This is a genomic window from Pseudomonas sp. O39, assembly GCF_045447295.1.
In the GTDB taxonomy this organism is placed as follows: domain Bacteria; phylum Pseudomonadota; class Gammaproteobacteria; order Pseudomonadales; family Pseudomonadaceae; genus Aquipseudomonas; species Aquipseudomonas antarctica_A.
Genome location: NZ_JBJGXV010000007.1, coordinates 57,672 through 173,014 on the forward strand (window position 1 = coordinate 57,672; position 115,343 = coordinate 173,014).

A 115,343-nucleotide genomic window follows, 5' to 3' on the forward strand; every position below is an offset into this window, starting at 1 on the left:
CCGGCACCAGTTCGAGTGTGCTGCCCACATCCAACGCGTTGGCCACATCGAACACATAGCGCAGTGCCGAATAATCTTCGATGGCAAAACCCACCGAGTCGAACAGCGTGACCTGGCGTGCGTTTTCGCGACCCGGCTTCTGGCCGTTGAGGACCTGCCACAACTCGGTGACCGGCGAATCTTCCGGCATGTGCTGGATTTCACCTTCGATGCGGCTTTGCGGTTCGTACTCGACGATCACGCGGGCGCGTTCGACGATACGTCGGTCCAGCTCGGTCTTGCCGGGGCAGTCGCCGCCCACGGCATTCAGGTGCATGCCGGGTTCGATCATGTCGTCGGTGAGGATGGTCGCGTAGGCCTTGTCGGCGGTGACGGTGGTGACGATGTCCGCGCCTTTCACCGCTTCGGCAACGCTGCCGGCCAGGATCACTCTGATTGCCGGGAAGGCCTCGAGGTTGGCAGCCAGCTTGGCGGTGGCCTTGGCGTCGATGTCGAACAGGCGAATTTCGTTGATGCCGAGCATGGCGTGGAAGGCCAGGGCCTGGAACTCGCTTTGCGAGCCGTTGCCGATCAGCGCCATGCTGCGGCTGTTGTCGCGCGCCAGGTAGCGGGCGACCAACGCCGAGGTGGCAGCGGTGCGGATGGCGGTGGTCAGGGTCATTTCCGCCAGCAGTACTGGTTTGCCGGTGTCCACGTCGCCCAGCGCGCCGAAGGCCATCACCGTGAGCATGCCGGCCAGGGTGTTCTTGGGGTGGCCGTTGACATATTTGAAGGCGTACAGCGCGGCGTCGGACACCGGCATCAGCTCGATCACGCCATCCGGCGAGTGGTTGGCCAGGCGCGCGCATTTTTCGAAGTCCTGCCAGCGCAAATAGTCGGCGCGGATGTATTCGGCCATTTCGGTGATGCAGGTTTGCAGGCCTTTTTGCGAGACCAGGTAGCTGAGATCGTTGACGTCGATGTAACGGGTCATGGCAAGACTCCTTATTGAAATGAGGGGCGGGCGGGCAGGTGCACTTCCGCCAACATGCAGCGGGCACTGCCGCCGCCGATGCGTTCGATGTTGTCGATGTTCACCACCACCGGCCGCGTGTGGCGTTCCACCTGTTGGCGCTGATTTGGTTGCAGGGCGCCCCAGGCGCTGGCGGACATCACCAGCAACGGCTGGCCCTCGCGGTCGTGGACTTCGAGCATGTTGCCGGCGAAGGCTTCGAGCTGGTTGAAGTCAAGGGCGAGGATGTCTTTGCCGGTGTCGCGCAGTGAGCGTTCCAGGCCCAGGCGTTCGCTGGCGTCGGGCAGGGCTTGCAGGCACACCACCGAGAGGTCGCGGCCGACGCTCATCATCACATTGCTGTGGTAGATCGGCGCGTGATGGCGGTCGACGGCGTGGAACACACAGAGTTGATAGTCGAGGCGTTCGGCGAACTGGCGCAGGGCGTCCTGGTGCGTGCGCCCGGAGTGGCAGGCGTAGCTGATGCGGTGCTGGCGGTCGAGCACCATGCTGCCGGTGCCTTCGAGGAAGATGTTCTGTTGTTCGAGGTGGCTGAGGTCGATGGTGTGGTGGATCGCAAAGCGCTGCTCCAGCACTTGCAGCACGCCTTTGTCGCGCTCCAAGCGTCGGTTCTGGCCTTCCATCGGGTACAGCACCAGGCTGCCGTCGGCGTGGCTGCTCCACCAGTTGTTGGGGAAGATCGAGTCGGGCGTGTGAGGCGCGGGAGTGTCCTGCACCACCAGCACTTCGACGCCGTGTTGGCGCAGGGTGTCGACGTAGCCGTCAAATTCTTCCAGCGCTTTCTGCTGCGCGCTGAGTGGGTCGAGGGGCGGGCGTTGGAAGCGGTTGTTGATCGCGGTGTCCGGGTTGAAGGCAAAGCGCGCCGGGCGAATCATCAGGACAGTGTTTGTTGTTTGCATGGGTGCACGGGTCCATGGGGGCTGAGCTGTGGGAGTATTTTGTGCGTTGTGGTGGGGGAATCCCGGCTGAAACAGAGGGGCGGCTCAGCCGGGAAAGCTGAAAAGTAGGGTGGGGCAGCCGAATCGGCTAGAGAGGCTGGAATGAGGTCAAACTGTGGGAGCGGGCTTGCTCGCGAAGGCGGTGGGTCAGGTTCAGATGCATTGACAGGAAGACTGCATTCGCGAGCAAGCCCGCTCCCACATTGGTATTGTTGCGTCTGTTGTAACGCCGTCAGCCAGGAGGAATCATGTCTACCGCCGTTCGTCTCGCCCAGGCAGCCGATGCCGAGGGGATCAGCCAGGTCATCCTGGCAGCCTTGCACAGCAGCAATGCGCGGGATTACCCGGCGGATGTGATTGCTCGGGTCGCGAGTAATTTTACGCCTGACGCTGTGCTGGCTTTGCTCCAGCGGCGGGTGGTGCTGGTGGCGATTCAGGATCAGGTGATCGTCGCCACTGCTGCCCTTGACGGCAATGTGGTGCGCTCGGTGTTCGTCAACCCGGCGCTGCAAGGGCAGGGCATCGGGCGGCTACTGATGATCGAAATCGAACTGCGTGCCCGCGAAGCCGGGGTGACGGTCTTGAACGTGCCGTCTTCGCTGACGGCCGAGCCGTTCTATACCAAGCTGGGGTTCCACACGGTGCGCGATGTCTATCACGGCAACGAGCGCACGCTGGTGATGGAGAAGGCGTTGTTATCCCGCCATCCCATTGGGCCGTATCGCGACCGTCAGCACCGTGCGCAGGTGGTGGCCTTGTGGCAGGAGGCGTTTGGGTATGACACCGCGCACAACCTGCCGACGTTGGCGATTGATAAGAAACTGGCGGTCAACGATGGGTTGTTCTTTGTGGCGACGGATAAAAAAGCCGTGATCGGCAGCATTCTCGCCGGCTACGACGGGCATCGTGGCTGGCTGTATTCGGTGGCGGTGCACAGCGATTATCGGCGGCAGGGTTTGGGCGCGTCGTTGGTGCGGCATGCCGAGCAGGCGTTGACGGCGCTGGGGTGTATGAAGATCAATTTGCAGATTACTGGCGGGAATGACGCGGTGGTGGGGTTTTACGAGGCGTTGGGGTATGGGGTGGAGCCGAGAATCAGCATGGGCAAGAAGATTGCGGCGAATATCCCGCCTCAATCCTGAGCACGCCGCAAGCAAATGTGGGAGCTGGCTTGCCTGCGATGGCGGTGTAACAGTCGACTTATTCAGTCACTGATAGAGCGCTATCGCAGGCAAGCCAGCTCCCACAAGGGGTTTTGCGTTGTGACTGTTAGACCTTGACGATCCAGCCTTCCGGCGCTTCAACGTCGCCGGTCTGCACACCGGTCAGCTCTTTGTAGAGCTTCTGGGTGATCGGGCCCACTTCGGTTTCGCTGTGGAATACGTGCAGTTTGCCGTTGTACTGGATACCGCCGATCGGCGAGATCACCGCAGCAGTGCCGCAGGCACCGGCTTCCTTGAACTGGTCCAGTTTGTCGATGAAGACTTCACCCTCGACCACTGTCAGGCCCAGGCGCGACTGGGCCAGTTCGATCAGCGACAGGCGGGTGATGCCTGGCAGCACCGAAGGCGACTTCGGCGTGATGAACTGGTTGTCGTGGGTGATCCCGAAGAAGTTGGCCGAACCGACTTCTTCGATTTTCGAATGGGTCATCGGGTCCAGGTAGATTGCATCGGCGAAACCGGATTTCTTCGCTTCGGCACCCGGCATCAGGCTGGCAGCGTAGTTGCCACCCACCTTGGCGGCACCGGTGCCCTGTGGCGCGGCGCGGTCGAAGGTGGAAATCTGGAAGTTGTGTGGCACCAGGCCGCCCTTGAAGTAGGCGCCGACCGGGATTGCGAAGACCGAGAAGATGAACTCCGGCGCGGTACGCACGCCGATATTGTCACCGGTGCCGATGACGAACGGGCGCAGGTACAGCGCGCCGCCGCTGCCGTACGGCGGGATGAACCGCTCGTTGGCCTTGACCACTTGCTTGCAAGCGTCGATGAACGCGTCGGTCGGCACGTGCGGCATCAGCAGGCGAGCACAGCTGCGCTGCATGCGCGCGGCGTTCTGGTCAGGACGGAACAGGTTGATCGAACCGTCCTTGCAGCGGTAGGCCTTGAGGCCTTCAAAGCACTGCTGGCCATAGTGCAGGGCAGTGGAGCCCTCGCTGATGTGCAGCACGTTGTCGTCGGTCAGGGTGCCGGCTTGCCATTCGCCGTTTTTCCAGACCTGGAGAAACCGCTTGTCGGTCTTGATGTAGTCAAAACCCAGCTTGTCCCAATTGATGCTTTCGTTACCCATGACACCCTCTATCTCTGGTCAACCGCCTGGTCGAAGACAGGCTTGTCGGTTTTTTTCTGGATGGGCGCAACAATACTTCATTCTTGGCCGGTGTGGGAGCGGGTGGGCGGGCCATTCAGCAGGTGTGTTGGCTGATCCACCGCTATCGCAGGCAAGCCAGCTCCCACCTTTGGAATGTATTCCTCTGTGGGAGTCGGGCTTGCCCGCGATGGCCTCACCGCGGTTTTAAAGGTGCAGCGCGTGACCCAAGGCCCTTAAAGCAGCTTCCTGCACAGCTTCGCCGAGGGTCGGGTGGGCGTGGATGGTGCCCGCTACGTCTTCCAGGCGCGCGCCCATTTCCAGGCTCAGGCCGAAGGCCGTGGACAGTTCCGACACACCCACGCCTACGGCCTGCCAGCCGACAATCAGGTGGTTGTCACGCCGCGCGACTACACGCACGAAGCCGGTTTTAGACTCCAGCGTCATTGCCCGGCCATTGGCCGCAAACGGGAAGCTCGACACGATACAGTCAAGGCCCGCCGCCTTGGCTTCGTCCGGGGTCTTGCCGACCACCACCAGTTCCGGGTCGGTAAAGCACACCGCCGGGATGGCCGCCGGGTTGAATTCGCGGGATTTACCGCTGATCAGTTCGGCAACCATTTCACCCTGGGCCATAGCCCGGTGCGCCAACATCGGCTCGCCGCTTACGTCGCCGATGGCATACACGTTGCGCATGCTGGTCTGGCAACGGCTGTCGATCTTGATCGCCGAACCGTTCATCTCCAGGTTCAGCGCTTCGAGGTTCCAGCCCTGGGTGTTGGGTTTGCGACCCACGGCCACCAGCACCTGATCCGTCTCCAGCGACAGGGTGTCGCCATTCGGGTCACGCACTTGCAGGCTGTTGTTCTCAAAACCGGTCACGCTGTGCTTGAGGTACAGCTTGACGCCCAACTGCTTGAGGGATTCTGCCACGGGCAGTGTCAGCTCGCCGTCGTAAGCGGGCAGGATACGTTCCTGCGCCTCGACCACACTGACCTCGGCACCGAGCTTGCGGTAGGCAATGCCCAGCTCCAGGCCAATATAGCCGCCACCCACCACAACCAGTCGCTTGGGGACGCGGGTGGGCGCCAGCGCTTCGGTTGAGGAGATGATCGGCCCGCCAATTGGCAGCATCGGCAAGTTGACGCTTTTCGAACCGGTGGCCAGCAGCAGGTGTTCGCATTGGATGCGCTGGTCGCCGACGTCGACGGTTTTGCCGTCCACTACTTTGGCCCAGCCGTGGATCACCTGCACTTTGTGCTTCTTCAGCAGCGCGGCAACGCCGGTGGTCAATCGGTCGACGATGCTATCTTTCCATTCCACGCTTTTGCGGATGTCCAGGGTCGGCACATCCACTTCGATGCCCAACTGTGAGCCCTGGCTATGGTGCACGGTTTGCTGGAACTGCTCGGCCACATGGATCAACGCCTTGGACGGAATGCAGCCGATATTCAGGCACGTGCCGCCCAGCGCCTGGCCTTCTACCAAAATGGTCGGGATACCCAGTTGACCCGCCCGAATCGCGGCCACATAACCACCAGGGCCGCCGCCGATAATCAGCAGCGTCGTGTTCAATGTCTGAGACATGCCTTACTCCAAAAACAGGCTGGCGGGTTGTTCGAGCAGGCCGCGAATGGCCTGGATGAATTGCGCCGCGTCCATGCCGTCGACCACGCGGTGATCGAAGGAACTGGAGAGGTTCATCATCTTGCGCACCACGATCTGGCCTTTGATGACCATTGGCCGCTCGACAATGCGGTTGACGCCGACAATCGCCACTTCCGGCAGGTTCAGCACGGGTGTGCTGACGATGCCGCCCAGCGCGCCGAGGCTGGTCAAGGTAATGGTGGAGCCGGACAGCTCATCACGGCTGGCCTTGCCATTGCGTGCAGCGGTGGCCAAACGTGCGATTTCCTCGGCATTGCCCCACAGGCTGCGTGCTTCGGCGTGGCGCACCACCGGCACCATCAAGCCCACGTCGCTCTGGGTGGCGACGCCTACATGCACCGCGCCAAGGCGGGTGATGACCTGGTTTTCGTCGTCGTAACGCGCGTTGATCTGTGGGAAATCGCGCAGCGCCACGACCATGGCGCGCACGATGAATGGCAGCAGGGTCAGCTTGCCGCGTGTAGCGCCATGTTTCTCATTGAGGTGCACGCGCAGCTCGTCGAGGGCGGTGACGTCGATTTCTTCCACGTAGCTGAAATGCGCGGCGCGGCGGGTGGCGTCCTGCATACGCTGGGCGATCTTGCGGCGCATGCCAATCACCGGGATCTGTTCTTCGCTGTTGCGTTCGGCGTAAGGGTTGCCCGCCGCAGACGATTTTGCCGGACCCTGAAGCAAGTAAGCCTCCAGGTCTTCGTGCAGAATCCGGCCCGCCGGGCCAGTACCCTGGACCAGACGCAGCTGAATCCCGGCATCCAGTGCATGCTTGCGCACGGCAGGGGAGGCCAGTGGGCGTTCGTCGGCTTCACGGGCCACAGGTGCTTGAGTCGCCACGACCGGCGCGGGTTTGCTGGCGGCTGGCGCAGGCTTGGCTTCCACCACCGGCGCCGGCACCGCTTTTACCGGTTCAGCCACTGCCGGCGCCTCTTTTGCATTGCCCGCGCCTTCCACTTCGATGCTGATCAAAATACTGCCCACGGCCATGACTTCACCCGGCGCGCCGCCGAGGGAAATCACTTTGCCGTGCACCGGCGAGGGAATATCCACCATCGCCTTGTCGGTCATCACATCCGCGAGCACCTGGTCTTCAACCACCAGGTCGCCAACCTTCACGTGCCATACCGACAGTTCAACTTCTGCGATGCCTTCGCCAATGTCCGGCATCTTGATAACGTGCGTGCCCATTCAGACCTCCATAACCCGTTTCAACGCCGCGCCCACTCGGGACGGCCCTGGGAAATACGCCCACTCTTGCGCGTGCGGGTAGGGCGTGTCCCAACCAGTGACGCGTTCGATCGGCGCTTCCAGGTGGTGGAAGCAATGCTCTTGCACCAGCGCTACCAGCTCGGCACCAAAGCCGCAGGTGCGGGTGGCTTCATGCACCACCACGCAACGACCGGTCTTCTTCACCGACTTGACGATGGTTTCCAGGTCGAGCGGCCACAGGCTGCGCAGGTCGATGACTTCGGCGTCGATGCCGGTTTCTTCGGCGGCCACTTGCGACACATACACCGTGGTGCCGTAGGTCAGCACGGTGACGGCCGAGCCGGGGCGCACGATAGCGGCGACGTCTAGCGGCACGGTGTAGTAACCGTCCGGCACTTGTGCTTGCGGGTGTTTCGACCACGACGTGACCGGGCGATCGTGGTGGCCATCGAACGGGCCGTTGTACAGGCGCTTGGGCTCGAGGAAGATCACCGGGTCATCGTTTTCGATGGAGGCGATCAGCAGGCCTTTGGCGTCATACGGGTTGGACGGCATTACCGTGCGCAGGCCGCAGACTTGAGTGAATACTGCTTCGATACTCTGGCTGTGGGTCTGGCCGCCGTAAATGCCGCCGCCGCAGGGCATGCGCATGGTCAGCGGCGCAGTGAACTGGCCGGCCGAGCGATAACGCAGGCGCGCCGCTTCCGAGATGATCTGGTCAGTGGCAGGGTACACATAGTCGGCGAACTGGATTTCCGCGACCGGGCGCAGGCCGTAGGCACCCATGCCCACGGCCACGCCGACGATGCCGCTTTCCGAGATCGGCGCGTCGAAAACCCGCGAGCTGCCGTACTTGTTCTGCAACCCTTCGGTGCAACGGAACACTCCGCCGAAGTATCCAACGTCCTGGCCGAACACCACCACATTGTCGTCACGCTCAAGCATCACATCCATGGCCGAGCGCAGGGCCTGGATCATGGTCATGGTGGTGGTGGTCATGGCGGTTTCCAGTTCAATGCTGTTGTTGTGATCGTTCATGTCAGATCCCCAACTCTTGACGCTGGCGCTTCAAGTGCTCCGGCATCTCTTTATAGACGTCTTCGAACATGGTCGCGGCGCTTGGAATCTGGCCACCGGCCAGGGTGCCGTACTGTTCGGCTTCTTTTTGTGCCGCGATGACTTCGGCTTCAAGTTCGGCACTGACCGCCGCGTGTTCCTCTTCGGACCACTGGCCAATCTTGATCAGGTGCTGCTTGAGACGGACAATCGGGTCGCCCAGCGGGAAGTGGCTCCAATCATCGGCGGGGCGATATTTGGAAGGGTCATCGGAGGTGGAGTGTGGACCGGCGCGGTAGGTGACCCACTCGATCAGGGTTGGCCCGAGGTTGCGGCGCGCGCGCTCGGCAGCCCAGGCTGAGGCGGCGTACACCGCGATAAAGTCGTTGCCGTCCACACGCAGGGAGGCGATACCGCAGCCGACGCCGCGTCCGGCGAACGTGGTGGCTTCACCGCCGGCGATGGCCTGGAACGTGGAGATGGCCCACTGGTTGTTGACCACGTTGAGAATCACCGGCGCACGGTAGACGTGGGCGAAGGTGAGTGCGGTGTGAAAGTCGGATTCGGCGGTGGCGCCGTCGCCAATCCAGGCCGAGGCGATCTTGGTATCACCCTTGATCGCCGAGGCCATGCCCCAGCCCACGCCTTGTACGAATTGGGTGGCAAGGTTGCCGGAAATCGTGAAGAAACCGGCGTCTTTGACCGAATACATGATCGGCAACTGACGGCCCTTGAGCGGGTCGCGCTCGTTGGACAACAGTTGGCAGATCAGGTCTACCAGCGGCACTTCCCGGGCCATCAGGATGCTTTGCTGACGATAGGTGGGGAAGCACATGTCGTCGATGTTCAAGGCCAGGGCCTGGGCGCTGCCGATGGCTTCTTCGCCAAGGCTTTGCATGTAGAACGACATTTTTTTCTGACGCTGGGCGACCACCATGCGGTTGTCGAAAATCCGCGTCTTGAGCATGGCGCGCATGCCCTTGCGCAGGATCTCGACCGGTACGCCTTCGCCCCACGGGCCAAGGGCCTGGCCCTGGTCGTCGAGCACGCGAATCAGGCCTTTTGCCAGGTCGGCGGTGTCGGCGGGTTCTACATCGATGGCGGGTTTGCGCACCAGGCCGGCGTCGGTCAGACGCAGGTAGGTAAAGTCGGTCTTGCAGCCTGGGCGGCCCGAGGGTTCGGGAACGTGCAGGCGCAATGGTGCATATGGCTGATTCATGGCTTTCTACGCTCGATCTTGTGAATTCTTGTAGTGGGCGCGCTAGCTGACAGTCAGTCTCCGGGTAGGAGAAATCTTGTCCTACAAACATCATAGGCGTGGCGTAGAAGAATATTTATCTGTGTTTCGTTGCGCTCGCGATCATTTGCGGATAAAAAAACTGCATAACCATAAAAAACAGGTGATTTTGTCTCATGCGCAAACTGGACCGTACCGATATCGGCATTCTCAACGCCTTGCAGGAGAACGCCCGCATCACCAACGCCGACCTGGCTCGCTCGGTCAACCTGTCACCCACACCGTGTTTCAACCGGGTCAAGGCGATGGAGGAATTGGGCCTGATACGCGACCAGGTCACGCTGCTCGACGCGGATTTGCTCGGGCTGCACGTCAACGTGTTCATCCACGTCAGCCTGGAAAAGCAGAATGAACTGGCCTTGCAGCAGTTTGAAGGCGCAATCTCGGACCGCCCGGAAGTGATGGAGTGCTACCTGATGGCCGGCGACCCCGATTACCTGATCCGCGTGCTGGTGCCGACAATCCAGTCGTTGGAACGCTTCATGATGGACTTTCTGACCAAGGTACCGGGCGTCGCCAATATCCGTTCCAGTTTTGCCCTCAAACAGGTGCGTTACAAGACGGCGCTACCCCTGCCGCCCGGTGGCTTGATGGTCTGAGGCGTGTGAGACGGCGGCGCAGTGCGTCGCTGCCTCCGCGTTATAAAGTGATCCCTGTCAATATAACCTGGGCTTTTACCTTACTAGGCTCAGGTACCTGCTAAGCTCTATTTTTAAATGGCGGGACAGGTCATGGATAAGCAGCAATTAATATGCCGCGCGCTCTACGACTTTAATCTAACTCAGCTGTCTATTGCCGCCGCGCTCGAGGACATGGCCGCGCTCATCGAAAATATAAGTAATCTGTCGCCACAAATAAGTGGCTCTTTGAAACGCCACTTGGAAACGGTCGGGCGAAACTGTGACCGGTCCTGTAATGCGATGTATTCGCTGCTTAACGAAAAAGCCGAAGCCGACTGACCCAGCAGAAAGTCTTGGGGTTGAGTGACGTTGTTTGTTAGCTAAGTAACATTAAGGTGCGCACTCTCTTAACCCTGATACTAAACATTCCTGTAAGTGGTTACATAGTATTCACAGACGGCTATGCGCGATGATAGCCATAGACTATCTAACTAAGTGGTCTAAGTAAGAGGTGAATAGATATGTCCATGAGATCCTTGAAGTTGAACGTTCGTACGGCGCTCTGTTTTGGAGTGGTGTGCCTGCTGCTGTTAATCCAAGGGGGCATGACGCTGGTCAAAGTCGATACCATCTATGCCTCGACCGTTGAAATTGAAACCAACTGGCTGCCGAGTATTCTTCTGTCCGGGAAAGTCGACTCGGCCCTGTATAAGCTGCGCCTGGAGTTGCGCAGTTTTGCGATGGACGCTGCCCGGCAAACTCAAGGCTCACAGGATAAAATCCAAAGCCTGCGGGCGGACCTGACCAAGGTCGCCGAGAGTTATGCGCCCATGGTGTCGAGTCCCGAGGAGCAGGCTAAATATGATGAGGTCCTCAGTGGTGTTGGAAGTTACAACCAGCAGGTTGACGGTTTTCTCGTACTCGCTTCCACGGCGGCCACTGAACAGCTCGCGATCTACATGCGTGACGTCCTGAGTCCCATCGCCATGAAGGTGCAGGGTTCGATCAACGAACTGATCCAGTTGAACGAGCGCGGTTCGCAGCAGGCGGTGCAGGTTGCCGCCAGCGAGCACAGCGCGACGCGTCTGTTTACTTGGGGGTTGATGATCGTTTCAGTGCTGTTGACCGTGGTAGTCGCCGGTCTGTTTACCCGCAGTATCATTAAACCGGTACGTGAACTGCTTGTGTCGACCACCAAGATCGCTGAAGGCGATCTACGCGTGGCCATTACCGTTGATGGCAAGGATGAGCTGACGGCGCTTCAGCAATCCACGGCAGCCATGCAGATGAACCTCAAAACCACCTTGCAGAACATCTCCGAAGCCTCCGGGCAATTGGCTTCGGCTGCCGAAGAGATGAGTTCGATTACCCGTGAGTCCAGCGCGGGCATTGAGCGCCAGAGCCAGGAAACCGACCAGGCGGCCACGGCGGTCAATCAGATGACGGCTGCGGTGGAGGAAGTGGCCCGCAACGCGGTCTCGGCCTCCCAATCGACCCAGGACTCCCAGCGCTCGGCGAAAATCGGCCAGGAGCGCGTCACCCAGACCATTGCCGCGATTGAAAAACTCAGCGCCACGGTGCAGCAGACCGGCGTGGAAGTCGAAGGCCTGGCCAAGCAGTCCCAGGACATTGCCCGGGTGGTGGAAGTGATCCGCTCGATTGCCGAACAGACCAACCTGCTGGCACTGAACGCCGCCATTGAAGCAGCGCGGGCCGGTGAGCAGGGGCGCGGCTTTGCGGTAGTGGCCGACGAAGTGCGGGCATTGGCCCACCGCACTCAGACCTCGACGCAGGAAATCGAGCAGATGATCGCGAAGATCCAGACCTGTTCCAGCGATGCCGTAGCCTCCATGAGCATGAACCGCAGCGAAGCGGTGGACTCATTGAAAATTGCTCATGAAGCCGGCCAGGCCATCCTTCAGATTACCGAGGCCATTGCCGATATCAATGACAGAAACCTGCTGATCGCGACTGCTTCCGAGGAGCAGGCCCATGTGGCCCGTTCGGTGGATCAGAACCTGATCAGTATCCGCGACCTGTCGATCCAGAGTTCGTCGGCCGCCGGGCAAACGTCGATTGCCAGCCACGAGCTGTCGAAGCTGGCGATGGACCTCAAGCAAATTGTGGCTAAGTTCTCAATAACCTGAGCCTGCACGCAGTGAGATATAGCCTATGTTGAAATGCATTCCTGCATCGCAGGTGATCGTGGGCATGTACATCCATAAAATCGATGGTGCCTGGATGGAGCATGGCTTTTGGAAAAGCCATTTTCTCCTGAGGCACACCGACGATTTACAGCGCCTGCAGGACTCGTCGGTTCAAGGCGTATGGATCGACACACTAAAAGGCTGCGACGTAGCCCCAGCCGCCCCGGCCGTGTTGAAGCTGGCGCCGGTTGTGGCCAAGCCCCGAGAGGTGTTGACCCGCCATGAGATGAAGGTGGAGGTGGCCCGGGCGGTAAAGTTGTGTGCGGTGGCCAAGCGCGCGGTGATCACGATGTTTGGGGAGTTACGCATGGGCAGGGCGGTTGAACCCACGCAGGTGACCCAACTGGTGGACGACATCTCCCAGTCGCTGCTGCGACACCCTCATGCCTTGATCAGCCTGGCTCGCCTGAAGACGGCCAATGAATACACCTACATGCACTCGGTGGCCGTGTGCGGGTTGATGATTGCGCTGGCTCGCCAGCTGGGTTTGTCACCCGACTTTATCCAGGAAGCCGGTTTGGCAGGGTTGTTCCACGATGTTGGCAAGATGGCTGTTACCGAGTCGATCCTGAGTAAACCCGGTGCGCTGACCGCGCTTGAGTTTGCCTCGGTACGCTTGCACCCGGTGCAGGGCTTGGACATGCTGCGCCACTGCCCGCACATCAGCGCACTGGTGCTGGATGTGTGCTGGCATCATCATGAAAAATGCGATGGCAGTGGCTACCCACACGGGCTGGTCCAAAACCAGATCAGCCTGTTCGCGCAAATGGGCGCGGTGTGTGATGTTTACGACGCCATTACGTCTGAACGCCCTTACAAGCAGGGCTGGGGGCCGGCCGAAGCCATTCAGAAAATGGCCGAATGGAAAGGTCACTTTGACGAGAGAGTTTTTCAGGCGTTTGTCCGGTGCATGGGCATCTACCCCGTCGGTACCCTGGTACGCCTGGAAAGCGGTCGTATCGGTGTAGTCATCGAACAGACATCGATGTCATTGCTTATGCCGACAGTAAAGGTGTTCTTTTCCGCACGTTCCCGTTTGCCGATTAGCCAAGTGGTGGTCAATCTGGCCAAGCAACCCGACAAGATTGTGGCGCGCGAGAATGCCGAGGAGTGGGGCTTCAAGCACGTAGACGAATTGTGGTCGGGACTCCCGCACCCTAAAGGGTCCTATTTCGATTAGCCGCTCACAGCTGATTCAGCGGAATCTTCAGATAGACCACGCCATTCGCCTCCGCTGGCGGCATATTCCCCGCCCGCACATTCACCTGGATCGCCGGCAGTAGCAGCGTCGGCATTCCCAACCCGGCATCGCGTGTCGTGCGCATCGCCACAAACGCCGCTTCCTCCACCCCGTCATGCACATGGATATTCCCCGCGCGTTGTTCTGCCACGGTGGTCAAGCACTTGGCTGCACGGCCCTCAGGTGGATAGTCGTGGCACACGTACAGCTCGGTCTCCAGTGGGAAGGCCAGCAACTTGCGCATCGACGCATACAATTGGCGCGCATCGCCGCCGGGGAAATCGCAGCGGGCGGTGCCGACGTCGGGCATGAACAGGGTGTCGCCCACCAGGATCAAGCGGCCGTCGATCAAATACGCCATGTCGGCCGGGGTATGCCCGGGCACATGCAGTGCCTGGGCCTTTAAATTGCCGATATGAAAGATCTCATCCGGCGCAAACAGGTGGTCGAACTGCGAGCCATCGACGCGAAACTCCGGCTCCAGGTTGAATAAATTCTTGAATACGCCCTGCACCTTGCTGATCGATTGGCCGATGGCGATCTTGCCACCCAGCGTACGCCGCAGGTAGGGCGCGGCGGACAGGTGGTCGGCATGGGCGTGGGTTTCCAGCAGCCATTGCACCTGCAAGCGATGCTCGCGCACAAAGGCGATGACTTTGTCGGCTTGGGCCGTATCCGTGCGCCCGGAAGCCGGGTCGTAGTTGAGCACCGAGTCGACGATGGCGCACGGGCCGCCGTCGTTTTCATAGAGGACATAGGTGAAGGTCGACGATGCCTCGTCCAGAAAGGCTTGAATCAACGCTGGCATGGCGGCTGTCCCTGTTGAGGAAAAAAATGAAGAAGAAAAATGTGGTTACAATCAGTTTACGATTACACATAATGTTTTGAGCTTAAGTGACGTAAAGGACCCGAGGCAAATGGAATCTACTCTGAGTGAGGGCGAAGTCGCCCAGTTGCGCGCGTCGGCGTCCAAGGCTTGCTCCTTGCTCAAGGCGCTGGCCAATGAGGACCGCTTGTTGATCTTGTGCCAGTTGACCCAGGGCGAGCGCAACGTCGGCGAGCTGGAAACCATGACCGGCGTGCGCCAGCCCACGCTGTCTCAACAGTTGGGCATCTTGCGTGACGAAGGGTTGGTCGCCACCCGTCGGGAAGGCAAATACATTTTCTACGGGCTGGCCAGCCACGAAGTGATTCAAGTGATGAAAACCTTGTCCGGGCTGTACTGCGGCGCGGTCATGAAAAGCTGGGCGTGACGCCATCCGGCAGCGACCCTTGTGTGCATTGACTATAAAAGGCAAAAGACCATGACCGAGCAACACTGTGGACCAACCATCAGTGGCGACATCGTAGTCATCGGCGGCGGCTCGGCAGGTATCGGCCTGCTGGCCAGCTTGCTCAAGCGCGACCCGCACCTGAACATCACCCTGATCGAACCGAGCGAATTCCACTGCTACCAGCCGGCCTGGACCCTTGTCGGCGGCGGTGCCTACGACCTGAAAAAGACCCGGCGCCCACTGGCCGACGTGCTACCCAACGGCGTCACCTGGGTGCAGGCCACCGTCACCGAGTTGCTGCCCGACGAACACACCCTGCTGCTCGACAGTGGCCAGCGCGTCACCTGGAACAACCTCATCGTCTGTCCCGGCCTGCGCCTGGCCTGGGAGAAAGTCGAAGGCCTGCAAGACACCCTCGGCCAGAACGGCGTCACCTCCAACTACAGTTACCAGCACGCTGCCTACACCTGGCAATTGGTGCAGCAACTCAAGGGCGGCAAGGCGATCTTTACCCAGCCGGCCATGCCGATCAAATGCGCGGGCGCGCCGCAAAAGGCCATGTACCTGTCCTGCGATCACTGGCTCAAGCAAGGCCACCTGAAGAACATTAACGTGGAATTCAACCTGGCGGGAGCGGCCCTGTTCGGGGTGGCGACCTTTGTGCCGCCGCTGATGAAATACATCGAGAAATACAACGCGCACCTGGCGTTCAACTCAAACCTGATCAGGGTTGATGGCCCGGCACGCAAGGCCTGGTTCGAAGTAAAGAACGCCGAGGGCACTGTCACGGTTGAAGAGAAAACCTTTGACCTGCTGCACGTGGTTCCGCCGCAAGTCTCCCCGGACTTCATCCGCGAAAGCCTCCTGGCCGATGCCGCCGGCTGGTGCGAAGTGCACCCCCACAGCTTGCAGCACTTGCGCTACCCGCACATCTTCGGCCTCGGCGATGTATGCGGCACCACCAACGCCAAGACTGCCGCCGCCGTGCGCAAACAGATCGTGGTCGTCGCGGAAAACCTGCTGGCCCTGCGCAAGCAGGCGCCGCTGCCGCTCAAGTACGACGGCTATGGTTCGTGCCCGCTGACGGTGGAGAAGGGCAAGGTGGTACTGGCCGAGTTTGGCTACGGCGGCAAACTGCTGCCGACCTTTCCATTGGACCCGACCCGGGCGCGCCGCTCGATGTGGTTTCTCAAGGCCACGCTGCTGCCGTGGTTCTATTGGAACGGCATGCTCAAGGGCCGCGAATGGCTGACCCGCCTGAGCAAGGTGGATTAAATGCTGCTGGCGAGTGTGTTGGGGTTATTGATGGGCCTGGTCATGGGCCTGACCGGCGCGGGCGGCGGTATCCTCGCGGTGCCGGCGTTGGTACTGGGGCTGGGCTTGACCATGACCCAGGCGGCACCGGTGTCGTTGCTCGCCGTAGGTGCGGCGGCGGCGGTCGGGGCGGTTCATGGGTTGCGTCACGGCCTGGTGCGCTACCGTGCCGCGTTGTTGATTGCCTTGCTCGGGGCGCTGTTTTCACCGCTGGGTGTGTTTGTCGCACACCAGTTGTCGGAGCACCTGCTGATGGGCTTGTTCAGCGCGTTGATGGTGCTGGTGGCCTGGCGCATGTTGCAACGTGAAAAGGTCGAGGCCGGGCCCAGCGACCATGGTGCCGCGTCCTGGGGCCAAAAAAACTGCATGCTCAACCAGCAAACCGGGCGCCTGGCCTGGACCGCCAAATGCACGGCCACCCTGGCAGCGCTGGGCGCAGTGACCGGCGCGGTGTCGGGCTTGCTCGGCGTGGGCGGCGGGTTTCTGATCGTGCCGGCGTTCAAGCAACTGACCGATGTGCAGATGCGCGGCATTGTGGCTACGTCGTTGATGGTGATCAGCCTGATTTCGCTGATCGGCGTGGCGGGTGCGATGCACGCCGGTGTGACTATCGGGCCCGTGGGCTGGATGTTCATCAGCGCCAGCATTGTCGGCATGCTGGCGGGGCGGCGTTTGTGTTCGTTGATCAGCGCACGAACCTTGCAGGTAGGCTTCGCGAGCCTGTGTGTGCTGGTGGCTGTCGGAATGCTCATCAAGGCAACACTCTCACCCTGACCTGGAATACAGTCCAACTGTGGGAACTGGCTTGCCTGCGATAGCGGTGTGGCTGACCCACCGCGATCGCAGGCAAGCCATCTCTCACAGTGTTGACCGTGTACATATTTGACATGGCAAGATGAACGCCTCTCAGGTTTACTAGGCCCTGAGTCACGGATTCACCGGCCTTGCACGTCGGATCATCAAGGTCATGCAATGGACAAATACACCCCCCACACCTGGCAGCCCCACGAGCGACCGAGCCTGCCCGGCTCGCCGTCGACGCCGCTGCACCCCACGCACAAGCGCTGGCTGTTTGCGCTGGTCGGCGTATTGGTGGCGATTACCGGCGGGCTGGGCAACGCCCTGGTGATCGCCAACCTGCAATACCTGCAGGGTGCTCTCGGCGCGACCACCGCCGAAATGGCCTGGCTGCCCGCTGCTTATGTCATGACCAACGTGTGCATGAACCTGTTGCTGGTGAAGTTTCGCCAGCAGTTCGGCTTGCGTGCGTTTACCGAGGTGTTCCTGGTGCTGTATGCACTGGTGACCTTCGGCCATTTGTTCGTCAACGACCTCAGTTCGGCGATTGCGGTGCGGGCGGCCCACGGTATGGTGGGTGCGGCACTGAGTTCGTTGGGCTTGTACTACATGATCCAGGCGTTCCCGGCGAAGTGGCGCATGAAAGCCCTGGTGCTGGGGCTGGGCACCGCGCAGTTGGCGTTGCCGCTGGCGCGATTGTTCTCCGAAGATTTGCTGCAAATCGCCGAATGGCGCGGGTTGTACCTGTTTGAACTGGGCCTGGCACTGATCTGCCTTGGCTGCGTATTTCTGCTCAAGTTGCCGCCCGGCGATCGCTTCAAGACTTTTGAAAAACTCGACTTCCTCACCTTCGGCATCCTCGCCACCGGCGTGGCACTGCTCTGCGCGGTGCTGTCCCTGGGGCGTATCGACTGGTGGCTGGAAGCGCCGTGGATCGGCGTCGCCTCGGCCTGTTCCCTGGTGCTGATCATGGCTGGCCTGGCCATCGAGCATAACCGCAAAAACCCGTTGCTGATGACCCGTTGGTTGGGCAGTGGCGTGATGATCCGCCTGGCGCTGGCGGTGGTGCTGATTCGCATGGTGCTGTCGGAGCAGTCCACCGGCGCCGTGGGGTTCATGCAGATGTTGAACATGAGCTACCAGCAGATGCACACGTTGTACGTGGTGATGCTGGCCGGGGCGATTGCCGGGCTGGTGGTCAGTGCGCTGACGATCAACCCGGCCCACTTGCTGATGCCGTTGATCATCTCCCTGGCGCTGATGGCCACGGGCTCGGTGATGGACAGCTTCTCCAGCAACCTGACCCGCCCGCAGAACCTGTACATCAGCCAGTTCCTGCTAGGCTTTGGCGGCACCTTCTTTCTCGGGCCGACGATGGTGCTGGGCACGAAAAACGTGTTGACCAACCCGCGCAACCTGGTGAGTTTCTCGGTGATGTTCGGCATTTGCCAGAACCTTGGGGGCCTGATTGGCGCGGCCTTGCTGGGCACCTTCCAGATCGTGCGCGAGAAGTACCACTCCAGCATGATCGTCGAGCACCTGACCCTGCTTGACCCGCTTGTGGCCGCGCGGGTGCAGAGCGGCGGTTCGGCCTATGGCGGCGTCATCGCCGACCCGCAATTGCGTAACCTGATGGGCATCCGCAGCCTGGCCACTGCGGCCACGCGTGAGGCGAACGTGATGGCCTACAACGATGTGTTCATGTTGATTGCGATCATCGCGATCCTCACCATGCTCTGGATATTTATCCGCAGTCTGTGGCTGATGAGTACCACCAAGACAGCAGCCCCTCTCGTTCAACCCAGCGGCGTTACTTCATGACCGAACCGACCACCAGCACCACGACCACCACTAATGCCATCGCGTCCACCCCGGAAGGCACCACGCCGCCGGGTGCATCGGTCACCGAGCCGCGCTCGCTGCGGGTGCGCATCATCTCGTCCCTGGGCTTTGCCGCGATCGCCATCGTCGGTGTGCTGATCGTGCTGTATGCCTGGCAATTGCCACCGTTCAGCAGCGCGGTGGAAACCACCGAGAACGCCCTGGTGCGCGGGCAAGTGACGATTATCGGCCCGCAACTGAGCGGCTATGTGTATGAAGTGCCGGTGCAGGACTTCCAGTTCGTCAAGGCCGGCGACCTGTTGGTGCGCCTGGATGACCGCATCTACAAGCAACGCCTCGACCAGGCACTGGCGCAACTGGCCGTGCAGAAAGCCTCGTTGGCCAACGTGGTGCAGCAACGCAACAGCGCCGAAGCGACGATCAAGCTGCGCCAGGCCGCACTGGTGGACAGCCAGGCCCAGGCGCGCAAAAGCACTGCCGACCTGCGCCGAAACGAAGAGTTGATCAGCGACGGTTCGGTGTCCAAGCGTGAGTTGGATGTGGCCCGCGCCGCGAATGCGCAGACCATCGCCGCTGTGGCCCAGGCCCAGGCCAGCCTGGAAATTGCCCGGCAGGACCTGCAAACGGTGATCGTCAATCGCGGTTCGTTGGAAGCCGCTGTGGCGAGTGCCGATGCGGCCGTGGAACTGGCGCGTATCGACCTGTCCAACACCCGCATCATCGCGCCGCGTGACGGCCAACTGGGGCAGATTGGCGTACGCCTCGGTGCCTACGTCAACTCCGGCGCGCAGTTGATGGCTCTGGTACCGCCCCAGTTGTGGGTGATTGCCAATATGAAAGAAACCCAGATGGACAATGTGCAGGTTGGTCAGCCGGTGACCTTCACCGTGGATGCGCTGAACCACCGCAAGTTTCACGGCACGGTGCAGCATATTTCCCCGGCGACCGGGTCGGAGTTCAGCCTGTTGCAGGCGGACAATGCCACCGGCAACTTTGTGAAGATTGCCCAACGGGTGCCGGTGAGGATTACGGTTGACCCCGACCAGGCCGAGATCGAGCGCCTGCGGCCGGGGTTGTCGGTGGTGGTGAGTATCGACACGGCAGGGCGCCTCAAAAACACACCGCCCTGACACAGACATGTGGGAGTAGGCATTGCGAATGCGGTGTGTCAGTCGGTGGGTGTGTTACTGATCCAACGCATTCGCGAGCAAGCCCGCTCCCACAGTTGGATGGTAGCTGAGGTTGAAATCGAGTTGGATTGATTGGCCTTGTTCTAACAGTTTGAGGCCAGGCCGCCCTGGCAGATGATGGGCATTCACCGGATGGCTCACCGGCTCAATGCAAAAGAACCCCAACCCCGGCGGGCAGTACAACAGGAAGTAATCGGCGCCGGTCGCCCGGCACTCCAGCACATACCCCAGCTCTGGCTGCTCAATCCGGCAATGCCCGTCCCATTGGCAAAACCCATTGTCCACCAGGCCTGCGGGCAGGGCTTTTGAGACCGTGAAGTCCCAATCTTCCGGCATTGGTGCCAGCCCGGTAGGCAGCTTCGACGCATCACTCAACCACACCTGCGTAGCCCTGGCCTGCAACCGTGTGCCTGGCTGACGCGGCAAGTAGGGATGCAAGCCCAAACCGTGCCACGCCGCGTGCTCAGCCAGATGCGTCACGCGCAACGCGATGCTCAGCTCACCGTTATTCAAGCGAAACCGCTGTTCGGCGCGGTAGGCAAACGGTGTGTCGCACACCACCTCGAGCACCACTTCATCCGCCGTCTGGCTGACCACCCGCCACGCCTGTTGCCAGGCTGAGCCATGGATCGGCAACGGATCGGTGAGGCTGTTGGGCGTCAGGTCCAGCCAGCCATCGGGGTTGTCAAAACCGCCCAGGGCGATCCGGTTGGACCAGGGCGCCAAGGGATAACAGCCCAGCTTGCCCGGCAAACCGCTGTTCAGCGCGTGCTCATCCGTGTGTCGCAACAGCGCTTGCCCGGTGGCGCGCACGCGCCAGTTGACGATGCTCCCGCCCACGGCCGGAGCCAGGGTAAGGTGGGTCAGGTTATCTTCGAGTTCAATCAGCATCGCAGTCCAACCCACTAGAGGGCAAAGGTCGGTTCGGGCAGGCCCTGGACGCCAGGGTTCAGGGCAAATACGCCGCCGGCCAGTGACTGTTCACTCTGGTCGTCACGGATCGAGGTGACGAACAACGTGTCCAGGCGGCTGCCGCCAAAGGCGCACATGCTGGGTTTTTTCACCGGCACGCTCAGGGTGCGGTCGAGGCGACCCTCGGGGGTGAAACGGTGAATCAGCCCGGCGTCATTGGCGCAGATCCAATAGCAGCCGTCGGCATCTACCGCTGCGCCGTCGGGGCGCCCGGGGTACTGATGCATATCGACAAACACACGGCGATTGGACGGCGTGCCGGTTTCGATGTCGTAATCGAAGGCCCAGACCTGCTGCACCAGCGGATGGGAGTCCGACGCGTACATTGTGCGGCCGTCAGGGCTGAAGGCCAGGCCATTCAGGGTGATAAAACCGCTTAACTGAGCCTGCGGCGCCACACCTGAGGCGTAGCGGTAAAGGGTGCCCTCGGCCGCGTTCAACCCCATGTTCAGCACCATGCTGCCGGCCCAGAAACGGCCCTGGCGATCACAGCGGCCATCGTTGAGGCGCATGTCCGGGCGCGGGTGCTCGACACTCGCCAGAAGCGTAGTGTCGAGGCTGCCATCGTTGTGCGGGGTCAGTTGGAAAAAACCGGTTTCCATGCCGGCGACCCAATTGCCTGTTGTGGTGCGGGCAATGCACGCAAGCATTTGCGCCGCTTTCCAGGCGGCGACATGGCCGGTGGTGGCGCTCCAGCGTTGCAGGCCGCCGTTGGGGATATCCACCCAGTACAGCGCGTTTTCCTGCGGCACCCACACCGGGCACTCGCCCACGGCATTGCGGGCGTCGACAATCAATTCAGCACTCATGGTTACTCATTCCCTTGGGTTGCTGTGCACTCAGTCACCGAACGGTCCCGCCGCGCAGAATGCGCCGCCTTGATAGCGCTTCGCCGGGTCATCGGCAGCGACGGGTGGCAGCGTTTCGACCTGCGCCCTGAATACTTCGGAAGTGTCCTTGGGCGCAAAACCCAAGTGCGCGGCGTAGCGGTTGTCCCACCAGGTGTCGAGGTTATCCGACATGCCATAGACCACGGTGTGGCCGACGTTCGGCGTGTACAGCGCACGTTCGAGCAATTGAGTCAGGTCATCGAAACTCAGCCAGGTGTGCATCATCCGGCGGTTTTGCGGCTCGGGGAACGAGGAGCCGATGCGGATGCTCACGGTCTCGATGCCATAGCGATCAAAGTAGAAACTCGCCATGTCTTCACCGTAGGACTTGGACAACCCGTAGTAGCTGTCCGGGCGGCGCGGCGAATGTGCGTCGATGGTTTCGCCTTGCTTGTAGAAACCGATCACATGGTTGGAGCTGGCGAAGATCACGCGCTTTACACCCTGGCGGCGGGCGGCTTCATAGATGTGGAAAATGCCGCAGATATTCGCGCCGAGCACTTCTTCGAACGAACGCTCTACCGAAACGCCGCCGAAATGCAGGATGGCGTCGACGCCTTCTACCAAATGGTGCACGGCTTGTTTATCGGCGAGGTCGCACGGCTGCACTTCTTCGCCGACATCGACGGCCGGGGCCATGTTGGCGATGTCCGACAGGCGCAGCACCTTGGCGTAAGGGCGCAGGCGTTCGCGCAAGACTTTACCCAGCCCGCCGGCGGCACCGGTGAGCAGCAGGCGGTTGAATGGAACAGGTGCGGTTGTGGTGGTGGTCATGAGGGTTCCATTGTTGTTGTAGGTTGTCGTATGACTTGATGAAAGTATCGTTTTGCATTCCCTACGTTGTCAACGTTCTTCCTGATGACAAGTGACTCATTGTGGGAACTGGCTGGCGATGGTGGTCGGTCAGTTGATATTGCGGTTACTGATACACCGCTATCGCAGGCAAGCCAGCTCCCACATTGACCGAGTTACAACAAGGAAATCGGGTAACTGATAAAGATCCGATTTTCATCGAATTCATTGTTGCTGAAATCCCGACGCAGGGTCGAATTCCTCCAGCGCACGTTCAAATCCTTCAGCGCGCCACTCTGCACGGTGTAGGCCAGTTCCGATTCGCGGCCCCATTCCTTGCCATCCGTGATCGCACCGGTGTGTACGTTACTGCCGCTGATATAGCGGTTCATCATGGTCAGCCCGGGAATGCCGAGCACCACGAAGTTGAAGTCATGGCGCACTTGCCAGGACTTTTCCCTGGCGTTGTCATAACTGGAGTTGTAGCTGTCGTTGGCCAGGGTGCCGCCGCTGGTGCCATTAACCCTCATCCACAAGCTATCGCCGGTCAGTTTCTGCAAGCCCACATAGAAGGTGTTGCCGTTGTATCGGGCCGAGAGCAGTGCGGAGAGGGTCTTGTTGTTCAAGTCTCCGGCCAGGGCACTACCGTCTTCCTTGCCGTTGAAGTAACCGAGGTTGGCGCCCAGGGTCCAATCGCCCACGGGCTGGCTGTGCGTCAGGTTGAAAAACTGTTGCTGGTAGATATCGCTCAGCTCGGCGTACCACACGCCGACTTGAGTGTGCTTGTCGTTGAAGCTGTATTCGCCGCCGCCGAAATTGAAACGGTTAGAGGTGAACGCGGCTTTGCCGTTCATGAACATGTCTTCCATGCTCCCATCGTTACGCGGGCTGTTACCGCGAAACTGCCCGCCATAAAGGGTCAGCCCGGCGATTTCATTGGAGGTGACCTGGCCACCGCGAAAGGTCTGGGGCAGGGAGTGACCATCGTCCGAGCGCAGGATCGGCAGCACCGGCATCCATTCGCCGACTTTCAATTCGGTCTTCGACAGTTTGGTTTTCAGCGCCACGCCCAGGCGCCCGAAATTGTCAGCGGGGCGGCCGTCACTGCCGATCGGTAGCAGTTGGGTGCCCCCGGTGCCTTTACCGCCATCGAGCTTCTGCGAATACAGCCCCAACACATCAAGCCCGAAACCCACGGTGCCCTGGGTGAAGCCCGATTTGGCATCGAGGATGAAGTTCTGCGTCCACTCTTCGGCCTTGGCCTGGGGATAGGTCGGGTTGGTGAAGTTACGGTTGAAGTAGGCGTTGCGCAGGTTGAGCGTGGCCGTGGCGTCATCGATAAAACCATCGGCCTGGGCGTTGAGGGGAAGAGTGAACGCTAGGCTGCTTAGACCGATCAGGCCGATACGCGAGGAGGAATTGCGGGCGAATTGACTCACAGTGAGGCTCCGTTTCGGTTGTTGTTTTTATTATTTGTCGTACGTCGTCGTACAACATTGGGCGAGATATTTGCGGGGTTTTCGTGGGGTGTCAAGCAGAAGTTATACGATGACTTCGTGTTGATCGGTCTGAAGTGGGCGCGTCAGTGTGGGTAATCGAGGTAGGCTTGAGCGTGCCGTGAATTCAGCCGGCCATCACCATCGGAGGAAGGGTGCCAAGCAGGGAAACAGCGGCGACTGCACAAACGCCTAACAGCCCTTCCAGCATCACGCTGGCCTTCAAGCTCCCCAGCCGTTGCTCGCAATGCTCGATGCGTAGCCGGTTCAGCAGCGCCAGCGCCAACATGCCCAGCACCAGCAGCACTTTGATCAACAGAATCAGGGCAAACCCGTTGAACAGCGGCGTGGGCCACAGCTGCCCGGTCAGCACGCGCACGTTGATCAAACCCGTCACCAGCAGGCCGGCGACCAGGGCGTAACCCACTCCGCTGAAGCGTTGGAGGATAGGTTGCAGCGCGCGCGATTGTGACTGCCTGAGGATCAACACCAGCAACAACAGCCCGCCGAGCCAGGCACCGACGCAGACTAAATGCACCACCTGGTTCAGAATCAGCAATTGCCCGCTCAGCCCATTGAGCATGGCGCCGTGGCCAACGGGGGCCAGCGTCGCCAGCAGCAGTGCGCTCACCGGCAGGCGCACTACCGGCCAGGGTTTGATCAACACGATTACCAGCAGCAGGTTCAGCAATAAATGCCAGACCCACACCTGGCCGAAAAAGGTTTTGCCCAGCACCAATTGCACGGTTGCCGGTTGCAGGGCCGCATCCCAACTGCCGGCCATGCTCGCCGTGATTAACAGCAACCAGGCCACGCCGGAGCCCAGCCCCAGCCACGCCAAGGCACGGGTGATGCGCAGCAGCTGCCGGTCCAGTGTCGGCTGCGGTTCAGCGCCCAAGAGCCAGGGCCTGAACACACAGGCCCCGAACATCAACAGCACGACGATGAAATGCAGGAAACGGCACAGCACCAGCAGGGTCGCCATGGGTTATTGGCCGACCTTGAAGCTGTATTCACCGTTGCTCTTGTGGGTGTCGACCGACACCGCGTTCCACACCACTTTGTAGGTGCCGGCGGCCAGTGGGGCGGCAGGCGTCACCACCAGGGTTTTCTTGTCGGCGTCGGGCGTTTCCAGGCCTTTGATCGCGACTTCGGTGCCGTCCTTGCTCAGGGACACCTTGGTGAAGGTTGCTTCGACGCCTTCGCTGAAGGTCAGGCGCAAGTCCGCGGGCGCTGCGACAGTGCTGTCGGCGGCGGGCGTTTCGCTTTTCAGGTGGGCATGGGCAAATGCCGCCGAGGCGCCCAGCAGAGAAGCGAGCAGAGTGACGGTGGTCAGGGCTTTCTTGATCAACATTGTTCAGTACCTTCAGTGGAGGGAGTCGGTAATGCCATGTGCAGCACAGGAAAGGGTTTGCCCTCGCCATCCAGCGGCGAGCGCGCGACCTGGATAAAACCATAGTGCAGGTAGAACCCCACGGCCTGCGGGTTTTGTTCGTTTACGTCCACGATCAGCGTGCCGAGGCGTGCGCGGGCATGGTCGAGCAATTGCCGGCCGATGCCCTGGCCACGGCGGTCGGGGTCGATAAACAGCATTTCCACAGTGTGCCCGCCGGTGCCGATAAAACCGGCGATGCCTGCGTTATCCTCGAACACCCACACGTCGATGGCAGGCATCGGCAGGTAGGTGTCGCGTACCAGGGGCAGTAAACGTTGAATGTCGTCCTCAGTGAGGAAGTCATGGGTGGCCCGTACCGAGCGCTCCCACAGTGCTCCCAGCACGGTGTCGTCGGCGGCCACGCGAGGTCGAGTAGTCATTGCAATGATCCTTCATGGGGATCGCGATCCTAACCAATCCGTTTTTGGGGGGAAAGGTTCGCGTAAGAAGTTTCATTATGCCCGGTCGCCTTGATCCTGAGCCGACGTCAGTCTTGAGGCCATGGAGCTGTCGGAGGATCGCCCCGCGCGAAGTTCGTCACTTCACGGCAAAGCGCTGCCTTTTTATCCGGTACATATCGCTGTCTGCGTGGCTGAGCAGCGTATCGGCGTCCTCACCGTTCGCCGGATAAAACGCCACACCCACACTGCAAGACGGCATTTTTACCCCGTCAAACTCGGCGCCCAGCGGTTCGGCCATGACCGCGAGTATCTGCGCCACTTTCGCGCAAACAGCTTCTTGCGATTGGATATCCGTCAGCAGCACCGTGAATTCATCCCCGCCCATCCGGGCCACCAGGTCGCTCTCGCGTACGCAGCGTTCCAGCCGTCGTGCGATCACACAGAGCACCCGATCGCCCACGGCATGGCCATGCACGTCGTTGATGCCCTTAAAGTCATTGACGTCCAGAAACAGCAACGCAAACGTGGTGGTGTGGCGCTGTGCTGCTTGCAGGGCCGACGCCAGCCCATCATTGAACAGTGAGCGGTTGGTGAGGGCCGTCAGCGGATCATGATGGGCAAGGAACCGTAACTCTTCCTCAGCCTGTGTGAGGGCCGTTACGTCCCTCGCAACACCGATCCGCGCACCGACTTCTTCGGACCAGAATGCCGCCCACAGGATATGTACGACACTGCCGTTCTTGCGGATATAGCGGTTGCGGAAGTCGACGTGAGGCTGGCCGTTCATGACCCGCACGATCGAGGCCCGGGTGCGCGGCAGTTCTTCTGGGTGCATGTAGTCGGTAATGAGTGTGCCGGTCAGTTCGTCGGCACGGTAACCGAGCAGCGCTTCACAGGCATCACTCACAAAGACGATCAGGTTATCGCTGTCGACCACGAACACCGTGTCCAGCATCAGGTGTATCAACTTTGGATAGAGGGCTTGCAGGTCAACGGCCATAGGTCAGGGGCGTCCGGTTCAGATTCGCCGATCATAGCCCGATCGCGAAGGACGTTGCCGAGGAATCCTGCAGACTTTCAGGCGCCAAGCCCGATCTGTCGATCAACGGCGTTCAAAGGCCAGCGCCACCGTTGCGCAGTCGAGCGATCTGCTCGGCACCTCATGATGGCGTGTAGCCTAATGAGGCGGTTCGTGATGTGATGGAGGGCATTCATCACGCGATGCCTTTACAGCACGCTTATAACGCTCGCGGCGCACACGTTCGTGGGAACGCGCAGAGCAAGAGCGGTAGGGGTTTGATGTGTCGAAGGTAAATTGCATATAACAGTGAGTGGGCTTCCAGCATCTATGGGCAATCACAAGATCAGCATTCGTCGGGTCAACGTCGAAAAAATCCTGCTGGCGGCGGAGAAAATCTTCGCTGAGAAAGGCTATGGCAGCACCGCCATGGCTGACATCGCCGAAGAAGTGCAACTGCCGCGCTCCAACCTGCATTACTACTTCACCACCAAAAGCGAGCTGTACAGCGCGGTGCTGTTCGACCTGCTGGAGCTGTGGAAGCAGGATGCCCTGAGCTTTGAAACCTTCGATGACCCACGGGTGGTGCTCAGCAGCTACATCCGCGCCAAGATGCAGCGCTCGCGTACGCGGCCGTATGGCTCGAAAGTCTGGGCCAATGAAATCATCCACGGCGCGCCGACACTGGGTGAGGCGCTGGACGAAAGCCTGTATGACTGGGCCAAGATGAAGGAAGCGAAAATTCGCCAGTGGGTCGAGGACAAACGCATCCTGCCAGTGGAACCGTCGAGCTTGCTGTATATGATTTGGGCGTCGACCCAACACTATGCGGACTTTGATCACCAGGTGAAAATTCTGAATGATCACCAGCCGTTGTCGGATATGCAGTTTGAGAAAGCGATCCAGACGGTGACGGGGGTGATTCTGCGGGGGATTGGGTTGGAGCCTTAAGAGGTGTGGTGAGGCTTAGGGCCCCTTCGCGAGCAAGCCCGCTCCCACAGTTGACCGCGTTTTGTCTGAAGCAGTGCAGTCGAATGTGGGAGCGGGCTTGCTCGCGAAGGCGGTCCAAGAAGCTACACCGCCTCCCGGTAAGGATTACGCGGGTCCTGCGTCCAATTCAAAAACGGTTTACCCGTCTCTATCGGCACCATCTCAATGCAATCGGCCACCGGGCAGGTGATCTGGCACAAATTGCAGCCCACGCACTCATCGTCAATCACTTCGTATTTGTGCGTGCCATCCGCCTGTTTCAAGCTGGCGATGGCCTGGTGCGACGTGTCCTCACAGGCAATATGGCAACGTCCACAGCCAACACACGCGGCCTGATCAATCTTGGCGATCACCTGATAGTTGATGTCCAGGTACTTCCAGTCCGTGGTATTGCCCACCGCCCGCCCGGAAAATTCCTGCAAGCTTTTGTAGCCTTGGCTGTCCATCCACCGCGACAGCCCATCCTTCATCTCCTCGACAATTCGAAACCCATGCAGCATCGCCGCCGTGCACACCTGCACTGCGCCGCAACCCAGGGCGACGAATTCCGCCGCGTCGCGCCAGTTGCCGATGCCGCCAATCCCGCAGATGGGCAGGCCCTGGGTCTGTGGGTCGCGAGCGATTTCCGCGACCATGTTCAAGGCGATCGGCTTCACCGCCGAGCCGCAATAACCGCCATGGGTACTTTGGGTGCCGACTATCGGCAGGGCGACCATGCGTTCAAGGTCCACGCTGGTGATGGAGTTTATGGTGTTGATCAACGACACTGCATCCGCACCCCCGCGATATGCAGCGCGCGCGGCCACGCGAATGTCGGTGATATTCGGCGTGAGCTTGACGATCACCGGCAGCGAGCAATACGTCTTGCACCAGCGCGTCACCTGTTCCACATACTCCGGCACTTGGCCCACCGCCGCGCCCATGCCACGTTCGGGCATACCGTGGGGGCAGCCGAAGTTGAGCTCGATGCCGTCGCAGCCGGTGGCCTCCACCAACGGCAGGATGTTTTTCCAGGATTCTTCAACGCAGGGCACCATCAACGACACGATCAGCGCGCGGTCGGGCCAGTCCTTTTTGACCTGGGTGATTTCCCGCAGGTTGATCTCCAGGGAACGGTCGGTGATCAGCTCGATATTGTTGATGCCCAGCACTTCACGGTTGGCGCCGTAATGCGCCGAGTAGCGTGACGACACGTTGACCGCCGCCGGGTCTTCACCGAGGGTTTTCCACACCACGCCGCCCCAGCCCGCTTCGAAAGCGCGGACCACGTTGTAGGCCTTGTCGGTGGGCGGCGCGGAGGCCAGCCAGAACGGGTTGGGGGCTTTGATACCGGCGAACACAATCGAGAGATCGGCCATTACGCAGCCTCCACATTCAGCATGAGTTGGGCGTGCATGGCTTCGGCGGCCAGTTTGCCGTGTTGCACCGCTTGTACCGTGAGGTCCTGGCCGAGGCTGACGCAATCGCCGCCGGCGTATACCCCGGGAATACTGGTGCGCAGGTGTTCGTCGACGAAAATTCTTTCGCCCACGCGGTGCAGTTGCTGGGCCAGTGGGTCGTGCAGCGCCTCGTTATCGAAACCTTGCCCGATGGCTTTGAAGATCGCGTCGGTGGCCAGCTCGAAGGTCTCGCCAGTGCGCTGCAGTCGACCGTTTTCCATGCGTGTACGGGCAAAGCGCATGCCGCGTACGTGGCCCTGATCATCGAGCAAGACCTCATCGGGCTGGGCCCAGGTCAGCAGCCGCACCTGATTGGCTTTGGCAATGTCCTGTTCATGCTGGGTGGCGCCCATGTCGGCAAGGCCACGCCGGTACACCAGGTTCACGTCGCGGGCCCCGAGACGGGCCATTTGCACGGCCATGTCGATGGCGGTATTGCCCGCACCAAGCACGATACAGCGGTCGGCCAGAGGCAGTTGCGAGAGGTCATCGGCCTGGCGCAGTTCGCGAATATAGTCGGTGGCGGCGAGCAGGCCGGGGGCGTCCTCGTGGGGTAAGCCGAGCTGTTTGCTGGCGGCGAGGCCCAGGCCGAGGAACACCGAATCGAATTGCTGGTGCAGTTCGCTCAAGGTCAGGTTGTCGCCCAGGCGTTGGCCGTGGCGGATCTCGATGCCGCCGATCTGCAGGAGGAAATCCAGTTCCTTCTGGGCGAAGTCATCGACCAGTTTGTATTTGGCGATCCCGTATTCATTCAGGCCACCGGCTTTTTCCCTGGCTTCGAAAATCACCACGTCGTGGCCGTGCAAGGCGGCGCGATGGGCACACGCCAAACCCGCCGGCCCGGCGCCGACCACGGCGATGCGTTTGCCGGTCGGTGCAGCGCGTTGGAACGGGTGTTCGCTAAAGTGCGCGTTGTCGATGGCGTAGCGTTGCAGCAGGCCGATCAGCACCGGCGCGCATTCTTCGGCGTTGTTACGCACGCAGGCTTGCTGGCACAGGATCTCGGTGGGGCACACCCGCGCGCAACTGCCGCCGAGGATATTCGCCGAGAGGATTTTCTGCGCCGCGCCCTGTACGTTTTCGGTGTGGATATTGCGGATGAACGACGGGATATCGATCTCGCTGGGGCACGCATTCACGCAGGGCGCGTCGTAGCAATACAGGCAGCGCGAGGCTTCCAATTGTGCCTGGCGGGCGTTGAGCGGCGGCGCCAGGTCGGTGAAATGGCTGGCGAGAGTCGCCCCATCTTCGTGGGGATGGGGGAGGTGGGTCAGGGTCTGGATCACGGTTTTGGCCTCACGGTTTTTTTTTGGATTGCCTCTAGCGGGCATCTTTGTTGCCTGTGCTGGCGCCATCGCAGGCAAGCCAGCTCCCACATTTGGAATGTGTGAACCCGATCAAATGTGGGAGCGGGCTTGCCCGCGATTGGCGGTCTCAGCGTTTTACGGCAGTGGGCCTGGAATGCTCCGCCCGCTTGCTCAACTGCTCAAACACCGACGGGTACGCGGGTCGTTCCACATAGCGGCCGGCACCGCGTTCGGCGCGCAAATCGCCATCGGCCCAGACCAGCTTGCCCTGGCTGATGGTGTGGCTCGGCACGCCGCGCACGGTCTTGCCTTCGAAGATGTTGAAGTCGACGTTCTGGTGGTGGGTCTTGGCGGAAATCGTGCGCGTGCCCTGGGGGTCCCACAGCACCAGATCCGCATCGGCTCCCACGCGGATCGCACCTTTACGCGGGTAGAGGTTGAAGATTTTTGCGGTATTGGTCGACGTCAGCGCGACAAACTCCTGCATCGACAAGCGCCCGGTGTTCACGCCTTCATCCCACAGCAGCGCCATGCGGTCTTCGATACCGGCAGTGCCGTTGGGGATCTTGCTGAAATCGTCGCGACCGGCGGCTTTTTGCTCGGCGCAGAAGCAGCAGTGATCGGTGGCGGTGGTGTGCAGGTTGCCCGATTGCAGGCCGTGCCACAGCGCTTCCTGGTGCCCGCGCGGGCGGAATGGCGGGCTCATCACGTAGCCCGCAGCGGTTTGCCAGTCGGGGTGCTGGTAGACGCTATCGTCCAGCAGCAAGTGGCCGGCGAGCACTTCGCCGTACACCGGCTGGCCCTTGCTACGGGCGTAGGTGATTTCGTCCAGTGCTTCCTTGGTTGATACATGCACCAAGTACAGCGGCGTACCGATCGTCTCGGCGATGCGGATCGCGCGGCTGGCCGCTTCACCTTCCACCTGGGACGGGCGCGACAGCGGGTGCGCTTCCGGCCCGGTGATGCCCTGGGCCATCAATTTGCGTTGCAGGTGGTACACCAACTCGCCGTTTTCCGCATGCACGGTGGGCACTGCGCCCAATTCCAGGCAACGTTCAAAGCTCGCGACCAGGGTGTCGTCAGCCGCCATGATCGCGTTCTTGTAGGCCATGAAATGCTTGAAGCTGTTGATGCCATGGTGGCTGACCAGCTCGGCCATTTCCTCGCGCACTTGCTCGCTCCACCACGTGATCGCCACGTGGAAGCCGTAGTCGGAAGCGGATTTTTCCGCCCAGCCGCGCCACTGGTGAAAGGCTTCCATCAAGGACTGCTGCGGGTTGGGGATCACGAAATCGATGATCGACGTGGTGCCCCCTGCAAGGCCTGCCGCCGTGCCGCTGAAAAAGTCCTCACTGGCCACGGTGCCCATGAAGGGCAATTGCATATGGGTGTGGGGGTCGATGCCGCCGGGCATCAGGTATTGGCCGCTGCCGTCGAGTACCTCAGTGCCGGCGGGAACATCCAGCCCCGTGCCAATAGCGCGAATGAGACCGCCTGCGCATAAAACATCGGCGCAGTAACTTTCATCATGGGTAATAACGGTGGCGCCACGGATCAACAGCGACATGTCGAGTTCCTCACAGGCTTGACCGGCTTGTGCCAGTTCTAAGTGTTGTAGTGCTGCTTGCCGATGGTCGGTCAAAACCTGTCATCGGTGACAGGAATAGAAACTAGCCCGAGTTTTTATAATGAGCAAGAACATTTTTTATAAGCTTATATCGAATATAAGATATTGATTAATAAGAATAATAAATATAATTCACCAAAATGTAGCGGCCTCTCACCATTTTGACGCACTTGACAGGTTATCAATTTGAGCAACATTTCTTATTGCAAATCAGACGCTTGAGACATGCCCCTTGACGAGGGCGGGAAATAAAAATAATTGTGTTGCACCAGATTGAGCCCTGAGGCGTCGGACAACGTCTGCGTTATTTAGCCTGAGTCGCGCGGACAGTACCGAGGGGGCAATCGGGTAAGGGCATAAAGCTGATAAACATCAGCAGGTTATATAAGCGGTGCGGGTTCAGGGGCGGTTGTCGGCACGGTTATTGAGTGCAGTGGCGGCTGGCCGGACCCGTGATGTCATGTTGTTTACGAGGTACTCCGGCCACCCCGCACTTAGCGTGGGGTGAGCAAAAATAATTCGAAAAAACCGTGGAGCGGCCATGCAACAGAACAGATCGCAAGTCATTGAGCGCAACGGCCTGTACGAACTCGACGCCGGCCCCGACGTCCTCGACAGCCCTCGCTACAACCACGACATGGCACCGACCAAGGTGCACGAACGCACCTGGAACAGATGGCACATCACCGCGCTGTGGGTCGGGATGTCGATTTGCGTGCCCACCTATACGTTGGGTGGGGTGCTCACCGCCTACTTCGGGTTGTCGGTGGGCGAGGCACTGATGGCGATCCTGCTGGCCAATATCGTGGTGCTGATTCCGCTGACCCTTAACGCGTTTCCCGGCACCAAGTACGGCATTCCGTTTCCGGTATTGCTGCGTTCCTCCTTTGGCATTCTCGGTTCCAACGTGCCGTGTCTGATTCGGGCGCTGGTGGCGTGTGGCTGGTTTGGTATTCAGACGATGTTTGGCGGGTTGGCGATTCACCTGTTTCTGGGCTCGATTTTCGAGGGTTGGAAAGCCCTCGGCGGCACCGGTGAAGTGATCGGCTTCATGATTTTCTGGACCCTGAATTTGTGGGTGGTGCTGCGCGGCGCCGAGTCGATCAAGCGCCTGGAAACGCTGTCGGCGCCGTTGTTGGTGGCGGTGGGGATTGGCCTGCTGGTTTGGGCGATGCCGAATGTATCGCTCAGCGAGTTGATGGCGATTCCACCCAAGCGCCCCGAAGGCGCGAGTCTCACCGGCTACTTCATGGCGGGACTGACTGCGATGGTGGGCTTCTGGGCCACCTTGTCGCTGAATATTCCGGACTTCAGCCGCTACGCCAAAAGCCAGAAAGACCAGATCCTCGGGCAGATTTTCGGCCTGCCGCTGACCATGTTCCTGTTCGCCGCCCTCGGCGTGATCATGACCGCCGCGTCGGTGAAACTGGTGGGTGTCAGCGTCTCTGATCCGGTGACGCTGATCGGGCATATCCAGAGCCCGGTGTGGGTGGCCATTGCCATGCTGCTGATCATCATCGCCACGTTGTCCACCAACACTGCAGCCAACATCGTCTCGCCCACCAACGACTTCCAGAACATCGCGCCCAAGCTGATCAATCGCACCACGGCGGTGATCCTTACCGGTCTGGTCGGTCTGGCGCTGATGGGGCATGAGTTGCTGAAAAAACTCGGGCTGATCGTTTCGAATGTCAGCCTGGAGACCGTCTATTCCAACTGGTTGCTGGGTTACTCAAGCCTCTTGGGGCCGATTGCCGGGATCATGGTGGTGGACTACTTCATCACCCGCAAACAGCAGTTGGACCTGGCCGGCCTGTACCGCGATGACGTGTACCCGGCGTGGAACTGGAGTGGCTTTGTCGCCTTCGGCGTGCCGGTGGTGCTGACCCTGTTGTCGTTGGGCAGCGATGCCTTCAGCTGGTTCTACAGCTACGGCTGGTTCACCGGTTCGGCGTTGGGCGGTTTGTTGTACTACGGGCTGAATGCCAAGCGCAGAGCCAGCCCGGTGGCGCTGAAAACACCGCTATAAAAGGTTGAAATGCAAGCCAAATGTGGGAGTGGGCTTGCTCGCGAAAGCGATGAGTCAGTCAGCACATCAGTCGCTGACCGACTGCATTCGCGAGCAAGCCCGCTCCCACATGGATGACCTCATTCCAGTGCTGGAATCGAGTCAATTTATAAGAAATGTAGCCTGAGGAGATCCCCATGAACGCTGCCCTGGACGTTCTGCAATCCACCCATCAGCACATCAACCGCGACCGCTTGTGGCAATCCCTGATGGACCTGGCCAAGCTCGGCGCAACGCCCAAGGGCGGCGTATGCCGCCTGGCCCTCACCGACCTTGATCGCAAGGCTCGCGATCTGTTCGTGCAGTGGTGTGAGGAGGCCGGTTGCACCGTGACCGTCGACGGCATCGGCAACATCTTCGCGCGCCGCCCGGGACGCAATCCCAACCTGCCACCGGTGATGACCGGCAGCCATATCGATACTCAGCCCACGGGCGGTAAATTCGATGGGTGCTTCGGCGTGTTGGCAGGTGTCGAGGTGCTGCGCACCCTCAACGACCTCAACGTCGAAACCGAGGCGCCGCTGGAAGTGGTGGTGTGGACCAACGAGGAAGGCTCTCGCTTCCCGCCGTGCATGATGGGCTCGGGCGTATTCGCCGAGAAATTCACCCTGGCCGATACCCTGGCCAAAGTCGACGTGGACGGAGTCAGCGTGGGCGATGCATTGAATGCGATTGGCTATGCGGGCACGCGGCCGGAGAGCGGGCACAAGGTCGGCGCCTATTTCGAGGCCCATATCGAACAAGGCCCGATTCTTGAGGATGAGAAGAAAACCATCGGCGTGGTGTTGGGGGCCTTGGGGCAGAAGTGGTTCGACCTCAAACTGCGCGGCGTTGAAGCCCATGCGGGGCCGACGCCGATGCACCTGCGCAAGGATGCTCTGGTGGGCGCGGCAGCAGTGGTGGCTGCCGTGAATGCGGCGGCGTTGGGGCATCAGCCGCATGCGTGCGGCACCGTGGGTTGTTTGCAGGCCTATCCTGGCTCGCGCAATGTGATCCCGGGTGAAGTGCGCATGACCCTGGACTTTCGTCATCTGGAACCGACGCGGCTGGATTCGATGATTGCCGAGGTGCGCAAGGTGATTGACGACACCTGCGCCAAGCACGGCTTGAGTTTTGAAATGGAACCCACCGCCGACTTCCCGCCGCTGTATTTCGACAAAGGCTGCGTGGACGCTGTGCGTGACGCGGCGAATGGGTTGGGGCTGTCGAACATGGACATCGTCAGCGGGGCAGGGCACGACGCGATCTTCGTCGCCGAACTCGGCCCGGCCGGGATGATCTTTGTGCCCTGTGAAGGCGGCATCAGCCACAACGAAATCGAGAACGCCGCACCGGATGACCTGGCGGCAGGGTGTGCGGTGTTGTTAAGGGCAATGGTGGCTGCTTCGGCGGCAATCGCCAGCGGCAAACTGGCTGCCTGAAATGCCGTAAGTAAATGTGGGAGGGGGCTTGCTCCCGATAGCGGAGTATCAGCTACAGATAAGCTGACTGACCCATCGCCATCGGGAGCAAGCCCCCTCCCACAATTGATCGCTTTGTCCTGTCGAATATTGATCAAAATGTGGGAGCAGGCTTGCCCAATGATCGCCAGCGGCAAACGGGCTGCCTGAAATGCCGTAGGAAAATGTGGGAGGGGGCTTGCTCCCGATAGCGGAGTATCAGCTACGGCTGAGCTAACTGACCCACCGCCATCGGGAGCAAGCCCCCTCCCACAATTGATCGCCTTGTCCTGTCGAATATTGATCAAGATGTGGGAGCAGGCTTGCCCAATGATCGCCAGCGGCAAACGGTCTGCCTGAAATGCCGTAGGAAAATGTGGGAGGGGGCTTGCTCCCGATAGGGGCGACTCGGTCTCGACCTATACCCAAATCGCATCCCACAACGGATAGTCGCCAATCTTCTTCACTAATCCCGCCCGCAATGGATTGGCTACCACATACCTGGCCATTTTCACCAAGTCGTCTTCCTTGCGTAGCGCCCGGTCATGGAAGCTTTCCTGCCAAATCCGTCCTTTGCGCCCAGTGACGCCGTTAACGTTTCGCGTGCTTTTAGACTTCACCTGACACATCAGGTCCGCCAGCGAGCCTTTTTGCAGTTCCAGCAGCCAATGGAAATGGTCCGGCATGATTACCCATGCCAGGGAGTTTGCCAGCCCTTGGTGCTGGGCGACCCGCAATTGCCAGACAACCAAGCGACCGAGGTGGAAGTCGCTGAATATCGGTGTGCGTTCGTGAGTGTTGGTGGTGATCAGGTAGGTACGGTTTGGTTCGCTGAATCGACCGATGCGCAAACGGTGTGAAGCGGGTAGTTCAGGCATTCCTTGGCCTCTCTCAGGGGGTGTGTTGAGAGGCTAGATCTGGTGTTGCGAGGATGGTCGACAGGTTTTTGGCAGGATGTGTCTCAGAGGTCGCTAACGGGAGCAAGCCCCCTCCCACAGGGGGCAGCGGTGTTCATACATTGTGTGTCTAACGCAGTATTGATGTGGGAGGGAGCAAGCCCCCTCCCACATTTATCAGGCGCCGGGTTGCCAGCCGCCGCCAAGTGCCGTCACTAACCCTACACTCGCCTGCAGTTGCCGGGTCTGCACCGCCTGCAACGTCCTCTGTGCCTGCAACGCCGCCGTCTGCGCCGTCACCACATCCAGGTAACTCACCGCTCCCGCCTGATAGCTGTTCATCGCCAGTGACTGCGTGTGCTGCGCCGCATCCGCCGCCGCTTGTTCATCTTGCGCTTCCTGCTGCAAGTCGCGCAGTTGCGCCAGGTTATCTTCCACCTCGCGCACGGCTTTCAGTACATGGCTGCGGTACTGCGCCGAAGCCTCTTCAAACTCGGCCTTGGCCTGACGCTCATTGGCACTCAAGCGTCCACCGTCAAAGATCGGCAAATTAACCAGCGGCCCCAGCGCCCAATAACGATTACCGGCGGACAGCAGATTGCCAACCCCTTGTGTCTGGCCGCCAATCAATCCGGTCAAACTGAAATCCGGATACCACGCGGCTTTCGCCACGCCGATATTCGCGTTGGCTGCGAACACCCGGCGTTCCGCCGCGGCAATGTCCGGACGACGTTGCAGCAGGTGGCTCGGCAGTTGAGAGGGAATCCCCGGCAACGCGATCAATTGCTGACTCGCCGGCAACCTGAAGTCGCCGGCTGCGACACCCACCAGCTCACCAATCGCATGCTCGGTCAGGTTGCGCTGGCCGCGCACCTCGTCCAGTTGCGCCTTGGCTTCGGCCAGTTGATTTTGCGCGCGGGTCAGGTCCAGCTCCGAGGCAATCTGGCCCTCATAACGACTACGCGTCAGTTGCAACGCCTGGCTGAAATCATCCAGCGAGCTGTTCAGAATCCGGCTCTGTGCATCCAGCCCATTGAGCTGCACATACAGCGTTGCCAATTGATGCTGCAGGCTCAGGCGCGCCACCGCCAGGTCATCCCCGGAGGCTTGCGCCTGGGCATCACCGGCCGCGACCTGGTTGCGGATTTTGCCCCACAGGTCCAGGTCATAGCTCAACGAAAAGCCCGCCGTATTGCTGTTGTAGACCGACGGCTGCGTATCACCTCGCAGCGGCCGCGAATCCGATTGACGCTGGCGCAACGGCTGCGCGCTGGCGGTAATCTGTGGGAATAACCCGGCATGTAACTGGCTGGCATAGGCCTGGGACGCATCGAAGTGCGCCAGCGCTGCCGCCAGGTCCGGGTTGGCCTTGAGCAGTTGTTGTTGCAGGTCGTTGAGGCGCGAATCGTTGTAGAGCTTCCACCATTCGGGCGCCAGTTGGTCGGACGGTTGCGCACTGTGCCACGGGCCATCGCTGGTCTGTTCGCGGTAGCCGGCCGGGAGGTCGACCGATGGCACTGTGTAAGTGGGCGCCAGCGAGCAACCCTGCAAGGCCAGCAGCACTAACGCCGCGAGGGGTTTAAGCCTTGGGCGCATGCGCACCTCCGGCGTCGGCCAGCTGCACGGGGTCGCCTTCGCGCAGGGCGTCGGGCGGGTTATCGACGACGCGGTCGGCGGGTTTCAGGCCTTGGTCGATTACCAGGCGCTCGCCGAGGTCCAGGCCGATGTGGATGTCTTGCAAGTGCACATGGTTCTGCGCATCCAGCACCGCGACCTGGGTGCCCTGGGCGCGGAAGATCAGGGCGCTGGCCGGGATGCTCACGCCATGGGTGTCCGCTGGAATCGGCAAGGTGGCTTCGGCGTAATCGCCGGGCAGCAATTCGCCGTTGGGGTTGTCGGCCACGAACTGGGCGAGCAAGGTGCCGGAGCGGCGGTCGATGGCGGTGGAGTCGCCGATCAGGTGCGCCTTGAAGTGCTCGCCGGGGTGCTCGGGCACGGTCAGTTCGGCTTCGAGGCCGGGGTGGATGACCGCCGCGTAGTTCTGCGGCACCGGCACGTAGAGGCGCAACTGATGAGTGTCGGCGATGTTGAACAGCTCGGGATCGCTGTCGGTGTCGGCCTTGATTAACTGGCCAATATCGGTGTTGCGCGCGGTGATGGTACCGGCGAACGGTGCGCGAATGGTCTTGTAGCTTTCCAGGGCGGACAGCCGCGCATAGTCGGCAGCCGCCGCCTCGGCGTTGGCCTTGGCTGCGGCGGCGTTGGAGGTTTTTTCATCGGCCTCCTGACGCGACACCGAGTGGCTGGCCAACAGGTTTTGCCAGCGCGTGGCGGTGGTTTCGGCCAGGCGTGCATTGGCCTGTTCCTGCACCAGGCGGGCGTGGGTTTGCGCCAGTTGCTGGTCGAGGTCCGGGCTGTCGATTTCGGCGAGGACTTGCCCGGCTTTGACTTGGGTACCGATGTCGGCTTTCCAGTCTTTCAAGTAGCCGCTGACCCGCGCGTGAATCGGCGCCTTGCTCCAGGCCTCGAGGTGTGCGGGCAGGCGCAAGGTGTCACCGGCCACGTTTTGTTTCGGTTGGAACACCATCACTTGCGGGATGGCGGCGGTTTCGGTCCAGGCGGTGACCGACTGTTCGTGCATCGTGCGGGCGTGCAGGCCGTTGGCGACCAACAGTGCGGCCAGTGTCAGGCCGCCGACACCCATGAGCATCAGACGCTTGCGCGAGGGTTTGTGATCAGACGACATGTGGGGTTTCTCCAGCAGCTGCGCGAGTAGGGTGACGACCGTGGACCAGGCTGAAGACCACGGGAACAAACAACAAAGTGGCGACGGTGGCGAAGATCAAGCCACCGATAACGGCACGGCCAAGCGGGGCGTTCTGCTCCTCGGAAATCGCCAGCGGCAGCATGCCGATGATCATCGCCAGGGCGGTCATGCACACCGGCCGGAAGCGCGTGTAACCGGCCTCCATGGCGGCCTTCAGTGCATCGCCATGTTCGGCCAGGCGTTCACGGCAGAAGCTCACCACCAGGATCGAGTTGGCGGTGGCCACGCCCATGCACAGGATGGCGCCGGTGAGGGCGGGCACCGACAGCGAGGTACCGCTGAGAAACAGCATCCACACGATCCCCGCCAACGCTGCGGGCAGCGCGGTGATGATCACAAACGGGTCGGCCCACGACTGGAAGTTGACCACGATCAGCAGGTAGATCAGCACCACGGCGCCGAGCAGGCCGAAGCTCAAACCACTGAAGGCTTCATGCAGCGCATCGATCTGCCCATGCAGGCTGATCACCGCGCCTTTGGGGCGCATGGAAGCGGTGTCATCCAGCACTTTTTGCACGTCGCGGGCCACGCCGCCGAGGTCGCGGCCTTGCACGTTGGCGTACAGGTCCAGGGTCGGTTCGATGTTGTAGTGGGTCACCACCGCCGGGCTTTGCACGCGGGAGATGGTAGCCACGCCGCCGAGGATTTGTGATTGGCCATCGGCGCCGGTCACCGGCAAGGCTTCCAGTGACGGCAGGCTGTCGAGACGGTATTGCGGGGTGGCGGCCACGATCGAATACGACACGCCGTTGGCCGGGTTGAGCCAAAAGGTCGGCGCGGTTTGCGAGCTGCCGGCGAGGGAGGCGACCATGCTGTTGGTCACGTCACGCTCGGTGATGCCCAGGCCATTGGCGCGCATGCGGTCGACGTTAACTTGTAGCGACGGGTAGCCGGTGGACTGCTGGATGCGCAGGTCGGCAATGCCCGGCACGTGTTGCAGGCGACGTTCAAGTTCCACGGCGTAGGCGCGGTTTTCTTCATCGCTGCGCCCGGAGATTTTCACGTCGAGTGGGGCAGGTGCACCGAAGTTGAGGATCTGGCTGCTGATATCCGCAGGCAGGAATGCGAAGTGGCTGCCGGGGAAACTTTCCGGCAAGGCTTCACGCAGTTTTTTGACGTAATCGGCAGTCGGTGCGTGGTCCTTTTTCAGGGTGACCTGAATGTCGCCATCCTGCGGGCCGATGGTGCCGCTGCTGCTGTAGGCCATGTCGATGCCGCTGAGCGGAATGCCGATGTTGTCGACGATGGTGTCGAGTTCTTCGGCCGGGATCACTTCGCGAATCCGCGCTTCAATCCGGTCGAAGGCCGCGGCGCTTTCCTCAATACGTGTGCCCAGCGGCAAGCGTACGTGAAGGGCGAGGGCGCCGGCGTCGGTGGCTGGGAAGAAGTCCTGGCCCAGGCTCGGCAGCAGCAGGAACGACGCCAGCACGCAGGCCAGGAAACCGACGATGAAGCGCTTGCGGGCGCCCAGGGCCAGCGTCAACAGACCGAGGTAGGTATCGCGGATATTCGAGAAGTGCCGCTCGAACCCTTGCTGGAAATTCAGCACCGATTGCAGCGCGCGATTGCGGGGTTTCTTGTGTTGCTCACCCTCGTGGTGGTTGATGAATTGATCTTCCGGGTGATGCCCAGCGCCTTGCTCAGGCGTATGCGGCTTGAGCAGAAACATCGCCAGGGTCGGCACCAGGGTGCGCGAAAGGATGAACGAGCTGGCCATGGCAAAGATCACCGCGAGTGCCATCGGCCGGAACAGGTAACCGGCGATGCCTTGCAGCAGGAACATCGGCACAAACACGATGCAGATGCACAGCAGCGAGACGAACGCCGGGCCGACAATTTGCGCGGCGCCGTCGAGGATCGCGGTCTTCACCGCCTTGCCTTGCTCCAGGTGCCAGTTGATGTTTTCGATGGTCACTGTGGCGTCGTCCACCAGAATCCCCACCGCCAACGCCAGCCCGCCTAGGGTCATCACGTTGAGGGTTTGCCCGGTGACGGCCAGCAGCGCGATGGCCGACAGCACCGCGAGGGGAATCGACGCGGCGATGATCAGCGTCGAGCGCCAGCTGCCGAGAAAGAGCAGGATCATCGCACTGGTCAGCAGCGCGGCGATGATGCCTTCCTGAGCCACGCTGCCTACCGACTGCTTAACGAACACCGAGGCGTCACCCAACAGCGAAGTTTTCAGCGACGGCGGCAGGGTTTCGTTGATACGCGGCAGCATCTGGCGGATGCCGTCGATGATCGACAGGGTCGAGATGCTGCCGTTTTTCAAGGCCGGCATGAGTACTGCGCGGTGACCGTCGACGCGCACGATGTTGGTCTGTGGCGGCGAGCCGTCACGCACGTGGGCCACTTGGCCAATGGTGATGATGGCGCCGTCGACGGTCTTGATCGGCAGGTCGTTCAGCTCGTCAATCGCTTTGGGGCTGTTGTTGAGCAGGATCGTGTATTCGTTGGGGCCGAGTTTGGCGGTGCCCACCGGGATGATTTGGTTCTGCAATGCCAGGGCGTTACCCACGTCCTGCGCCGACAAGCCTTTTGCGGCCAGAGCCTGGGGGTCGAGGTCGAGGGTGATCTGGCGTTGCTTGCCGCCCATTGGCGTGGGCATGGCCAGGCCGGGCAGGGCACTCAAGGGCAGGCGGATATTGTTCTGCACCAGGTCGCGGGTCTTGGCTTCCGAGAGGCTGGGGCTGGAGAACGCCATCTGCAGGATGGGCACCGTGGAGGCGCTGTAGTTGAGAATCAGCGGCGGCGTGATGCCCGGCGGCATCTGCTTGAGCACGGTTTGTGAAACCGCCGTCACTTGGGCGTTGGCGGTGCGGATATCCACGCCGGGCTGGAAGAAGATCTTCACGATGCCCATGCCGGGCAGCGATTGCGATTCGATGTGTTCGATGTCGTTAACGGTGGTGCTCAGGGAGCGTTCATAGGTGTAGATCACCCGACCGGCCATGGCGTCCGGTGACAGGCCGTTGTACTGCCAGACCACGGCGACCACAGGGATGCCGATGTCGGGGAAAACATCCGTAGGGGTTCTGAGGGCCGCCATCGGCCCGACGATGCAGATGAATATGGCCAACACGATAAACGTGTACGGCTTTTGCAGTGCGGTCTTTACCAGCCCGAGCATGCGTGAACCTCCGGAGAACAGGATTGCAAACCCCGGCAGTCTTGCCCGACCCACCTAACACGCACCTTTCAGCCAAGTGAAGGAACATTTAGTTAACGGCTGAAGATCGTTTCATATGTATTCATTTGTTCTACAAAGGGTGGGTCTCCAAGCTTGTCATCCATCGGACTCGACACTTTTCAGATCCGGACAACGTTGTTTTTTGGAGCCCTGCCATGTCATTTAAAACACTTAAACCCCTGCTGTTGATTCCCGCCCTCGGTGCTGTTTTGTTGTTGTCGGCCTGTGCCGGCCCGCTGCCCAAGGCTGACCCGAGCGAAGCGTGGATTGGTTTGAAAGAAGAAGCACCGAACGACCTGATGGCTGAGCGCGTCGATGGCAAACGTGTGGATGACGGCCGCTACTTTGAAGTGACCCCGGGCGACCACCGTCTGGACGTGACGTTATTTGAAGAGGAGGCGGGCGACGACAACCAGCAAGACTGCCAGGGCCGGGTCGAGTACAAGAACTTCAAGGCAGGTGAGCACTACACCTTGGTGGAGTCGAGCCTGGGCACCACCGTACGTGCCGTCCTCAAGGACGGTCACGGCAAGGAAGTCGCGGCGACTCAAGACTTCAGTTGCATGCCTGGCTAAGCGTGGTGCACCGCCGCCTTGTGGGGCTTGGCCGGTGCAGCAGGGTTGACGTGGGGGTGATGATGCCGGCGAGTCACGCGCATCACGCCCCACAACATGGCGCTGGACACCGCCAGCCAACCGCAGACCAACAGGAAAATCGTTGTTGCAAGGCTCATTCGGGCCTCCTTTCGCCCCACTGGGGGCACACACAGTCTTCTCAATGGACAGTCTAGCTAGCTGGCGGTTGCGTGCTATTGACCAATGGTCGAGTCCATCCAACTTGTTTGCTATATCCGCACCCCCTCTCTGTTACCTAAACGCGATTGGGCTATGATCAGGGCCCTCACCGGCCGTTGATCAAGAGAGTAAAAAATTGCGGTTACGTTCGAACGTTAAAACCTCTTTGCTCCTGGCATGCGCCTTCGGGCTTGCCGCCTGCTCTGGGCACCCGTCGAAACTGGCGGGCTTGCCGGAGCGTGTCGAACTCACCGGGGTGCCGGCCTTTCGCAGTGAGGCTTACCTGAGCGGTCCATCGGCTTTAGCCAGCATGCTGTCGCAACAAGGCATTGTCATGACACCCGGCTTGCTGGATAAACCGCTGCACTTGCCTGGCGGTGAAGCTGATCTTGAGCGCAACATGCAGGTACTCGCGCGCGAATACGGGCTGATGGTGTACCCGCTGGATACCAGGCTCACGGCGGTACTGGAACAGGTGGCCGCGGGTTACCCGGTGATGGCGCGGATCGACTCAAGCTTTTGGTCCGGCGCGCGGTACGTCGTGGTGGTGGGATTCAATCAGCAGAAGAGCACCGTGCTGCTGCGCTCGGGCAAGGATCGACGTTTGTTGATGAGCTTCAGCGATTTTGAGTCGGCGTGGAAGAGTGCCGGTCACTGGGGCATCCTGACCCAGCGTCCGAGCCAGTTGCCGGCAAATGTAGATGCGCAGCGCTGGCGAGAGGCTGCCAATGCTACGGCACAGGCCGGTCAGGAGCAGTCGGCGGCGCAGGCACTCAAGGTGCTGGCAGAAAGGAAGTAACGTACCCAAGGTTCAAAAATGTGCGAGCGCGCTTGCCCGCGATGCAGGCAACTCGGTTATCTGTTGCACCGCGTTGCCGCCATCGCAGGCAAGCCAGCTCCCACACAAGCCAGCTCCCCTCTTCGAACTGCGTGGTTCAGCGACGGACTTCGGCAGCGTTCGGGCGATTCTTCAGGTTCTTGTCAGCCTTATAGCGCAAGGCGACGTCCGGCACCGAACCGCTGCTGCCGGTCTCAACCCAATTGCGGATACGCGTGGCATCGGCGAAGTGGGTGAACTTGCCGAAAGCATCAAGGATTACCAACGACACCGGGCGGTTACCCATGCTGGTTACCAGTACCAGGCAGTGGCCGGCCTGGTTGGTGAAGCCGGTCTTGGTCAGTTTGATATCCCATTTGGCACGGTTGATCAGGTGGTCGGTGTTGGAGAAACCCAGGGTGTAGTTGGGTTTGCGGAATGACACGGTCTTTTCTTTGGTGGTGCTCAGTTGGCTGAGCAGCGGGTACTTGCGCGCGGCGGCCAACAGCTTGCTCAGGTCACGGGCGGTGGACACGTTGTGAATCGACAGGCCGGTAGGCTCGACGTAGTGAGTGCTGGTCATGCCCAGCGCCTTGGCTTTGGCGTTCATTGCGGCGATAAAGGCCGGATAGCCGCCCGGGTAGTGGTGCGCCAGGCTCGCAGCAGCACGGTTTTCCGAGGACATCAGGGCGATCAGCAGCATTTCCTTGCGGGGCATTTCGCTGCCGATTTTCACCCGGGAGAACACGCCTTTCATTTCCGGCGTGTCTTTGATGTTGATATCGATGTACTCATCCATGTTTTGCTTGGCTTCCAGCACGATCAGGCCGGTCATCAGCTTGCTCACGGAAGCAATGGGCACCACGACATCGGGGTTGCTGGAATAGATGACTTTGTTGGTCTGCAAGTCGACCAGCATGGCGCTGCCGGAAGCGATTTGCAGTTTGGAGGTATCACGCGGGGCCAAGGTGGTTTCGGCTGCGTGCGCGAAGGTGCCTGTAAATGCGAAAAATAGGCTGACAATAGAGAGACGAATTTTCACGCGGATGAACTCGCTAAAAAGTAAGGAAATACCGTTTGGGAACGGGTTTTATGACAAATGCCGTTACATTTTAGGAGTATGGATCAGAAACTGTCGAATGTTCTTCGAGAACCAGACGAAAGTGCTTAAAAACTAACAAAAAACGGGTTTTATGCGGGCATTAAAAAGCCCTGCTATAAGGCAGGGCTTTTTCAGTACGGCGGGTTATTAGCCGTGCAGCGTTTCTGCCGCATACAGCGTATTTTCCAGCAGGCACGCACGGGTCATCGGGCCGACACCCCCGGGTACTGGGGTGATCCAGCCCGCGCGGGGCAGGGCGGTTTCGTACACCACATCGCCTACCAGCTTGCCGTCTTCCTGGCGGTTGATGCCCACGTCGATAACGATGGCGCCTTCCTTGATCCACTCACCCTTGACCAGGCCCGGCTTGCCGGCGGCAACCACTACCAGATCGGCACGGCCGACGTGGCCGGCGAGGTCCTTGGTGAAGCGGTGGGTGACGGTCACGGTGCAGCCAGCCAGTAGCAGTTCCATGGCCATCGGGCGACCGACGATGTTGGACGCGCCGACCACCACGGCATCGAGGCCGTACAGATCGACACCGGTGCTTTCCAGCAGCGTCATGATGCCTTTCGGCGTGCAGGGGCGCAGCAGCGGTATACGCTGGGCCAGACGGCCGACGTTATAAGGGTGGAAGCCGTCGACGTCCTTGTCCGGGCGAATGCGCTCCAGCAGTTGGGAGGCGTCCAGATGCTCGGGCAGCGGGAGTTGGAGCAGGATGCCGTCGATGCTCGGGTTTTCGTTGAGGCTGTCGATCAGGTCGGTAAGGGCCTGCTGGGTGGTGTCTTCCGGCAAGTCGTAGGCTTTGGAGATAAAGCCGACTTCTTCACAGTCTTTACGCTTGTGCGAGACATAAACCTGAGAGGCAGGATCGCTGCCGACCAGGATCACCGCGAGGCCAGGCGTGCGCAGGCCTTGCTGGCTACGCTCGGTGACGCGTTTGGCGATCTGCTGGCGCAGGCTGGCGGCGATTGATTTGCCGTCGATAAGTTGTGCAGTCATTACGCGTGATTAACCATCGAGAGGGGGAAGAAAAGTGCGCGTATTCTCGCACGCCAGGACGTGAGGGCAAAGGCGCTTGGTCTGCAAATTGGCCTAACCCCTTAAATAAAATGAATTTTTTTCAAAAAAGATTTGACGGGTTTCAAGGCCCTCTATACTATTCGTCGCACTTGTCGGGCACAGCCTAGCACTGCTTAAGAAGGTCGAGCAGAATTGCTGTTCTGTAAGGCTGGAAGCACTTAGTTTGTAATCCTCCAAGAGTACAGATTAATAAGGCGCCCGTAGCTCAGCTGGATAGAGCATCCGCCTTCTAAGCGGATGGTCGCAGGTTCGAGTCCTGCCGGGTGCGCCATTAGGCAGCTTTGGCACAAGTAGCGCTATATGGTGGGCGTAGCTCAGTTGGTAGAGCACGGGATTGTGACTCCCGTTGTCGAGGGTTCGATCCCCTTCGTCCACCCCATATTTAGAAAGGCGCCAGATTAATCATCTGGCGCCTTTGCTTTAAGAGCTTCAAGCGCGGATGTGGTGGAATTGGTAGACACACTGGATTTAGGTTCCAGCGCCGCGAGGCGTAAGAGTTCGAGTCTCTTCATCCGCACCAATTCAAGCGTTGCCGGGCCGTCAGGCGCGGTAGGGCTCAACAAAGAAGATGTGTGAGTTCTTTGTTAATGCAATATGGTGGGCGTAGCTCAGTTGGTAGAGCACGGGATTGTGACTCCCGTTGTCGAGGGTTCGATCCCCTTCGTCCACCCCATATTCAGAAAAAGCGCCAGATCAATGATCTGGCGCTTTTTTTTGCGTCAGCAATTTCCCATTGGTTGTGCGAGTCAACTTGACGCCAAGAAAAAACAAGCATTCTCAATGCCTTGGCGTTAGAATCGTTGCCGGTTTTGAGCGTGTAGAACTGATCCGAGGCTATACCAGGGTCAGTACAGCTATTTAATAGCGATAACGGCGCAGTACCTGAAAAAGGGCTGTGCCGTTTTTGTTTAAGTGTTTTGAGTTTCAGGGCGGGGCGTTTCGTCGTATTTGTGTTTCTCGATGCTGCCGCCGTGCCCTCCGGTCTTGTTTGCAAGGTCGGTCGCCAGGGGAGTGCGTTCCGACGCTTCTATATATAGAAGGGTTGATGCAGAGCCCTGGCGTGTTGAGCTGTATTTGCTAACGGGATGAGGTGCATGCGTGCACTTGAACCTATAAATGGCCTGCTGTTTTTCTACCCGTTTTCAGTAGGGTGACTTCTTGAGTTTGACCCACTAGAATGCATGCCCTTGATTCTGGGGTCGGAAACGGCCGGCTAACGTCTGTGCAACGAGGAATATCCATGCAAGTTTCTGTTGAAAATACTACTGCTATCGAGCGCCGCCTGAGCATCACCGTGCCGGCAGAGCGTATTGAGACTGCGGTCAACAAGCGTCTGCAGCAGACTGCCCAAAAGGCCAAGATCGCTGGTTTCCGTCCAGGCAAAGTGCCAATGAGCGAAATCAAGCGTCGTTTTGGTGCCGATGCGCGTCAGGAAGCTGTGGGTGACGTGATCCAGGCTTCTTTCTACGAAGCTGTTGTTGAGCACAAGCTGAACCCGGCTGGCTCGCCTTCGATCGAGCCTAAGTCCCTGGAAGCCGGTAAAGACCTGGAATACGTTGCCGTATTCGAAGTGTTCCCGGAGTTCACCGTTGCCGGTTTCGAAGAAATCGCTGTTGAGCGCCTGAGCGCTGACGTGGCTGATGCCGACCTGGACAACATGCTGGAAATTCTGCGCAAGCAGAACACTCGTTTCGAAGTGGCCGATCGCGCCGCCCAGAACGAAGACCAACTGAACATCGATTTCGTTGGCAAGGTTGACGGCGAAGCATTCGCTGGCGGCTCCGCCAAGGGCACTCAGCTGGTGCTGGGTTCCAACCGCATGATCCCTGGTTTCGAAGACGGCCTGGTTGGCGCAAAAGCCGGCGAAGAGCGCGTTCTGAACCTGACGTTCCCTGCTGACTACCAGAACCTGGACCTGGCCGGCAAAGCCGCCGAGTTCACCGTGACTGTCAACAGCGTGTCCGAGCCTAAGCTGCCAGAGCTGAACGAAGAGTTCTTCGCTCAGTTCGGTATCAAGGAAACCGGTATCGAAGGCTTCCGCACCGAAGTTCGCAAGAACATGGAGCGCGAGCTGCGCCAGGCTATCAAGTCCAAGGTCAAGAACCAGGTAATGGACGGCCTGCTGGCTGCCAACCCGATCGAAGTGCCTAAGGCCCTGCTGTCCAACGAAGTGGATCGCCTGCGCGTCCAAGCGGTTCAGCAGTTCGGTGGCAACATCAAGCCTGACCAACTGCCGGCCGAGCTGTTCGAAGAACAAGCCAAGCGCCGCGTTGTGCTGGGTCTGGTCGTGGCCGAAGTGGTCAAGCAGTTCGACCTCAAGCCTGACGAAGATCGCGTTCGCGAAATGATCCAGGAAATGGCTTCGGCCTACCAGGAGCCTGAGCAGGTTGTAGCTTGGTACTACAAGAACGACCAGCAGCTGAACGAAGTACGTTCGGTTGTGCTGGAAGAACAAGTTGTGGATACTGTTCTGCAGAAGGCTAAGGTGACCGACAAAGCGGTCTCTTACGAAGAAGCAGTCAAACCGGCGGAAGCAGCACAAGCCGACTGATTGTCCAACTCGTTCGAAATACAACCATAAGCCAGCCTCGCGCTGGCTTATGCGTTTTCAAGACATGACTATTTGGGAGTAACTGCAGAGCATGTTCCGTAATTCCTATATTCAGCAGAACTCTGATATCCAGGCCGCTGGCGGCCTGGTCCCGATGGTTGTCGAGCAATCTGCTCGTGGCGAACGCGCCTATGACATCTACTCGCGCCTGCTCAAGGAACGAGTGATCTTTCTGGTCGGCCCTGTAGAGGACTACATGGCCAACCTGATCTGCGCGCAGCTGCTGTTCCTTGAAGCGGAAAACCCGGACAAGGACATCCATCTTTACATTAACTCCCCGGGCGGCTCGGTGACGGCGGGTATGTCGATCTACGACACCATGCAGTTCATCAAGCCAAACGTGTCGACCACGTGCATCGGCCAGGCCTGCAGCATGGGCGCGTTCCTGCTGACCGCAGGTGCCGAGGGCAAGCGCTTCTGCCTGCCGAACTCGCGCGTGATGATTCACCAGCCATTGGGTGGTTTCCAGGGCCAGGCGTCGGACATCGAAATTCACGCCAAGGAAATCCTGTTTATTCGTGAGCGCCTCAATACATTGATGGCCAAGCACAGCGGGCACACCCTGGAAGAAATCGAGCGTGACACCAATCGCGACAACTTTATGAGCGCGGAAGCTGCGCGCGCTTATGGGTTGATCGATGCGGTGATCGAAAAGCGCCCCGCTTAATATAAGCAGCTCAAAATAGGGCTGGTCGGCGTGTCCGACCACCGGCGGGCTTGAAAAAGCCCGCATAAGCCTTCATCTTGTGTTGCAAGCCTATCGGATTTGGATCGAACGAATGACTGACACCCGCAACGGCGAGGACAACGGCAAGCTGCTCTATTGCTCCTTCTGCGGCAAAAGCCAGCATGAAGTGCGCAAATTGATTGCCGGCCCCTCGGTGTTTATCTGCGACGAGTGCGTCGACCTGTGCAATGACATCATCCGCGAGGAGGTGCAGGAAGCCCAGGCCGAGAGCAGCGCGCATAAATTGCCTTCGCCTAAAGAAATCAGCGGCATCCTTGACCAATATGTGATTGGTCAAGAGCGTGCAAAGAAGGTTCTGGCCGTAGCGGTGTACAACCACTACAAGCGCTTGAATCAGCGTGACAAGAAAGGCGACGAGGTCGAACTCGGCAAGAGCAACATCTTGCTGATCGGTCCTACTGGCTCGGGTAAAACCTTGCTTGCGGAAACCCTCGCTCGCCTGCTGAACGTTCCGTTCACCATCGCCGACGCCACCACCCTCACCGAGGCTGGCTACGTGGGTGAAGACGTCGAGAACATCATTCAGAAATTGCTGCAGAAGTGCGACTACGACGTAGAGAAGGCCCAGATGGGTATTGTCTATATCGACGAAATCGACAAGATTTCGCGCAAGTCGGACAACCCGTCGATCACCCGGGACGTTTCCGGTGAAGGCGTGCAGCAGGCCCTGTTGAAACTGATCGAAGGCACGGTAGCTTCCGTACCGCCACAAGGCGGCCGCAAGCACCCGCAGCAGGAATTCCTTCAGGTTGATACGCGCAACATCCTGTTCATCTGTGGCGGTGCGTTCTCCGGTCTGGAGAAGGTTATTCAGCAGCGTTCCACGCGTGGCGGCATCGGTTTTGGTGCGGAAGTACGCAGCAAGGAAGAAGGCAAGAAGGTGGGCGAGTCCCTGCGTGAAGTCGAGCCTGACGATCTGGTCAAGTTCGGTCTGATCCCGGAATTCGTTGGCCGCCTGCCCGTCCTGGCCACGTTGGACGAGTTGGATGAGGCTGCTCTGATTCAGATCCTCACCGAGCCGAAAAACGCCCTGACCAAGCAATATGCCAAGTTGTTCGAAATGGAAGGTGTAGACCTCGAGTTCCGTACCGACGCACTCAAATCAGTGGCCAAGCGGGCACTGGAGCGCAAGACCGGTGCACGTGGTTTGCGCTCGATCCTCGAAGGCGTCTTGCTCGACACCATGTACGAAATCCCCTCGCAGTCTGAGGTGAGTAAAGTGGTGATCGACGAAAGCGTTATTGAAGGCAAGTCCAAGCCACTGTATATCTACGAAAACAGTGAGCCGGCTGCCAAGGCTGCACCAGACGCGTAAGCGTTTAGCCGTCGCAGTACAAGCAAGGGGCCTTTCGGGGCCCCTTATTTATTTTGGGGCGATTTTGACGCGTTGTTTTTTTAATTCCCGTTTATTCATGCGTTTAACTGCTGGCATTGAGCTTGTTTTTTTTGCATGCAGCCCCCATCTTGGTTTCAAGCTAATTTTTCAACTGTCATAGAGGCGAAATCATGAAGACAACCATTGAATTGCCTCTCCTGCCGTTGCGTGATGTCGTCGTCTATCCGCACATGGTTATCCCGCTGTTCGTGGGGCGCGAGAAGTCTATCGAAGCCCTCGAGGCCGCGATGACGGGCGACAAGCAAATTTTGCTGTTGGCCCAGAAGAATCCTGCTGATGATGATCCAGGCGAAGACGCCCTGTATCGCGTCGGTACCATTGCGACCGTATTGCAATTGCTCAAGTTGCCTGATGGCACCGTCAAGGTGCTGGTGGAAGGTGAGCAGCGCGGTGCGGTCGAGCGCTTCATGGAGGTGGATGGCCACCTGCGCGCCGAAGTGGCGCTGATCGACGAAGTCGAGGCCCCTGAGCGCGAATCCGAAGTATTTGTGCGCAGCCTGCTCTCGCAGTTCGAGCAGTATGTGCAGTTGGGCAAAAAAGTCCCGGCTGAAGTCCTGTCTTCCCTCAACAGCATTGATGAGCCAAGCCGCCTGGTCGACACCATGGCTGCGCACATGGCGCTGAAAATCGAGCAGAAGCAGGACATCCTCGAAATCATCGACCTGTCGGCCCGTGTTGAGCACGTGCTGGCGCTGCTGGATGGCGAAATCGATCTGCTGCAGGTCGAAAAACGCATCCGTGGTCGTGTGAAGAAACAGATGGAGCGCAGTCAGCGCGAGTACTACCTGAATGAGCAGATGAAGGCCATCCAGAAAGAACTCGGCGACAGCGAGGAGGGCCACAACGAAATCGAAGAGCTGAAAAAGCGCATCGATGCCGCCGGCCTGCCGAAAGACGCCCTGACCAAAGCAAACGCTGAGCTGAACAAGCTCAAGCAAATGTCGCCAATGTCGGCCGAAGCCACTGTGGTTCGTTCCTACATCGACTGGCTGGTGCAGGTGCCGTGGAAGGCTCAGACCAAAGTGCGCCTGGACCTGGCCCGCGCCGAGGATATCCTCGACGCCGACCACTACGGCCTCGAAGAAGTCAAAGAGCGCATCCTCGAATACCTCGCCGTGCAAAAGCGCGTGAAGAAAATTCGTGGCCCGGTGTTGTGCCTGGTTGGTCCTCCAGGTGTGGGTAAAACCTCCTTGGCGGAGTCGATTGCCAACGCCACCAACCGCAAATTCGTGCGCATGGCCCTCGGTGGTGTGCGTGATGAGGCGGAAATTCGTGGTCATCGCCGTACTTACATCGGTTCGATGCCAGGAAGATTGATTCAAAAGATGACAAAGGTTGGGGTGCGCAACCCGCTGTTCCTGCTCGATGAAATCGACAAAATGGGCAGCGATATGCGTGGCGATCCGGCGTCGGCTTTGCTCGAAGTGCTCGACCCGGAGCAGAACCACAATTTCAACGACCATTACCTGGAAGTAGACTACGACCTGTCCGACGTAATGTTCCTGTGCACCTCCAACTCCATGAACATCCCGCCGGCTTTGCTGGACCGGATGGAGGTGATTCGTCTGCCGGGTTACACCGAAGACGAGAAGATCAACATCGCCGTCAAATACCTCGCGCCCAAGCAGATTTCGGCCAATGGCCTGAAAAAAGGCGAGATCGAATTCGACGTCGAGTCGATCCGCGACATCGTTCGCTACTACACCCGCGAGGCCGGTGTGCGGGGCCTTGAGCGTCAAATTGCGAAGATCTGCCGCAAGGCAGTCAAAGAGCACGCGCTGGAAAAACGCTTCTCTGTGAAGGTGGTTGCCGACTCCCTGGAACACTTCCTGGGCGTGAAAAAATTCCGTTACGGCCTGGCTGAGCAGCAGGATCAGGTAGGGCAGGTGACTGGCCTGGCGTGGACACAGGTGGGCGGCGAATTGCTGACCATCGAAGCCGCGGTGATCCCGGGTAAAGGTCAGCTTATCAAAACGGGTTCGTTGGGTGATGTGATGGTCGAATCCATCACTGCCGCGCAGACCGTGGTGCGCAGCCGCGCGAAGAGCCTGGGGATTCCCCTGGACTTCCACGAGAAGCACGACACTCACATCCACATGCCGGAAGGGGCTACCCCAAAGGACGGCCCTAGCGCCGGTGTAGGCATGTGCACGGCACTGGTGTCGGCATTGACGGGCATACCGGTACGAGCCGATGTCGCCATGACAGGGGAAATTACCCTGCGTGGTCAGGTATTGGCCATCGGTGGTCTGAAAGAGAAATTGCTTGCTGCACACCGAGGCGGTATCAAGACGGTGATCATTCCTGAAGAGAATGTTCGCGACTTGAAGGAAATTCCTGACAACATCAAGCAGGATCTTCAGATTAAACCGGTTAAATGGATTGACGAAGTCCTGCAAATTGCGCTGCAATACGCGCCGGAGCCCTTGCCAGATGTGGCTCCGGAGATTGTCGCGAAGGATGAAAAACGCGAGTCTGATTCCAAGGAAAGAATTAGTACACATTAATGCCGTTAAGCCTGGGGGCTTCCTTGACAGCTTTTTAGAGCCCTTGTTATAAAGCGGCTCTTAAGTGTCTGTAGGCCATTCAGCACTGGTTTTTGCTTTCACCAAAAAACTTAGAACCATACTCAATAGATATATAAGGGGACTTAGAGTGAACAAGTCGGAACTGATTGATGCTATCGCCGCATCCGCTGATATCCCGAAAGCTGCTGCTGGCCGTGCGCTGGACGCAGTAATCGAATCCGTCACTGGCGCTCTGAAGGCCGGCGACTCCGTGGTACTGGTAGGCTTCGGTACTTTCTCTGTGACTGATCGCCCAGCTCGCACTGGCCGTAACCCACAGACTGGCAAAGCACTGCAAATCGCTGCCGCCAAGAAACCAGGTTTCAAAGCCGGTAAAGCCCTGAAAGAAGCTGTTAACTAAGTTTCGCTCAAGCCTTACCTACCCGGGTCGGACGCAGGTCTGACCTGGCAGCGGAGCGGCAGCTGACCCAAGTATCCATCGGGTCGCCACGCCGGGGGTGTGGGTTCAAACCCCCGTCCGCTCCGCCAGTTACGAGAAGGCGCATCCTCGGATGCGCCTTTCTTCTATCCGGACTCTACCCACGCTCCACGGTTGCCTAATTTTTGAAGATCAACCGTTTCTGGGGGACGCATGCTGCAGAATATCAGGGACAATTCACAAGGCTGGATTGCCAAAACCATTATCGGGATCATCGTCGCATTGATGGCGTTCACCGGTATCGAGGCCATTTTCCAGGCTTCGACCAATAACAAGCAGGACGTGGCCAAGGTCAACGGTGAAGAGATCACCCAAACCGAACTGAGCCAGGCCGTCGACATGCAACGTCGCCAGCTGATGCAACAGCTGGGCAAGGATTTTGATGCTTCTCTGCTGGACGAAAAACTGCTGCGCGAAGCGGCCCTCAAAGGGCTGATTGATCGCAAGCTGTTGCTGCAAGGCGCAGCTGATTCCAAGTTCGGCTTCTCTGAAGCTGCCCTGGATCAAGTGATCCTGCAGACGCCGGAATTCCAGGTGGACGGCAAGTTCAGCCCTGAACGCTTTGACCAGGTGATCCGTCAGCTGGGCTACAGCCGTATGCAATTCCGTCAGATGTTGAGCCAGGAAATGCTGATCGGCCAGGTTCGCGCAGGTATTGCCGGCAGCGGTTTCGTTACCGATGCCGAAGTGCTGGCATTTGCCCGTCTGGAAAAGCAGACCCGCGATTTCGCTACCGTCAACATCAAGGCTGACCCTGCGGCGGTGAAACTCACCGACGACGAGGTCAAGGCTCACTACGACCAGCACGCCAAAGAGTTCATGACCCCGGACCAGGTGGTCATCGACTATCTGGAACTGAAGAAGTCTTCCTTCTTCGACCAGGTCACCGTGAAGGATGATGAGCTGCAGGCTGCCTATCAGAAAGAAACCGCCAACCTCGCTGAACAGCGTCGTGCCGCGCATATTCTGATTGAAGTGAACGACAAGACTACCGACGCTCAAGCCAAGGCGAAGATCGAAGAAATCCAGGCACGCCTGGCCAAGGGTGAGAAGTTCGAAGCCCTGGCCAAGGAGTTCTCCCAGGATCCAGGTTCGGCCAACAATGGCGGCGACCTCGGTTTTGCCGGCCCTGGCGTCTACGATCCTGACTTCGAAACGGCCCTGTATGCCTTGAACAAGGACCAGGTGTCGGCACCGGTGCGCACCACATTCGGTTGGCACCTGATCAAGCTGCTGGGCGTAGAAGCACCGCAAGTGCCATCGTTTGCCAGCCTGAAAGACAAGCTGACCCGCGAGCTCAAGACCCAACAGGTTGAACAGCGCTTTGTCGACGCCTCCAAGCAATTGGAAGATGCGGCATTCGAAGCGTCCGACCTGGCCCAGCCGGCGTCCGACCTGAAGCTGACCGTGCACACCTCCGCGCCGTTTGGCCGTGAAGGTGGCGAAGGTGTCGCGGCCAACCGCGCCGTGGTGACTGCTGCGTTCAGCCCGGAAGTGTTGGATGAGGGTGCCAACAGCACCGCCATCGAGCTGGACCCGGAAACCATCATCGTGCTGCGGGCCAAAGAGCACTTGAAACCTACGCAACTGCCTCTGGAAAGCGTCTCTGCGGCGATCCGCACACAGATGACCAAAGAGCGTGCCAGTGCAGCAGCCAAAGCCCATGCCGATGAGTTGATCGCCAGCCTGCGTGATGGCAAGACCCCACTGAACCAGGCGATTGATGGTCAGGCATGGAAAGTCACTGCAGCGGCTACCCGTAGCCAGGAAGCGATTGACCCTGCGGTGTTGCAAGCCCTGTTCCGCATGCCCAAGCCTGCGAGCAAGGACAAGCCGACCTTCACCACGGTTACCCTGGCTGACGGTAGCCTGATGATCGTGCGCTTGAATGCTGTCAACGAAGCGGCTGCGCCTACGGACGAAGAAAAGGCGCAATACCGCCGCTTCCTCGCTTCCCGTATCGGCCAGCAAGACTTTGCTGCGTACAGCAAGCAGTTGGAAACCAAGGCTGACATCAAGAAGTTCTGATGTTGGTCTGAATAAAGAGCCCCCGGTCTGCAAGGATCGGGGGCTTTTTTATGCAGCAGGCCCCGTCCTGTAAGGCTGTGACGTTTTACCGACAGGAATGCGCGCGCCAGGACCCCGTTCTGTTGCACAATACCGCCCTGACTGCTTTCCTCAGGATTTTCGATGTCGACATCATTTCACTTGCGTAGCCTCGGGCTGGCGCTGGTGCTGGCGGGCGCCGCGGGCTGCTCGTCACCCAAGACCGCCATTTATGAACATGAGAATTTCGACGATTCCGGTACGTTCTCCCGGGATTACCCGGTCAGTGACGTGGCAGCCTGCGAGGCCGCACGGCGCGCGCTGTTGAGCCAGGGCTACATCATCACCAGCAGCGATCCTAAGTTGGTCGTGGGTAACAAGAGTTTCCAGCAGACTGGCGAGACCCACCTGCAGATCAGTTTCAATGTGGTGTGCGCCGATGATGGCAAAGGTAATAACCACTCGACGATGTTTGCCAACGCCTTGCAGGACCGCTACGCGTTGAAGAAGGTCAACAACTCCGCAAGCCTCGGCGTGGGTGTGTTGGGCTCGGTGTCGATGCCGATTGGCTCCACCGATGACTCGATGGTGAAGGTGGCGAGCGAGACGGTTTCGGCGCCGAAGTTTTATGAGCGTTACTTCTCGCTCGTGGATGTATTCCTGCCGCAAGAAGTGAAGAAGGCCGCGCACATTCCAGAGACGCCGAAGGCGGAGCTGGGCGTGCCGGAACCGAAAGCGGCGCCGGTTGCTGAAAAAGTCGAGGCGCCAAAGGAAGTACCGGCAGCGCCTGCCGTTTCGGAGCCGGTTGCCACGCCACCCGAGGCGGCACCGATTGCCCCGACAGCGGAACCGGCCCCAACGCCTGCAGCTGATCCTGCACCTGCGGCGACCAATCCCAAACTGCCGGCGCCAACAGAGGCGATTCCGCCCCTGCCAACTCCTTCGCAGTAACGTTGACCGCTGCGGGGTTCGTCTCTTCGACGTTCATCCCGTAGCGGCTCAAGCCTCCACGCGCTCCTTCGCGACCGATCATTCATACGCCAGCGGCTCAACGCCGCCAGCGCGATGAAGTGCGGGTGCCCGCCTCAAAGCCCTGATGCTAAATCTGCTCAGCGCTGCTGCGTTTTATCTTGAAGTGCAGGAACGTCACGACGCCGACATTTTTTCGTCATCACGGCACTTTAGGCTGGCTGTGCAGGTCATTTATTGACAGCCGCTTTAAACCAACAAGGAGTCCGCCATGGACGATTACCAAGAAGAACTGCTGGAGTACCACGCGTTTGAATTGGATCCGCTGGATCCGGTCGATGACGCAACCGAGCTGTAAGACCGACTTCAGGCGGAATGCCGCTGACTGCGGCGAAATTCCCCTGGGGTCTGGTTGTTCCACCGCCTGAACGCCCGTTGAAAGGCCTGGGCTGAGGCAAAACCGAGCAAATAGGCGATCTCGCCGAACGCCAGTTCCGTATCGCGAATGTAGGTCATGGCCAAGTCGCGGCGGGTATCGTTGAGAATCGCGCGAAACTGAGTGCCTTCTTCGGCCAGTTTGCGCCGCAGTGTCCAGGTAGGCAGCTTCAAGCGTGCCGCCACTTCTTCCAGGTCGGGCTCCCGGCCGCCATTGAGCATCGGCCCGAGCAACCGGGTAATGCGCTCACGCAGGCTGCGGGTGCGGGTCAACTGCTCCAATTCGTGTTCACATAACTTCAACAACAGGTGCCAGGTACTGGGGCAGTGCTGCGGGTTACGCAAGGCCAGGGTCTGCTGGTTGAGGCGCAGTTGATTGGCGTCGGCGCCGAAGTGGACCGGGCTGTCACCGAGTACACCGTACTGTTCGCTGTACGCCGGGGCTTCAAACTCGATGTCAATGCGCTGTGCCTGCACCGGTTGCTGCGCCACGCTCGACAATTGCTGCAGCCAGCCGGCGATGATCGAATCCACCACAAAGCGGTTGTAGGCGTTGTAAGGGCTGATGGAATAGAAACGCAGCCAGGCGCCTTCGGTATCTTCGTGAAAGCTCGATTGCCCGCGATAGTTGGAGCCGTACAGCGCTTCAAAACGGGTCAATGTGCGGGCCGCTTCTCGCACGTTCGGTGCCTGTGCGGCAGTCACCCCTGCCAGTCCAGCCTGGCTCAGGCGACTCAGTTGGCCCATGCGCAGCCCCAGGCCAGGGTCGCCGGTCAGTTGGATGGCTGCGTGGCCCAGGCGCATGTAGCGCGGGATCGACAGGCGCGCCCCCGCTTCGGCGAGGCGCGCCGGGTCCAGGCCGTATTGCAGCAACAGCGGTTGCGGGTCCAGGCTATGGCTTTGAATGGCGTCCGCCAGGGTGTGCACGAAGCCCACCGAAAGATCGCCCAGGCGCACCGGCTTCACGGCGCTACAACCAAATATTCAGCAGGCGCGCGCCACGGGCGTCGTTGCCTGTGATGACGTGCCCGTTGCCGCTGAGGAAGCTGTGCCCGGCGGTGCCCAGGTCCCAGAACTGCCCGCGCAGGAATACGCTCATTCCGGCGCTTGCCTGGCTGATTGGCTGTTGGCTGATCAGGGTGAGGCGGCGCCAGGCTTCGCCTTCACTGAGTTCTTCGGGCTTGAGGCTGATTTCGGGCGGCGTTGAAACGCTTTTAAAGCCGCGCCATGGGCGCTCCCAGGTGTCGCGGCCGGTCACAAAGGCTGGCACTGCGACCAGTTGCGCGCCTTGCTCGTTGAGTTTGCGGTAATTGTCCGGGTACCAGCTGTCGCTGCCGATCAGGATGCCCAGGCGTCCGGCCGGGGTGTCGACCACGCTGACGATGTTCTCATCGCCCGGTTCGATAAAGCCGCGCTCGTCGTAGATCGGGTAGAACTGGCGCTGTGGCTGGCCTACCGGCAAACCGTCCGCGCCAAACACCAGGCTGGCGTTATACAGCGCACCCTGACCGACCTGCAGTTGCCCCTGGCTGACACTCGGGTTGGGCAGGGCGATAGAGCCGGCCACCAGCGTAACCCCGAATTCTTTGGCCAGGCCGCCGAACAGCACCTGATAGTCGCGGGCCATGGCCGGTGCTTTCATGCGCAGGTAGGCGTCGTCCATGCGGTTATCGCCGGTGGCGCTGATCCAGGCGCGGGCGAATTGCAACGGGTTGCTGGCCGACAGCCAATTCATCGCGTCTTTCAGATGCACCGCCTGGTACAGCTCGTTCTTCTCGCCGCTGAGCATCAGCCACGTGCCGATGTGTTCCGGCAGCACGACGATGGTCTTGTCGTTGATCAAGCCTTTGTCCCGCGCTTTTTGCAGGTAGGCCGCGAGCTTCAGGTGCAGGCGTTCCAGGCTTTGGTAATCGGCGGGAAACAGCTCTGGCTGGATACCCAGCAAGTTACCGCGATCGGCGGGTTGGCCTTCGTTGATAGCCAGGGTGATGCGCAGGTCCGACAGGTAATGCGCCACAGGGCGCTCCTGGGTCCAGACCAGATACGCGGCGACGGCGGCAACCAGGGCCATGGTGACGGTGAACGCTAGAAGTTTACGCATGGGGCAACAGACAACAGACCGGGTGCAGGGTTCGCCGACTAGGGTAGGGCCCAGGCAGCGGCTTGCCAAGGGGGCGCTGTGCATTTGGATCAATAACTTGTCAGTTTCAGTCATTGAGCGGTAGTCCATCGCCTCTTAGTCTGTGGGACATAAACCGATGGCGCGCCGTTCGAGCGCGTCACGTCCCGTGATGATCCGTTGTGGAGCTGTACCATGACCGCTGCTGCCTACCCGCACTTGCTGGCCCCGTTGGACCTGGGTTTTACCACCTTGCGCAACCGCACCCTGATGGGCTCGATGCACACTGGCCTGGAAGAAAAACCCGGTGGTTTCGAACGCATGGCCGCCTATTTTGCCGAGCGCGCCCGTGGCGGCGTCGGCCTGATGGTCACCGGCGGTATCGGCCCGAACGATGAAGGTGGCGTGTACGCCGGTGCAGCCAAACTGACCACCGACGAGGAAGCACAAAAGCACAAGATCGTGACCCAGGCGGTGCACGAGGCGGGCGGCAAGATCTGCATGCAGATCCTCCACGCCGGCCGTTATGCCTACAGCCCCAAGCAGGTCGCCCCCAGCGCGATTCAAGCGCCGATCAACCCGTTCAAACCCAAGGAGCTGGACGAGGAGGGCATCGAGAAGCAGATCCAGGATTTTGTCACCTGCTCGCTGCTGGCCCAGGTCGCCGAGTATGACGGCGTCGAAATCATGGGCTCCGAAGGCTACTTCATTAACCAGTTCCTCGCCGCCCACACCAACCACCGCACCGACCGTTGGGGCGGCAGCTACGAAAACCGTATGCGCCTGGCGGTGGACGTCGTGCGTCGAGTGCGTGAAGCCGTGGGCCCGAATTTCATCATTATTTTCCGCCTGTCGATGCTCGATCTGGTGGAAGGCGGCAGCTCCTGGGAAGAGATCGTGCAGTTGGCCAAGGCCATCGAGCAGGCCGGTGCGACCCTGATCAACACCGGTATCGGCTGGCACGAAGCGCGTATCCCGACCATCGCGACCAAGGTGCCGCGTGGTGCATTCAGTAAAGTCACCGCCAAGCTACGCGGCTCGGTGAAGATTCCGCTGATCACCACCAACCGCATCAACACCCCGGAAATCGCTGAGCAGATCCTCGCCGAAGGTGATGCCGATATGGTCTCGATGGCGCGGCCGTTCCTGGCCGACCCGGAGTTCGTCAACAAGGCCGCTGCCGGCCGTGCGGATGAAATCAACACCTGTATCGGCTGCAACCAGGCCTGCCTGGACCACACGTTTGGCGGCAAACTGACCACCTGTCTGGTCAACCCGCGGGCGTGCTACGAGACCGAACTCAACTACCTGCCGGTGAAACAGATCAAGAAAATTGCCGTGGTCGGTGCCGGTCCTGCCGGGCTGGCGGCGGCCACCGTGGCGGCTGAGCGCGGTCATCAAGTGACGCTGTTCGACTCCGCCAACGAGATCGGCGGCCAGTTCAATATCGCCAAGCGTGTACCGGGCAAGGAAGAGTTTTTTGAAACCCTGCGCTACTTCAAACGCAAGTTGCAGACCACCCACGTCGAGCTGTGCCTCAACACCCGCGTGGATGTCGCGCAACTGGCGGCGGGCGGGTATGACGAAATCATTTTGGCCACTGGCATTGCACCGCGCACCCCGGCCATCCCGGGTATCGATAACGCCAAGGTGCTGAGCTACCTGGACGTGATCCTTGAGCGCAAACCGGTGGGCAAGCGCGTTGCGGTGATTGGCGCCGGCGGTATCGGTTTTGACGTCTCCGAGTTCCTGGTGCATGAAGGCGTGTCCACCAGCCTGGACCGCGAAGCGTTCTGGAAAGAGTGGGGCATCGACACCCAACTGCAAGCCCGTGGTGGCGTGGCGGGCATCAAGCCCCAGCCCCATGCACCGGCGCGCGAAGTGTTCCTGCTGCAACGCAAGACCTCCAAGGTCGGCGACGGCCTGGGCAAAACCACCGGCTGGATCCACCGCACGGGCCTGAAGAACAAGCGGGTGCAGATGCTCAACAGCGTCGACTACTTGAAGATCGATGACCAAGGCTTACATATCCGCATCGGCGCCGAGGGTGAGCCTCAAGTGCTGGCGGTGGACAATATCGTCATCTGCGCCGGGCAGGATCCGCTGCGCGAATTGCACGATGGCCTGGTCGCAGCGGGCCAGAACGTGCACCTCATCGGCGGTGCCGATGTGGCGGCCGAGCTGGATGCCAAGCGCGCCATCAACCAGGGCTCGCGTCTGGCTGCCGAGCTATAAGGCGACGCAAGGGGGCGGTGATAGACTACCGCCCCGTTTTTTATTCAGATGCTTGCTGATGGGTCCTTTCGACTGGCTTCCTCGCGCTCCACTTGAACCCTTGCTGCTGGATTGGCTGAACGGGGTCGAGTTGGCCGTGCTGCGGCTGGACCGTATCGACCCACTTATCAGCGGCAACAAGTGGTTCAAGCTCACCCAACACCTGGCCGACGCGCAACAAGCCGGTGCCGCTGGACTCATCAGCCTGGGTGGCGCTCATTCCAACCATCTGCACGCGCTGGCGGCGGCCGGCAAGCGGTTTGATTTCCCCACCGTCGGCCTGTTGCGCGGCCATCCTCAAGACACGCCCACCATCCTTGATCTGAAAGCCTTCGGCATGCAGCTGCACTGGCTGGGTTACGGCGGTTATCGCGCGCGTCATGACGCCGGTTTCTGGCTGCCGTGGCGTGAACAATATCCCCATCTCTATCCCGTGCCCGAGGGCGGCGGCGGACGGGCCGGTGCAATGGGTTGCGGGGTGTTGGTCGAGCAGGCGCGCGAACAACTGAACACGCTCGGTTGGGCTGATTACGACGCATGGTGGTTGGCGGCGGGCACCGGCACCACACTGGCCGGGTTGGCGCTGGCAGAGGCGGGCGTGCATCCGGTGTTCGGTGCCTTGGCGGTACCGGATGATCACGGGGTTGCGCAGAATGTGCAGGCCATCGTGCAGCATGGCTATGAACTGCTGGACGCGAGCCGAGGCGGTTTCGCCAAGGTCGACCCGTTATTGCTCAATTTTATCCAGGCCACGGAGCAGGCATGCGGCCTGCTGCTGGAGCCGCTTTACACCGGCAAGGCCTTGCTGGCATTGAAGCAACAGATCGAGGCGGGACGCTTCGCCCCCGCCACTCGCTTGATCTTCGTGCACACCGGCGGCCTGCAAGGCCGCCGGAGCATGCAGGGTTAGCGCTTGGGCATCATGCGAAACACAGTGTTATCGCGCATGAAGTAATGGTGGTACAGGCCGGCCAAGGCATGCAGGCCGATCAGCCAATAACCGACGGTGCCTCCCAGCTCGTGCCATTCTTTGATCTGCTTGGACAGGTCTTTGTTTTCGCCAATCAAGGGCGGCAACTCGATCCCGTAGAACATCACGGAATGGCCTTGGGCACTCACGATCAGCCAGCCGAAAATCGGCATGCCGATCATGAACACGTACAGCGCCAGATGCATCAGTGTCGCCAGCAACGATTGCCATTGTGGCGGTGCCGGCACGATCTTCGGTGCAACGCCCAAGGTACGGGCAAACAGGCGCAGCCAGACCAGCACAAACACCGTCAGGCCGAACATGTAGTGCATTTCTACAATCAGGGCCCGCCCGCCACTGCCTTTGGGAAAGATCCCGCGAAACTCAATGCAGGCGTAAACCACCGCCAGCAGCACCACCATCAACCAGTGCAGTGCAATCGACATGGTGCTGTAGCGCGTATCGGAATTTTTCCACGGCATCGCTTTCTTCCTCACTCATCAGGGCAAACCTCCGTTCTTTGGCGACGGAGTCCTATTACTGTAAGCCTGTTTTGGCGGGTTTGCCCGGTGCGAATGCCGTTGTATTGACCTCTATCAGTGGCTTTGCGGCATTTCACCGCGGGCCAGGCGCTGGTTGATGTCGCTAATCACCGCCGGCAGGTCGGTAATGGTGTCGATCAGGTAATGCGGGCGCGAGCCTTTGAACATCGCCTCGATACGCTTGCGCTCGCTGGCCAGGGTGTCCTGGTCCAGCGCACGAAACTGTTCGTAGTTCAGGCCCAGGGCATTGCCCGAGCAGGTCAGGGCCACGGTCCACATTCCGGCGCGGCGTCCTTCGAGGATGCCCGGCACGGTGTCATCGACCTTCACGCACGCCGCCACATCGTCAATACCCAGGGCGATCACGTTGGCCAGGGCCTGGGCCGGCCACGGACGGCCGTTGGGCACTTCGTCGGTGGCAACTACGTGGTCGGCGATGTAGCCATTGATAGCGGCCAGGGCGACCACCTTGTCCATGACTTGCTTGGGGTAGCCGGAGCAGGAGCCGATCTTGATGCCTTGAACGCGCAGCCGGGCGAGGGTGTCGAGGGCGCCGGAGATGAGGGCCGAGTGCTCGGCGATCTTCTCGATCTGCAGCGGCATGAAGCGTTGGTAAATGGCAGTGACGTCGTCATCCGTCGGCGTGCGGCCGAAGGCCTTGCGGTAACGCTCGGCTACCTGCGGCTGGTCGCAGAGTGTGCGGATATGGTCCCACTTGCCCATGCCCATCGGGCCGCGGGCTTCATCGATGGAGACTTGCACGTCGAACTCGGCGAAGGCTTCGACAAAGATCTGCGTGGGGGCGAAGGAGCCGAAGTCGACCACAGTGCCGGCCCAGTCGAGGATCACGGCCTGCAAGGTGGTGGGGTTTTGATAGTTCATGGCTGAGATCCAAAAGATGAAAGGTTGATGTGCATGGCGTGCAGTGCCTGGGCGATGGCCGCGACGGCGGCGCGCATCTCGGCCGTGTCGACATGGCCGATGCAGCCCACGCGAAAGGTGTCTACTTCGGTCAATTTGCCGGGATACAGGATGAAACCCTTGGCCTTGACGCGCTCGTAGAACGCCTTGAACTGGTAACGCGGGTCTTGTGGGGCATGGAAGGTGACGATGATCGGGGCCTGGATCGCCGTGGGCAGGAAACTGCGCAGGCCAAGTTCGGCCATGCCGTCGAGCAATGCCTGGCAGTTACGGGCGTAACGTTGATGGCGCGCGGGCAGGCCGCCTTCCTCAACGTATTGCAGCAGGGCTTCGTGCAGGGCCGCGACCACATGGGTCGGTGGCGTGAAACGCCATTGGCCGGTCTTGGCCATGTAGCTGTGTTGGTCGAACAGGTCCATCGCCAGGGAGTGGCAGTTGCCTTGGGCGGCGGCCAGCGCCTGTTTATCGGCGAACACAAAACCCATGCCTGGCACGCCTTCCAGGCATTTACCTGACGCTGCGATCAGCGCGTCGAACCGCACCTCGCGGGCATCGATCGGCAGCGCGCCGAAGGAACTCATGGCGTCGATGATCAGGCGCTTGCCGTGGTTTTTAACCACGTCGGCGATCTGCGGCAGCGGGTTGAGAATGCCGGTACTGGTTTCACAGTGGATCAGCGCTACATGGGAAATGGCCGGGTCGGCGCGCAGCAGGCGGTCCACATCGGCGGCGGCGGTGGGTGCGTCTTCGGCGGTTTCGAAGGTGCTGAAATCGCGGCCGAGCACTTCGCAAATCCTGGCCAGGCGCTTGCCGTAGGCGCCGTTGATCAGCACCAGTACCTTGCCATCACGCGGGACCAGCGTGCCGATGGCGGCTTCGACCGCGAAGGTGCCGCTGCCTTGCAACGGCACACAGTCATGGCTGTGGCTGGCGTTGAGGATCGCCAGCAGTTGCTCGCACACACTGGCGGTGAGTTGGTTGAAGCGCTCGTCCCATGAACCCCAATCCACCATCATCGCCTGGCGCGTGCGGGCGGACGTGGTCAGTGGGCCGGGTGTGAGCAGGATCGGCGCGGTGCTGGTCATCTGAGGTCCTCGCGGGCATTGGGTTGACTCTAAGGCGCCTAAATTGCAGTTTGGCTTGTCATCAATCAAATTGTTTGTTGTTATGCGAGCTATCAGTGAGGCCGATAGCTATGAATTTGTTCCAACTGCGCGCATTCGATGCCGTGGCCCGTGAGGGCAGTTTTACCCGGGCGGCGGCGCGGCTATTCATCAGCCAGCCGGCGGTGACCGGGCATATCAAGGCGCTGGAAGAGCACTACCAGATCCCGCTGTTGCGCCGTACGGCACGCCGGGTGGAATTGACCGAGGAAGGCACACGCCTGGCGGCGATCACCCGGGCGATCTTCGGCCTGGTGGACGAGGCACAGACCCTGCTGGAGGCCAATCGGCAATTGCTCGCCGGGCGCCTGGAAGTCGCGGCGGACGGCCCACACCTGGTGATGCCGATGATCGCGCGGCTGCGCGCACGCTACCCAGGCATTACCGTCAACCTGCGTCTGGGCAATGCCCAGGAAACCCTGGCGGCGCTGCTGTCGGAGCATGCCGATGTGGCGGTGCTCACCGAGGTGGAGCCGCGCAGTGGCTTGCATCTGCAGCCCCTTGATGAATCGCGGATCTGCGCCTTGGTACCGGCCGGGCACCCTTGGCTGACCGACCCGGCAGGCATTCGCCTGGAGCAATTGCACGACGTGATCATGGTGCTGCGCGAGCCCAGCTCCATCACCCGTCGCACTTTCGACAGCGCTTGCGCGATCGCCGCTGTGCAGCCCAGGGTGTTGCTGGAACTGGACAGCCGCGAGGCCGTCACCGAAGCCGTCGCCGCTGAACTGGGGGTGGGGGTGGTGTCGTCGATGGAGGTCAGCCGTGACCCGCGGGTGCATGCCATTCCCTTGCAGGGCGAGGGGCTGGTGAACCGGCACATGCTCGGTTGCCTGGAGCGACGCCGCTCATTGCGCCTGATCCAGGCGTTTTTCGAGTTGGCGTCTTGACGGTTTTTTGGTGGAACGATGGGTTTTTGCGCTATAAACTCTGCCCCCAAAGCGCCGGCCAGTAGACGTCTCGGCGCGATGGACAGGAAGAGAGTGAGTCATGGGCGCACAGTGGAAAGTCAAACATAAAGAAGCGGCATCCAATGCCAAGGGCAAGATTTTCGGCAAGCTGGTGAAAGAAATCACCATCGCCGCCCGCAACGGTGCCGACACCGCGACCAACGCCCACTTGCGTCTGGTGGTGGAGCAGGCCAAAAAAGCCTCGATGCCCAAGGAAACCCTGGAGCGCGCCATCAAGAAAGGCGCCGGCCTGCTGGGTGAAACCGTGCAGTACCACCGCGTGACGTACGAGGGTTTCGCTCCGCACCAGGTGCCGCTGATCGTCGAATGCGTGACCGACAACATCAACCGTACTGTTGCGGAAATCCGTGTAGCGTTCCGCAAGGGCCAATTGGGCGCATCCGGCTCTGTGGCGTGGGACTTCAACCATGTGGGCCTGATCGAGGCGTCGCCGGACAGCCCTGACGCTGATCCGGAAATGGCCGCCATTGAAGCGGGCGCCCAGGATTTCGAAGACGGCGAAGAAGAAGGCACCACCTTGTTCATCACCGAAACCACCGACCTCGATGCCGTGCAAAAAGCGCTGCCGGAGCAGGGTTTCACCGTGCTGTCGGCCAAGCTGGGCTATATCTCGAAGAACCCGGTGAGCGGGTTGACCGATGAGCAGATGGCCGAAGTCGAAGCCTTCCTGGAAGGCCTGGACAACCACGATGACGTGCAGGATATGTTCGTCGGCCTGGCCGGCTGATTTGTAGCTGAATACATGCAGTAAAAATGTGGGAGCGGGCTTGCTCGCGAATGCAGTGTGTCAGTCGCCAGATCAGCTGACTGACACGCCGCATTCGCGAGCAAGCCCGCTCCCACATTGGTTTAGTGGTTTGGCAGAGACCTCAGCAGCGCTTCGATTTCTTCGAAGCCCGGTCGCGCTAACACATCCGGTTGGCAGCATCGTTTCTGCAGGTCTACCAGCCCCTCGTCGTTGAACTCAGTCTCGATCCGCTCCAACAACTCCCCAAGCAACACCCCAAACGCGCGCACTTCGATGCGCTGCAATGCCCTGGTTTCCAGGGTGTCCGCCGTGGCATGGAAAGACGCCGCGCCAAAGTCCCCGAGCAAGCAATCGCCTGCTGCATTCCACAGAATATTGTGGCCGTACAAATCGCCATGGGTGATGCCGTGCCGGTGCAAGTGCGCCGCCACCGAGGCGATGCCACGCGCCATGCGCAAGGCCACATCGACGCTGAAGCGAGTCGTGGGCTCGTAGATATCGCGCGTGCAGGACGCCAGGCTGGGCAATGCGGCGAGGTTGCGGTAGCTCGGGTCGATCAGGTCCATGACCAGCGCGGCTTGATTATCAGGGTGACCTTTGATGCGGCCTTCTACCTTGATCAGGTTGGGGTGCAACCCGGCAGCGATGCAGGCCTGCATTTCATGCAGCGGTGAACCGTCGCTGGTGATCGTGCCTTTGTACAGTTTTACCGCGACAGGCAAGGCTTGCGGCTTCCACAACGCTTTGCGAATGATCCCCGAGGCGCCTTCGCCCAGCACTTCGCCCAGGTCCAGTTCTGACCAGGGAATGTTCGGCGTCACGTCATCAGCGGCCACGTCCACCGCCATTTCCACCGGGTTACCGGCATAGGCCAGCCACGTCAGGCTTGGCAGCGTCAGCAGCCATTCCGGCAGTTGGGTCAGACGGTTGGAGGCGATGCGGATCAGCTCCAGGTTTTTGCAGTTGGCCAGGCTCTCCGGCAGGTGCGCCAGATGGTTACCGGCCAGCATCAGTTTTTGCAGCAACGGCCGCTCGCCCAATTCGCTGGGAAGTTGGCTGATGCAGTTGTCGGTGAGTATCAGCCAGCGCAATTGCGGCGGCAGCGCGGCGGCGGGTACATGGCTGATCTGGTTGGCCTTGAAGCCGATCATGCTCAACTTGGCGCACTGGCCCAGGCATTCGGGCAGTTCGGTAAAGGCGTTGTCCGAGCAGAACAGCACCCGCAAGTGCGACAGGCGATGCAGGTCGTCCGGCAGGCTGCTCAGGGCGTTACCCGTGAGGTTGAGGATTTCCAGGGTGTCGGCCAGCTCGAAGATTTCTTGCGGGAATTCGGTCAGCCCGCAGGCCAGGTCCAGGCGCTTGGTACCGGCCAATTGGCCAGTCTTGAGTTGGTCGAGGGTATTCATGAACGGCGCGGTCACTCGGCAATAGGGTGTAAAAGGCGCTCATGATACCGGGTCGGGCGCACGTTGCGGGCAGACGGTTTGCAATTGGTTCAGGCGGCTGGCGGTGCGGGCGAGGTCGATGGCCTGGCCTTCCAGAGATTCGGTCAACGGCTGTTGGCCGATCAGGGTCAGGCGTTTGTCCTGGTCGTAGAGCACGTCTACCAGGTTGATAAAACGCTGCTGCACAGCGATTGGACACTCTGCCAGTTGCGGCAGGCCATCGATAACCCAGTGGTCGAAGTCCGCGCATAGCAGCAGGTAGTCCATGACCGCCGTGAGCTGTTCGCACAGGTCGTTGAAGGTGAACACGATAGTGCGCGCCTGATGGCTGCGGCACACGAGCTGCCGGTTGCCGACCCTCAGGGCGTGTGCCGGGCCCTGTGTGGCGGGCAGCCCGAGCGCTTCACGCTGGGCGACGTTACCCGGCCATACATACTGGCCGCCGGTAAAACGCTGCTCGGCATGGGCCTGGGGCAGGCTGCGAAAGTCCTGGGGTGAACTGACTTCCAGCACCTCCATACGCGCCGCGATCAGGTCAATTACCGGCTTGAACCGCTCGTGGTACAGCGGATTGGGCAGCAACCCTTCGGGCGCATAGTTGGAGGTCACCAGCACCAGCACGCCGCGCTGGAACAAGGCCTTGAACAACCGACTGATGAGCATGGCATCGCCGATGTCGTGGACGTGGAATTCGTCGAAACACAACACCCGGCAACCCGCCAGCAGCTCATTCAGGGTGGCGGCCAGGGCGTCGTCATGCTCACGGTGCTTGAACATGCCCCGGTGCAGGCGGGCAAAAAAAGTGTGGAAGTGCACACGCTGTTTTTCGGCAATCGGCAGCGCCTGGAAAAAGCCATCCAGCAGCCAGCTTTTGCCACGTCCCACGGGGCCATACAGGTAAAGGCTACGGGTGGGCTGCCCGGCAAGCAGGTGCTGGGTCTCGCGGGCGAGGGCGGTGATTGCCCGGGTTTGGCCGGCACTGAGGATATAGCCCTGCTGCTCGGCCTTTTTCTGAAAAAACCTCGGGATCGGGGACGCGTCCGGGGTATCCGTTTTTTTACCGAGCAGACGCTGAATCAAGGAAAGCACAGCCAATGCGGTTCACTCTGTATTTCTGTGGTCCCTTACTTTAGGGCGCCCGCTGTGATTTGACCAATAGAGAACGGCGCCGCCAGCTATCTCGAAAAAGCATGGTGGGCGGGTAAACCTGAGCGAACTGGCGGTTTATCGTTAAATGACTGATCTCATACACAGTTGTCACCCCTGTATAAGGAATTGGGGCTGTGAAGGGACGAGCAGTATTGGCAGTAATGGGCGCCATGCTCTGTAACACGTTGTACGCTGCGCAACTTCAGGTTGAGGTGCGCATCGACGTGCAGCGAGGTTGCCAGTTGGTGGGAACCACCCGCAGTGCTGGCATCGAGCAACTTGGCGTACTGGATTTCGGCAGCGGCCCGCGTCTGGACGACCCGGCCGGTCCCCTGAGTGCGGCCCTGATCAGCCAGCGCCAGCCGCGTCTGGAATGCAACCCTGATACACCTTATCAAGTGCGCGTGGATGGTGGCCTGCATGGCGGCACCGGCGAAGTGCGCTACCTGACCAGCGCCACGTCTTCCACCCAACCCATTCCCTATCGTCTCTACGCCGACGCCGCGCGGCGTATCCCCTTGCCCGTGAATGAGCCACTGAGCGGCCGCGTGCCGGATTCCGGCAGCGTCGATCTGCCGTTGTATGGCCGCATTGAATCGCTCAAGGACATTCCTGCCGTCGGTCGCTACAGCGACCTGCTCAAGGTCACGGTCACATGGTAAGCCGGGGCTGGGCCCTTGTGGCGATGGGCGGCCTGTTGCTGCTGGCCGACGACGTCCAGGCGGCTGTCAGCGGGCAGATCCACGCACGCCTGGTGATCACTGCCAGTTGCCAGGTGAGCAAAGGCATTGAGAGCGCACCGGTCAGCCCTTCGGGCGGCGGCGCATTGCTCGACTTCGGCAGCCAGGGCCCGACGTGGAGCAACCCGTTGGGCGCCGCTGTGACTGACGGCGCCAGTGCGCCGCTGTCGGTGTCGTGCAACCCGTCGGTGGTCAGCAGCTTCACGGTGACGATTGACGGTGGCGCCCACGGTGACGGCACCACGCGACGCCTGAGCAACGGGCGCCAGACCATTGCATATCGGCTGTCCGCTGATGCGCTGGGCCAAAGCGCCTACAGCATCGGCCAACAACGCAATTTCGTCGTGACCAAGGGCACGCAAGTACCGATCCCGGTATTCGGCTCGGTGGTGGCGAATACCAGGGCCCTACCGGCCGGCATCTACACAGACACCCTGACGGTGACTCTGGATTGGTAAATCATGAGGATGAACATCATGCATGCACTCGTATCGAAAGCAGTTTTTCCATTGATCGCGCTGGTGTGGGTGTCGGGCGCGCAGGCGGCCACCGTGGCCGGCACCGTGAGCGCGACCCTGGTGCTGACCAGCAGTTGCCAGGTCAATGGCGCGGCGGCGACCGGCGGGATGAGCTTCGGTAACTTGAACTTCGGTACGGCCAATAGCCTGTTCACCGAAGCCGACGGCCAGGTGTTGGGCGGAGGTGGTGGGGCGTTGTCGATTCTGTGCTCGGCAGGTACCTCGCCGACGTTGACGGTGTCTGCCGGTGCCAATGACGGCAAGTCCACAGGCGGCGCGCGGGCCCTGTATGACGGCGTCGCCAACTACGTGCCCTACGATCTCTACACCGACAGTGGTCATTCGAATTTGCTGGCAATCGGTGGGGTGATCAACCTGGCGCCCAGTACCGGTGTGGCTCAAGCCGTGAACATTTACGGCAAGGCCAATGGTAAGGCGGGACTGCCAGCCGGTACTTACACCGACACGGTTAACGTGACCCTGACGTTCTGAGTGCCATGAGCCGGGCAGCGTGGGCGGTGGTGGTGTGCATAGGCTGGGGAATGCCGGTGTCACTGCAGGCGGTGACGAGCCAGTCGTTCCAGGTCAGCGCGACCATCACCCCCGGCTGCCTGGTGGTCGGGGGCGGCACTAATTACGGCAGCCTGGCGTTCGGCACGTATTCGGCACTGGCAACCAGCACGGCGTCCGTCGCGCTGACCGGCGGCGTGACCCTGCAATGTACGCCGGGGGTTGCGCTGAGCATGACGGTTGATGGCGGTTTGCATAACAACAGCGGGCGCCGCATGCAGCTCACTAGCGGCAGTGCTCAGGTGGCCTATCAGCTTTTTCGGGACGCGGCCTTCAGCCAGAGCCTTGGGATCAGCCAAAGCGTCAGCGTGGCCTACAGCAATGCCGCGAGTATCACCTTGCCAATTTATGGGCGAGTGCAGTTACCGGGTAATCAGCCTGGGGGGACGTACAGCGACACGTTGCAGGTGCAACTGTCGTGGTAAAGCGATTGGCAATGAGGAGTAAGACCTATGTATTCAGCTTCCCGGCACTGGTGGGCAGCAGGTTTGAGCGGGTTGTTGGCGTTAGCGGCGGGGCAGGCCCAGGCGGCCAGTTCGGTGCTGATCTGGCCGATTGATCCGGTGTTGGAGGCTGATCAACAGGCCAGCGCACTGTGGCTGGAAAATCGCGGCACGGAGACCGCCAACCTGCAAATCCGCGTGTTTGCCTGGTCCCAGAGCGGCTTCGATGAGCAGTACCAGAACCAGCGCGACGTGATCGGCAGCCCGCCGGTGGCGAAAATCGAACCGGGCCAGAAGCAATTGGTGCGCTTGACCCGTACCAAACAAGTGCCACCGGGCCAGGAGCTGGCCTATCGCATCATCATCGATGAGATCCCCTCGGCCACCCCTGCGCCGGCCCCTGCGGATGGCAAGACCGCCGCCGCGATCCGCTTCCAGATGCGTTATTCGGTGCCCTTGTTCGCCTATGGCCCAGGCCTTTGGAGCAAGGTTGACGGTACGCGCGATCGCGACCCCAAGAGCGCCGGCAAACCTGACTTGAGCTGGAAGAAAGTCACGGTGGGCGGGCGCAACTACGTCGAAATGCGCAACCAGGGCGCCGTTCACGCGCGCTTGACCGATGCCACATTCAAGCAGGGCGGCCAACCTCGTCCGCTGGTGGAAGGCTTGATGGGGTATGTACTGCCGGGTGCGACCATGCGCTGGCCAGTGCCGGATGGACTGGCGGCCGATCAGCCGCTGCAGGTACGAGTCAATGGTGCAACGCAATTGGAGAGCCTTGCGCCGGGGCGGTAAAGCAGTGTGGTAGGGCACGGAATAGCCCTTGATGTTAACGGATGGAGACGTCCATTGATGGACACAAAGCCTTGGTGAGCCACGATCGGGCTCGATGTCTATGGCGATCGGTGTGGGTGGTGAGTGGCCTCTGCGGGCTGGTGCTTGCGCCGCCGGGCGCCGCCGCGCCGTTGCCGCCCCCTCCCAGCAGTATGGAGGCTGTTGCCGATGCACAGTTATTCCTGGAACTGGTGGTCAACCAGAGGGACACCGGCCGCGTGGTCGCCGTCAATCAGCGCGCCGGGCAGCTGTTTTTGCCGGCGTCGGTGTTGCAGGAAGTCGGCATGAAACTGCCGGGTGAGGTCCCCGCCGAGGTGGCGCTGGAAAATCTGCCAGGCCTGCACACCGATTACGACAGCCAGGGCCAGCGCCTGATGCTCACGGTGCCGCCTGCCTGGTTGCCGGAGCAGTTTATCGGCAGTCGTGACAATTACCCGCGTACCCAGGCGCTGACCAGTTTCGGTGCGTTGCTCAACTACGACGCCTACCTCAACGATACGGATGACGCGGGCACCTATCTCGGCATCTTCAACGAAGTCAGGCTGTTCGATACCTGGGGCACCTTGTCCAATACCGGCCAGTACCGCACCACTATTGGCCGGGAGACCGTTGGCAGCAGCCTGGACAATGGCTATCGGCGTTATGACACCACCTGGCGATTCTCCGACGATGAACGCCTGTTGACCTATGAAGCGGGCGACGTCATCAGCGGTGCCTTGCCCTGGAGCACCTCGGTGCGCCTGGGCGGGGTGCAAGTGTCGCGGGACTTTGCAGTGCGCCCGGACCTGGTCACTTACCCCTTGCCGCAGTTTGCCGGGGAGGCGGCTGTGCCGTCGTCGGTGGACCTGTTTATCAATGGTTATAAGTCCAGCAGCGCCGATCTGCAGCCTGGCCCCTACACCCTCACCAACGTGCCGTTTATCAACGGCGCCGGGGAGGCGGTGGTGGTCACCACTGATACGCTGGGTCGGCAGGTCTCAACCACAGTGCCGTTCTATGTCACCAGCACCCTGTTGCAAAAGGGCTTGTCAGACTTCTCGGTGGCGGCCGGTAACCTGCGCCGCGATTACACCGTGCGCGATTTCGGCTACGGCCCCGGCGTGGCCAGCGGCACCTTTCGTTACGGGCTGTCGGACGCGTTTACCCTGGAAAGCCACGCCGAAGCCTCCAGTGACCTGACCCTGGGCGGTGTGGGCGGCAACCTTCGCGTCGGCAACTTCGGCGTGCTCAATACGGCTATCAGCCAAAGCCAGTATGACGGCCGGACAGGCCAGCAACTGAGCCTGGGCTACCAATACAGCAACCAGCGTTACAGCCTGTCGTATCAGCGCGTGGAGCGGCGCGATCAATATGCTGACCTGAGCCTGATCGACACCCCCTACGCCAGCCTCAGCAAGCGCAGCCAGCAGGCGACGTTGAGCCTTAACCTCAACGAGTTCGGCAGCCTGGGCGTGGGCTATTTTGATGTGCAGGCGGCCGACAACTCTCGCACCCGCCTGGTGAACATGACCTGGAGCAAGCCGCTGTGGCGCAACAGCAGTTTTTACCTGTCCGCCAACCATGAAGTCGGTGACAGCAGCTGGGCGGTGCAGGCCCAAGTGGTGGTGCCCTTCGACGTCTACGGCAGTCTCAGCCTGGGCACTGAGCGCAGTAAAACCGGGCAAAGCCAGCAGCGGGTCAATTACAGCCGTGCGGTACCTGCCGAGGGTGGCGTGGGCTTCAACCTGGGATACGCCAGCGGCGATGGGCCGGCCTATCGTCAGGCTGACCTGACCTGGCGCCTGCAGTCGGTGCAGTTGCAGGCGGGTGTGTATGGCAGCAGCGATGCGCAAACCCGTTGGGCGGACGCTACCGGGTCGCTGGTGTGGATGGACAACCAAGTGTTCGCCGCCAACCGCGTCAACGATGCGTTTGTGGTGGTGAGTACGGATGGCGTGGGTGGCGTGCCGGTGCGCTACGAAAATCAGGTCGTGGGCGAAACCGATCGCAACGGCCACCTGTTGGTGCCGTGGACCAGTGCCTACTACCGCGCCAAATACGAGATCGACCCGCTGAACCTCCCGTCCAACGTGCAAGTGCCGAATGTGGAGCAACGGGTTGCCGTGCGCCGGGGCAGCGGCTACTTGCTTGAGTTTCCGGTGCGCCGGGTGCTCGCGGCGAGCATCACGCTGGTCGATGCCCAGCATCAGGATTTGCCCCTGGGCAGCCAGGTACGCCATGAACAAAGCGGTGCACTGGCGGTGGTGGGTTGGGACGGCCTGGTGTACCTGGAAAACCTGGTGGCCCATAACACCTTGCAAGTCACGGTGGGCGACGGCCAGACCTGCCAGGCAACGTTCGAGCTGGATACCACGCAAGAGCAAGTGCCGCTGATCGGGCCACTGGTGTGCCAATGACATAAGGAGTGTGCGAGTGCGAGTGAGGGTCAAGGAATGGCTGTTGGTGTGGCTGCTATTGGCGAGCCTGGGTGTGTCGGCGCAGGTGCAGGCCGTGTGTTCGGTGGTCGCCACCGTGCCGGCCAGCTTTGGCACGACGGTAAGTTCGATGACTGTGCGCACCACGTCCCAGCCCAGCTCAACGACCAACGCCGGCTTGAGCTGTACCCCGGCGGTGCTGTCGGTATTGGCTTCCAGCGACCATTTCTACGCGACCGTTACCGGTTCGTCGCAGGGCGGTTTAGTTGGGCCGACCGGTGATGTCATCAGCTATACCATCTACGCCAACAACACCGCGTCTTTTCCGATGACTCGCGGTACCGCGTTCGATTTTGGCGGCAGTGGCGGCATTGCCGCGTCCCTGGGGCTGGTGTTTGGGCCCGGCACAAAAACCGTTCCGCTGTACTTCGCTACCACCGTTGGCAGCAACGTGGCGGCGGGTGTGTACAGCGAGACGCTGAGCATTTTCTGGAACTGGAACTATTGCTCGGGCATTGGCATTGGCGGGATCTGCCTGGGCCGCGAGATCAACAGCGGAACGACCACGCTGAACGTCAGCATGACCGTGGTCAATGACTGCCAGATCACCACGCCGCCGATCGCATTCGGCAGTGCCCCGGTGGTCAGTGCCTTCGCCACGGTCACCGGGCAGGCCAGCATTGCCTGCACCAAGGGCAGTGCCTACACCGTAGGGCTCAGCGATGGGCAGAACCCGCTCAGTGTGGGCGGCCGTCGGCAGATGGTTTCTGGCAGTAATTTTCTCGCCTATGACATTTTCCAGGGAGCGGGCTCCACCCGCTGGGGTAGCGTGGGCGCAGCGCGGCGGGCCAGCGCCTCGGCAGAGATCAACCCGGGCAACGGCTTGGGCACCGGCAGTCAGGTATTCAACTACAACGCGAAAATCTACACCGACCAGGCCACACCGCCGGGTGGCACCTACCTCGACAACGTGGTGCTGGACGTGGGCTTCTAGAACTTCAGCATCTGCGTGGCGGGCTGATCCACCGGGCTGACCATCGCATAGTTGTACCCGGCGCCGGACCAGTATTCGGCTTGCAAGCCATCGGCGCTGCGGCTGCCACGGGGCAGGAAGCCGTTGTCCGGGCCCGGCGGGCGGATATAGAAGCTGATGCGGCGACCTGTCGGGTCTTCGTACAGCACCATGGCTGCCGCGCCTTGGTCCGTGGTGAGCAGGCGCCCGCTCACCGGTTTGAAACCGGATTGGCTCAAGTCCGGCAGGCGATGGGCCTGGTTGAAATAACGGTCCAGCCACGCCTGCATGGTGCCGCCATCCTGAGTCTTGTAGTCGGCGGGCATGATGCCGTCCTGGGCAAACAGGCGGTAAGCCTGCATGGCATCGGCCATCGGCAACATCGGCGGTTGAGTGGCTTCGCGGGCATGCCATCCCCCCACGCCGCCGAGGCTGACGGCGATCAGCAACACGGCTGCGGTGGCGAAGTGGCGACGGGACTGATGCTTGATGCGTAGGCGAATCAGTGCCGGGTCCAGGTCGGGGTTGGCCGGTTGTTGCAAGGCCCCGCTCAGTGACGCACGCAGCAGGTGCGCATCCTGCTGCCAGGCCTGTACCTGAGCGGCGATGTCGGGGTGCGCCGCCAAGTAGGTTTCAAGCACGCGACGGTCGCTCTCCAACAGTTGGTGGTCGACGTAGGCATGCAAATCGCGTTCGCTGGGGGGCAGGCTGATCATTTGAGTATCCGCAGGGAAGGGCTGGCAATTTCGCCATCGCTGAGTTGACGCAAGGCTTGGCGCGCCCGGGACAGGCGCGACATGACGGTGCCCACAGGCACCTCCAGGATATTGGCAACTTCCTTGTAGCTTAAGCCTTCGACCGACACCCACAGCAGCAGGGCGCGTTGTTCGGTGTTGAGTCGGTCGAAGGCTTGCAGGGTCGATTGGGCCATCACCGTGCGCTCCACCGAGGGCTGTGCGTCGTCACGGCCGGTGAAGAATTCGAGCATGCGCGCATAGCGCCGACTGCGGCGGTGGGTGTCGAGGAACTGCCGGTAGAGGATCGAGAACAGCCAGGCGCGAAGGTCGCCTTCGAGGCGTTTATCGGCCCAACTGATGATCGCCCGTTCCAGGGTCGACTGCACCAGATCGTCTGCGCTGCTGGCGTTACGCGTCAGTGACACGGCAAAACGCCGCATTCTGGGGATGAGTTCACGTAACTGTTCGTCGAGTTCATGCATGGGGGTCTGGCTGGTCGCTACGCTGGGACTAGAGAGACGTCCGGCGTTGAGGGTTATTCCCGGTTCCGAAAAATAAACCCGGAACCCGGGAATAGAGCTGATCGGCGTTCGTCTTAATGCTCCGACCTTATGTTTCAACCCTTAGGCCTCTGGCCCTGGAGTCAGTTCATGGTAGATCACTCATCACCGCCCCGTCCTCCCTTGAGTACCGCGAGCCTGATCGCGCGGCTCGCCGGTATCGGTGCTGTGGTTGCAGTTGTTGCTGGGGCGTTTGCCTACGTCAACGGCACGCTTGACCCACAGCGCCTGCGCCCCAAAAACCTGGTCAATGCTCTGGAAGCCAATAACGGTTTGCACCCGGGCTTCCGACGCAATCATGCCAAAGGCGTGTGCGTGGCCGGTTACTTCGAGAGCAGCGCCGACGCGCGTGCTTACTCCAGTGCGCAGGTGTTCAGCGCGGCTAAAACCCCGGTGATTGGTCGATTTGCCTTGCCCAGCGGCAACCCCTATGCGCCGGACAGCAGTGTGCCGATTCGCAGCTTTGCGCTGCAATTCAGCCAGGCCAACGGCCAGCAATGGCGCACGGGGATGAACAGCATGCCGGTGTTCCCGGTGGGCACGCCTGAGGCGTTCTACCAGATGCTCAAGGCCGGCGCGCCAGACCCTGCGACCGGTAAGCCAAACCCGGCGAGTATGCCGGCGTTTTTTGCCGCGCACCCGGAAACCGCGCCGTTCCTGGCATGGGTAAAGACCGCCAAGCCATCGGCGAGTTACGCGACTGAAACCTACAACGGCATCAATGCGTTTTATCTGGTGAGCGCCGACGGCAAGCGCCAGGCGGTGCGTTGGGGGGTAGTGCCGCAGAGCCAGGATGCGGCGGGTGATACCGCGCCCTCGGGCAGCGACTTCCTGGAAAAAGACCTGGTGCAGCGCCTGACGTCGGGCCCGCTGCGCTGGCAGTTGAACATGACGCTGGCCAACCCCGGTGACCCGCTGGACGATGCGAGCAAACCCTGGGTGGGCGAACACAAGGTGCTCAACGCCGGCACTCTGGTGCTGCAAAGCAGCCAGCCGCAAGCGGAGGGTGATTGCCGCGATATCAACTTTGACCCGCTGATTTTGCCCAATGGTATCCAAGCCTCCAACGACCCGCTGCTGGCAGCACGTTCGGCTGCCTATGCCAGTTCGTACCTGCGCCGCGCCGGTGAAGTCAGCCCCTTGCACAGCGCCCCCCTGGAGTCGAAGCCATGAATGTTCAACCACGGTTTTTCGCGCCGCTGGCCCGTCTGCTGCATTGGCTGATGGCACTGATGGTCATCGCCATGTTGTTTATCGGAGCGGGTATGGCCGCGTCGGTGTCGGAGCGCCATGAGTGGCTGATTCATCTGCACAAGCCGCTGGGTATCGCGATCTTGGCGTTGGTGATCGTACGGTTGGTGGTGCGCTTTTCCACACGGCAACCGCCGCTTCCGGTCGATTTGCCATTGTGGCAAGTGCTGGCCGCCAAGGCCTCGCACGTAGTGCTGTACGGATTGATGCTGGTGTTGCCGCTGCTGGGGTGGGCGATGATTTCCGCGGCCGGTGACCCGGTAATGCTCAGCAGTTCGGTGCAACTGCCGGCGCTGGTGGGGGCCAACGCGCCGTTGTTTGCGCTGTTGCGCAAAGCCCATGGCTATCTCGCCTATCTGTTGTTCCTGACGGTGCTGTTGCACCTGGCGGCGGCCCTGTTCCATGGGCTGATTCGTCGCGACGGCGTGCTGCAAAGCATGACCGGCACCAAGGACTGATGCCGGGGGCAGGGCGGTTAGCGTAGCGCCGTGACGATTTCGGCCACGGTGCTCAATACGTCCTTGCCCAGCTGTTTGGAGCGTTCACCTGACCAACCGGTTTTCGGGTTGGGCGCGTCGTCGTTGTCCTTGAAGGGCATCTCCAGGGTCAGTGACAGGCAGTCATACCTTTCACCGACCGCATTACAGGCCAGCGTCATGTTGGCCTCGCCCGGCAGGTCACGGGTGTAACCGTGGGTGGTCTGGAAGTCGCGGATCAGGGCGCTCAAGTGACTGCGGAAGTGTTTTTCCAACGCTTCGATACGCGGGGTGTAACCGGGGTTGCCTTCGCAACCGGCGGTGAACACGTAGGGGATTTCCTCGTCGCCGTGGATATCGAGGAACAGGTCGACGCCGTATTTTTCCATCTGCTGCTGGGCGAACAGCACTTCCGGGCTGATCTCCTGGCTGGCGTTCTGCCAGGCACGATTCAGGTCCTGGCCCATGGCGTTGGTGCGCAAGTGGCCATGGAAGGCGCCGTCAGGGTTCATGTTCGGAATAAGGTACAGGTCGGCGACAGACAGGAGTTTTTTCAGCTCAGTGTCACCGTCCTGTTGCAGTCGCTCGATGATCCCTTCCATGAACCATTCGGCCATGTGTTCGCCGGGGTGTTGCTGGGCGATGATCCAGACATTACGCCGGCCCTCGCCACCTTTGCCGCGGCGCAGCAGTTGGATGTCGCGACCTTCTGCACTTTTGCCGGTGGCGAGCAATTGGGTGCCGGCGCGGTTCAAAGCCTGCCCGATCAGCCAGTCATGACGTTTACGGCTGTAGGGTTCAAAGTAGGCGATCCATGCGTGTTTCTCGCGGGTTTCCAAACTGATGTGCAGCGTTTCGCCATCAAAGCGCGTGGGCACGCGGAACCAGTTGATGTGGTCGTAGGACGCCACGGCGTTGTAGCCGCTCCAGGCGTTTTTGTAGGAGGACTGGCTGGCGTTACTCAAGCGAAAGGTATGGGTGTGACCCACGTGCATACCTTCGGCCTTGAAGTGGAACCATTGGAAATGCGCGCTGCGGGTATCGGGTTTGATCGCCAGCAACAGCTGGTAAGCGTCGCTGGCATCCAGGACCTGGATGTTGCCGCTGTCGAAGTCGGTGCTGATCTTGATGGAGGTCAAGGCCACGGTCATAGTCTGGGCTGCCTGAGTATGATTGTTGTGGCGGATATCTTACACAGGAGTCAGGCAAAATCTTGATGCAAAATTGTTGCATGGGGAGGGGGCGTCATCCTTGACGCAACAGCAGCTTAGAATCTATGAGATTGATTCTCAAGCGCTATTTCGCAAAGATCCGGGCTAGAGCGTTCGTTCGGCTTGGTTTTGGGGATGGTCTTTTGCTACCATGCGCACCATTCAGCAACACACAGTCTTCATTAGCCTGAAGCCATGCCAGGGAAACTGGCAAAAAAAAGACCCGGCCAAAGAGCCGGGTCAAAAACCGTGATTAGCCTGATGAGGAGATATTCCAAGAGTCCGACCTAAGGTCCCTTGGTCTATCGACTGATCTCGCGATCAGCTGGGTCCAATAGTAATCATTATCATTTGCAAGTCAAATGTTTTTATCCATCCGATAGAAATATTTTTCCTTCGCGCCCGTCATGCGGTGGCCTGAGCAGCAGGCACCTGCAACGTCTGCTCCACCATTGCTTTCGCCATATCAATCAAATACACCACCGAAAACGCCAGGTCCCGCTGGTTGCCCTGACGGCTGCTTGCCGATTCATAGGCTGCTGCTGCCGCACTGCGTAACAGGTCCGAAGCGTGCACCAGTGCATCCTCATGGCTGATGCCGGGCTTGATGTCGAAAAACGTGGCGTCCGTGATCGGCGCCGACACATCCTCTTTCAAGTAATAGTCGAGTGCGCGCTTGGCGGCGCCGCTGTTGCACATGAGCAACAGTTCGTCGGTTTCAGCCGCGTCAGGCTGGTGATTTGGGCTGGTCGTCATGAGGGCGGGTACTCTGAGTGAATGTCGAAAACCTGCACCTGATATTAATACGAATCGTATTTATGTCATTTGATTGATTACTACAAACTGTTTATTGTCGTGGCGAATACGCAACGTATCGTCACGCCCCATGGATAACTGGATAGCGTTGGTCAAAACCAACATGAAAGACCGCAAGGTCACGCAGGACGAGCTGGCCGAACGCTTGGGCATGTCCCAGGGCGGCGTTGGGCATTGGCTCAACAAACGTCGTGTGCCCAGCCTGGCGGACATGAACCGGGTACTTGCCGAGTTAGGGCTGGGCGATCTGGAAGTGGCGCTGGAAATTCGCGAGAGAGCCCATGAAGCGCCGGCGTTGGAAAAACACTACAACCCGTATTTTCGCTACCCGGTCAGCGACTGGAAGGGCGTCTGTGAAGTTCGTGAAGAACGCCCGACCTACGGCGCTGCGCGATTCGAATTGACCGATTACCACGCCCGCGGTGAAGCCTTCTGGCTGCCTGTGACAGGAGACGCCATGACCGCCCCGAGCGGACTGAGCATCGGCGCAGGCATGATGATCCTGGTGGACCCGGCCATCGATGCCGAACCCGGTAAACTGGTGGTCGCTCAATGGGCCGACAGCACCCAGGCGACCTTTCGCCAGTTATTGGAAGAGAGCGGCCAGCTTTACCTGGTACCGCTCAACCCGACTTACCCCAAATTACGCTTCACCGACGATTGCCGAATTCTTGGGGTCGTCGTGCAAGCCACTGCGAAGTTTTAGTCCGCTGCTTCGAGCTCCACCAAGGCACTGCCTTCGGCAACCATTTCGCCTTCCTGGCAGAACAGCGCCTTGACCACGCCGGTTTGCGGCGCGCGGATGCTGTGCTCCATCTTCATCGCCTCCAGTACCACCAGTTGGGTCCCGGCTTCCACGGTTTGCCCAACCTCCACCAGCACGCGCACGATGCTGCCGTTCATCGGCGCGGTGAGGCCACCCTGATGAGATTGGTTGGCCTCGACCGCCGCAATCGGGTCAAACAGGCTGACAGCGTGCATCTCACCGTTCCAGCGCAGGTACACGGTGTCTTCGTTACGCACCGCCAGATGAGCGCGGCGTACGCCGTTGTGTTCGGTCCATAACTGTTCACCTTGCAACTGCGGCGGGCTCTGGCACAGCCTTACCAGATGATCCTGCCCATTGCAGCTCAGGTGCAGCGAAACATCGGCCGGTAATCCCGTGCGAAACCCGCGCGTATCCGCCCAAGGACCGTCACCGGCCGGCAAACTCTGCATAAATGCCGAGCCCGCTGCCTGCCAGAATTCATCACTCAAGGCGCCGGCCACGGGCAGTAGCTGGTCCTGATAGCGCGGAATAAACCCGGTATCCAATTCAGCTGCCGCAAACGCCGGGTGGCCGATGATGCGCCGTAAGAAGCCGAGGTTGGTCTTGAGCCCGCCCACGGCGAACTCATCCAGCATGCTCAACAAGCGCAGACGCGCCTGTTCACGGTCTTCACCCCAGGCAATCAGTTTGCCGAGCATCGGGTCGTAGAACGGTGAAACGCTGTCGCCTTGTTCGACGCCGCTGTCCACGCGGCGGCCCGGTCCCGGCGCAGATTCGCGGTACAGCGTAAGGCGCCCGGTGGCCGGCAGGAAATCATTGGCCGGGTCCTCGGCATACAAGCGCACTTCAATCGCATGCCCCCTCAAGGGCACCTGCGCTTGAGTGATCGGCAGTGGCTCACCCTGGGCGACACGAATCTGCCAGGCCACCAGGTCGAGGCCGGTAATCGCCTCAGTCACCGGATGCTCCACTTGCAGCCGCGTGTTCATCTCCATAAAGAAAAATTCGCCGCGCGAGTCCAGCAAAAACTCCACCGTGCCTGCGCCCACGTAGCCGATCGCCTGGGCGGCGCGCACGGCGGCTTCGCCCATGGCTTTGCGCTGTGCAACACTCAGGCCCGGCGCCGGCGCTTCTTCCACCACCTTTTGGTGACGACGCTGAATCGAGCAGTCGCGTTCATTGAGGTACAGGCAGTGGCCGTGCTGGTCGGCAAACACCTGGATTTCCACATGGCGCGGCTTGAGCAGGTATTTTTCCACCAGCATCTGCCCGTTGCCGAAGGATGAAAGCGCTTCCCGCTGGGCCGACGCCAAGGCTTCGGCCAGTTGGCTGACCTCCTCGACCACCTTCATGCCTTTGCCGCCGCCCCCGGCCGTGGCCTTGAGCAACACCGGATAACCGATACTTTCACAGGCATCGCGAAAGGTTTCCAGGTCCTGAGCGTCCCCGTGATAACCCGGCACCAGCGGCACGCCGGCCTTTTCCATCAATGCCTTGGCTGCCGATTTGCTGCCCATGGCGTCAATGGCAGAGGCGGGCGGGCCGAGGAAGATCAAACCCGCCGCCTCAATTGCACGGGCAAATCCGGCATTTTCTGACAGGAAACCATACCCCGGATGAATCGCCTGGGCGCCGCTGGCCTGTGCAGCGGCGATCAGCTTGTCGATTTGCAGGTAGCTGTCGGTGGCCTTGCTGCCACCCAGGTCGACACGAATATCCGCTTCGCGGCTATGGCGCGCATCGCGGTCCGTGGCGCTGTGCACGGCCACGGTGGTCAGCCCCATGGCCTTGGCCGTGCGCATCACTCGGCAAGCAATTTCGCCACGGTTGGCCACCAGTACAGTGGTCAGTGTACTCATGAACGGGGCTCCTGGGCTTGCCAACTGGGCGAGCGTTTTTGCAGGAAGGACCGCAACCCTTCTTGACCCTCGGCGCTGACGCGAATCCGCGCAATGGCGTTTTCGCAGTAACGACGCAGGGCCGGGGTGAGTGCGCCGTTGCCCACCTCACGCAACAAATCCTTGCTGGCGCGCATGGCGGCCGGGCTGTTAAGCAGTAGATTGGCGACCCACTGTTCTACGTGTTGGTCCAGTTCGGCCACCGGGTAACTTTCCGCCAACAAGCCGATATCCCGTGCCTGCTGGCCGCCAAAACGCTCGGCCGTCAGGGCATAGCGCCGCGCCGCACGCTCGCCGATGGCCTGCACCACGAACGGGCTGATCACCGCCGGTGCCAGGCCGATGCGCACTTCCGACAGGCAGAACTGCGCGTCATCGGCCCCAATCGCCATGTCGCAGCAGCTGATCAAGCCCAGTGCGCCACCGTAGGCCGCACCTTGTACCACCGCCAGCGTCGGGATTTTCAGCTTGGCCAGGTTGTACATCAGTTCGGCCAGCTCGCGGGCGTCGTCCAGGTTGGTGTGGTAGTCCAGCTCGGCAGATTGTTGCATCCAGGCCAGGTCAGCACCGGCGCTGAAGTGCTTGCCGCGTCCGCGCAGCACCAAAAAACGCAGGGATGAATCACCCTGCACCTGGTCGAGGGCGATGATCAGTTCGCGGATCATCTCGGCGTTGAACGCGTTGTTCTTGGCTTCACGGCTGAGCCACAGTGTGGCGAAGCCACGGCTGTCGGTGATCAGTTCGAGGGTGTTGAAATCGCTCATGGGTACAGCTCCATTTACATGCGAAACACGCCGAAGCGGCTCGGCTCGATGGGGGCATTCAGCGAAGCTGACAAGGCCAGCGCCAGCACGTCGCGGGTCTGCAACGGGTCAATCACACCGTCATCCCACAGGCGCGCGCTGGAGTAGTAGGGGTGGCCCTGGGTTTCGTACTGGTCGAGGATCGGCTGCTTGATGGCGGCTTCTTCCTCGGCGCTGAACCCGACGCCTGCACGTTCGGCCTGTTCACGCTTGACCTGGACCAATACGCCGGCCGCTTGTTCTGCCCCCATTACGCCGATGCGCGCGTTTGGCCACATCCACAGAAACCGCGGGTCGTAGGCGCGCCCGCACATGCCATAGTTCCCGGCACCAAAGCTGCCGCCGATGATCACCGTAAACTTCGGCACCTTGGCGCAGGCCACTGCGGTGACCAGCTTGGCGCCATGCTTGGCGATGCCGCCGGCTTCGTACTTTTGGCCGACCATAAAGCCGGTGATGTTCTGCAGGAACAGCAGGGGAATCCCGCGCTGGCAGGCCAGTTCGATAAAGTGCGCGCCTTTTTGTGCCGCTTCGGCAAACAGAATCCCGTTATTGGCGAGGATCGCAATCGGGTAGCCGTGAAGGTGGGCAAAGCCGCACACCAAGGTGGTGCCGAACAGCGCCTTGAACTCATCGAACACCGAGCCATCCACCAGGCGCGCGATGACTTCGCGCACATCAAACGGCTGCTTTGCGTCGGCCGGGATCACGCCGTAAAGCTCTTCGCTGCTGTACAGCGGCGCCACCGGTGTGCGTTGCAGTAACTCACCCTGTTTGCGCCAGTTAAGGTTGGCCACGCTGCGCCGTGCAAGGGCCAGGGCGTGTTCATCACTGTCGGCATAATGGTCGGCTACGCCGGAGATCTTGCAGTGCACATCGGCACCGCCCAGGTCTTCGGCGCTGACCACTTCGCCAGTCGCCGCTTTTACCAGTGGCGGCCCGGCGAGGAATATCGTGGCTTGCTGGCGCACCATGATCGCTTCGTCGGCCATCGCCGGCACATACGCGCCGCCGGCGGTGCACGAGCCCATCACCACTGCGATCTGCGGGATGCCCTGGGCGCTCATGTTGGCTTGGTTGAAGAAGATGCGTCCGAAGTGTTCGCGGTCGGGGAACACCTCGTCCTGGCGGGGCAGGTTGGCGCCGCCGGAATCCACCAGGTAGATGCACGGCAGGCGGTTTTGCTCGGCGATGGTCTGGGCGCGCAGGTGTTTTTTTACCGTGAGCGGGTAGTACGAGCCGCCTTTTACCGTGGCGTCGTTGGCGACGATCATGCATTCGACGCCTTCCACGCGGCCGATCCCGGCGATCACGCCGGCGGCGGGTACGTCTTCGCCATACACCTGATGGGCAGCCAGTTGGCTGAGTTCGAGGAACGGCGAGCCAGCATCGAGCAAACGGTTGATTCGCTCGCGAGGTAGCAGCTTGCCGCGTGAAGTGTGCCGCTCCTGGGCTTTCGCGCCGCCGCCTTGTTGTACGTGGGCGAGCAGGGTGTGCAGGGCGTCGACCTGGTGGCGCATCGCCGCGCTGTTGGCGGCAAATTCCGCCGAGCGCGGGTTGAGCTGGGTGTGCAAGGTGGCCATGGGCGCGCTCCGTCAGCGGGTTTCGTTGAAGAGTTCGCGACCGATCAACATGCGGCGAATCTCACTGGTGCCGGCGCCAATTTCGTACAGCTTGGCGTCACGCAGCAGTCGCCCGGCGGGGAATTCGTTGATGTAGCCGTTGCCGCCGAGAATCTGGATCGCGTCGAGGGCCATTTGCGTGGCGCGCTCGGAGGTGTAAAGGATCACCCCAGCGGCATCCTTGCGTGTGGTTTCGCCGCGCTCGCAGGCCCGGGCCACGGCGTACAGGTAGGCGCGACCCGCGTTGAGATGGGTGTACATGTCGGCGACCTTGCCCTGGATCAGCTGGAATTCGCCGATGCTTTGGCCGAACTGCTTGCGATCGTGGATGTACGGCACGATCAGGTCCATGCACGCTTGCATGATGCCGATCGGACCACCCGCCAGCACCACGCGTTCGTAGTCCAGGCCGCTCATCAGCACTTTGACGCCGCCATTAAGTACGCCGAGGATGTTTTCTTCCGGCACTTGCACGTCATCGAAAAACAGCTCGCAGGTGTTGGAGCCGCGCATGCCCAGCTTGTCGAATTTGTTGCTGCGGCTGAAGCCTTTCCAGTCGCGCTCGACGATAAAGGCGGTGATGCCGTGAGGGCCTTTTTCCAGGTCGGTCTTGGCGTAGATCACGAAGGTATTGGCGTCGGGGCCGTTGGTGATCCAGGTCTTGCTGCCATTGAGCACGTAATGGTCGCCGCGTTTTTCGGCGCGCAATTTCATCGAGACGACATCGGAGCCGGCATTCGGCTCGCTCATGGCGAGCGCGCCGACGTGCTCGCCGCTGATCAGCTTGGGCAGGTACTTGAGCTTCTGCGCGTGGCTGCCGTTGCGGTTGATCTGGTTGACGCACAGGTTGGAGTGGGCGCCGTAGGACAAGCCGACCGAGGCCGACCCACGGCTGATTTCTTCAATGGCGACCACATGCGCGAGGTAACCCAGGCCGGCGCCGCCATACTCTTCCGGCACGGTGATACCGAGCAAGCCCATGTCACCGAACTTGCGCCACATATCGGCGGGGAACAGGTTGTCACTGTCGATTTGTGCCGCGCGGGGAGCGATTTCCTTGGCCACGAAGGACTGCACCTGATCGCGCAGCATGTCGATGGTTTCGCCGAGGGCGAAGTTCAGGGACGGGTAACTCATGGACAGGCACCTTAATGTGAGCATTGTTTTTGTGTGGGTTGAGCGCCGGGGGAGGTTGCTCACCTTTACGTTAACGTAAGCTTGCGTTGCGAGGCTGTCAATCGTAGTTTACGTTTACGTCAAGCAACCGCCGTCCACCTTACAAAAAAGACAAAAGGGGTCGTTATGGATCAACTGAATCAGAGCTACAGCCGTGGCGCTCAGGACAAGACGTTGCTGGCCATGACTATCGGCCAAGCCTTCGACAACACGGTTTCGCAATACCCCGATGGCGAAGCGCTGGTGGTGCGCCATCAGCAACGCCGCTACACCTGGCGACAATTGGCCGAGACTGTTGATCTGCACGCACGCGCGTTCCTCGCCTTGGGCATGCAAACCGGTGACCGCCTCGGTGTCTGGGCTCCCAATTGCGCCGAGTGGTGTATCAGCCAAATCGCCAGCGCCAAGCTCGGGGTGATTCTGGTGAATATCAACCCCGCCTATCGCAGCAGTGAATTGGCGTACGTCCTCAAGCAATCCGGTTGCCAGTGGCTGGTGTGTGCGGGGTCGTTCAAGGGCTCTGATTACCACGCCATGCTGCAAGAGTTGCAGCCGGACCTGCGTGCCATGATCAGCCTCGACCCCAGCCCGCCCGCAGGATTCCTGCCCTGGTCACAATTGTCGGCCCTCGGCGCAGGCGTCCCGCCCGAACAACTGCACAGCCGCCGGGCCAGCCTGCACTTCGATCAAGCCGTCAACATCCAGTACACCTCCGGCACCACCGGCTTCCCCAAAGGGGCCACCCTCAGTCACCACAACATCCTCAATAACGGTTACATGGTCGGTGAAAGCCTGGGCCTCACGGCGCAGGATCGCCTGGTGATCCCGGTGCCGCTGTATCACTGCTTCGGCATGGTGATGGGCAACCTTGGTTGCATCACCCATGGCACCACCATGATTTACCCCAATGATGGCTTCGACCCTCTGCTGACGCTCACTGCCGTTGCCGAAGAGCGCGCCACCGGGCTGTACGGGGTACCGACGATGTTCATCGCATTGCTCGATCACCCGCGCCGGGGCGAGTTCGACCTGTCGACCCTGCGCACCGGCATCATGGCCGGCGCTACATGCCCCATCGAGGTCATGCGCCGTGTCATCAGCGAGCTGCACATGGGCGAGGTGCAGATCGCCTATGGCATGACCGAAACCAGCCCGGTGTCACTGCAGACCGGCGCCAATGACGACCTCGAGCGCCGTGTCACTACCGTCGGGCGCACTCAGCCGCAACTGGAAAACAAGATCATCGACATCGATGGCAATACGGTTGCACGCGGAGAGATCGGCGAATTGTGCACTCGGGGCTACAGCGTGATGCTCGGCTACTGGAACAACCCCGACGGCACCCGCGACGCCATCGATGACGCGGGCTGGATGCACACCGGCGACCTGGCGACCATGGACGAGCACGGCTATGTGTGCATCGCCGGGCGTAACAAGGACATGATTATTCGCGGCGGTGAAAACGTGTATCCGCGTGAGCTGGAAGAGTTTTTCTTCACCCACCCGGCGGTGGCTGACGTGCAAATCATCGGCATCCCGGATGCGCGTTACGGTGAAGAGATCGTGGCGTGGATCAAGTTCCATCCCGGCCATGTCGCCAACGAGCTGGAGCTGCAAACCTGGTGCAAGGGCCGCATTGCACACTTCAAGACGCCCAAGCACTTTAAGTTCGTCGACGAGTTTCCGATGACCGTAACCGGCAAGATCCAAAAGTTTCGCATGCGTGAGATCAGCATTGAGGAACTGACGCGTTAACTACTTAGCCCCCGGCGCAAAAGTAGCTCATTAAATTGGTCTTTTGAGAACACTCACTGGACCGGATATGCCCGATATAGACACCGCCTACGCACTGGTAGAGGCGCAGAGCATTCATGTGGGGCCAATCCGGGAGCACATCCCGGGTTGGTATGCCGACTCTTCATTGCGCCGTAAGCGCGAATTGGCTGAATTTGCACTTGATGTGCCGGACTTTTACCTCAGCGCCAGTACCCTTGAGCTTGAAAACCTCCACACGGCCCATGCCGACGGTTGGGCTGCATTGAATGCGGTCGATCGGGTTTTTGATGGGCTCAAGGACAGCGTCGAATTTGTCGAGCCGTTATTGGTCAAGGCGATAAAAGCTCAGCTCAACCTTGATTTGGATGTCAGGAAAACCTTTTACGCACGCAAAATTTACTACCGCAACCGTGTCGATGAACGCAGCGATTTTGGTGGGGCATTTGCGTTTTCCACAGGCGTTGGTGGGCCCAGAGACTATTACTACTCCGGCATCACGTTGCTGGAAGCCGCGATGGGTAACTTCTCTGCTGACGAAGGGATTGCGGGATCATGCGACGATTGCCAGCTGATTACCCGGTTCGATTTTCAGGCTGACAGCGCAGTATTGCCCACTGAATTTGCGGTCAAACAGCTGGCGCTGACACTGCCTGCTCATCGGTTTGCGGCCCTGTGTCGCAGCCTCGATCTGGGTAAGCAGTACCAGGCACATGTTAACGCAGTGCTTGCGCCCGTTGACCCTCCAGGCACCGAGGCAGGCACGGCGGCCACGGCACTGCTGAGGGAACTGGTGACGTATCAAAAAATACAACTGGAGGTGCAGGCCCGGATAGCGCTGGCGCGTAAACACATCGAAGCGGATAGCTTCCAGATGATCATGGATTACGGCGCCTATCGGCTAGGGAGCAAGGTCGTCACTTGGAGGGGACTCGATATGATGTGTTCCACCCCGACCATCGAGCGTGTCCAAACCAGACAGATCATGTTGTTTTACACGGACACCCCGCGGGTTGAGAACTACCTGCTTTACATACCGGGTGACCCAGACAAGCCCCTGATGGAATACACCTCGCTCTGGGCCGTGGCCGATGATTTGGCCAAGCGTCTGTGCGTCTTCAAGTACCGGGTGTTTTTCAGTCAATTTATTCCGGTTGAGTACCAGCATAAATTTTTTACCGCGGTTAAACAGACCCTGGATCCTCAAGACATCTATGAGCCCCATGACAACTTCACGTTAGACAGCCATGCAGGGCACCACCGGCCTCGGATATTCGAAACAACGTACTACGTCGATTGGCACTACTGGGCGCAGCAGAAGCTCACCCTGACCCGCGATAACGCCAAGGCACTGGTGGTGTCGACCGCTGATCAAGACACGCGGGCCCAGCGTGAATGGTTGCAGGCCGTTGGCAGTGCCGCGTTGGATGTCCTCAATTTGGCGTCATTCGTTGTGCCGGGGTTAGGCCCGTTGATGATGATGGTCGGTGCCATTCAAATGATGAGTGAGCTTGAGGAGACCGTTTCCGCGATCAGGGAAGGTGATACGAAAGAGGCGTGGGCGCATGCGTCAGGGATCATGCTGAACCTGGCGTTTGTGGGTGCCGGGCACACGCTGATTCCGGTCATCAGCGAGTCTGAGTACGTCAAAGGATGGGTGCATGTGGTCTCGCCCCAGGGGAAAACACGCCTGGCAAGGCCAGACGTCGACGATTACCAACAATCCGTGGTCCTACCACCGGGCACGCGCCCGGATTCCCTGGGTGTGTATACCCACGCCGGCAAACGTTATTTGTCGGCGCAGAACGGGCGTTATTACGCACTGGCGAATGCGGATGGCGCATTCACGCTCCGCCACCCCAGCGATTTACGACGGTATGCGCCACGCGTCGTGCATAACGGTATGGGCGCCTGGGTACACGAATTCGAGCAACCGCTCAGTTGGGACCGGCGCACGCTTATGCGGCGTATAGGCCCTTCGGTGGACGGGCTCAGCGACGAGCAGTTAGAGCAGATTTACCAGGTCAGCGGTATTCACGAAGATCAATTGCGCAGGATGTATATCGACCTGTCGCTACCGCCACCATTATTGGCCGAGAGCATCCGACGTTTTCAGATCGGTCGTCGTTACAGCGCTTTTATGGAGCAGATGTGCAGTCCCGACGCCGAGGTCTACAGCCAGGCAGATCCTGACCTGCAGCTGGAACTGCTGACCCACGAAAGAATCTGGCCACCGTCCAGGGGCCTGAGTGTCATCGACACTGAACAAGGCGCCACGATTTATCAGGCGCCTGCGGGTTCCCAAGCGAAGGCCCAGGTAGCGATCAGCAGGCAGGCGCTGTACAGCGGGCAATTGCTTGATACGGTGGTCGCGGAGCTGAGCGATGAACAGTTGCAGGTCTTGTTGGGCGAGGATGTCCAGGAAGCCCGGCTGCGCGAAGGACTCAGTAAAAATCCTTCCTCAGGCAGTTACTCGTGGGAACTGACCAACTTGTTGCGCCGCCCGCGTGATCCCGGCATGACCCTGTCGAGGTTAAGACTGCGACTGGCACTGGCGGCCCGGCTCAAGCGTGATGAGCTGTTGAACGCCGTACCTCAGAGTCCAGACGCGCCTGCACGCTGGATCCAGGAGGCGTTTCCCGCGTTGCCCGACGTAGCGGTCGAGCAATTGCTGGAACATATGGATGAGGTTCAGCGTCAGCAACTGATTACCACCCAACGACCGCCTTTGCAGCTTTCGCAAGAGGCGCGCGAATACCTCGACGCATTTCGCCTGCAGCGGGCCTACGAAAGCCTCTACCTCCCTGTAGGCATGAGCGAAGACATGGCGCGTCTCGCCCTGCACACCCTGGAGAATATGCCGGGGTGGTCGGACACCGTACGTATCGAGTTGCGTGACGGCACCTACACAGGGCCGGTGTTGGACAGTATCGGACTACTCGATGCCAAACGCAGACATGTCTGGATCAAGCGTGCCGATGGACGCGTAGGGAGTACCTGGCATGCCTATGACACCGACAGGTTCTACGAGTCACTGTTTGAGTGGGTGCCGACGCCTGATGTCGAGGTGATGGTTTACCCGGCGCAAGCGCGTTGGACTAATCTTCGCCGTGTCTTGCAGCAGCAGGCGCGTACCCCTGCCGAGCTGCGGGACACCCTCGATATGCCCGCCGTCGAGCAAGGCTATCAATCGCCGATGGGATTGGCTCAAGGTGCTCGTGGTGACGGCGCGGTAACGCCTTCAACGCGTGCCATTCAATGCCGTCTCAAAGCTCAGAAGCTCTATCCCGGTTCGACGCTGGAGCAAATAGAGGACTACCTGAACGTCAAGGGGCAGGGTGATGCCTTCATGCTCAAGGAGGTTCGCCGGATGCAGGTTGAATTTGACCGCTTGAGTGAGGACTTGAAGCAATGGGCAGGCACTCAGCCTCTTAAGTTGAAGGTGGCAGAGCGGATCAAGAGGTGCTGGCAGCGACGTACCGATCTCGTCCGCAATAATGCCGATGAGGCGACAGGTTACGCCCTGGACCTCAGCAATTGGCATGTCGAAGACTTGCCGACGTTAACGGTTGAAATGCCCAACGTCGCAAGCCTGACGCTGCGAAACATGAGGTTGTCGAATTCGAATAATGTCGGCGAGTTTCTGGGTTCCTTCAAGGGGCTGCGTCACCTGGATTTGAGTGGAAATCGCCTGACTTATCTGCCGAAGATTATTGGCAGCATGAGCGGGCTGAGCCGATTGTCCCTGGCGGACAACCAACTGCAGTTGACCGCTGACAGCGTGGCTGCGTTGGCGCGCTTGAACCACTTGCGGGTGCTTTCACTGGCGAACAACCCTCTGCTACTGGCACCTGATGTCAGTGCTATGACGCGGTTGGATCAACTCTACCTGGCCAGGTGCGGATTGAACGTATTGCCTGTCGGAGGGCTGGAGCTGCGTTGGTTAACGCGTCTGGACTTGCGCGGCAACCTGCTGCAGGAACTGCCTGAAACGCTGTTTGAGCGAACAGCGCAGCAGAACAGGGGGACGACATTGGGTGAGAATCCACTGTCCGAGCAAACCCGGGATCGAATTGAAGCCTATCGACAGCGCAGTGGTGTGGCATTGCTCGACAGGGCGATGTCACGGCATGTCACCGAGAGCGTTGCCTTGTTGATTTGGCTTGAGGAAATGCCGGCCGCTCAACGTGTGCAACTGGAGCAGCTATGGCGCGACCTTCGGTCAGAACCTGGTGCGGATGCTTTCTTTCGGTTGATAGCGGACATGACCCGTTCGGCCACTTACAAGGCAGCGAATGCGCGTGCCGGGCTCGCTGGGCAAGTCTGGGAGCTGATAAAAGATGTTTCGGACGATGAGGCACTTCGTCAGGAAATTTTCAAGGCGGTCGACGCCCCTGGGACCTGTACGGACCAACGCACTGATGTGCTGTTCAAACTCCGTCTGCAGGTGCGGATTCATAAAGCCAAGGTTGACGCGGGTACTTTGCAGGTTGAGCCGATGCTGATAGAGCTGGCTAGGGGCCATTTTCGTCTGGTGGAGCTGGATAAACTGGTCAGCGCGGATATTGCCGGGCGTGAATCGGCCTTGCACGCACGTGCTGCTGCGGATGCGCTGAACATGGCTGCGACGGTGGCTGGAGAACAAGGCTCGCCCGGCGCCGCGGCTTTGGCCGAAGCCGCTCTGGCGGCAACAGCCGCTGCAGATACCGCGCAAGCCGCAGCGGAGTTGGGCGCGCCAGGGGCTCTCGCCGCAGACGCCGCGGAGCGCCAGGTACGCGCGATTGCGAACGCGGCAGGTGTTGTTGATTGGCCCAGAGTGCCCTTTAATGAAAGTATCGAAGTGGACCTGGTTTATCGAACGTCCCTGGCCGATCGGCTCAACTTACCGCTTCAGCCGCGCCTCATGACGTTTGCACACTTGTACCCGGTCAGTGAACCACTCATCCGCCAAGCTGGCGAAACCGTTCTGGAGCAGGAGGCCGTGCCGGGTGCGCTGGCGCGCTTCTTGGTGGAAGAGACCTTTTGGGGCAATCACCTGACGAGTCTCTATGCCCAAGAGATTGAGCAACACTTCGGTGAAACCAAACAATTGCTACAAGAGCAATCGTCGGTGCTGGATGACCTCGAAACGTGCGTCAGAGCCTATGATGAGGCCGAGAATGCTGCGGCTCGTGTCTCGCATTTAGAGGATATAAACGAGGCATTGGAAGACGTGATGAGGCTTTTTGGTTTAGAGCGCCAGCAGATTGTCGGGCCTGCGGGAATGCCGCAAGCCGACTTTCTATCAACGCAACGCATTGCGGTGGGAGAGCGTTGGGCGATAGAGGAAAAACGTGCGCTGGTGGCTGTTACCCAATCAATACTGGATAGGCCCGTACCCGTCTGAACCCGTGCGCCAGAAAGCACAAAGGGGACCCGAAGGTCCCCTTTAATTTGTCGTTGCGTGCTCTTTTTTTATTATTGAGGGGCGGTCTATTGTTGTTTTTGGCAACCGTTACCCTTTACCGCTGTTTTTGGCGACCCCCATCCGGGGTCAAGAGCAAACGTATTTTTTTGAGCGCTGATCTGCTTCTTCGTAATCGATCCAACCAGTGGGTAGCTACCTGAGGTAGTTTTATTTTTCTCTAACCGGTTGCGGGTTTCGGCACGCCGTACCCTGCGAAGCACATCTTCTCCAAAAAAATCTGTTAGCTGCGTCTCTGCCGTGTTGTTTTTGTTATGTCAGAGTCGTTTCGTCTTATTTTTATTAGGTTTGGCGCTTTTTATTCTTGTTATGCAATAGAGATAGCAGAAGCCGTGCCAACTTTTAAAAGTCCTTTAAAATCAATGGTTTGATTTTTTCGTGGGAAATGAACTACGGCAAATGAGACAAAATATGTTCCCGTGTTACTCGATATGTAGCGGTGCGGTAACACATTGTCACGGCTAAGCTACTCAACCGGCGTTACGGGCCTTTGCCACACGCGAACAGGTTGGGCGCCCCAGCACCTGACTGATCTGCAGGCCCGCGCGAATCAGCGCCTGCAAGTCGACTCCGGTGTCGATACCCAGGCCATTGAGCAGGTACACCACGTCTTCGGTGGCAACGTTACCGCTAGCGCCTTTGGCGTAAGGGCAGCCGCCAAGGCCTGCGATAGAGCTATCGAACACCGTGATTCCTTCGAGCAGGCTGGCGTAGATATTCGCAATCGCCTGGCCGTAGGTGTCATGAAAGTGCCCGGCCAGCTTGTCCCGTGGCACCTGCGCACCGACCACTTCAAACAGCTGCCGCGTGGCGCCCGCCGTGCCGGTGCCGATGGTGTCGCCCAGGGAAACCTCATAGCAGCCCATGGCGTACAACTCGCGCGCGACCGCCGCGACCTGTTCCGGGGCGATGTCACCTTCGTAAGGGCAACCCAACACACACGACACATAGCCGCGCACGCTGATGCCGTGCTGCTTGGCCGCCGCCATGATTGGCGCAAAGCGCTCCAGGCTTTCGCTGATCGAGCAGTTGATATTGCGCTGGGAAAACGCCTCGGACGCTGCCGCGAACACCGCTACTTCCTTCACGCCTGCAGCCAGCGCATCTTCAAACCCGCGCAGGTTCGGTGCGAGTGCGCCGTAGGTCACGCCGGGCTTGCGCTGAATCTGCGCAAACACCTCGGCCGAGCCGGCCATCTGCGGCACCCATTTGGGCGACACAAAACTGCCAACCTCGATATAGCGCAAGCCTGCGCCGGTCAGGGCATCCACCAACTGGACCTTGTCGGCCACGCTGATGGGCTGGGCTTCGTTCTGTAATCCGTCGCGCGGGCCGACTTCCACCAGGCGTACGTGTGAGGGGAGGGACATGGCAGCTACCTTCTGGTTATTGGCCAACCTGGCTCATGGTCTGCGCCAGGGCCTGGGTGCAACGCTCTTCGGCGGTGTCCAGTTCCAGTTTCATCTGTTCGATATCCAGCAACTGTTGCTCAAGCTGCTCGCGGCGCTCGGCGATCTTGGCCAGCATGCTGTTGAGCTGGATGTGGTTGCCGCTGGTAGGGTCGTAGAGTTCGATCAGCTCGCGGCATTCGGCCAGGGAGAAGCCGATGCGTTTGCCACGCAGGATCAGCTTGAGGCTGACCTTGTCTCGCGCCGAGTAGATGCGCTCCTGGCCCCGACGTTCAGGGGCCAGCAGGCCTTGTTCTTCATAGAAACGAATGGCGCGGGTAGTAATGTCGAGCTCGCGGGCGAGGTCGGAGATGCTGTAGGTCGTGCTCATGGGGGCGCTCAAGAAGGTCTTGGCGCTAAGCTAATGGCACGTTGACGTAAACGTCAAGGGCTGCCGTGCAGCCCAGCGCAAGTAAGCCCCCTGCGACGCTCAAGCTTGCTTGCCATCGAGCTTCTTCTCATGCGCCGTCACCTGTTGGCACAACTCGATCATCTGCTCACGCATCCAGCGGTTGGCCGGGTCCTGGTCGGTGCTTTCGTGCCAGTACAGGTGAGTTTCCACCGGCGGCACGTCGTTGACCGGCAAGTTGAACCAGTGCAGTTCGTGGCGACGGGCGAAGCGTTCGGGCACGGTCATGACCATGTCGGTCTGCTGCAACACTTGCGAAGCCATCAGGTAATGCTGGGAGCGCAGGGCGATCTTGCGCTGGATGCCCATTTTGCCCAACGCCAGGTCGACATGGCCCAAGCCGTTGCGGCGGCTGGAGATATGGATATGGGTCAATGACAGGTAGTCGTCCAGGGTGAATTTGTCCTTGCCCGCCATCGGGTGGCCCTTGCGCATGGCGCACACGTAGCGGTCTTCCATCAGCTTGACATGGCGCACTTGCGGGTCAGTGTTAAGCGGCGCGTCCACGGCAAAGTCCAGGCGCCCGGCGGCCAGCTCCTTGGTGGTTTCGCGGCGTTTGGACAGGAAACTCTCGATCACCACGGTCGGCGCCAGGCGGCGCAGGCGCTGGAACAGCAACGGCAGAATCACCGCCTCGGTAAGGTCGGTCATGCTGATGCGATAGGTCTTGGCCGCCTGTTGCGGGTTGAAAATCCGACTTTCCTGCACTGACACCCGCAGCAGCGACAACGCGTTGCGTACCGGGCCGATGATGTTTTGCGCCATCGGCGTGGGCACCATGCCTTGGGCGGTGCGCACGAACAGCGGGTCGTTGAACGTCTCGCGCAGGCGCGCCAGTGCGTTGGACACCGCCGGCTGGGTGATGCCGACAATCTGCCCGGCGCGAGTCAGGTTGGCTTCGGTGTAGATCGCGTCGAAGACGATAAAGAGGTTGAGGTCGACCTTGCTCAGATTCATGTCGTTGCGCTCTTATTGTTAGGTGGCGATTTGTTAAGTGCCCATGCGCCGATCATATATCGGTGATGAATGTTAATACACGCCGAGAATAGGCTAGGTAAATTATCAACGCTGTTCTAGCATCGATTGCATGACCTAAACAACCTCTCAGAGAAGGGAGCTGCTCATGGATTTCGCCTATTCGCCCAAGGTTCAGGAACTGCGTGAACGCGTCACCGCGTTCATGGACGCTTACGTTTACCCGGCCGAGACGGTGTTTGAACGCCAGGTCAGCGAAGGTGACCGCTGGCAGCCCACCGCCATCATGGAGGAGCTGAAAGCCAAGGCAAAAGCCGAAGGCCTGTGGAACCTGTTCCTGCCGGAATCCGAGCTGGGCGCCGGCCTGACCAACCTCGAATACGCGCCGTTGGCCGAGATCATGGGCCGCTCCTTGCTGGGACCGGAGCCGTTCAACTGCTCCGCCCCCGACACCGGCAACATGGAAGTGCTGGTGCGCTACGCCAACGCAGAACAGAAACAACGCTGGCTCGAACCGCTGCTGCGCGGCGAGATCCGCTCGGCCTTTGCCATGACCGAGCCGGACGTGGCCTCCTCAGACGCCACCAACATGGCCGCCCGCGCCGAACGCCAGGGCGATGAGTGGGTGATCAACGGCAAGAAGTGGTGGACCTCCGGCGCCTGCGACCCGCGCTGCAAGATTCTGATCTTCATGGGCCTGAGCAACCCGGATGCGCCGCGGCACCAGCAGCACTCGATGATCCTGGTGCCGGTGGACACCCCCGGGGTGAAGATCGTGCGCCCGCTGCCGGTATTCGGTTACGACGACGCCCCTCACGGCCACGCTGAAGTGCTGTTCGACAACGTGCGCGTGCCGTATGAAAACGTACTGCTCGGTGAAGGCCGCGGCTTTGAAATTGCCCAGGGTCGCCTTGGCCCAGGCCGTATCCACCACTGCATGCGCTCCGTCGGCATGGCCGAGCGTGCGCTGGAGCTGATGTGCAAACGCGCCGTCAGCCGTACCGCGTTCGGCAAGCCATTGGCACGCTTGGGCGGCAATATCGACAAGATCGCCGACTCGCGGATGGAAATCGACATGGCGCGCCTGCTGACCTTGAAGGCGGCCTACATGATGGATACCGTCGGTAACAAAGTGGCGAAAAGCGAAATCGCCCAGATTAAGGTCGTGGCGCCGAACGTGGCGTTGAAGGTGATCGACCGCGCGATCCAGATCCACGGAGGTGCCGGAGTGTCCAACGACTTCCCGCTGGCCTACATGTACGCCATGCAACGCACCTTGCGCCTGGCCGACGGCCCGGATGAAGTACACCGCGCGGCGATCGGCAAGTTCGAGATCGGCAAGTATGTGCCTAAAGAGCTGATGCGCAGCGGGCAGTAACACCGCGTCGCCCTTATCGCGGGCAAGCCCGCTCCCACAATTGACCGATTTCCAACATGAGAATGAGGTCGAATGTGGGAGCGGGCTCGCCCGCGAAGAGGCCAGTGTTTACACCATAAAACTCAAGCTTCAGTACACCCAAACCTCCACCCGCCGATTCTTGATCCGGCCCTCATCCGCCGTATTCGCCGCCACCGGCATCTGCGCGCCGAACCCGCGAATATCGCGCAGCACCACGCCGCTTTTGACCAATTCCCGGCGCACCGCCATCGCCCGCAATTTTGACAAGAGCGCCGCACGCTGCGGGTCATTCTTGGCATCACCAAACCCCACCAGTGTCACGTGCCTGTCGAGCTTGCCGTGGCTGCGGATATAAGCCACCACCCGCTGCAAATCCTGGCGAGCCTTGTTGTCCAGGCTGGCACTGCCTTCCTCGAAACGAAAATTCACCGTTAAGCGCTGGGCATCACGGGCGATGGCCTGATAGTCCTCGGGCATTGAGTCGCGCGGCTCCACGCCAATCGCCTGCACTTGCTGCGCGATAAAACCGTTGGCAGCCACAATCGCCTGGCCTTTGCTGCTCTGGGTAAAGTCCACCAATGCCTTGGCCCAAGGGTTATGGCTTGATGGCGGCCAGTAGAAATACAAGCGGCGTGACAGCGGGTAATCCTCGGTGGCAATCAGGCTGGTCAGCGGCTGCATGGGTTGTGAGTCACCGTCGACAATCGCCACGGCTTTGGCCTGGCGCACATAAGGCAGGCCGATGAACCCGATGCCTTGTGGGTCATGGCTCACCGCGTCAGACAACGCTTCACTGGACTCGAAGCGCTTGGCGGATGCTGCGAGAGGCTTACCGCGCAGGCGTAGCACCAGTTCCTTGAAGGTGTCGTAGGTGCCGGATTGATCATCCCGGGCATATAAATGAATGGCACCGCCGGTGCCGCCCAGCGCCTCCCAGGTGCTAACCTCGCCGTTGAAGATCTGCGCCAGTTGGTCGGTGTTCAAGGTATTCAACGGGTTTTGCGGATTCAGGATGATTGCCAGGCCGTCAATGGCGATCACTTGCTCGGCCTCGGGGCTTTTCAGGTCTCCCTGGGGTTCCAGGTCAACCAGTTCGCTGTCCTTGATCGGCCGGGACGACGCCGCGAGGTCGGCGCTGGCGTTTTTGAGCGCGCTAAACCCGGTGCTGGAACCGTGGGCGGCCACCTCGATAGTCACGGTCTTGCCCTGACGTGTCGTGCCGATCACCCGTCGTTCGTTGGCGCCATCGCCGGGCTCGCTATGTACCGTCTGCAAGCCCTGGTGCTCCATCAAACCCTTGACCAACGCGGGCCCCAAGGCCGCGCCAATGGTATTGGAGCCCTGGATACGCAATGCGGGGCCTTGATCGGGAACGGGCAGGGGAGTGGCGACAGCGTAGAGGGGCAGGAGCAACAGGAGCAGAACGCGCAGCATCATGCCGGCACCTTCTTAAGCCAAAGGGAGTGCCGCCAGATTAAGTCAGGCAGGTTGCATAAATATGACGGGTACGCCGCTGATCAACGCGTGGGAGCTGGCACGCCAACTCCCGCACTGAGTAATGGTGTCAGCTCAGTTCGAGCCAGATCGGCGCATGGTCCGATGGCTTTTCCAGACCACGCAAATCGTAGTCCACACCGGCATCCTTGACCCGTGACAGCAAGCCGTTGGACGCCATGATCACGTCAATGCGCAGCCCACGCTTGGGCTCGTCCTCGAAACCACGGCTGCGGTAGTCGAACCAGCTGAAGCGGTCGGTCACGTCCGGGTTCAAGTGACGGAAACTGTCGACCAGGCCCCAGTTCTTCAAGCGCGCCATCCACTCGCGTTCTTCCGGCAGGAAGCTGCACTTGCCGGTTTTCAGCCAACGCTTGGCATTGTCGGCGCCGATGCCGATGTCGCAATCTTCCGGGGAAATGTTCACGTCGCCCATCACCACCAGCGCCTGGTCATTGCTGAACTGGCTTTCCAGCAGGTGCTGCAAGTCTGCGTAGAAGCGCTGCTTGGCAGGGAACTTGGTGGGGTGGTCGCGGCTTTCGCCCTGGGGGAAGTAGCCATTCATGACGGTCACGGGGTTGCCGTTCTCATCGGCGAAGGTGCCCCAGATAAAGCGGCGCTGGGCGTCTTCTTCATCACTGGCAAACCCTTTGTGCACGCTCAATGCTTCTTTGCGCGAGAGCAAGGCCACGCCGTAGTGGCCTTTTTGGCCGTGGTAGTACACGTGGTAGCCCAGTGCCTGCACTTCGGCCAGCGGGAACTGGTCATCGTGGACCTTGGTTTCCTGCAGGCCAATCACGTCGGGTTGATGCTTTTCAATCAGCGCCGCCAGCTGATGAGGGCGGGCGCGCAGCCCGTTGATATTGAAGGAGACGATTTTCATGGTCGGCAGTCCAGTCTGGCAAAAAGGCGATGCTAGCCGACAAGTCGGACGGGGGCCAGCGTGGCGGTAGGGCGGATGCACTGCTAATGTCTGGGAACGACTGGTGCTGCGTAGGTTCGTACCCATAAGAACGCCATCTTTTGAATGGCGCCCAGGGAGATTAACTGCATGCCTGACACTTCGACTGCCATCGCCGACATTCGCCTGCTCAACAGCGGCTATTCCCGCGAGGCGCGTTCCTTGTTGTACCAGGCTTATCGGCATGAGCCGACCTTCGCCTATATCTTCGAGGCCGAGCGTTCGGGTTATGAACAGCGGGTACGGGCCACCGTGCGCGAACTGGTCAAGCAGCACTTCTTTCAGAAACTTCCCGCCATCGGGCTGTTCGTCAACGACCGGCTGATCGGCATCGCGCTGATCGCGCCACCGCAGCGGCGCCTGGGCATCACCGAGAGCTGGGCCTGGCAATTGCGGATGTGGTTGAGCACCGGGGTGCGCGGTACTCGGCGTTACTTGGAATACCATTACGCAGTGCTGGCGTGCCTGCCCAGCGAGTCGGTGCATGTGCTGCCGCTGTTGGGCATTCACCCGCAATTTCAGGGCAAACATTACGGCGAACAGTTGCTGGAAGCCGTGCACAACTGGTGCGCCGATGACCCGCACTCTTCAGGCGTCGTGCTCGATACTGGCGATTCGCGCTATCTGGATTTCTACAAGCGCCAGGGCTATGAGGAAATTGGTGAAGTGGCGATAGGCCCCATCCTGGAACACGTTTTTTTTCACCCCAATCCGCAGTCGTTACATGCTGCAACGGCTTAATACAGAATTATTCAGATAATTCCGGGTTCAAAGAGCCTCCCAAGGTCGTGTAGCATCCGCGCGTATGAAGCTCCCAGGAAGATTTACCAGCGGCTTGATTCTGCTGTTCACAAGCTGCGGCGCATTGGCGCAAAGCGAATTGGACGTGCGAATCAAGCCTTCAAACGACGCGTTGAAAGCCAACATCGAAGGCTATATCGGCGGGGTAGGCGATCGCGATGAAGAAGCCTTGCTGCGGTTCAGCCGTGGCGCCGAAGAGCAGGCCCGCAAAGCGGCCCAGGCTCTGGGCTTCTATCAGCCTCTGATCAGCAGTGATGTAAAGGGCGGTAAAAACCCGCGCCTGGTCCTCACCATCGACCCCGGCGAACCGGTGCATTTGCGCAACGTGACCATTCGGGTCGACGGCCAGGCCGCGAGCCTCAAGGCTTTTCGCGTGCCCGAAGGCAGCGACCTCACCTCCGGCGCCGTGCTCAACCACGGCCACTATGAAGACGCCAAGCGTCTGATCCAGAACCAGGCCTCGCGCTACGGCTTTTTCAGCGGGCGCTTTACCAGCCAGAAACTCATCGTTGACCCGAAAGCCGGTGTCGCCGATATCGAACTCGTGTACGACAGTGGCCCGCGCTACACCATGGGTAACGTCAGCTTTACCGGCGATACGCCGTTTGATGAAGACCTGTTGCAACGCATGGTGCCGTTCAAAAGCGGCACGCCTTACGACTCCGAATTGATCGCTGAACTCAATCAGAACCTGCAATCGAGCGGCTTCTTCGAAGGCGTGCGCGTGGACGCCACGCCCGCCGGCTCGGCCAATGACGTGATCCCGGTGGCCGTGCAACTGGAAACCCGCAAGCCACGCACCATGGGCCTGGGCCTCGGTTACTCCACCGACGTCGGCCCGCGTGGCAAGGCCAACTGGACCCGCCACTGGGTCAACCCTCAGGGCCACAGCTATGGTTGGGAAGCCGAACTGTCGGCGCCGCGGCAGAACGTCGGGCTGTGGTACGACATTCCGCTGGACCCACCGTTGACCGACAAATTGCGCTTCGCCGGTGGCTACCAGAATGAAGAACTGGCCAACACCGACACCCTGAGTAAATTGCTCACCCTTGGCCCGGAATGGCACAGCAAACTGCCCAGCGGCTGGACCCGTGTGATCTCGCTCAAATACCAGCGCGAGGAATACCGCCTGGGCAATGACTCGGGCCTGAGTAACCTGGTGATGCCGGGGATCAATTATTCCTACCTGCGCAGCGACAACCGCATCGACCCGCACAATGGCTATCGCCTGATGTTCGACGCCAAGGTTGCCAAGGAAGGGCTTGGCTCCGACACCAACCTGCTTTACGGCACTGCCACGATCAAAGGCCTGACGACCGTGTGGGATAACCACCGTTTCCTGGGCCGTGCGCAGTTCGGCGGCAGCGCCACCAATGGCTACCAGTCCGTGCCCCCTTCGTTGCGCTTTTTTGCCGGTGGTGACCAGAGCGTGCGGGGCTATGAGTACCAGACGCTGTCGCCGGAAAATGACCGTGGTGACCGTATTGGCGGCCGCTACATGGTGGCGTTGAGCGCTGAGTATCAATATTCAATCGCCGAAAAATGGCGGATCGCGACCTTTATCGACCAGGGCAACTCCTTCAATACCCTGGAAATGCCAAGCCTGAAAACCGGTGTTGGCGTGGGCATACGTTGGGTCTCGCCCGTCGGCCCGATTCGCCTTGACCTGGCCCATGCCCTGGAAGACCCGGGCGGTATTCGTTTGCACTTTTCCATGGGGCCTGAGCTGTGATGCGTGGTTTGAAAATAGCAGGGCTGGCCATCGTGGCTGTCCTCGTCTTAGCGTTGTTGGCGCTGTGGACCGTGCTCGGCACCCAGGCGGGCAGCCGCTGGGTCCTGAACCAAGTGCCGGGTTTGACGGTGGAGAATTTCCAGGGCCACTTGGGTGGCCAATGGAGTGCCGATCATCTGCTGTGGCAGCAGGACGCCAGCCGGGTCGAGCTCAACGCACCGAAGTTTGACTGGTCGCCGGCGTGCCTGCTGCGCATGACCTTGTGCATTAATCAGCTGGACGTGGAGCAGGTCAGCCTTCAGTTTCCACCCAGCGCAGAAGAAAGTAGCAGCGGGCCGATCCAATTGCCGGAGCTGAAACTGCCGGTAGCGATCCAGTTGGGCGACGTTCGCGTCGGCAGCCTGCTGTTTAACGGCAGCGAAGAGCTCAAAGGCCTGCAATTGGCCGCGCACTGGACGGCTGCCGGTATGCAGATCGACTCGGTGCACGTGCAGCGCGACGACCTGGTGCTGGACCTCGCCGGTCTGTTGCAACCCACCGGCAATTGGCCGCTGAATGCCACCGGCAACCTGAGCCTGCCTTACGCCCCCGGCGGCGCGCCGTGGAAGGTGGCCCTCAAGGTGGACGGCGACCTGCTCAAGACCCTCAAGCTCGATGCCGACAGCAGTGGCTACTTGCCCGCCAAACTCAGTGGCGAGCTGCAACCGCTGGCGGAGAACCTGCCCGCGCAGTTGCACATCACCGCCGATGGCTTCAAGCCCAGCGCCGAGTTGCCTGACACCCTGCAACTCAATCAACTGGACCTCACCGCCAAGGGCGACCTGAGCAACGGCTACCAACTGTTGGGCAAAGCCGTGCTGCCGGCGGACAAAGGTCCGGTGGACTTGCTGTTGCAAGGCAAAGTCGACGCCAAGGGCGCGCAGATCGCTGGCCTGGACTTGAGTGCCGGGGACAAGCAAAGCCTCAAACTCAGCGCCAATCTGGACTGGCAGCAAGGCTTCAGTGCCGACGCCAAGATCGACTGGCTGGATTTCCCCTGGCACCGCCTCTACCCCTTGATTGATGAACCGCAGGTTGCGTTACGCACCTTCAATGGCGAGATCGCCTATAAGGACGGCAACTACCTCGGCAACCTCAAGGCCGACCTCGACGGCCCGGCCGGTAAATTCAATGTGGTGACGCCGTTCAGTGGCGACCTCAAGCAGGTCTTCCTGCCCGAGTTGAAATTGACCGCAGGCCAAGGCAAAGCCGAAGGCCATCTGAACTTGCAATTTGCCGATGGCATTGCCTGGGACACGGCGCTGGACCTGTCGGCGCTGAACCCGGCGTACTGGGTGGCGGAATTACCCGGCACCTTGGCCGGCCCGCTGCGCAGCAAAGGCGAGTTCAAAAATGAACAACTCAAGCTGAACGCCGACCTCGACCTCAAGGGCCGTTTGCGCGGCCAAACCGCTGTGCTGGCGGCCAAGGCCGAAGGCGCGGGTGAGCAATGGACCCTCGCCAACCTGGATATCCGCCTGGGCGACAACCGCATCAATGGCAGCGGCAGCCTGCAACAACGCCTGGCCGGTCAGATCGATATCAAACTGGCGCGCCTGGCCCAGTTGTGGCCGCAGTTACGTGGGCAAATCAATGGGCGGGTCTATGTGGCCGGGACGCTGAAGGCACCCCAAGGCAAGCTCGACCTTAAAGGTCAGCAACTGGCCTTCGCCGACAATCACCTGCAAAACCTCAATCTCGACGCAACGCTCGACAACGCCCAGCGCGCGAAGATCGACCTCAAGGGCACTGGCATCCAAGCCGGCGATACTCAGGTTGGCACCCTGACCGCCAGTGCCCAAGGCGATATCAAGAGCCAGAAGGTCCAGCTGGATCTGGCGGGGCCGCTGCTCAAGCTGGCCCTGGCGTTGGACGGCAATCTCGACAAAGGCAACTGGCGCGGGCGCCTGGCCAGCGGCGAGGTGCAGGCCGGTGGCCAGGACTGGAAACTGCAGGCCCCGGCGAAGATCGAGCGCCTGGCCGACGGCAAGCTGACCTTTGCGGCGCATTGCTGGGTGTCTGGCCCTGCCAGCTTGTGCGGCGAAGATCAGCGGCTGATGCCTGAGCCGAAACTGCGTTACCACCTCAAGCAATTCCCCATCGACAGCCTGGCGGCCTTCTTGCCTAAAGATTTCGCCTGGCAGGGCAAGCTCAACGCCGATGTGCAGCTCGACCTGCCCGCCAGCGGGCCTAAAGGCGTGGTGTCGATAGACGCCAGCGGCGGCACGTTGCGCGTGAAAGACAAGGACCAGTGGCTGGATTTCCCCTACGACACCTTGAAGCTGGAAACCACTCTCAACCCCAAGCGCATCGACACTCAGCTCAACTTCCGCGGCGGCAAGCTCGGTGAATTACTGTTGCAGGCGCAGATCAACCCGCTGCCGAAGAACAAGCCGATTACCGGTAACTTCAGCCTCAACGGGCTGGACCTCGCAGTGGCGCGGCCGTTTGTGCCGATGGTTGAAAAACTCAACGGCAAGCTCAACGGCAACGGCCGCATCTCCGGTGGTTTGCTGGCGCCGCAGGTCAATGGCAGCGTGAACCTCGTCGGCGGTGAGATCGCCGGGCCTGAATTACCGATCAGCCTTGAAGGCTTGAACGTACAGGCGTTGATTGCCGGCGAAAGCGTGCAGTTGAACGGCGCCTGGCACAGTGGCAAAGCCGGGCAGGGTAGCCTCAAGGGGCAGGTCGACTGGGGCCAGGCCCTGATGGTGGACCTCAGCCTGCAAGGCTCGCAACTACCGGTTACGGTAGAGCCTTATGCCACGCTGGAAGTGGCGCCCGACCTGAAGATCAGCCTCAAAAACGACAAGTTGGCGATTGCCGGCAAGGTGCACATCCCGCGGGGCGACATCACCGTGCGCGAATTGCCGCCGTCGACGGTCAAGGTCTCGGATGACACGCTGATCGTCGGCAGCCAGACCGAGGAGGGCAAGCCGCCAATGGCGATGGCCATGGATGTCGACGTGGAGGTGGGCGAAGACCAGCTTAACTTCGCGGGCTTTGGCCTGACTGCCAAAGTGCAGGGCCATGTGCATATTGGCGACAACATGGACACCCGTGGCGAGCTGTGGCTCAACGACGGCCGCTACCGCGCCTATGGCCAGAGGCTCAACGTGCGCCGTGCGCGGCTGTTGTTCGCCGGGCCGCTGGACCAACCGTTCCTGGACATCGAAGCCGTGCGTGTCGTTACAGAACCTTCCAGAACAGTCACGGCCGGGATTCGCCTGAGCGGCAGCGCTGAACAGCCGACCACGCAGATTTTCTCCGAGCCGGCCATGCCCCAGGAGGATGCATTGTCGTACCTGGTGCTGGGGCGTTCGCGTAACAACACCGGTGAAGACAACAACATGCTCGCCGAAGCGGCCTTGGGCCTGGGCTTGATGGGCAGCGCCGGGGTGACCTCGGATATTGCCAACAAGTTGGGTATCCAGGACTTCGACCTCGATACCCAGGGCAGTGGCAACACCACCGCCGTGGTGGCCAGCGGCAAGATCACCGAAAAACTCAGCCTGCGTTACGGGGTAGGCGTGTTCGAGCCGGCCAGCACCATTGCCTTGCGCTACTTGTTGAGCAAGAAGGTCTACCTGGAAGTGGCCAGTGGCGTGGCCAGCTCGTTGGATATCTTCTACAAACGGGATTTCTAAGCCCCGTACCGGGTAAACAATGTGGGAGCTGGATTGCCTGCGATAGCGGTACATCAGTCGATGATTTATTGACTGACACACCGCCATCCCAGGCAAGCCAGCTCCCACATTTGTTTGCATTGCAGCCCACCTGTCGTGAAATTAGCAAGCAAGCTAATAATTCCATTTGACATTCGCTGCCTAAGCAGTAACATCTTGTCATACATTCACTGCCTAGGCAGTAATAAGGTGACTTTCGATGACCCACTTCACCCCTGACAGCTTTCGCAACTGCCACCTCGGCTTGTTGCTGGGCCGCGCGGCGCTGCTCAAGGACCGCATTATCGACACCCACATGGAACCTCACGGCGTGACGGCCGCGCAGTTCAAGGTGTTGATCATCATTGCCCAGTTTGATGTGGATACCCCGGCCGAGCTGTGCCGCAACTTGTCGCTGGACAGCGGTTCCATGACCCGCATGCTCGATCGTCTGGAGCAAAAGGGCCTGCTGGCGCGCAAGCGTTCCGAACAGGACCGGCGCCAGGTGCAGCTGGTGCTCACCGAAGACGGCCAGCGCCTGGCCGACATGCTCCCGCACATCGGCGCCCAGTCAATGAACGAACTGGCCGGTGCCCTCGAGCCCGGTGAGTTGCAGACCCTGGAAGCCATCCTCACAAAAATTCTGGTAGCTGCCGGTGACGCCATCGTCATCCAGCGGGTAGGTAATAAATGAACACACGTGCACTTAGCCTGGTGCTGGTGGCGATGAGCATGGCCGGTTGCGCCAACTTCAGCGGCCTCGACACCCAAGGCCAACGCCTCGACGCCAACACGTTGCAAACCGGCAAATCCCTCAGCGGCGTGACCCTGTCCACTGCCGCATGGCCGAGTGCCGATTGGTGGAAAATCCTGGGCGACCCACAGCTCGACGGCTTGATCCATGAAGCCCTGCAAAACAGCCCCGACATGCAGGTCGCCAGCGCCCGTGCCCACCAGGCGCAAGCCGCTGCCTATGCCGCCGACGCGGCACGCATGCCGACCCTGGATGCCAGCGCTGGCGTGAGCCGTTCGCGCCTGGCCAAGGACCAGGACCCGCGCGGCGAGGGCGATGCCTACGCCACCGTGCGTAATATTGGCGCCAGCTTCAATTACAACTTCGACCTCTGGGGTGGCCAGCGCGCCGCCTGGGAAGCCGCCTTGGGCCAGGCGCGTGCCGCCCAAGTCGATCAACAAGCCGCACGCCTGACCTTGGCCGCCAACGTAGCCAAGGCCTACAGCGACCTGGGCCAGGCCCATATCGTGCGTGACCTGGCCAATGACGACCTCAAGCGTACCCGCCAGATGCTCGACTTGAGCAAGCGCCGCCTCAGCTCCGGCATCGACAGCCAGTACCAGTACCAACAGACCGAAAGCCTGGAAGCCAGCTCCCAGTCGCAATTGATCGATGCGGAAAAACAACTGCAAAGCGCCAAGATTGCCCTCGCCGTATTGCTCGGCAAAGGCCCGGACCGTGGCAGTGAGCTGGTGCGCCCGAACGTGTTGAAACCCAGCGTCGTTGCCGTGCCTTCAGTCTTGCCGGCCGAACTGCTCGGCCGTCGCCCGGACCTGATCGCCGCGCGCTGGCGGGTGGAGGCGGCGAGCAAGAACGTGGCCGCGAGCAAAACCCGTTTCTATCCCAACCTCAACCTGAGCGCGAGCGCCGGGGCCGAGTCGTTGCTGGGGGATGCGATGTTTGGCTCAGCCAGTCGTTTCTTCAGCATTGCGCCGACGATCTCGTTGCCGATCTTTGACGGTGGCCGCTTGCGTGCCGACCTGGATGCCCGCGACGCCGATTACGACCTGGCGGTGGCTCAGTACAACAAAACCCTGGTGCAAGCCTTGGGCGATATCGGTAACACCCTGATGCAGTTGCGCGAAACCGGGCGGCAGATCCAGGCACAGCAACATGCCGCGGACATTGCCCAGCAGTCTTACGACACCGGGGTGCAGCGTTACAGCTCAGGCATCGGTAATTACCTGGATGTGCTCAGCATCGAGCAGCAATTGCTGCAGGCCCAGCGTCAGCTGGCGACCCTGAATGCTGCGCAGATCGATCTGTCGATTCAATTGATGCAGGCCCTGGGTGGCGGGTTCAACGCCGATAACGTGGCCGCGACCACCCCAGCCACACGCACGGAATAATTTGAGGTATTTGTCATGGCCACTGCCGACAGCAACAACGTCACTGAAAAACCGGATAACAACCCACGCAAACGCAAAATCATGCTGATCGGCCTGGCGCTGATCGTCATCCTCGGCGTGCTGGGCGTGTGGGGTTGGTATGAGTTCTACGGTCGCTTCAACGAAAGCACCGACGACGCCTACGTGAACGGCAACGTGGTGGAAATCACCCCGCTGGTCACCGGCACGGTAGTCAGCATCGGCGCCGACGATGGCGACCTGGTCCACGAGGGCCAGGTGCTGATCAATTTTGACCCGAATGACGCCGCTGTCGGCCTGCAAAGTGCGCAGGCCAACCTGGCGCGCACCGTGCGTCAGGTGCGTGGTCTCTACAGCAATGTCGACGGCATGAAAGCCCAAGTGCTGGCCCAGCAGGCCAACGTGCAAAAGGCTCAGGACAACTACAATCGCCGTAAGAATCTGGCTGCCGGCGGCGCGATTTCCCAGGAAGAACTGTCCCATGCGCGTGACGACCTGACCTCGGCGCAAAATGCCCTGGCCAACGTGCAGCAACAATTCAAGACCAGCAGCGCGCTGGTGGATGACACGGTGATTTCGTCCCACCCGGACGTGCAGGCCGCCGCCGCGCAGTTGCGTCAGGCTTACCTGACCAACGCTCGCAGCACTTTGATCGCCCCCGTCACCGGCTACGTTGCCAAGCGCACCGTGCAACTGGGCCAGCGCGTGCAGCCGGGGACTGCGTTGATGGCGGTGATCCCGCTGAACCAACTGTGGATCGACGCCAACTTCAAGGAAACCCAACTGCGCGATATGCGTATTGGGCAGCCGGTAGACATCGAATCCGACATCTACGGCAGTGACGTGAAGTTCAGCGGCACCGTGGATAGCCTGGGCGCCGGTACCGGCAGCGCGTTCGCCCTGCTGCCGGCGCAAAACGCCACCGGTAACTGGATCAAGATCGTGCAGCGGGTGCCCGTGCGTATCCATATCAACGCCGATGAGCTGGCCCAGCACCCGCTGCGGGTGGGCCTGAGCACCGTGGTCAATGTGGACCTGCACGATACGAGCGGCCCGGTACTGGCGCAACAGGCGCCGCAAAAGGCCTCGTTCACCACCAACGTGTATGACCGCCAACTGGCCGAAGCCGACGCCATGATCAGCCAACTGATCCATGACAACAGCCTCGCCGCACCCAAGGCTGTGCAACGCTGATGAGCAATAACGCCTCCTTCACGCCACCCAGCCTGTTGATGGCCACTATTGGCCTGTCGCTGGCGACCTTTATGCAGGTGCTCGACACCACCATCGCCAACGTGGCGTTGCCGACCATCTCCGGCAACCTGGGTGTGAGCTCGGAGCAGGGCACCTGGGTGATCACTTCGTTTGCGGTGAGCAACGCGATTGCCTTGCCGCTCACCGGCTGGCTGAGCCGGCGCTTTGGCGAGGTGAAGCTGTTTTTGTGGGCGACCATCCTCTTTGTGCTGGCGTCGTTCCTCTGTGGTATTTCCACTTCGATGCCCGAGCTGATTGGTTTTCGGGTGCTGCAAGGCCTGGTCGCGGGGCCGTTGTACCCGATGACCCAGACCTTGCTGATTGCGGTCTACCCGCCAGCCAGGCGCGGCATGGCCCTGGCGTTATTGGCGATGGTCACGGTGGTGGCGCCGATTGCCGGGCCGATCCTCGGCGGCTGGATCACCGACAGCTACAGCTGGCCCTGGATCTTCTTTATCAACGTGCCCATCGGCATCTTTGCGGTGATGGTGGTGCGTTCGCAACTGAAGAAGCGTCCGGTGGTGACCAGCTACCAGCCGATGGATTACGTCGGGTTGCTGAGCTTGATCGTCGGTGTCGGCGCCTTGCAGATCATCCTCGACAAGGGCAACGACCTGGACTGGTTCGAGTCCAACTTCATCATCATCGGTGCGGCGATCTCGGCCGTCGCCCTGGCGGTGTTCGTCATCTGGGAACTCACCGACAAACACCCGGTGGTCAACCTGCGGCTGTTTGCCTACCGCAACTTCCGCATCGGCACCATTGTGTTGGTGCTGGGGTATGCCGGGTTCTTCGGGATCAACCTGATCCTGCCCCAATGGCTGCAAACCCAAATGGGCTACACCGCCACCTGGGCTGGCCTGGCGGTGGCGCCGATCGGGATTCTGCCGGTACTGATGTCGCCGTTTGTGGGCAAATACGCGCACAAGTTCGACCTGCGCTTGCTGGCCGGCCTGGCATTTCTGGCGATTGGCTTGAGCTGCTTTATGCGGGCGGGCTTCACCAATGAGGTGGACTTCCAGCACATCGCCCTGGTGCAACTGTTCATGGGTATTGGTGTGGCACTGTTCTTTATGCCGACCTTGAGCATCTTGATGTCCGATTTGCCGCCGGCACAAATCGCCGATGGCGCGGGCCTTGCGACGTTCCTGCGGACCCTGGGCGGCAGTTTTGCGGCATCGCTGACCACCTGGATCTGGATTCGCCGCGCGGATCAGCACCATGCGTACATGAGCGAGAACATGACCACCTATGACTCGGCGACCCGCGATGCGCTGCAGGCGCTTGGTGGGGCAGGGCATAAGGCCTATGCGCAGTTGGACCAGATCCTCACCAGCCAGGCGTACATGATGTCCACCGTGGATTACTTCACGTTGCTGGGGTGGATGTTCATGGGCTTGATCGTGATTGTGTGGCTGGCGAAACCGCCGTTTGCGGCGAAGGCAGGGCCGGAGGCTTCCGGCCACTAACGGGTGTACTCAATCAATGTGGGAGCTGGCTTGCCTGCGATAGCATCACCTCGGAGTATTGATGTACCGAGTTGTCTGCATCGCAGGCAAGCCAGCTCCCACATTTGATTGGGGTTGTGCTTGAGTTATGCGCCGGGCAACGCCAGTTGCGGATTGACGAAGTCAAACGCCGCGAACTGAAACCCTTGCTCATCCACCTGCAAGGCCCAGCCCTGCTTGTCCCAATCCCCCAGCACGATGCGCTTGGCCGCCTGGTCACCAATCTGCAACTTATGAATGGCCGGGCGGTGCGTATGGCCGTGGACCAGGGTGCGCACGCCGAACTGCTGCATCACCCGCGGCACTTCCTCGGGCGTCACATCGACAATGTCGTTGGCTTTCATGCGTACCTGGGCGCTGCTCTCGCTGCGCAGCTTGCGGGCCAGCTTGTGCCGGGTACGCAAGGGCAGGTGGCGCAGGATAAACAGCACAATCGGATTACGCAGGATGCGCCGCAGCTTCATATAGCCGACGTCGCGGGTGCAGAGGCTGTCGCCGTGCATCAACAGCACAGGCTCGCCATAGAACTGCACGACACTGGGGTCCTTGAGCAAGGTGGCGCCTGCCGCTTTGCAGAATGCCTTGCCGATCAGGAAGTCCCGGTTGCCATGCATGATAAAAATCGGGGTGCCACTGTCGCTCAGCTCATGCAGAGCCTCGCAAATCGAGCGCTGGAACGGAGTCATCCCATCGTCGCCAATCCAGGCTTCAAAGAAGTCCCCCAGAATGTACAACGCCTGGGCGCCACGGGCGCGGCCGTGGAGCAAATCCAGAAACGCCCGGGTGATGTCCGGGCGCTCCTCTTCCAGATGCAAATCTGAAATCAGCAATATCACCCAACGATCTCGGCTTTCTCGACGATTACGTCTTCTACCGGAACATCCTGGTGACCGGCTTTACCGGTGGTTTGCACGCCTTTGATCTTGTCGACGACGTCCTGGCCTTCGGTCACTTTACCGAATACCGCGTAACCCCAACCCTGCACGTTCTTGCCGCTGTGATTCAGGAAGGCGTTGTCGGCCACGTTGATGAAGAACTGCGCGGAGGCCGAATGTGGCTCCATGGTACGGGCCATGGCGACGGTGTACTTGTCGTTGGAGAGGCCGTTGTCTGCTTCGTTCTGGATGCTTGGGCGCTTGTCTTTCTTTTCTTTCATGCCGGGCTCGAAACCGCCGCCCTGGACCATGAAGTTGCCGATGACACGGTGGAAAACGGTGTTTTCGTAGTGGCCGGCTTTAACGTATTCGATGAAGTTGGCGACGGTGATCGGCGCTTTCTCGGCGTTCAGCTCGATGACGATGTCACCGTGGTTGGTGGTCAGTTTGACTTGAGTCATGTTCACTACTCTTTTCAGGGAATTCGTGGGTTTGGACGCCGGGGCGTCTTACCTGTCTGGCTAAACGAGGGCCAAGGCGCGCAGTTTAGCGTGCCCGGCGGGAATTTCGAGGTGGTTTTTTATCGCCCCGGTCATTAAAAGAGGAATTAAACAGCAGTTTTTGGTCCCAGCCTGTCAGTGTCTTGACTGCTTCGGCTATTATGAGCCCTTTGTTTTATCTGGCCCCACCTGGCCACGAACCTGTCTGTTCAAGGATCCTATGAGCAAGCCCACTGTCGACCCTACCTCGAATTCCAAGGCCGGACCTGCCGTCCCGGTCAATTTCCTGCGCCCGATCATCCAGGCGGACCTGGATTCGGGCAAGCATACGCAGATCGTCACCCGTTTCCCGCCAGAGCCCAACGGCTACCTGCACATCGGTCACGCCAAGTCGATTTGTGTGAACTTCGGCCTGGCCCAGGAGTTCGGTGGCGTCACGCACCTGCGTTTCGACGACACCAACCCGGCCAAGGAAGACCAGGAATACATCGACGCCATCGAAAGCGACATCAAGTGGCTGGGCTTCGAATGGTCCGGTGAAGTGCGCTATGCATCCAAGTATTTCGACCAGTTGTTCGACTGGGCCGTCGAGTTGATCAAGGCTGGCAAGGCCTACGTTGACGACCTGACCCCCGAGCAAGCCAAGGAATACCGTGGCAGCCTGACCGAGCCTGGCAAGAACAGCCCGTTCCGCGACCGTTCGGTGGAAGAGAACCTGGACTGGTTCAACCGCATGCGCGCCGGTGAGTTCCCGGACGGCGCCCGCGTGCTGCGCGCCAAGATCGACATGGCCTCGCCGAACATGAACCTGCGCGACCCGATCATGTACCGCATTCGCCATGCCCACCATCACCAGACCGGTGACAAGTGGTGCATCTACCCGAACTACGACTTCACCCACGGCCAGTCGGACGCCATCGAAGGCATCACCCACTCCATTTGCACCCTGGAGTTCGAAAGCCACCGTCCACTGT

96 protein-coding genes and 4 tRNA genes (2 of these 100 cut by a window edge) are annotated in these 115,343 nt (G+C 60.3%); 51 read left to right on the forward strand and 49 right to left on the reverse strand.

The annotated features are described in order from the left end of the window. Positions 1-973: the 5' portion of an ornithine cyclodeaminase gene (locus ACI77D_RS12570; RefSeq protein ID WP_407016674.1), read on the reverse strand. It extends 74 nt beyond the left edge of the window; the window shows 973 of its 1,047 coding nt (coding positions 1-973); the start codon lies at positions 971-973; the stop codon falls past the left edge of the window. Between the two features lie 11 nt (positions 974-984). Next, positions 985-1,911, reverse strand: a complete 927-nt coding sequence (gene ctlX / locus ACI77D_RS12575; protein ID WP_407016675.1) for a citrulline utilization hydrolase CtlX — start codon at positions 1,909-1,911, stop codon at positions 985-987. A 287-nt stretch (positions 1,912-2,198) separates the two neighbouring features. Between ctlX and ACI77D_RS12580 the strand changes: the two genes are divergently transcribed. Next, positions 2,199-3,092 carry a GNAT family acetyltransferase gene (locus tag ACI77D_RS12580; protein WP_407016677.1) on the forward strand — a complete coding sequence of 298 codons (894 nt, stop codon included), beginning with the start codon at positions 2,199-2,201 and terminating at the stop codon, positions 3,090-3,092. 127 nt (positions 3,093-3,219) lie between these two features. Here the strand turns inward: ACI77D_RS12580 and ACI77D_RS12585 are convergent, their stop codons facing one another. From ACI77D_RS12585 to ACI77D_RS12605, 5 genes are all read right to left on the reverse strand, one after another. After that, positions 3,220-4,239 carry a branched-chain amino acid aminotransferase gene (locus tag ACI77D_RS12585; protein WP_064453040.1) on the reverse strand — a complete coding sequence of 340 codons (1,020 nt, stop codon included), beginning with the start codon at positions 4,237-4,239 and terminating at the stop codon, positions 3,220-3,222. Positions 4,240-4,464: 225 nt separating this feature from the next. Next, the gene (gene lpdA, locus ACI77D_RS12590) at positions 4,465-5,844 is read right to left on the reverse strand and encodes a dihydrolipoyl dehydrogenase (RefSeq protein ID WP_407016678.1); all 1,380 of its coding nucleotides are present in this window, start codon (positions 5,842-5,844) and stop codon (positions 4,465-4,467) included. 3 nt (positions 5,845-5,847) lie between these two features. Then, the gene (locus tag ACI77D_RS12595) at positions 5,848-7,107 is read right to left on the reverse strand and encodes a dihydrolipoamide acetyltransferase family protein (RefSeq protein ID WP_407016679.1); all 1,260 of its coding nucleotides are present in this window, start codon (positions 7,105-7,107) and stop codon (positions 5,848-5,850) included. Continuing rightward, entirely contained in the window at positions 7,108-8,166 is a 1,059-nt protein-coding gene (locus ACI77D_RS12600; RefSeq protein WP_221295160.1) for an alpha-ketoacid dehydrogenase subunit beta, read from the reverse strand. It lies immediately after the preceding gene. Position 8,167: 1 nt separating this feature from the next. Then, on the reverse strand, positions 8,168-9,403 hold the full coding sequence (locus tag ACI77D_RS12605; RefSeq protein ID WP_221295159.1) for a 3-methyl-2-oxobutanoate dehydrogenase (2-methylpropanoyl-transferring) subunit alpha: 1,236 nt from the start codon (positions 9,401-9,403) through the stop codon (positions 8,168-8,170). A 194-nt stretch (positions 9,404-9,597) separates the two neighbouring features. Here ACI77D_RS12605 and ACI77D_RS12610 point away from each other — a divergent pair, with 194 nt between their 5' ends. From ACI77D_RS12610 to ACI77D_RS12625, 4 genes are all read left to right on the forward strand, one after another. Beyond that, a complete protein-coding gene (locus ACI77D_RS12610) occupies positions 9,598-10,080 on the forward strand; it encodes an Lrp/AsnC family transcriptional regulator (RefSeq protein ID WP_083357856.1) in 483 nt (160 codons plus the stop codon). Positions 10,081-10,212: 132 nt separating this feature from the next. Then, positions 10,213-10,440, forward strand: a complete 228-nt coding sequence (locus ACI77D_RS12615) for a hypothetical protein (protein WP_221295158.1) — start codon at positions 10,213-10,215, stop codon at positions 10,438-10,440. 182 nt (positions 10,441-10,622) lie between these two features. Continuing rightward, the gene (locus tag ACI77D_RS12620; RefSeq protein WP_221295157.1) at positions 10,623-12,248 is read left to right on the forward strand and encodes a methyl-accepting chemotaxis protein; all 1,626 of its coding nucleotides are present in this window, start codon (positions 10,623-10,625) and stop codon (positions 12,246-12,248) included. A gap of 25 nt (positions 12,249-12,273) precedes the next feature. Beyond that, positions 12,274-13,488, forward strand: coding sequence for an HD-GYP domain-containing protein (locus tag ACI77D_RS12625; RefSeq protein WP_407016682.1), 1,215 nt, complete (start codon positions 12,274-12,276; stop codon positions 13,486-13,488). A 4-nt stretch (positions 13,489-13,492) separates the two neighbouring features. On the opposite strand, the gene ACI77D_RS12630 is transcribed toward ACI77D_RS12625, so the two are convergent. Then, complete coding sequence (locus tag ACI77D_RS12630; protein WP_064453032.1) at positions 13,493-14,356, reverse strand: MBL fold metallo-hydrolase; 864 nt, start codon at positions 14,354-14,356, stop codon at positions 13,493-13,495. A 109-nt stretch (positions 14,357-14,465) separates the two neighbouring features. On the opposite strand from ACI77D_RS12630, the gene ACI77D_RS12635 reads away from it, so the two are divergent. The 5 genes from ACI77D_RS12635 (at position 14,466) to ACI77D_RS12655 (ending at position 19,906) form a co-directional block, all read left to right on the forward strand. Then, complete coding sequence (locus ACI77D_RS12635) at positions 14,466-14,801, forward strand: metalloregulator ArsR/SmtB family transcription factor (RefSeq protein WP_053256978.1); 336 nt, start codon at positions 14,466-14,468, stop codon at positions 14,799-14,801. 51 nt (positions 14,802-14,852) lie between these two features. Beyond that, a complete protein-coding gene (locus ACI77D_RS12640) occupies positions 14,853-16,097 on the forward strand; it encodes an FAD-dependent oxidoreductase (protein WP_407016684.1) in 1,245 nt (414 codons plus the stop codon). Further along, positions 16,098-16,910, forward strand: a complete 813-nt coding sequence (locus tag ACI77D_RS12645) for a sulfite exporter TauE/SafE family protein (RefSeq protein ID WP_064453030.1) — start codon at positions 16,098-16,100, stop codon at positions 16,908-16,910. Between the two features lie 198 nt (positions 16,911-17,108). Next, a complete protein-coding gene (locus tag ACI77D_RS12650) occupies positions 17,109-18,755 on the forward strand; it encodes an MFS transporter (protein WP_064453029.1) in 1,647 nt (548 codons plus the stop codon). Beyond that, positions 18,752-19,906, forward strand: a complete 1,155-nt coding sequence (locus tag ACI77D_RS12655; protein ID WP_064453028.1) for an HlyD family secretion protein — start codon at positions 18,752-18,754, stop codon at positions 19,904-19,906. Before ACI77D_RS12650 ends, ACI77D_RS12655 begins: the two co-directional genes overlap by 4 nt. Before the next feature lie 54 nt (positions 19,907-19,960). Here the strand turns inward: ACI77D_RS12655 and ACI77D_RS12660 are convergent, their stop codons facing one another. The 8 genes from ACI77D_RS12660 to ACI77D_RS12695 form a co-directional block, all read right to left on the reverse strand. Further along, a complete protein-coding gene (locus tag ACI77D_RS12660; protein WP_407016685.1) occupies positions 19,961-20,857 on the reverse strand; it encodes an aldose 1-epimerase in 897 nt (298 codons plus the stop codon). A gap of 14 nt (positions 20,858-20,871) precedes the next feature. Continuing rightward, complete coding sequence (locus ACI77D_RS12665) at positions 20,872-21,747, reverse strand: SMP-30/gluconolactonase/LRE family protein (protein ID WP_407016686.1); 876 nt, start codon at positions 21,745-21,747, stop codon at positions 20,872-20,874. Positions 21,748-21,777: 30 nt separating this feature from the next. Beyond that, complete coding sequence (locus ACI77D_RS12670) at positions 21,778-22,602, reverse strand: NAD-dependent epimerase/dehydratase family protein (protein WP_407016687.1); 825 nt, start codon at positions 22,600-22,602, stop codon at positions 21,778-21,780. Between the two features lie 194 nt (positions 22,603-22,796). After that, the gene (locus ACI77D_RS12675; protein ID WP_407016688.1) at positions 22,797-24,059 is read right to left on the reverse strand and encodes an OprD family porin; all 1,263 of its coding nucleotides are present in this window, start codon (positions 24,057-24,059) and stop codon (positions 22,797-22,799) included. A gap of 184 nt (positions 24,060-24,243) precedes the next feature. Continuing rightward, positions 24,244-25,101 carry a copper homeostasis membrane protein CopD gene (gene copD, locus ACI77D_RS12680; RefSeq protein WP_407016689.1) on the reverse strand — a complete coding sequence of 286 codons (858 nt, stop codon included), beginning with the start codon at positions 25,099-25,101 and terminating at the stop codon, positions 24,244-24,246. A gap of 3 nt (positions 25,102-25,104) precedes the next feature. Continuing rightward, positions 25,105-25,470 (reverse strand): copper homeostasis periplasmic binding protein CopC, encoded by a 366-nt coding sequence (copC, locus tag ACI77D_RS12685; RefSeq protein ID WP_407016690.1) that lies wholly within the window; start codon positions 25,468-25,470, stop codon positions 25,105-25,107. Continuing rightward, positions 25,464-25,931, reverse strand: a complete 468-nt coding sequence (locus ACI77D_RS12690) for a GNAT family N-acetyltransferase (protein ID WP_064453022.1) — start codon at positions 25,929-25,931, stop codon at positions 25,464-25,466. Before ACI77D_RS12690 ends, copC begins: the two co-directional genes overlap by 7 nt. A gap of 157 nt (positions 25,932-26,088) precedes the next feature. Then, positions 26,089-26,952: a sensor domain-containing diguanylate cyclase gene (locus tag ACI77D_RS12695; RefSeq protein WP_064453021.1), complete on the reverse strand. Its 864-nt coding sequence runs from the start codon at positions 26,950-26,952 to the stop codon at positions 26,089-26,091. 348 nt (positions 26,953-27,300) lie between these two features. Here ACI77D_RS12695 and ACI77D_RS12700 point away from each other — a divergent pair, with 348 nt between their 5' ends. Continuing rightward, positions 27,301-27,921 carry a TetR/AcrR family transcriptional regulator gene (locus ACI77D_RS12700; protein ID WP_064453020.1) on the forward strand — a complete coding sequence of 207 codons (621 nt, stop codon included), beginning with the start codon at positions 27,301-27,303 and terminating at the stop codon, positions 27,919-27,921. Between the two features lie 122 nt (positions 27,922-28,043). Here the strand turns inward: ACI77D_RS12700 and preA are convergent, their stop codons facing one another. The 3 genes from preA to hydA all read right to left on the reverse strand — a co-directional run bounded on the left by preA (position 28,044) and on the right by hydA (position 32,273). After that, the gene (gene preA, locus ACI77D_RS12705; RefSeq protein ID WP_407016691.1) at positions 28,044-29,318 is read right to left on the reverse strand and encodes an NAD-dependent dihydropyrimidine dehydrogenase subunit PreA; all 1,275 of its coding nucleotides are present in this window, start codon (positions 29,316-29,318) and stop codon (positions 28,044-28,046) included. Further along, a complete protein-coding gene (locus tag ACI77D_RS12710; protein ID WP_407016732.1) occupies positions 29,318-30,685 on the reverse strand; it encodes an NAD(P)-dependent oxidoreductase in 1,368 nt (455 codons plus the stop codon). The genes preA and ACI77D_RS12710 overlap by 1 nt, the downstream gene beginning before the upstream one ends. Before the next feature lie 148 nt (positions 30,686-30,833). Beyond that, entirely contained in the window at positions 30,834-32,273 is a 1,440-nt protein-coding gene (gene hydA, locus ACI77D_RS12715) for a dihydropyrimidinase (protein ID WP_407016692.1), read from the reverse strand. Between the two features lie 601 nt (positions 32,274-32,874). On the opposite strand from hydA, the gene ACI77D_RS12720 reads away from it, so the two are divergent. Both ACI77D_RS12720 and ACI77D_RS12725 read left to right on the forward strand, forming a co-directional pair. Continuing rightward, positions 32,875-34,362, forward strand: a complete 1,488-nt coding sequence (locus tag ACI77D_RS12720) for an NCS1 family nucleobase:cation symporter-1 (protein WP_262665359.1) — start codon at positions 32,875-32,877, stop codon at positions 34,360-34,362. A gap of 176 nt (positions 34,363-34,538) precedes the next feature. Next, positions 34,539-35,822 (forward strand): Zn-dependent hydrolase, encoded by a 1,284-nt coding sequence (locus ACI77D_RS12725; protein ID WP_407016693.1) that lies wholly within the window; start codon positions 34,539-34,541, stop codon positions 35,820-35,822. A 437-nt stretch (positions 35,823-36,259) separates the two neighbouring features. On the opposite strand, the gene ACI77D_RS12730 is transcribed toward ACI77D_RS12725, so the two are convergent. The 4 genes from ACI77D_RS12730 to ACI77D_RS12745 form a co-directional block, all read right to left on the reverse strand. After that, entirely contained in the window at positions 36,260-36,718 is a 459-nt protein-coding gene (locus tag ACI77D_RS12730; protein WP_064453014.1) for an REP-associated tyrosine transposase, read from the reverse strand. A 195-nt stretch (positions 36,719-36,913) separates the two neighbouring features. Continuing rightward, on the reverse strand, positions 36,914-38,332 hold the full coding sequence (locus ACI77D_RS12735; RefSeq protein WP_407016694.1) for an efflux transporter outer membrane subunit: 1,419 nt from the start codon (positions 38,330-38,332) through the stop codon (positions 36,914-36,916). Next, positions 38,316-39,482, reverse strand: a complete 1,167-nt coding sequence (locus tag ACI77D_RS12740; protein WP_407016695.1) for an efflux RND transporter periplasmic adaptor subunit — start codon at positions 39,480-39,482, stop codon at positions 38,316-38,318. Before ACI77D_RS12740 ends, ACI77D_RS12735 begins: the two co-directional genes overlap by 17 nt. Beyond that, on the reverse strand, positions 39,472-42,693 hold the full coding sequence (locus ACI77D_RS12745; protein ID WP_407016696.1) for an efflux RND transporter permease subunit: 3,222 nt from the start codon (positions 42,691-42,693) through the stop codon (positions 39,472-39,474). The genes ACI77D_RS12740 and ACI77D_RS12745 overlap by 11 nt, the downstream gene beginning before the upstream one ends. A 215-nt stretch (positions 42,694-42,908) precedes the next feature. Here ACI77D_RS12745 and ACI77D_RS12750 point away from each other — a divergent pair, with 215 nt between their 5' ends. Continuing rightward, positions 42,909-43,328 (forward strand): hypothetical protein, encoded by a 420-nt coding sequence (locus ACI77D_RS12750; protein ID WP_407016697.1) that lies wholly within the window; start codon positions 42,909-42,911, stop codon positions 43,326-43,328. On the opposite strand, the gene ACI77D_RS12755 is transcribed toward ACI77D_RS12750, so the two are convergent. Beyond that, the gene (locus ACI77D_RS12755) at positions 43,325-43,486 is read right to left on the reverse strand and encodes a hypothetical protein (RefSeq protein ID WP_407016698.1); all 162 of its coding nucleotides are present in this window, start codon (positions 43,484-43,486) and stop codon (positions 43,325-43,327) included. The genes ACI77D_RS12750 and ACI77D_RS12755 overlap by 4 nt on opposite strands. A 197-nt stretch (positions 43,487-43,683) precedes the next feature. Between ACI77D_RS12755 and ACI77D_RS12760 the strand changes: the two genes are divergently transcribed. After that, complete coding sequence (locus ACI77D_RS12760; protein WP_128587211.1) at positions 43,684-44,346, forward strand: peptidase C39 family protein; 663 nt, start codon at positions 43,684-43,686, stop codon at positions 44,344-44,346. A gap of 136 nt (positions 44,347-44,482) precedes the next feature. Here the strand turns inward: ACI77D_RS12760 and pbpG are convergent, their stop codons facing one another. Both pbpG and folD read right to left on the reverse strand, forming a co-directional pair. Further along, positions 44,483-45,406 carry a D-alanyl-D-alanine endopeptidase gene (gene pbpG / locus ACI77D_RS12765; protein WP_064453008.1) on the reverse strand — a complete coding sequence of 308 codons (924 nt, stop codon included), beginning with the start codon at positions 45,404-45,406 and terminating at the stop codon, positions 44,483-44,485. 207 nt (positions 45,407-45,613) lie between these two features. After that, entirely contained in the window at positions 45,614-46,468 is an 855-nt protein-coding gene (folD, locus tag ACI77D_RS12770) for a bifunctional methylenetetrahydrofolate dehydrogenase/methenyltetrahydrofolate cyclohydrolase FolD (RefSeq protein WP_064453007.1), read from the reverse strand. Between the two features lie 275 nt (positions 46,469-46,743). Here folD and ACI77D_RS12775 point away from each other — a divergent pair. The 4 genes from ACI77D_RS12775 to ACI77D_RS12790 all read left to right on the forward strand — a co-directional run bounded on the left by ACI77D_RS12775 (position 46,744) and on the right by ACI77D_RS12790 (position 47,222). Next, positions 46,744-46,820 (forward strand) — tRNA-Arg (locus ACI77D_RS12775). A 32-nt stretch (positions 46,821-46,852) separates the two neighbouring features. After that, positions 46,853-46,928: transfer RNA gene (locus tag ACI77D_RS12780), tRNA-His, on the forward strand. Between the two features lie 56 nt (positions 46,929-46,984). Beyond that, a tRNA-Leu gene (locus ACI77D_RS12785) sits at positions 46,985-47,069 on the forward strand. Between the two features lie 77 nt (positions 47,070-47,146). Beyond that, a tRNA-His gene (locus ACI77D_RS12790) sits at positions 47,147-47,222 on the forward strand. 3 nt (positions 47,223-47,225) lie between these two features. On the opposite strand, the gene ACI77D_RS12795 is transcribed toward ACI77D_RS12790, so the two are convergent. After that, complete coding sequence (locus ACI77D_RS12795) at positions 47,226-47,543, reverse strand: hypothetical protein (RefSeq protein ID WP_156526289.1); 318 nt, start codon at positions 47,541-47,543, stop codon at positions 47,226-47,228. A gap of 246 nt (positions 47,544-47,789) precedes the next feature. On the opposite strand from ACI77D_RS12795, the gene tig reads away from it, so the two are divergent. The 7 genes from tig to ACI77D_RS12830 all read left to right on the forward strand — a co-directional run bounded on the left by tig (position 47,790) and on the right by ACI77D_RS12830 (position 57,307). Then, positions 47,790-49,100, forward strand: coding sequence for a trigger factor (tig, locus tag ACI77D_RS12800; protein WP_064453006.1), 1,311 nt, complete (start codon positions 47,790-47,792; stop codon positions 49,098-49,100). A gap of 91 nt (positions 49,101-49,191) precedes the next feature. Continuing rightward, on the forward strand, positions 49,192-49,827 hold the full coding sequence (gene clpP, locus ACI77D_RS12805; protein WP_003238276.1) for an ATP-dependent Clp endopeptidase proteolytic subunit ClpP: 636 nt from the start codon (positions 49,192-49,194) through the stop codon (positions 49,825-49,827). A 112-nt stretch (positions 49,828-49,939) separates the two neighbouring features. Beyond that, a complete protein-coding gene (gene clpX, locus ACI77D_RS12810) occupies positions 49,940-51,223 on the forward strand; it encodes an ATP-dependent Clp protease ATP-binding subunit ClpX (RefSeq protein ID WP_017136464.1) in 1,284 nt (427 codons plus the stop codon). Between the two features lie 191 nt (positions 51,224-51,414). Beyond that, the gene (gene lon, locus ACI77D_RS12815; protein ID WP_064453005.1) at positions 51,415-53,811 is read left to right on the forward strand and encodes an endopeptidase La; all 2,397 of its coding nucleotides are present in this window, start codon (positions 51,415-51,417) and stop codon (positions 53,809-53,811) included. A gap of 148 nt (positions 53,812-53,959) precedes the next feature. Next, the gene (locus tag ACI77D_RS12820; RefSeq protein ID WP_003174819.1) at positions 53,960-54,232 is read left to right on the forward strand and encodes an HU family DNA-binding protein; all 273 of its coding nucleotides are present in this window, start codon (positions 53,960-53,962) and stop codon (positions 54,230-54,232) included. 231 nt (positions 54,233-54,463) lie between these two features. Further along, positions 54,464-56,338: a SurA N-terminal domain-containing protein gene (locus ACI77D_RS12825; protein WP_407016699.1), complete on the forward strand. Its 1,875-nt coding sequence runs from the start codon at positions 54,464-54,466 to the stop codon at positions 56,336-56,338. Positions 56,339-56,500: 162 nt separating this feature from the next. After that, the gene (locus ACI77D_RS12830) at positions 56,501-57,307 is read left to right on the forward strand and encodes a DUF2242 domain-containing protein (protein WP_064453003.1); all 807 of its coding nucleotides are present in this window, start codon (positions 56,501-56,503) and stop codon (positions 57,305-57,307) included. 384 nt (positions 57,308-57,691) lie between these two features. On the opposite strand, the gene ACI77D_RS12835 is transcribed toward ACI77D_RS12830, so the two are convergent. Continuing rightward, complete coding sequence (locus ACI77D_RS12835; protein WP_407016700.1) at positions 57,692-58,726, reverse strand: AraC family transcriptional regulator; 1,035 nt, start codon at positions 58,724-58,726, stop codon at positions 57,692-57,694. Positions 58,727-58,730: 4 nt separating this feature from the next. Next, a complete protein-coding gene (locus ACI77D_RS12840) occupies positions 58,731-59,861 on the reverse strand; it encodes a carbon-nitrogen hydrolase family protein (RefSeq protein ID WP_221295133.1) in 1,131 nt (376 codons plus the stop codon). A 213-nt stretch (positions 59,862-60,074) separates the two neighbouring features. Between ACI77D_RS12840 and ACI77D_RS12845 the strand changes: the two genes are divergently transcribed. Both ACI77D_RS12845 and ACI77D_RS12850 read left to right on the forward strand, forming a co-directional pair. Then, positions 60,075-62,114: an NADPH-dependent 2,4-dienoyl-CoA reductase gene (locus ACI77D_RS12845; protein WP_262665342.1), complete on the forward strand. Its 2,040-nt coding sequence runs from the start codon at positions 60,075-60,077 to the stop codon at positions 62,112-62,114. A gap of 58 nt (positions 62,115-62,172) precedes the next feature. Continuing rightward, positions 62,173-63,063, forward strand: coding sequence for a 1-aminocyclopropane-1-carboxylate deaminase/D-cysteine desulfhydrase (locus ACI77D_RS12850; protein ID WP_064452999.1), 891 nt, complete (start codon positions 62,173-62,175; stop codon positions 63,061-63,063). Here the strand turns inward: ACI77D_RS12850 and ACI77D_RS12855 are convergent. The 3 genes from ACI77D_RS12855 to ACI77D_RS12865 all read right to left on the reverse strand — a co-directional run bounded on the left by ACI77D_RS12855 (position 63,060) and on the right by ACI77D_RS12865 (position 65,671). Continuing rightward, positions 63,060-63,605 (reverse strand): cytochrome b, encoded by a 546-nt coding sequence (locus tag ACI77D_RS12855; protein WP_064452998.1) that lies wholly within the window; start codon positions 63,603-63,605, stop codon positions 63,060-63,062. The genes ACI77D_RS12850 and ACI77D_RS12855 overlap by 4 nt on opposite strands. Before the next feature lie 114 nt (positions 63,606-63,719). Beyond that, the gene (gene phnX, locus ACI77D_RS12860) at positions 63,720-64,547 is read right to left on the reverse strand and encodes a phosphonoacetaldehyde hydrolase (protein WP_407016701.1); all 828 of its coding nucleotides are present in this window, start codon (positions 64,545-64,547) and stop codon (positions 63,720-63,722) included. Then, positions 64,544-65,671: a 2-aminoethylphosphonate--pyruvate transaminase gene (locus ACI77D_RS12865; RefSeq protein ID WP_221295132.1), complete on the reverse strand. Its 1,128-nt coding sequence runs from the start codon at positions 65,669-65,671 to the stop codon at positions 64,544-64,546. Before ACI77D_RS12865 ends, phnX begins: the two co-directional genes overlap by 4 nt. Positions 65,672-65,781: 110 nt before the next feature. On the opposite strand from ACI77D_RS12865, the gene ACI77D_RS12870 reads away from it, so the two are divergent. Beyond that, positions 65,782-66,639, forward strand: a complete 858-nt coding sequence (locus ACI77D_RS12870) for a LysR substrate-binding domain-containing protein (protein WP_064452995.1) — start codon at positions 65,782-65,784, stop codon at positions 66,637-66,639. Between the two features lie 100 nt (positions 66,640-66,739). Further along, the gene (locus ACI77D_RS12875; RefSeq protein WP_064452994.1) at positions 66,740-67,447 is read left to right on the forward strand and encodes a YebC/PmpR family DNA-binding transcriptional regulator; all 708 of its coding nucleotides are present in this window, start codon (positions 66,740-66,742) and stop codon (positions 67,445-67,447) included. Positions 67,448-67,569: 122 nt separating this feature from the next. Here ACI77D_RS12875 and ACI77D_RS12880 read toward each other — a convergent pair whose 3' ends face one another. Together ACI77D_RS12880 and zapE are read right to left on the reverse strand one after the other, a co-directional pair. Next, positions 67,570-68,874, reverse strand: a complete 1,305-nt coding sequence (locus ACI77D_RS12880) for a protein kinase (RefSeq protein WP_128587890.1) — start codon at positions 68,872-68,874, stop codon at positions 67,570-67,572. 39 nt (positions 68,875-68,913) lie between these two features. Continuing rightward, a complete protein-coding gene (gene zapE / locus ACI77D_RS12885) occupies positions 68,914-70,008 on the reverse strand; it encodes a cell division protein ZapE (RefSeq protein ID WP_407016702.1) in 1,095 nt (364 codons plus the stop codon). Between the two features lie 224 nt (positions 70,009-70,232). On the opposite strand from zapE, the gene ACI77D_RS12890 reads away from it, so the two are divergent. The 7 genes from ACI77D_RS12890 to ACI77D_RS12920 are packed head-to-tail and all read left to right on the forward strand — an operon-like array spanning position 70,233 to position 76,575. Beyond that, entirely contained in the window at positions 70,233-70,724 is a 492-nt protein-coding gene (locus tag ACI77D_RS12890; RefSeq protein WP_407016733.1) for a spore coat U domain-containing protein, read from the forward strand. Next, positions 70,718-71,260, forward strand: coding sequence for a spore coat U domain-containing protein (locus ACI77D_RS12895; RefSeq protein ID WP_221295130.1), 543 nt, complete (start codon positions 70,718-70,720; stop codon positions 71,258-71,260). Before ACI77D_RS12890 ends, ACI77D_RS12895 begins: the two co-directional genes overlap by 7 nt. An 18-nt stretch (positions 71,261-71,278) precedes the next feature. After that, a complete protein-coding gene (locus ACI77D_RS12900; protein ID WP_064454965.1) occupies positions 71,279-71,812 on the forward strand; it encodes a spore coat U domain-containing protein in 534 nt (177 codons plus the stop codon). Positions 71,813-71,862: 50 nt separating this feature from the next. Further along, positions 71,863-72,315, forward strand: a complete 453-nt coding sequence (locus ACI77D_RS12905; protein WP_221295129.1) for a spore coat U domain-containing protein — start codon at positions 71,863-71,865, stop codon at positions 72,313-72,315. 27 nt (positions 72,316-72,342) lie between these two features. Further along, entirely contained in the window at positions 72,343-73,128 is a 786-nt protein-coding gene (locus ACI77D_RS12910; RefSeq protein WP_221295128.1) for a molecular chaperone, read from the forward strand. Between the two features lie 41 nt (positions 73,129-73,169). After that, positions 73,170-75,563: a fimbria/pilus outer membrane usher protein gene (locus tag ACI77D_RS12915; RefSeq protein WP_407016703.1), complete on the forward strand. Its 2,394-nt coding sequence runs from the start codon at positions 73,170-73,172 to the stop codon at positions 75,561-75,563. Between the two features lie 22 nt (positions 75,564-75,585). Next, positions 75,586-76,575 (forward strand): spore coat U domain-containing protein, encoded by a 990-nt coding sequence (locus tag ACI77D_RS12920; protein ID WP_156526326.1) that lies wholly within the window; start codon positions 75,586-75,588, stop codon positions 76,573-76,575. On the opposite strand, the gene ACI77D_RS12925 is transcribed toward ACI77D_RS12920, so the two are convergent. Next, positions 76,572-77,309 (reverse strand): anti-sigma factor, encoded by a 738-nt coding sequence (locus tag ACI77D_RS12925; RefSeq protein WP_064452986.1) that lies wholly within the window; start codon positions 77,307-77,309, stop codon positions 76,572-76,574. The two genes, ACI77D_RS12920 and ACI77D_RS12925, sit on opposite strands and share 4 nt — an antisense overlap. Then, the gene (locus ACI77D_RS12930) at positions 77,306-77,812 is read right to left on the reverse strand and encodes a sigma-70 family RNA polymerase sigma factor (RefSeq protein ID WP_064452985.1); all 507 of its coding nucleotides are present in this window, start codon (positions 77,810-77,812) and stop codon (positions 77,306-77,308) included. Before ACI77D_RS12930 ends, ACI77D_RS12925 begins: the two co-directional genes overlap by 4 nt. A gap of 168 nt (positions 77,813-77,980) precedes the next feature. Here ACI77D_RS12930 and ACI77D_RS12935 point away from each other — a divergent pair, with 168 nt between their 5' ends. Further along, a complete protein-coding gene (locus tag ACI77D_RS12935) occupies positions 77,981-79,063 on the forward strand; it encodes a catalase family peroxidase (RefSeq protein WP_407016704.1) in 1,083 nt (360 codons plus the stop codon). Then, positions 79,060-79,599 (forward strand): cytochrome b, encoded by a 540-nt coding sequence (locus ACI77D_RS12940; RefSeq protein ID WP_221295126.1) that lies wholly within the window; start codon positions 79,060-79,062, stop codon positions 79,597-79,599. Before ACI77D_RS12935 ends, ACI77D_RS12940 begins: the two co-directional genes overlap by 4 nt. A gap of 17 nt (positions 79,600-79,616) precedes the next feature. Here the strand turns inward: ACI77D_RS12940 and ACI77D_RS12945 are convergent, their stop codons facing one another. Together ACI77D_RS12945 and ACI77D_RS12950 are read right to left on the reverse strand one after the other, a co-directional pair. Next, positions 79,617-80,768 (reverse strand): M14-type cytosolic carboxypeptidase, encoded by a 1,152-nt coding sequence (locus ACI77D_RS12945; RefSeq protein WP_407016706.1) that lies wholly within the window; start codon positions 80,766-80,768, stop codon positions 79,617-79,619. Between the two features lie 465 nt (positions 80,769-81,233). Further along, entirely contained in the window at positions 81,234-81,584 is a 351-nt protein-coding gene (locus tag ACI77D_RS12950) for a DUF6124 family protein (RefSeq protein ID WP_407016707.1), read from the reverse strand. Between the two features lie 130 nt (positions 81,585-81,714). Between ACI77D_RS12950 and ACI77D_RS12955 the strand changes: the two genes are divergently transcribed. Then, entirely contained in the window at positions 81,715-82,350 is a 636-nt protein-coding gene (locus ACI77D_RS12955; RefSeq protein ID WP_262665323.1) for a LexA family transcriptional regulator, read from the forward strand. On the opposite strand, the gene ACI77D_RS12960 is transcribed toward ACI77D_RS12955, so the two are convergent. From ACI77D_RS12960 to ACI77D_RS12975, 4 genes are read right to left on the reverse strand one after another with little or no spacing between them, the layout of a single operon-like run. After that, on the reverse strand, positions 82,347-84,272 hold the full coding sequence (locus tag ACI77D_RS12960; RefSeq protein WP_221295123.1) for an acetyl/propionyl/methylcrotonyl-CoA carboxylase subunit alpha: 1,926 nt from the start codon (positions 84,270-84,272) through the stop codon (positions 82,347-82,349). The genes ACI77D_RS12955 and ACI77D_RS12960 overlap by 4 nt on opposite strands. Beyond that, positions 84,269-85,075, reverse strand: a complete 807-nt coding sequence (locus ACI77D_RS12965) for a gamma-carboxygeranoyl-CoA hydratase (protein ID WP_221295122.1) — start codon at positions 85,073-85,075, stop codon at positions 84,269-84,271. The genes ACI77D_RS12960 and ACI77D_RS12965 overlap by 4 nt, the downstream gene beginning before the upstream one ends. Positions 85,076-85,089: 14 nt before the next feature. Beyond that, entirely contained in the window at positions 85,090-86,697 is a 1,608-nt protein-coding gene (locus tag ACI77D_RS12970; RefSeq protein WP_064452977.1) for a carboxyl transferase domain-containing protein, read from the reverse strand. Positions 86,698-86,709: 12 nt separating this feature from the next. Continuing rightward, positions 86,710-87,873, reverse strand: a complete 1,164-nt coding sequence (locus ACI77D_RS12975) for an isovaleryl-CoA dehydrogenase (RefSeq protein ID WP_064452976.1) — start codon at positions 87,871-87,873, stop codon at positions 86,710-86,712. A gap of 174 nt (positions 87,874-88,047) precedes the next feature. On the opposite strand from ACI77D_RS12975, the gene ACI77D_RS12980 reads away from it, so the two are divergent. Further along, entirely contained in the window at positions 88,048-89,667 is a 1,620-nt protein-coding gene (locus ACI77D_RS12980; protein ID WP_407016734.1) for an AMP-binding protein, read from the forward strand. Positions 89,668-89,734: 67 nt separating this feature from the next. After that, positions 89,735-95,071: an NEL-type E3 ubiquitin ligase domain-containing protein gene (locus ACI77D_RS12985; RefSeq protein ID WP_407016708.1), complete on the forward strand. Its 5,337-nt coding sequence runs from the start codon at positions 89,735-89,737 to the stop codon at positions 95,069-95,071. A 548-nt stretch (positions 95,072-95,619) separates the two neighbouring features. On the opposite strand, the gene ACI77D_RS12990 is transcribed toward ACI77D_RS12985, so the two are convergent. The 3 genes from ACI77D_RS12990 to ACI77D_RS13000 form a co-directional block, all read right to left on the reverse strand. Beyond that, entirely contained in the window at positions 95,620-96,519 is a 900-nt protein-coding gene (locus ACI77D_RS12990; RefSeq protein ID WP_407016709.1) for a hydroxymethylglutaryl-CoA lyase, read from the reverse strand. Positions 96,520-96,535: 16 nt separating this feature from the next. Continuing rightward, positions 96,536-96,928, reverse strand: coding sequence for a MerR family DNA-binding transcriptional regulator (locus tag ACI77D_RS12995; RefSeq protein WP_053256917.1), 393 nt, complete (start codon positions 96,926-96,928; stop codon positions 96,536-96,538). Positions 96,929-97,027: 99 nt separating this feature from the next. Beyond that, positions 97,028-97,963: a LysR family transcriptional regulator gene (locus ACI77D_RS13000; protein ID WP_017136514.1), complete on the reverse strand. Its 936-nt coding sequence runs from the start codon at positions 97,961-97,963 to the stop codon at positions 97,028-97,030. A gap of 166 nt (positions 97,964-98,129) precedes the next feature. Here ACI77D_RS13000 and ACI77D_RS13005 point away from each other — a divergent pair, with 166 nt between their 5' ends. Then, complete coding sequence (locus ACI77D_RS13005; RefSeq protein ID WP_064452973.1) at positions 98,130-99,359, forward strand: acyl-CoA dehydrogenase; 1,230 nt, start codon at positions 98,130-98,132, stop codon at positions 99,357-99,359. A 129-nt stretch (positions 99,360-99,488) separates the two neighbouring features. Here ACI77D_RS13005 and ACI77D_RS13010 read toward each other — a convergent pair whose 3' ends face one another. Both ACI77D_RS13010 and xthA read right to left on the reverse strand, forming a co-directional pair. Further along, the gene (locus tag ACI77D_RS13010; RefSeq protein ID WP_221295118.1) at positions 99,489-100,817 is read right to left on the reverse strand and encodes a substrate-binding domain-containing protein; all 1,329 of its coding nucleotides are present in this window, start codon (positions 100,815-100,817) and stop codon (positions 99,489-99,491) included. Positions 100,818-100,944: 127 nt separating this feature from the next. Continuing rightward, positions 100,945-101,757 (reverse strand): exodeoxyribonuclease III, encoded by an 813-nt coding sequence (gene xthA / locus ACI77D_RS13015; protein ID WP_064452971.1) that lies wholly within the window; start codon positions 101,755-101,757, stop codon positions 100,945-100,947. Between the two features lie 168 nt (positions 101,758-101,925). On the opposite strand from xthA, the gene ACI77D_RS13020 reads away from it, so the two are divergent. From ACI77D_RS13020 to ACI77D_RS13050, 7 genes are all read left to right on the forward strand, one after another. Continuing rightward, positions 101,926-102,576: an N-acetyltransferase gene (locus tag ACI77D_RS13020; protein WP_064452970.1), complete on the forward strand. Its 651-nt coding sequence runs from the start codon at positions 101,926-101,928 to the stop codon at positions 102,574-102,576. A gap of 64 nt (positions 102,577-102,640) precedes the next feature. Continuing rightward, a complete protein-coding gene (locus tag ACI77D_RS13025; protein WP_064452969.1) occupies positions 102,641-104,368 on the forward strand; it encodes an autotransporter assembly complex family protein in 1,728 nt (575 codons plus the stop codon). Next, positions 104,368-108,054 (forward strand): translocation/assembly module TamB domain-containing protein, encoded by a 3,687-nt coding sequence (locus tag ACI77D_RS13030; RefSeq protein WP_407016710.1) that lies wholly within the window; start codon positions 104,368-104,370, stop codon positions 108,052-108,054. The genes ACI77D_RS13025 and ACI77D_RS13030 overlap by 1 nt, the downstream gene beginning before the upstream one ends. Before the next feature lie 238 nt (positions 108,055-108,292). Then, positions 108,293-108,766, forward strand: a complete 474-nt coding sequence (locus ACI77D_RS13035) for a MarR family winged helix-turn-helix transcriptional regulator (protein ID WP_053256909.1) — start codon at positions 108,293-108,295, stop codon at positions 108,764-108,766. Continuing rightward, positions 108,763-110,214 (forward strand): efflux transporter outer membrane subunit, encoded by a 1,452-nt coding sequence (locus ACI77D_RS13040; RefSeq protein ID WP_407016711.1) that lies wholly within the window; start codon positions 108,763-108,765, stop codon positions 110,212-110,214. Before ACI77D_RS13035 ends, ACI77D_RS13040 begins: the two co-directional genes overlap by 4 nt. A gap of 15 nt (positions 110,215-110,229) precedes the next feature. Further along, positions 110,230-111,426 carry an efflux RND transporter periplasmic adaptor subunit gene (locus ACI77D_RS13045; RefSeq protein WP_064452966.1) on the forward strand — a complete coding sequence of 399 codons (1,197 nt, stop codon included), beginning with the start codon at positions 110,230-110,232 and terminating at the stop codon, positions 111,424-111,426. Continuing rightward, a complete protein-coding gene (locus ACI77D_RS13050; RefSeq protein WP_064452965.1) occupies positions 111,426-112,955 on the forward strand; it encodes a DHA2 family efflux MFS transporter permease subunit in 1,530 nt (509 codons plus the stop codon). Before ACI77D_RS13045 ends, ACI77D_RS13050 begins: the two co-directional genes overlap by 1 nt. Positions 112,956-113,080: 125 nt before the next feature. On the opposite strand, the gene lpxH is transcribed toward ACI77D_RS13050, so the two are convergent. Both lpxH and ACI77D_RS13060 read right to left on the reverse strand, forming a co-directional pair. Beyond that, the gene (lpxH, locus tag ACI77D_RS13055) at positions 113,081-113,830 is read right to left on the reverse strand and encodes a UDP-2,3-diacylglucosamine diphosphatase (RefSeq protein WP_407016712.1); all 750 of its coding nucleotides are present in this window, start codon (positions 113,828-113,830) and stop codon (positions 113,081-113,083) included. Next, the gene (locus tag ACI77D_RS13060) at positions 113,827-114,330 is read right to left on the reverse strand and encodes a peptidylprolyl isomerase (RefSeq protein WP_043205556.1); all 504 of its coding nucleotides are present in this window, start codon (positions 114,328-114,330) and stop codon (positions 113,827-113,829) included. Before ACI77D_RS13060 ends, lpxH begins: the two co-directional genes overlap by 4 nt. 259 nt (positions 114,331-114,589) lie before the next feature. Between ACI77D_RS13060 and ACI77D_RS13065 the strand changes: the two genes are divergently transcribed. After that, positions 114,590-115,343 carry the 5' portion of a glutamine--tRNA ligase/YqeY domain fusion protein gene (locus ACI77D_RS13065; RefSeq protein ID WP_064452963.1) on the forward strand. Its footprint extends 947 nt past the window's final position, so only the first 754 of its 1,701 coding nucleotides appear in the window; it begins with the start codon at positions 114,590-114,592; its stop codon lies beyond the right edge, outside the window.

Excerpts from the sequence above, each read along its gene's own strand:
- ctlX (WP_407016675.1), bottom strand. The coding sequence starts at position 1,911 with ATGCAAACAACAAACACTGTCCTGATGATTCGCCCGGCGCGCTTTGCC.
- ACI77D_RS12580 (WP_407016677.1), top strand. The coding sequence starts at position 2,199 with ATGTCTACCGCCGTTCGTCTCGCCCAGGCAGCCGATGCCGAGGGGATC.
- ACI77D_RS12585 (WP_064453040.1), bottom strand. The coding sequence starts at position 4,239 with ATGGGTAACGAAAGCATCAATTGGGACAAGCTGGGTTTTGACTACATC.
- lpdA (WP_407016678.1), bottom strand. The coding sequence starts at position 5,844 with ATGTCTCAGACATTGAACACGACGCTGCTGATTATCGGCGGCGGCCCT.
- ACI77D_RS12595 (WP_407016679.1), bottom strand. The coding sequence starts at position 7,107 with ATGGGCACGCACGTTATCAAGATGCCGGACATTGGCGAAGGCATCGCA.
- ACI77D_RS12600 (WP_221295160.1), bottom strand. The coding sequence starts at position 8,166 with ATGAACGATCACAACAACAGCATTGAACTGGAAACCGCCATGACCACC.
- ACI77D_RS12605 (WP_221295159.1), bottom strand. The coding sequence starts at position 9,403 with ATGAATCAGCCATATGCACCATTGCGCCTGCACGTTCCCGAACCCTCG.
- ACI77D_RS12610 (WP_083357856.1), top strand. The coding sequence starts at position 9,598 with ATGCGCAAACTGGACCGTACCGATATCGGCATTCTCAACGCCTTGCAG.
- ACI77D_RS12615 (WP_221295158.1), top strand. The coding sequence starts at position 10,213 with ATGGATAAGCAGCAATTAATATGCCGCGCGCTCTACGACTTTAATCTA.
- ACI77D_RS12620 (WP_221295157.1), top strand. The coding sequence starts at position 10,623 with ATGTCCATGAGATCCTTGAAGTTGAACGTTCGTACGGCGCTCTGTTTT.
- ACI77D_RS12625 (WP_407016682.1), top strand. The coding sequence starts at position 12,274 with ATGTTGAAATGCATTCCTGCATCGCAGGTGATCGTGGGCATGTACATC.
- ACI77D_RS12630 (WP_064453032.1), bottom strand. The coding sequence starts at position 14,356 with ATGCCAGCGTTGATTCAAGCCTTTCTGGACGAGGCATCGTCGACCTTC.
- ACI77D_RS12635 (WP_053256978.1), top strand. The coding sequence starts at position 14,466 with ATGGAATCTACTCTGAGTGAGGGCGAAGTCGCCCAGTTGCGCGCGTCG.
- ACI77D_RS12640 (WP_407016684.1), top strand. The coding sequence starts at position 14,853 with ATGACCGAGCAACACTGTGGACCAACCATCAGTGGCGACATCGTAGTC.
- ACI77D_RS12645 (WP_064453030.1), top strand. The coding sequence starts at position 16,098 with ATGCTGCTGGCGAGTGTGTTGGGGTTATTGATGGGCCTGGTCATGGGC.
- ACI77D_RS12650 (WP_064453029.1), top strand. The coding sequence starts at position 17,109 with ATGGACAAATACACCCCCCACACCTGGCAGCCCCACGAGCGACCGAGC.
- ACI77D_RS12655 (WP_064453028.1), top strand. The coding sequence starts at position 18,752 with ATGACCGAACCGACCACCAGCACCACGACCACCACTAATGCCATCGCG.
- ACI77D_RS12660 (WP_407016685.1), bottom strand. The coding sequence starts at position 20,857 with ATGCTGATTGAACTCGAAGATAACCTGACCCACCTTACCCTGGCTCCG.
- ACI77D_RS12665 (WP_407016686.1), bottom strand. The coding sequence starts at position 21,747 with ATGAGTGCTGAATTGATTGTCGACGCCCGCAATGCCGTGGGCGAGTGC.
- ACI77D_RS12670 (WP_407016687.1), bottom strand. The coding sequence starts at position 22,602 with ATGACCACCACCACAACCGCACCTGTTCCATTCAACCGCCTGCTGCTC.
- copD (WP_407016689.1), bottom strand. The coding sequence starts at position 25,101 with ATGGCGACCCTGCTGGTGCTGTGCCGTTTCCTGCATTTCATCGTCGTG.
- copC (WP_407016690.1), bottom strand. The coding sequence starts at position 25,470 with ATGTTGATCAAGAAAGCCCTGACCACCGTCACTCTGCTCGCTTCTCTG.
- ACI77D_RS12690 (WP_064453022.1), bottom strand. The coding sequence starts at position 25,931 with ATGACTACTCGACCTCGCGTGGCCGCCGACGACACCGTGCTGGGAGCA.
- ACI77D_RS12695 (WP_064453021.1), bottom strand. The coding sequence starts at position 26,952 with ATGGCCGTTGACCTGCAAGCCCTCTATCCAAAGTTGATACACCTGATG.
- ACI77D_RS12700 (WP_064453020.1), top strand. The coding sequence starts at position 27,301 with ATGGGCAATCACAAGATCAGCATTCGTCGGGTCAACGTCGAAAAAATC.
- preA (WP_407016691.1), bottom strand. The coding sequence starts at position 29,318 with ATGGCCGATCTCTCGATTGTGTTCGCCGGTATCAAAGCCCCCAACCCG.
- hydA (WP_407016692.1), bottom strand. The coding sequence starts at position 32,273 with ATGTCGCTGTTGATCCGTGGCGCCACCGTTATTACCCATGATGAAAGT.
- ACI77D_RS12720 (WP_262665359.1), top strand. The coding sequence starts at position 32,875 with ATGCAACAGAACAGATCGCAAGTCATTGAGCGCAACGGCCTGTACGAA.
- ACI77D_RS12725 (WP_407016693.1), top strand. The coding sequence starts at position 34,539 with ATGAACGCTGCCCTGGACGTTCTGCAATCCACCCATCAGCACATCAAC.
- ACI77D_RS12730 (WP_064453014.1), bottom strand. The coding sequence starts at position 36,718 with ATGCCTGAACTACCCGCTTCACACCGTTTGCGCATCGGTCGATTCAGC.
- ACI77D_RS12735 (WP_407016694.1), bottom strand. The coding sequence starts at position 38,332 with ATGCGCCCAAGGCTTAAACCCCTCGCGGCGTTAGTGCTGCTGGCCTTG.
- ACI77D_RS12740 (WP_407016695.1), bottom strand. The coding sequence starts at position 39,482 with ATGTCGTCTGATCACAAACCCTCGCGCAAGCGTCTGATGCTCATGGGT.
- ACI77D_RS12745 (WP_407016696.1), bottom strand. The coding sequence starts at position 42,693 with ATGCTCGGGCTGGTAAAGACCGCACTGCAAAAGCCGTACACGTTTATC.
- ACI77D_RS12750 (WP_407016697.1), top strand. The coding sequence starts at position 42,909 with ATGTCATTTAAAACACTTAAACCCCTGCTGTTGATTCCCGCCCTCGGT.
- ACI77D_RS12755 (WP_407016698.1), bottom strand. The coding sequence starts at position 43,486 with ATGAGCCTTGCAACAACGATTTTCCTGTTGGTCTGCGGTTGGCTGGCG.
- folD (WP_064453007.1), bottom strand. The coding sequence starts at position 46,468 with ATGACTGCACAACTTATCGACGGCAAATCAATCGCCGCCAGCCTGCGC.
- tig (WP_064453006.1), top strand. The coding sequence starts at position 47,790 with ATGCAAGTTTCTGTTGAAAATACTACTGCTATCGAGCGCCGCCTGAGC.
- clpP (WP_003238276.1), top strand. The coding sequence starts at position 49,192 with ATGTTCCGTAATTCCTATATTCAGCAGAACTCTGATATCCAGGCCGCT.
- clpX (WP_017136464.1), top strand. The coding sequence starts at position 49,940 with ATGACTGACACCCGCAACGGCGAGGACAACGGCAAGCTGCTCTATTGC.
- lon (WP_064453005.1), top strand. The coding sequence starts at position 51,415 with ATGAAGACAACCATTGAATTGCCTCTCCTGCCGTTGCGTGATGTCGTC.
- ACI77D_RS12825 (WP_407016699.1), top strand. The coding sequence starts at position 54,464 with ATGCTGCAGAATATCAGGGACAATTCACAAGGCTGGATTGCCAAAACC.
- ACI77D_RS12830 (WP_064453003.1), top strand. The coding sequence starts at position 56,501 with ATGTCGACATCATTTCACTTGCGTAGCCTCGGGCTGGCGCTGGTGCTG.
- ACI77D_RS12840 (WP_221295133.1), bottom strand. The coding sequence starts at position 59,861 with ATGCGTAAACTTCTAGCGTTCACCGTCACCATGGCCCTGGTTGCCGCC.
- ACI77D_RS12845 (WP_262665342.1), top strand. The coding sequence starts at position 60,075 with ATGACCGCTGCTGCCTACCCGCACTTGCTGGCCCCGTTGGACCTGGGT.
- ACI77D_RS12850 (WP_064452999.1), top strand. The coding sequence starts at position 62,173 with ATGGGTCCTTTCGACTGGCTTCCTCGCGCTCCACTTGAACCCTTGCTG.
- ACI77D_RS12855 (WP_064452998.1), bottom strand. The coding sequence starts at position 63,605 with ATGCCGTGGAAAAATTCCGATACGCGCTACAGCACCATGTCGATTGCA.
- phnX (WP_407016701.1), bottom strand. The coding sequence starts at position 64,547 with ATGAACTATCAAAACCCCACCACCTTGCAGGCCGTGATCCTCGACTGG.
- ACI77D_RS12865 (WP_221295132.1), bottom strand. The coding sequence starts at position 65,671 with ATGACCAGCACCGCGCCGATCCTGCTCACACCCGGCCCACTGACCACG.
- ACI77D_RS12870 (WP_064452995.1), top strand. The coding sequence starts at position 65,782 with ATGAATTTGTTCCAACTGCGCGCATTCGATGCCGTGGCCCGTGAGGGC.
- ACI77D_RS12875 (WP_064452994.1), top strand. The coding sequence starts at position 66,740 with ATGGGCGCACAGTGGAAAGTCAAACATAAAGAAGCGGCATCCAATGCC.
- ACI77D_RS12880 (WP_128587890.1), bottom strand. The coding sequence starts at position 68,874 with ATGAATACCCTCGACCAACTCAAGACTGGCCAATTGGCCGGTACCAAG.
- ACI77D_RS12890 (WP_407016733.1), top strand. The coding sequence starts at position 70,233 with ATGCTCTGTAACACGTTGTACGCTGCGCAACTTCAGGTTGAGGTGCGC.
- ACI77D_RS12895 (WP_221295130.1), top strand. The coding sequence starts at position 70,718 with ATGGTAAGCCGGGGCTGGGCCCTTGTGGCGATGGGCGGCCTGTTGCTG.
- ACI77D_RS12900 (WP_064454965.1), top strand. The coding sequence starts at position 71,279 with ATGCATGCACTCGTATCGAAAGCAGTTTTTCCATTGATCGCGCTGGTG.
- ACI77D_RS12905 (WP_221295129.1), top strand. The coding sequence starts at position 71,863 with ATGCCGGTGTCACTGCAGGCGGTGACGAGCCAGTCGTTCCAGGTCAGC.
- ACI77D_RS12910 (WP_221295128.1), top strand. The coding sequence starts at position 72,343 with ATGTATTCAGCTTCCCGGCACTGGTGGGCAGCAGGTTTGAGCGGGTTG.
- ACI77D_RS12915 (WP_407016703.1), top strand. The coding sequence starts at position 73,170 with ATGGAGACGTCCATTGATGGACACAAAGCCTTGGTGAGCCACGATCGG.
- ACI77D_RS12925 (WP_064452986.1), bottom strand. The coding sequence starts at position 77,309 with ATGATCAGCCTGCCCCCCAGCGAACGCGATTTGCATGCCTACGTCGAC.
- ACI77D_RS12930 (WP_064452985.1), bottom strand. The coding sequence starts at position 77,812 with ATGCATGAACTCGACGAACAGTTACGTGAACTCATCCCCAGAATGCGG.
- ACI77D_RS12935 (WP_407016704.1), top strand. The coding sequence starts at position 77,981 with ATGGTAGATCACTCATCACCGCCCCGTCCTCCCTTGAGTACCGCGAGC.
- ACI77D_RS12940 (WP_221295126.1), top strand. The coding sequence starts at position 79,060 with ATGAATGTTCAACCACGGTTTTTCGCGCCGCTGGCCCGTCTGCTGCAT.
- ACI77D_RS12945 (WP_407016706.1), bottom strand. The coding sequence starts at position 80,768 with ATGACCGTGGCCTTGACCTCCATCAAGATCAGCACCGACTTCGACAGC.
- ACI77D_RS12950 (WP_407016707.1), bottom strand. The coding sequence starts at position 81,584 with ATGACGACCAGCCCAAATCACCAGCCTGACGCGGCTGAAACCGACGAA.
- ACI77D_RS12955 (WP_262665323.1), top strand. The coding sequence starts at position 81,715 with ATGGATAACTGGATAGCGTTGGTCAAAACCAACATGAAAGACCGCAAG.
- ACI77D_RS12960 (WP_221295123.1), bottom strand. The coding sequence starts at position 84,272 with ATGAGTACACTGACCACTGTACTGGTGGCCAACCGTGGCGAAATTGCT.
- ACI77D_RS12965 (WP_221295122.1), bottom strand. The coding sequence starts at position 85,075 with ATGAGCGATTTCAACACCCTCGAACTGATCACCGACAGCCGTGGCTTC.
- ACI77D_RS12970 (WP_064452977.1), bottom strand. The coding sequence starts at position 86,697 with ATGGCCACCTTGCACACCCAGCTCAACCCGCGCTCGGCGGAATTTGCC.
- ACI77D_RS12975 (WP_064452976.1), bottom strand. The coding sequence starts at position 87,873 with ATGAGTTACCCGTCCCTGAACTTCGCCCTCGGCGAAACCATCGACATG.
- ACI77D_RS12985 (WP_407016708.1), top strand. The coding sequence starts at position 89,735 with ATGCCCGATATAGACACCGCCTACGCACTGGTAGAGGCGCAGAGCATT.
- ACI77D_RS12990 (WP_407016709.1), bottom strand. The coding sequence starts at position 96,519 with ATGTCCCTCCCCTCACACGTACGCCTGGTGGAAGTCGGCCCGCGCGAC.
- ACI77D_RS12995 (WP_053256917.1), bottom strand. The coding sequence starts at position 96,928 with ATGAGCACGACCTACAGCATCTCCGACCTCGCCCGCGAGCTCGACATT.
- ACI77D_RS13000 (WP_017136514.1), bottom strand. The coding sequence starts at position 97,963 with ATGAATCTGAGCAAGGTCGACCTCAACCTCTTTATCGTCTTCGACGCG.
- ACI77D_RS13005 (WP_064452973.1), top strand. The coding sequence starts at position 98,130 with ATGGATTTCGCCTATTCGCCCAAGGTTCAGGAACTGCGTGAACGCGTC.
- ACI77D_RS13010 (WP_221295118.1), bottom strand. The coding sequence starts at position 100,817 with ATGATGCTGCGCGTTCTGCTCCTGTTGCTCCTGCCCCTCTACGCTGTC.
- xthA (WP_064452971.1), bottom strand. The coding sequence starts at position 101,757 with ATGAAAATCGTCTCCTTCAATATCAACGGGCTGCGCGCCCGCCCTCAT.
- ACI77D_RS13020 (WP_064452970.1), top strand. The coding sequence starts at position 101,926 with ATGCCTGACACTTCGACTGCCATCGCCGACATTCGCCTGCTCAACAGC.
- ACI77D_RS13025 (WP_064452969.1), top strand. The coding sequence starts at position 102,641 with ATGAAGCTCCCAGGAAGATTTACCAGCGGCTTGATTCTGCTGTTCACA.
- ACI77D_RS13030 (WP_407016710.1), top strand. The coding sequence starts at position 104,368 with ATGCGTGGTTTGAAAATAGCAGGGCTGGCCATCGTGGCTGTCCTCGTC.
- ACI77D_RS13035 (WP_053256909.1), top strand. The coding sequence starts at position 108,293 with ATGACCCACTTCACCCCTGACAGCTTTCGCAACTGCCACCTCGGCTTG.
- ACI77D_RS13040 (WP_407016711.1), top strand. The coding sequence starts at position 108,763 with ATGAACACACGTGCACTTAGCCTGGTGCTGGTGGCGATGAGCATGGCC.
- ACI77D_RS13045 (WP_064452966.1), top strand. The coding sequence starts at position 110,230 with ATGGCCACTGCCGACAGCAACAACGTCACTGAAAAACCGGATAACAAC.
- ACI77D_RS13050 (WP_064452965.1), top strand. The coding sequence starts at position 111,426 with ATGAGCAATAACGCCTCCTTCACGCCACCCAGCCTGTTGATGGCCACT.
- ACI77D_RS13060 (WP_043205556.1), bottom strand. The coding sequence starts at position 114,330 with ATGACTCAAGTCAAACTGACCACCAACCACGGTGACATCGTCATCGAG.